Genomic DNA, 115,343 nt, shown 5'->3' on the forward strand with positions numbered 1-115,343 from the left:
ATAGCATCTGAAATTTGGTCTGACATTTTGTCTGGATGACCTTCTGTTACTGATTCTGAAGTAAATAAACGTCGATTTACAGCCATTAGGCTAAACTCTCCTTTATTGTATGTTACGGAACTCTAATTTAAATGTTCTACATATATTATTCAAAGTACCTTCAAAAGGTAAAACTTTTCCCACTGACCAGGTCAATCGCTTTTCTATGAATATCATTTTATATATAACTTCTCTATAAAAAACAAAAAAGCCTTTCCTTCAAAGACATGAGGAAAGGGTATACTGGCCTTTCGCTCTTATTGTTCAAGGAAGTGTTCCTTGCATCAGGTTAGCACCAATTCACATCATGTGATGGTTGCTGGGTTTCATCGGGTCTGTCCCTCCACCAACTCTGAATAAGAGTATCCGTTCAACCTTTAGATTAACGAAAGTAGCTGTAGGTGTCAACTATTTTCGGATGGTGGGCTATTATATATTTTTTATAATTTATTTTTAAATAGTATGGACTAATAATATAAATGTGTTATACTAATAAGCATCTTAAGAAAATAAAAGTTGTCACAAACGTATAAAATCCTTAAAAAGGCAGGAGATAATGACATGAAAACGGTGGAGAGATCATTAATTAAAGAGTTAAATGAACACAATAATATGCATATTAATTTGTCGGTAGCACAATTAGTAGAAAAAATTTTACGTTATCAAGAAGGAAGTCTTACTTCTACGGGTGCAATTCGAGCAACTACTGGAAAATATACTGGGCGTTCTCCCGAAGATAAATTTATTGTAAAAGATGAGGTTTGTACAGATTTTGTTGACTGGGGAAAGGTAAACCGTCCAATCGAAGAAAAAGTATTTGATAATCTTTACAGAAAAGTAATAGATTATTTAAAAGAAAAAGATGAACTTTATCAGTTTCAAGGGTTTGCTGGTGCGGATAAAAATTATCGCCTGCCAATTCAAGTCATCAATGAATACGCATGGCATAATCTTTTCTCACGTCAATTGTTTATCACGCCAACAGATGAAGAGTTAGAAAATCACCAAGCAGAGTTTACTGTTGTTTCTGCTCCAAATTTCAAAGCAGATCCAGCTGTCGATGGAACAAATTCGGAAACATTTATCTTAATCTCCTTTAAGAAACGTGTTGTTTTAATTGGAGGTACTGAATATGCCGGTGAAATAAAAAAATCTATCTTCTCAGTGATGAACTACTTGCTGCCAAAGCGAGATGTTTTGTCCATGCATTGCTCAGCAAATGTTGGTCTAGAAGGTGATGTAGCCCTGTTCTTCGGCCTTTCCGGCACAGGAAAAACAACATTATCCGCTGATCCTTACCGCCGTCTAATTGGAGATGATGAGCATGGCTGGAGCCCGAATGGCGTGTTCAATATTGAAGGTGGATGCTATGCAAAATGTATTAACCTATCGGAGGAAAAAGAACCCCAAATTTTCAATGCCATTCGCTATGGTTCTGTACTCGAAAATGTCGTTTTAAATGAAAAATCACGAATTCCTGATTATGATGATACGACATTAACAGAGAATACGCGTGCTGCATACCCGCTTGAGAATATTGATAACATTGTGTCACCAAGCGTTGCTGGCCATCCAAATACAATCATCTTTTTAACAGCAGATGCTTCTGGGACACTGCCGCCAATCAGTAAATTAACGAAAGAGCAAGCAATGTATCATTTCCTAAGCGGCTATACGAGCAAACTTGCAGGTACAGAGCGCGGAGTAACAGAACCGCAAGCAACTTTCTCAGCATGCTTTGGTTCTCCTTTTCTACCTTTGGCACCAGCAAAATATGCTGAAATGCTAGGTGAAAAAATTGATATGTACAATTCAAATGTGTTCTTAGTTAATACTGGCTGGACTGGCGGATCTTACGGTGTTGGAAACCGTATGAAGCTATCCTATACGCGTGCAATGATTCACTCTGCTCTAGAAGGCGAGCTGAATTCAATGGAAACTGTAAAAGATGAAATTTTCGGATTAGAAATTCCAATGCATGTTCCAGGAGTTCCAGATGAAGTACTCATTCCGAAAAAAACATGGAATGATCAAACAGCATATGAGGAGACGGCAAAATCACTAGCATTAAAATTCCATGAGAATTTCAAGAAATTCAATAATGCAAGTGATGCAATTAAAGAAGCCGGCCCGGTTTACCAAGGGTAATAATTCTGTTTACTCATCCCAAAAGGATTTTATTTATATGAGTGGAGTCAGTATCAGCATCATGCTGATAGCCAGCCTGTTTTTATGGGCTGGCTTTTTATGTTCCTCCCTCCAATTTTTACTTATAACCGATAGATCGATTTCCCCCTTTGACTATAACTGTATATTTCGGATTTTTGCTCCATTTTACACACGCTATTCTATTGCCCAGGTTATTAGTCCAGACCCATGCACTAAGGCTCTGTAACCTTAAATTCCCGCACCACTATACTTAAATCTGCAGTTTCAAAACCTTTACTATTCCCTCTCGCCCTCACCTCAACTAGGCATTCACACATTTTCCAGTTTCGCATAAACTGTGTTGATAAATGATCACGTATTCTGAAAGGAACGAAACGTATGAGAAAAATTAAATTGATTGCTGTTGTAACAGTTGTTTTCCTCATTTTCCTTTCTGCTTGTAATTCAGCGCAGACAACTAAAATCAGCTTAGCAGAGGTCACTCGCTCCCTCTTTTATGCACCACAATATGTAGCGCTCGAGAAAGGTTTTTTTGAGGAAGAAGGACTGGAGGTAGAACTTCAGACAACATGGGGTGGAGATACGACAATGACGGCACTTCTTTCTGGTGGAGCGGATATCGCGCTCGTCGGATCGGAGACTTCCATCTATGTGTATGCACAGGACTCTAAAGATTATGCGATTAACTTTGCACAGTTAACCCAGACAGACGGGACATTTTTAGTGGCAAAGGAGCCACAACCTGATTTTGAGTGGGAAGATTTAGAGGGTAGTAACTTTTTAGGACAGCGTGTTGGCGGGATGCCACAGATGGTTGGTGAATTTGTATTAAAGAATCATGGCATTGATCCACATGCGGATTTAGATCTCGTACAGAATATTGATTTTGCCAATATCCCTGGAGCATTTTCATCTGGTGATTATGAGTATGTCCAGCTATTTGAACCGACCGCTAGTATTTTAGAGAAAGAAGGTCAGGGACATATTGTTGCATCCTTTGGAGAAGAATCCGGTACAGTTCCATACACGGTATTCATGACGAAACAGAGCTTCATGGAAGAAAATGACGAGGCAGTTGAGAAATTCACCCGTGCGATTTATAAAGCTCAAGACTGGGTCGCGGAAAACAGTGCAGAAGAAATTGCTGAAGTTATTGAGCCTTATTTTGAAGACACAGATCTGGATATGCTTGCTGCATCGATTGATCGTTATAAAAGCCAGGATTCCTTCGCGGTCGATCCAATTTTAGATGAAGAAGAATGGGAAAATTTAAAATCAATTATGGATGAAGCTGGTGAGCTTCCAGCAGATGTTCCATACACTGATTTAGTGAACACAGATTACGCTGAAAGAGTTATGTCTGATTAAAGGAGGAGATTTTGTGTCATTTCTGACGTTGGACCATGTCTCCCATCATTACTTTTCTAAAGAAAGCTATACAAAAGCAATTGACAACATTTCCATAGCGGTTAAAGAAGGTGAGTTTATTTCCCTGCTTGGTCCGAGTGGCTGTGGTAAATCCACGCTCTTATCCATTATTGCAGGGATTATCCAACAAACAGAAGGTACGGTTTCACTTCAAGGGAAATCAACTGCCGAATCTGAGATGGAAATTGGCTATATGCTTCAGCAGGATTATTTATTCCCATGGAAAACAATCCTGGATAATGTCTTACTTGGACCGAAAGTCAATCATACGCTGTCAGATGAACTGAAGAAAAAGGCGATTCAGCTATTAAAAGAGGTTGGACTGAAGGATGTTGAGATGAAATATCCGAGTGAGCTTTCTGGGGGAATGCGTCAACGTGTAGCATTAGTCCGCACTCTGATTAATAATCCAAAGATTCTGTTGCTTGACGAACCATTTTCTGCACTGGACTACCAGACAAAGCTTAACTTAGAGGATTTAGTTTCCGATTTGTTAAAAAGCTATCATAAAACAGCGATACTCGTTACCCATGATATTGGCGAAGCAATTGCAATGAGTGATCGAATCTTTATGATGAATGCCAATCCTGGATCCATCGCAAAAACTTATGAAGTTCCAATCGAGCTTCGCAATGAAGTACCATTTCTAGTAAGAAGACATCCAAAATATCAACTTATCTTTGATAAAATATGGGATGCTCTTGAATCAAAAGAATCACAGCAAAAGGTGGTGGATATTCCAGATGAATGATCACCACTTATTTGAAAATTACAAACGTGGATTAAAACGAGAGAAAAAGATAGTGCTCTTTTGGCAGCTTACCATTCTCCTTTCATTTTTCTCACTTTGGGAAATTGCTAGTCGCCTGTACTGGATTGATCCGCTTCTTTTCAGTTCACCAAGCAGCGTATTTGAATTACTTGTCACACGATTTGCAAATGGTTCGATTTTCAATCACTTACAAGTAACCTTGTTTGAAACCATTCTCGGGTTTATTATAGGGACAATAGGTGGAATTCTCATTGCAATCTCACTATGGTCATCTGCACGATTTGCTAAAATTATGGGTCCCTATCTCGTCGTACTAAATGCAATGCCTAAGGTTGCATTGGGACCAATCCTCATTGTTGCACTTGGTCCTGGTTATTTATCCATTATTGCAATGGGATTTATTATTTCTGTTATTGTCACTACACTCGTCGTCTACTCTGCATTTAACGAAGTGGATCCAAATTATGAGAAAGTGCTCCGAAGCTTTGGAGCAACAAGATGGCAATGTTTTAAGGAAGCAATTTTTCCAGCGGCAATGCCAGCAATGATTTCTACCCTTAAAGTAAATGTGGGACTTTCTTGGGTAGGTGTTATTGTTGGGGAATATCTTGTTTCCAAGCAAGGACTTGGCTATTTGATTATTTACGGATTCCAAGTATTTGATTTCACCCTTGTTATGTCAAGTCTCGTTATTATTGCGATACTGGCAGCTATTATGTATAAGGTTGTGGAGAATTTAGAGCGATGGTTAATTCGCAATCGAAACACATAGCAAGTTTTGCTGTGTGTTTCTTATTTTTCGGAAAACTTGACGTTCGTTAAAGGGATTCTTAGAAAGTGTATTTTGCTTTCTAAGAATCCCTTTATATTTTGGCGTGCAAAGCTTTAGGCGAATGTCTTAGTTGCACTAATGCAGATAAGATCTGCCTATAAAAAGAAGATCAAACCATCAGATTTAATCTTCTTTTACTTGACTTTATGATGTTTCAAATAATCCATACAGTTTTCCAGTACGCCATCCTTCATTATAAAACTATATTTCTTCATTTGCTTTACTCTATTCGGGATAAATTTTAACAAAACTGGCCCTTCTGTTTCATAGTAGGTTTCTTGCTTTTTAAGCTCGTCCACAATCGCATAATAGACATTTTTTACGACAATATCTTTCCGACCATTCACCTTATATTGACCAATATAGCTTATCTCCTGAACTTTACCACCAGTTTCTTCCCTTACTTCTCGAATAGCAGCATCACACGCTGTTTCTCCTTCTTCTACCTTTCCACCCGGGAATTCCAATCCTCGTTCCCGATGCTTCGTCAGCAACCAATTTCCCTTGTATTTACAAATTACCCACACATGCTTAGGCTCCTGAGAAAAAGGATGATCGTCAAAGGAAAGCTTCACTTCATTGTTGTAGTAGTCTCTAAATGTTATCAAGTCATTCAACTGCCTTCTATTGTACGAAGTTCAAAAGTCCGGTAAAAATGACACATCGAGAACAGAGGACTCTCGACTAAAAACCGACACGTTCTGTGTTGTGTCGAACGCTGAAGTCAAAACATCCTGTGTAAGCCCGGTACGGATACTTCGTCTCCTCGAATTTCGAGGCATAGGATGTGCTAGCGCCAGCATTGCAACACAGCTTTTCGATGGGGCGAGTAATTACATTCCCAAGACGAGACTATACCCGACCCCGGTCTTTTTATCCTTCTTTTGAACACGTTTATACGTAAAACTGATGATAGTTAACATCTGTTATTTTCCAACCGTTATCATAGGTAAATTCAAACTCCACCTTATAATCACCATAAAGTTCTGTTGTGTTCTCCTGTATAACCTTAACGGTCGAAGCATCTACTGGTATCATATCATAATCATTTTCTTCTATAAACCATGGTGGTGTTTCAGTTGGTAAAATATACATCCCATCCGATTCTTCCAAGTAATAAAATTCAACATAGTCTTGGGCTACTTCTTTTGTAGTAACTTGCTCAAATGCCCCTAATAACTCATCTTTTGTCTGGAACCCGATAACTCTATAATCGTTATCCACATCTTGAACGAGAATATCCATAAATGTATTGGTCAGCGAAACGACATTCTCATGTGTTAAGGTCGGTTCCTGCTGGGCAATAGGTTTCTCCTTCATTTGATAGGATATCATTTTCTGTTGGTTTTCAGCATTTACATGCTCTACTTCTATTGGATTACCGAACATAATAATACATGTAAGGATTGCAATGGTTAAGCTCCACTTTAATACGCTATGCCGCTTTTTTCTCATATAAAAAGCCTCCCTGTTTTATGAATATATAAGTTATGAAAAAATGTTTCGTGGTAAACTATTCCTTTTTTTCAAGAGGCCTAAACACATTTATTGGATTGTTCAAAAAATCTGTTGAAAAGGACACTTTTTAAAATTATATTCCATTGCTTGTCTACATATGATTATCTCCTAAAATTCCCATTCCTTCAATATGAGAGCGGCTTTGTTCATCTCCAAGCTTATAAATCATTTCAAAAACCTTTGTCATGCTATCATCATAAGCGTCATTCGATTTATCATTGTGATAAAGCATGATTGGTACATGCGCACGTACATACGTATCTAATCCAGCCTTATCCATATTATCTAGCTTTGCTCGCAGCATTGTTACTTCCTCTGTTGTAGCATAAATTGTATAGTCATCATTATTCCCATAACGTACTAGTGAAATTTCACCTGCTGGTATACATACATAATACTTTTGTTTTTCCATAAGACACCTCCTACCATTAATTTGTCTCATCTAAAGAAAATTAAACAAAAAAAGAACATCTCCAATACGTGCAGATGTTCTCTTCGAAATCCAGCTTATGGTCGCTCCGGATCGGCGTCATCAATCGTTCCTTCTGTATATTTTGTTGGATTAACTTCTGTATCTACGATGTCATCCTCTGCTTGACGATTGCTTTTTTCTTTTACAATCGTTTCATCAATAGTTTTATCAAACTTGCGCAAGTACTTAGCAGCAAAGTCTTTTCCCCCTAAACCAAATGCAAGGCCGAATGCCAACGCAAGGCCACCAAGAATAAGGATAAACGCTGCATTCACAATCGCTGAGGCAATCCCTAATTGTGTTAATGCCATAAATCCTGCGAGCACAAGAATCGAATACTTCGCAAACGCAGCAAGCAGGTTAGCAGCTGGACCATCAAGTAGATTAACCAGCACTTTTTGAACGATGTTCGCTAAGATAACCGAAACACCTAATACGAGAACTGCTGCAAGCACATTCGGTAAATACGCTGTTATTGCTGCTGCAATTCCCACTAGGAAATGAAGCTCTATCAGATTTAGTGCTTGGACCGTTAAGAAAAAGACAATTAAAATTTGTACGATATACCCTGCAATTGCTGAAGGTGTCATTCTGTTGTCAGAAATGCTTTTTCCACCAATATGCAGTTGTGAAGCTAGCCGGTTGAAACCTAGACGTTGTAAGTAATTTTCAACAAATCCACCAATTAGTTTTCCTAACCAGATACCTACAAGAATGAGGGCTATGGCTATCAATATACTCGGAATCATCGTCATAACCGTATGCAGCATAGCAATTGCTGGGTCCGTAATACCTCTTAGCTCTAATTGTTCCAATGCAGCAATCGCAATTGGAATCATAATGACAATAAATACGACTTGCCCTACAAATGCTGCAAAGCTTGTTCCTTCAAAAAGCCTGGAAAGTTTTAAACGATTCATTAGCTTCTCTGAACCAACAGCTAGAAAGAGATTTGTAACAATGTTTTTCACTATTTTTGCGACAAACCAACCAACAGCAAAAATAATTGCAGCAGCAACTAACTTTGGAATGAATACAAGAATGGAAGATAGCAGCCCACTAAACGGCTCTGCAACTCCTTGAATATTTAGTGCATCCAGCACACCTGGAATGAAAAGTAATAGTAATAAGTAAAAGGCAATATTGCCGAGTGTATCTATATATTTTTTAATTTCCGATTCTGTTTTTGCGATTTTCAACTTGAAAAACAGATGCTGCAAGTTAAGCTTTTTACTGCCCTGAACAATAAGCCATCTAGCAATGCTAGCAATAATCCACGCAAAAAGAAGAATTAACGCTGCAGCTAAAACTGCTGGGATTATACTCAGGAACGTGGATATCAAGTCAGAAAGTGGATTTGCAATCATATTCAGATTAAGCACATTAAAGAACAAGATAAATACAATCAAGAGAAGTATGTAATATACGACTTTCCCAATTACCTTCTCTGATTTTATTTCTTTATCACTCATACGAAACTTATGAATTAATTTATCGTCCCAATCGGTTTTGGAACATGCTTTTTCAACGGCATTTCCGATTGCTTTAGCAATAAGCCAACCAACCAGCAATATAATAAGAGCTACAACAAAATTTTGTAAACCCTGCATAAAGCTTGATGTAACATACTGATCCATAAAGTTATCCATAAAACAAATGCTCCCTTCCAGAATTTAATAATATATACCATAAGGGAGCAATCTTTAAACCTAATCTTTTATTAGTAAATTAATGGTTTAACTTGTTACGTACTAGTTTATTGCTTGCATTCCTTGGGAGATCATTGACAAAATAAAACTCCTTCGGTTGCTTATATTTAGCTAGACGTGTTTGGAGGTATTCTTTAATTTCTTCAATAGTTACATCCATCTCTTTCACGATAAAAGCAATTGGGACCTGTCCCCACTTGTCGTCCGATTTTCCAGTAACACCGGCTTCTTTAATTTGCTTCATCCCACTTAAAACACCTTCAATTTCCGAGGGGTAAATATTTTCCCCACCCGAAATAATTAAGTCCTTTCTACGATCCACGACATATAAATAGCCGTCTTCATCTAAATAGCCTAAATCACCTGTCGCTAGCCATCCCGCTTGAAACGATTCTTCATTTGCAGATTGCTTATGATAATATCCCTTGGTCACCATTGGACCTTTTACAAGAATCTCCCCAATTGAATCATCTGCTTGTGTTTCAATTTTAAGCTGGGCTGGAAATAATGCCTTCCCTGCAGAACCGAGCTTTTCCAGAGCATCCGTTGGACTCAGTGTAACGATTTGGGAAGCCGTTTCTGTCATGCCATAAGACTGAAAAACTGGCACGTTTTTTTCCTTTGCTCGCTCTAATAAAGCTTTTGGCGCTGGACCACCACCAAGCAGTATACAACGTAATTCCTTCGGATAGCTTGCTTTGCCAAGCTCATCGAGGAGTCGTTGAACCATCATTGTAACGACCGAAACAATTGTCACACCCTTTTCCATTAATGCGTAGTGAACTGCCTTCACATCAAATTTTTCTAGTAAGTAAATCGGCATCCCGTATATTACACTCTTTATCGAGGTTGATAAACCACTCACATGAAAAATCGGCAGTGGAATTAACCATTTATCACGCTTGTCAAGGCCAAGATTTAGAGCAGAGCCCATTGCACTCCACCAATGATTCCCATATGTATGTACAACACCTTTCGGAAACCCGGTCGTTCCTGATGTATACATAATTGTAAAAATAGCATCTAAATTCAGTTCGGTCTCTAATATCGCCTTCTTCTCTGGCAATACATCAATATCGGAAAAGGAATGGATTTTTTCTACTTGCAGCATGGAAGCTTGCTCTTTTAACGAATCTGCTGTTAAAAGGAAAGTAGCATTTGCATCCTTCAGCTGATAATTTAATTCATCATTCGTCAGTCTTGTATTGAGTAGAACACCAACTGCACCAAGATAGCTTAATGCATGAATCGCATTCAACATCGGAATTTGATTCGTGGAGAGGATCCCAACATGACTTCCTTTTTCAATTCCAAGATATGTTAATTTTCGAGCAAAACGCTGACTGCTTTCTCTTAGCTCATTAAATGTAACCATCGTACCGTCGTCCATTTCAATTGCTGGATGGTCTGGTGATAAGTCTGCTTGTTTCGTTAACCAATGCGGAATCGTATCCGTCATTTTTCATTCTCCTTAACTACATTATTTCAGCATGTTTCGCTCTCTGAACAACCTCTATCACATAAAGTGAAAAACCTTTGCCATTAGAAGCAAAGGTTTTGTACGATTAAACACCGATCAAGGGAAACGCGGGAACTGTTTGAAGTTTGGCTTTCTTTTTTCTTTGAAAGCATCGCGTCCTTCTTTTGCTTCATCTGTTGTGTAATAAAGCAATGTAGCATCTCCACCAAGCTGTTGTAATCCAGCAAGTCCATCTGTATCTGCGTTAAAGGATGCTTTTAGGAAGCGTAGTGCTGTCGGTGATTTTTCTAAAATTTCTTCACACCATTGTAATGTTTCTTCTTCTAACTTTTCAAGTGGTACGACAGTATTCACCATCCCCATTTCATATGCTTCTTCTGCATTATACTGGCGACATAGGTACCAGATTTCACGAGCACGCTTATGACCAACCATACGCGCAAGGTAGCCTGCGCCATATCCTGCATCAAAGCTTCCTACTTTCGGACCAGTTTGGCCGAAGATTGCATTGTCTGCAGCGATTGTTAAATCACACACAACGTGCAATACATGTCCGCCACCGATTGCATACCCTGAAACCATAGCAATTACCGGCTTTGGAATCGTACGAATTAAACGTTGTAAATCAAGCACATTTAATCGTGGAATTGTATCTGTTCCAACGTAACCGCCATGTCCACGAACGGATTGGTCTCCGCCTGAACAAAATGCTTTATCTCCTTCACCAGCTAAAAGAATAACGCCAATTTCAGAATCATCACGAGCATCCGAAAATGCATGAATCATTTCCTGTACGGTTAATGGTGTAAATGCATTACGCTTATGCGGGCGATTAATCGAGACCTTCGCAATTCCATTATATTTTTCATAAATAATTTCTTCATATTCTCTTACTTTTTCCCACTGCACTGTCATATTAAATCCTCCTTGAAAATTACTGCTAAAAGTGTTTATCCCTTCCTTTTAATCTGTAACCGAATCGATAAAGTGAACCCTCATTCAGTAAGGACCCTTCACCTACTAAATGCTAGGTACGACCTAAAGATCCTTGAACAGAGCCAGGAATTTACGGGCTGTTTTACCACCATTTTTACGCTTTGTCTTTCCAACACTTAAAGTTGGCGTATTACAGTCTGTTATGCGTGATAAACTTCCTTACTAGTTTACCAAAGATTTCAGGTTTTTCCACATGAACTGCATGTCCAGCATTATCACATATATTCATCTTACTTGATTTTAAGTGCTTCTGCATCTTTTTATTCATTGCAATAAACTTTGGATCAAGTTCTCCAACAATCAGTTTCACTGGACATTCAAAGCTTTCTAGATGACTCCACCACGGTTCTTGAGCCCCTGTTCCCATTGCACGCAATGATTGCGCCAAACCTTCTGTTGTTTGTGAAAGACGCTCACGCCGAATATCTTCCTGCACTTTGGACGGGAGGCTTTTTTGAGATACAAATAATGGGATATCCTGCCAATAATCAACAAATGCTTGTACGCCATCCCGCTCAATTCGTTCGGCTAACTTTTCATCAGCCTCCATTCGCAGACGTCGCTCTGATTCGTCTGCTATGCCTGGTGAAGCACTTTCCAATATTAACGATTGAATCATTGCAGGGTAGTTTAATGCATAGGATAATGCCGTTCGTCCTCCCATTGAATAACCAACTAAATGGATTTTTTCTAATCCAAGAAATTGAAATAACGCATGTAGATCTGTACAGCACATTTCCATTGTTCTAACGTGGGAAGCCTGTGTCTTTCCATGCCCTGGCAGATCAATGGCGATAATTTGAAAGCCTGATCCGAAGGCGCTTTTCACATGCTGCCATGTCTTTGTGCTCCCTGTAAATCCATGAAGCATGACGATCGGGGTCCCTTCTCCATCTACTTCATACCAATACGTCGCTTGACCAATCGTGTGATACAATTTACCCATCCCAATCCTGCAAGATTTCCTTTTCAATTGCATTCCATTTTTCTTGATGCCATGTCACATTTTCTGTACGATCTGTTTTAATTTCAATAACAGAAAGTCCTTCATGCAGGTAACTTGCAGCAAGCAGCTCCTTCAAGTGGTCTTCTGTCATTGCTTGCATATATTCACCACCATACATTTCAATCGCCTTTTTAAATTCAATATCGACTGGTGTTCCAAATAACGCTTCAAAATGCCTCTTATCATTGGACTGTGGTAAAAACGAGAAAATGCCGCCACCATTATTGTTAACAAGTAAAATCGTTATATTTAATTTGTAGTGCTTCGCTGCAAGCAACCCGTTCATGTCATGGAAGAACGAAAGATCACCAATTAAGAGTGTCACTGTTCTCCCTGTTGCAGCAGCTCCAACACCACTAGATACGACTCCATCGATTCCATTCGCGCCTCGGTTAGCGAGAACCTGCACCTGCTTCGGTGTTGTCATAAAAAAGGTGTCAACATCGCGTATTGCCATGCTGTTTCCTACATATAGCGTGCTTTGATCCGGTATAACTTCACAAAGACCACGTACGGCCTCTCCCTCTGTTACCTGTGACTCCTTGCCGCTTAAAAGATGTTTCTTTGAAATTTGATTCATTTCCTGCCAACGATTTAGCCAGCTCAACTCCACCTCATTTATAGATGAAGTTGCTTGTATTGCACGACACAGCATTACTGGATCAGCAAAGATAAACTCCGTCCTATTTCCCGCAGGCTCTCGATAACCGCTGCTTCCCTCAACAATGTATTGTTTCACATGTGCATGCTCTTTCACATAAAAAAGATATGCCTTCGAAACTGGCATTGCACCGAAACGGATAATATAATCAGGTTCCAACTGTTCTCGTATCGTTTTGTTTCTTAGAAAAGCATCATATGCTTCAATCACATGATCCTTCTCATGGCTCCCAGCGCGGACTTGAGACAATGGATCGGCTAAAACCGGAAGCCTCCATTTCAATGCGAGTTCCGTAATCACTTGAGCAAATCGCTTATCTGTTTGTGGACCACAGACAATAAGTCCTTTTTTTCCATCAGCCAGTTTCTGAACAAGCTGTTCTATCTGCTGCTCGGATAAACGCTTCTCACCGTCCATAAAAGTATTAACGGTTTGCATTTCATCTGTCGCATCAGGGTTTTCCCATATGTTTTCCAATGAAAAGTCGGGTGTAAGCGGCTCACGAAACGGAAAATTCAAGTGGACAGGGCCTGGGTTTCCCTCGTTTGCCATATACACTGCACGAGCCGCTTTATTACGTGCGTAACTGAGCATATTTGGTGTTGCTTCAGGAAGTGCCATCTCATGAAACCACTTTGGATAGTCTCCGTAAAGCTTTAATTGCTCAATTGCTTGTGGTGCCCCAACATCACGCAACTCATGGGGCCGATCTGCTGTTAAAACAATTAATGGCACCCTACTATAGTAAGCTTCAACAATTGCTGGAAAATAATTCGCTGCTGCTGTACCGGACGTACAGACAAGCGCAACCGGTCGATCCAATTGTTTCGCAATTCCCATTGCAAAGAAAGCAGCTGACCGTTCATCAACGATAACCCATTCTTTGATATCAGGATGCTCTGTAAAGGTTAATGCAAGTGGAGTAGAACGCGATCCCGGCGAAATAACCACATCGATTACTCCACTTTTTACAATTTCATCAACTACATTAGCTGTATAACGTGTTAATTTTTCAATATGATCCATTGACTTTTATCCTCCTAAAACGGTAAGCATAGGAAGAAGCTTAATTTTTGTTTCTTCATACTCACTTTGTGGATCTGAATCTTTCACTACTCCACAACCTGCAAAAAGCGATGCCTGATTCTTTTGGATTAGTGCCGAACGAATTGCAACCGCAAATTCTCCATTATTAGAGCTGTCCATCCAACCGATTGGCGCGCCATACCAGCCACGGTCGAGTAATTCATGCTCCCTAATAAATGCAAGTGACTCTGCTTTTGGACTTCCGCCAAGCGCTGGAGTCGGGTGCAGTTGCTTAATAATATCTAATATTGTAAAGCCATCCCTTAGTTGTGCGGTAACCGGAGTATAAAGATGTTGTAAGTTTTTAAAAGGGCGAACAACTGGAACTTCCGGAATCGTCATCTCTGTACAATAGTCTTTTATTCCATGCTTAATCATCTGCACAACAAAATCATGCTCCTGACGATTTTTTTCATCATTCAGCAGCGCTTCACTAATTTTCATGTCTTCTTCTTCCGTTTTGCCACGTGGTGCAGTTCCTGCCAGACAAGTTGATAAAAGCTTGTTTTTCTCCACTTTAACAAGTCTTTCTGGGGTAGCACCAACAAAGCAATCATCCCCGATTTCATACGCAAAAATATAACTATTTGGCTGTGTCTTTAATAAATTATTTAAAATCGATGAAATCTCAGCGTGACGGTTGAATGTAAGGCGTAATTCACGAGCAAGCACGATTTTTTCCACGTGTTGGTTACGAATCTCATCTGTGGCCTGTCGAACAATATCCATCCATTTTTCAGGGTCCATTTCGCTTTCATCTACAATATGCAGTATATCATCTGGAACCTTCTGCCCCAGAAGCAATTTTTGTTCAATCTGCCTTAGTTCTTCAGCTAGTTGTTTCGCATGATCATTTTTTCTTACACATACATTTATCGTTAAATAGTACGAACTATCATATTTTGTAAGTAAAAATTCAGGAACTCTAAATTGACTGGGTCGAAATTTCTTCCATAATTCTGTCTGCGCATTTATTGGGTCAAAGGACATGCCACCAAGGGCAACAATCCCGGTTCCAGGAACCTCGTATGGATTATGGATATATGCTTCGTTTAGCATCTTGTTCCAAGCTGCTTCAATCACTTCAAATCGAGATTTATCTGCTCCCATTTCAAACGCATTGCCAACGCCTGTAAGCCAAAGCATTTGCGATGAGCTTGTCCAAAACGTACGATTTTCAAAAATATGCTTTGCCGCTTCAAAAAACTGCAGCGGATTTGTGGTCGCTATTTTTTTAGTAAAACTAACAAGTCTACGATCATCTTCTGCCTGAAGCTGCTCGATTGCTCCATTAAGCAATGATGCAAGTTGATCCTCTTTTATTTCAATCATTTATATAAACCTCCACAATGATGCTTTAAAGGTGTCATCCTTTCTATTTTATGCTATGCTCGCCAGTTTCTCAAGGAAAGCATCTAGATTTAGTTAGAAAACTTGACTTTCACCAAGCTTTAATGAATGCCTTTATACAAGACGTATAGGAATAAATCCTCCCCATCTTGCCAATATATGACACGAATAACAACTAGATGACATTGACACCCTTCTTTTATTTGCTAAAATTAGTATGATATCTATTGATAATTTGCAGGGGGAACTATTTGATGCAATCTACAGAAAAAACAACGATTAAACATGCTTTAAATGAACGTGAAGGATTTCACGTCTGGTGGAGACTTATGCGTCCACATACACTGACAGCCTCATTTGTCCCAGTATTTGTCGGAACAATGATTGCTTTTAATGAAGGTGCGATCAATTGGCTGTTATTTTCAGCAATGCTTATTGCATCCTTGCTTATTCAAGCTGCGACGAATATGTTTAATGAATATTACGATTTTGTACGAGGGCTAGATAACGACAATTCTGTTGGTATTGGCGGGACGATCGTTCGTGATGGTATTGCTCCCAAAAAAATACGCAACTTAGCTTTCATCTTTTATGGGATATCCATTCTTATCGGAGTTTATATTTGCATCGCTTCCAGCTGGTGGATTGCCGTTATTGGTTTAATATGTATGGCTTTCGGTTATTTATATACAGGAGGACCTATTCCAATATCCTATACACCATTTGGTGAATTATTTTCTGGTGTTCTAATGGGCATGGTTATTATTGGTATTACCTATTTCATTCAAACGGGCACAGTATCACTATCCATGATTTGGATTTCAATTCCCATTACGATATTAATCGGAAACATTAATTTTTCCAATAATATTCGTGATCGTGATGGCGATAAGCTTGGCGGCAGAAAAACAATAGCAGTTCTTATCGGCAGGGAAAAATCAATCACATTGCTTGCTACATTAATGCTCGTTGCATATGGTGTTACAGCATTGCTCCTTATTACGGGTATCTTACCATTATGGTCATTATTAACATTTTTAAGTGGCTTGAAGGCGCGTGAAGCAATCCGTAAATTCCGTGGAAAACAGACAGCAATTGAAATGATGCCTGCGATGGCAGCAACTGCGAAAACAAATACCATTTATGGATTTTTATTAGGAATCTCACTGCTTCTTGCAGAGCTCATCTAACTTAACCCGTAACCATCCCATCTAGAAAACTTGGTAGCCATAAGCTCTCAGGCTGATACCATGGTTAAACTTACACAGATAGGAATGGGATATACTTGCCTCTCTGCCAACGAAAGGAAGGATGTACATGAGTAACCCACTAAGCAAAGAGAAATTGAGTTATTTTAAAGAACAGCTATTACAGCTAAAGAAAGAAACAGAAGAAGAAATTAAAGCCGAAAATAATACCGGTCCGAATGAATCGGTCGGGGAACTGGCAAATTATGATAATCACCCAGCAGATATGGGTACAGAGCAATTTGAACAACAGCTTGATGCCGGATTCGACCTCATGCTTAGAGATCGCCTCCAGGAAATTAATGATGCACTTCGTCGAATTAAAGATGGAACATATGGAATTAGTGAAAAATCAGGAAAACCGATCCCTGTTGAACGATTAGAGGCAATGCCGACTGCACGGAATTTAGTGGAGGAAGAATAATCACCCTCACCCTTCAGATATAATATCCATTAAAAGGCTCAGAGATAAAGTTCTCTGAGCCTTTTTATTTCGTTCGTCACTTCCAACTTTCCTCTCTAACATCCAGTCATCCGATGTATACACTTTCACATGTTCCAGGTGCTGGTTCATAAAAACAATGTAATTTAAACTGTCCAGAAAAAGGCTGATCGTACCATGTTGGAGGGCATGGACCATATGGGTTAAAATACCACAGCGCATATTTCGCCGGGTGTTGTCTCCAATGCTTCAGATTTTGTTCCGCTAACCGTCTTTCAGAATCTCTTGCTCTTTGATAAAACATATTCCCTTTTTGAACGGCTTCAAAAGAATAATTACCACCTTGCACTTGAAAAATAACATCCTCAACGTTTCTTAAATCGTTAAAATCCGGACAATCTGCCACAACACGGTTAACGATAACATTCCCTACATAGAGCATTCCCTGTTTTCCTTCACCTTCAGCCTCTGCTCTCATCATCCTTGCCATTAAGTCAACGTCTGCATCCCGGTAAGCGATTCTTGCCATTTTACCACCTCTAGAATAAAGTATGATAGAAATGCTTGTATTAATGTCATTGTTTTGAAGAATGTTTAGGAAAATGAGGGTCATTCTGTAAAAGCAACGAATGTAATATTCAAATCATGTGGACATACTGATCGCTTTTTTGTAGATAATAAGACTATTTCACAATATAATTAGGAGGCTCAATATGCCACAAGATCAACAAGCTAATAAGACGTTGCATTCTAGTACGAAACCAGGTTTTGCCGGGACTGACACTAAAAAAGTAAAACAAGAAATCCAAAAGGATTTGAGCGAAGGACAAGGTGCAATGACTGCCCGTGAGGCCGGAGCGATGAGAGATTAAACGTAAGTGTCGTCTCTTCTACTAATATGATTGTCCTGCAAATAATTTGCTGCTGTTTTTAGATTGTCTGTCTCCCCCTAGCGATTTTACTCGTTTGCAATCAAATATACCGGGACGATGAGGCACCACTTTTCCTTATTTTTAGGTTCACCTATTTCTCAAACCTTCTAGCATGTTCTGTAAAACAATCATTGCTTCTTCTATCACGTCTTTCTGATTAAGGTGGTCCGAAATCCACAATACCACTTCATTCATTGCTCCAGAAAGACAATGCGACATTGCCTCTACAGAAAAAGGCTTTATTAGATCCTGCTTCTGCATAAACTGTAATTGTTCCTTCAGTGATTTCATCGAATATTTTTCGTCCATTATTCTAAAGGTATCCCAGCCTAAAACGGCCGGGCCATCAATTAAAAGAATGCGTTGATTATGCGATTGTACTGCCCCTTCCAGAAAAGCCCGGCACCCGTTGATTAATTGCTGCCAGCTATCATTATTTTTTGCTGCCTCAGATTCTACATACTCCCTTATCTCTATTTGAACCATTTCAAATACGGCAAGAAAAATCCCTTTTTTATTTTTAAAATGATGATATAAGGCACCCCTCGTTACATTTGCTTCTTTTGCAATCTCTTCTAAGGTAACGTTCGCATATCCACACGCTATAAAATGCTGTCTTGCTATTTCCAATAAATTTTGTATTGTTTGTTCTGTTTCCGTTTTATTTTTTCTCATGCTGTCTACACTCCTCACTCCACCTGACGCAATAACTCCAACGCATGTTCATCCTTTGATTTTATCAATGTTCTTAATCCGTTTTTAATAATTTTAGGGTTTATACCATTACTATCTGATATAAGCCTTTGTATCCATTTGAGGACTGCTTCGGGATTTTCTTTTGTTAAATCATTCATATGGTTTGCTACAGATTTTTGAACATAGCGGGAGCTGTCATGCATTAAATTCTCTAGCAAACGTAAATTGTATTGGACATTATCCTTTAACGGAGGAATCTTTTTAGCCCATGGGAGTCTTGGTCGAGTTCCTTCACTCACCAATCTTCTTACATGTGAATTAGGATCCTTTATCCAATCTTGAAAATAGGCCATACAGCGATCAGTATCTGCATGTAAATAAGGTCGGATAGCATACTCTGATGTATGCCGTTTTGTTATTTCATATATTGCATTTAAGGATAAGTCAAAATGCTCCAGTCCGTAGCTTTCGACAAATTTAGCGATCGGCATTAGAAAATAGCCCTTGGTAAACATGCCTTCTTCTGTATTATTTTCTGGTCCCAAAATCTTTAACAAGACAGCTAAAGCTTCTTTGTAATCAGTAGGGAGATGTTGTTTTAATGTGTCCGCAATTACCTCAACGCGAGCCTTTAATTCTATATTTTCAACTTCTATGGCTACAGTATCCACAAAAGACTTCTTGGTAAAATGAGGATACTGCGCCTGAATTAAATATGCCAGCCGAAGAGCCAATTCCCTATCAAAGTAATATTTTAATGGCGTATATCCACTCATAATGACTTCTACTCTCTCACTTCCTCTAAGTAATGATCTTGAAAGGACTGATCTGCAGTAATAACGGTAATGACATCAATCAATACCCCATTTGGGTCACTTGTAATAAAATGCCTTTGACCAAATGCCTCGTTACGTAAATCGAGATGTAATGGAAGCTGTTCTTCCTTAATCAATTGCTGATACACTTCGTCTACATTTTCTACTTCAAAATTAAGAATTAATCCTTGTACAGAATTTCCAAAAGAAGAGGGCACTGTTTCATGAGTAGACTGCAGGATTGCTAATTCATCACCAGTCTCTTCTTGCTTCAAACTCATGTACCAATCCGCTTCAAAAACACTTGAGAATCCAAAATACTGTTGATAGAATGCACTTGTTTCCTTTACTTTCTGTGTCATCAATACGGGGTAAAAACTACTTAGTCTCATTCACTTCACACCCTCATCATAAGTTAAGTTTATTTTAACATACATACAATATGTATGTAAATGTTTACATTTATAGATTATTGTAACTATAAAGTTTGATAAAAACTTCACGCGATCATTGAATCCTTATGGTTTAGCCCATATCAAATATAGGCAACCCGCCATATAACGCTCTTCCTTAATAAGTTGTAAACTAGATTTTTTTACAATTTCACTAATATTTCTGTCCTGGTGGCACCCTACAAATTTTAATGCCAACGGATCCAATGATTTTTGTAGCCATGATAATGGTTTGTTCGTACTGATTCCATGCTCCATCATAAGTATTTTCCCTCCTGGCTTACACCATTTTTGAAAGTTGTTTAAGACAATGACAGGATTTTGATACGCGCATAAAGTTGTTGAAGATACAATCGTATCAAAAATGCTTTCGTTAAATTTCACAGACTCAACATCTTCTTTTATGAATGTAGCTTTAAAAGGAAATTCTTTTGCGGCCAATTGTGCTACCTTCATCATTTCACCACTGAAATCCACCCCAGTCAATTCAACGTCTTTATTATAGAAGGGAAAATTAAGACCAGAACCAATACCAACCTCTAAAACCTTTCCTTCTACATCTTGAAAAATCCGCTCACGAAACCGATAAGCACTATCGTTTTTGCGGCGTTTGTTATACTTATTTGCTTGTTTATCAAACTTTTTAATTAAGGATTTACGCTCCATATCTTATCCCTTTCTCGTAGTAATTTATGTGAAGATACATCATAATTTGAAACTTTATAATATTCCATAATATTTTAACATATATAACCAAATGCTTTCGTTAATTTTATATCAATGCGCATCTCAGATCACAAAAAATCACACGACTGAAAAGTTTAGTTCTATCCTTGTGAAGTTATTTATTACCAAAGAAAAATCAAACCCTAAAAACTTTATGATGTTTCAATTAACCAGGGGTCAAGTTCTGTTTTCTCCGTACAAAAAAAGCTAACCCCCTAGTCAGAGATTAGCTTTTAATATTTATATAAATTTCGTTTGCTGCTGTGTGATCCAGCTATGCATTTTTATAAATAATGGCACAAATAATAGTGCTACGATAATACCTTTTATAATGTTGAATGGCAGTACACCTGCTAAAACAGATGCCCAAATCACTTGATTTGTCATTTCCCATCCCATAAACCATCCATATGCAGGGAGGATGATAAAGTAATTTAATACACTCATTCCAATCGCCATAATAAGTGTTCCGGTAACCAAACCAGAAACAATGCTTTTAACACCTTTATATTTATGATATAAAATCGAAACTGGCACGACAAACATTACTCCTGCAAGGAAATTTGCTGCAACACCAATTGGATCGCCCGCTCCAGACACCGCAAGATAAAGTAAATTTTTCACCGCTACAACAATTATACCGGCAAGTGGTGAGAAAATGAGTGAAGCCATTAATGCTGGCACATCACTAAAATCAATTTTTAAATATGGTGGTAAAAATGGCAGTGGGAAATTCAAGAAAAATAATAAAAGTGAAATTGTCCCTAGTAAAGCCAAAATAATAAGTTTTAATAAATTTGATGATTGCTTGCTTGTGTTACGCATCATCTATTCCTCCTTCATCTTTATATCGATTCCACTCTCGTGATGAAGGACACTAGCCTAACAGACACAAAAACCCTAAAGCATAGAGGGGCTTTAGGGTTTAATTAATTGATAGTCAAATAATGGCGCATAACGGCACCAAATCCGGCTCGATATCTTCTCCCATCCAGACTGTAACTGTCGGTCCTGGAGTTGCACCAGGTCAACCGCATGGCAATCAACCATGCAGTTCGCGGACTTAAAGCATCTCTGCTTATTACCGCCGGTCGGGAATTTCACCCTGCCCCGAAGATTGGAATCGATTATTTAATTGTTAAATTTATTATACACTATTTTTCTATCAATGCAAGGTAAAAAACTCGGAATTAAATGAATGTCACATAATAAGAGATTATAAAATGGGGTACTTTATTGATATGGATTTTAATGCGTCGGTGCCTTTGACGAGCAGGATTGACGTTTGGGCAAGCAGCCATAGAAAAAATGCGGGGACCAGAGCCCCGCATTTTCCTTATTCTGCATTAATGAATAGCTTGCCTTCTGCTTGTTCGCGTGTTTCGTTACCAAAAGCATCTACTACTTTTACTTCAATAACTGCTCCTTCAGCAACAACACTGCTTGTAGCTGTCCAGTAGCCTTCATAATGACCTTCAGATGTTTCCATCATTGGTAGCTCTGTTGCGTTAGCCGTTGTATTTGTTAATGGCATATGGATAAAATAGGTTGCTTTTAATCCAGGCTCACTATCAAATTCAAACTTAACACTTTCACCAGCATTGATATGGACATCTTCTGTAGGTGTTAGATTTTCAAGTGCAGGCGCTGTAAAATCAACCGCAATTGTTACAGATTCAGTTGTTGTATTTCCAGCTGAATCGCCTGCAGCAACTTCAATTGTGTTCTCACCTTCGTCAAGTAAAATTCGCTTCGAGTAGCTGCCATCTTCTACCGACGCTTCTTGGCCATTTACTTCGACAAATTCAAGATTTTCATCAGCTACTGTACCTTCTACTGTTACACTTTCACGATTTACTTTATCGCCATCAGCTGGAGTATCGATTGTTAATTCAGGTGCTTCTGTATCCAAGGTTACCGTAACAGTTTCAGATTCCCCAACTTGAACACCATCAAGTAATGAGACAGCTTGGAATTCATTTTCACCTTCTGTTAACGCTACTGGTAGAGAAAAAGTACCGTCTTCACCGATTTCTTTAGTGCCTGCTTCTTCCCCATTATTCAATAATTGAACCGTGGTGGTATCAGAAGCAGTACCTTCTACTGTTAGTTCTGTTTCATTTGTAATGAAATCTTCTTCTGGTGAAGTAATCACTGGATTTTCTACACCATATGCTACACGTGCGCGAATCATATAGTTACCTTCTGCAGCTGGTGATGGTGACCAAGCTCCACCAACATATTGGTAACTGCGCTCAGCATTTGGTCCATTTTCATCGGTTGCAAGTCCTGGTACATTAGGATTTGCTCCTGTTTGAATGTAAACCATATAGAAATCGCCATCAACCTGAATTGCATGCTCAGATAAATCAACTACTGTCCATTCATCCAGACTTCTGATTGCTTCGGCATCAACTGGACCGGCTAGCCGCTCACCAGGCGTTCCATCAGGCCCACTAGCATCCCATACTTCAACGGCGAACTCTGTTCCACCTGGGCTTGGCCAATCCGTATCATGGAATTGGAAGACACCTTCTGTAACAAGTGCAGTTTCTTGCCCTTCAGGTAATGACATTTTCACAGCCCAGCCATTTCCCGCATCATAGAATGCACGTGCATTCTCTGCAGTACCATCATCGTAACCAATTTCTCCACCCGGAACCGTATAGAAAGGCTCAAGTTCTACATTGATTTCTGCATCTGATTCATTTAGGTCCACTTCAACTTCTTTACCATGGTAACCTGCAGCTAGAACCTTCAAGGTATACGTACCTTGATAAGCAGTAAGTGTGAAGCTGCCTGAAGCATCTGTTTCTACCGGTGCAATATTTGCATCCTCAACGATCAGAACTGTTGCTCCTTCTACTGCTTCACCAGTGTTTTCATCCGTGATTGTACCGCTGACTGAATACTGGTCAATTTCTTCGAGTGTAAAGTCTGTTGTTGCTACACTATCATTTTCAATTGTTACGGATTGCTCCTCAGAATGGAAGCCATATGCTTCGGCAACTACTGTGAAGTCACCAGCTCCGTGAAGCAATGAATAGCTTCCAGTTGCTGGATCCGTATTTACTGTACGTCCACTTTCAAGCACACTTACTTGAGCACCTAGTGGAAGCAATGTCGGATGAATTGATTCATCTTTAATTGGTGCACTTTTTTTCGTTGATTGTTCTGGTGTTATTTTATTCGGGTCTACTTTTTCTTTTTTCAATGAATCTTTATCTGCTTTTGCATTGCCCGCTGCTTTTCCTTTAGCAGGGACAACATCGAGTGATGCACTGCTGCTGTTTGATGTATCAGCTAATGTGACATCATCAATATACCAGCCATCCCGTTGTACACTGCCATCCGTTGTAAGATTAAACCCTATATAGACACGCTCGCCACTATATTCAGAAAGATCAATTTCAGCAGCTTCCCATCCGTCAGAGGTATTGGTAATGCGTGCTAATTGTGTCCACTCTTCTTGATCAGTGGAAATAAACACATGACCAAAATCCCAGTTGTTTTCAATGTTATACCATTGATTGAATTGTAGATAGGAATCTCCATCTCGTAAATCAACCGGCGGCATCATAAGTGTCCCATTTTCATTGTTGTTATAGGTTCCTTCTGGGTTTGTTGCATAAACATACTCTCCAGAAGCTGCTTCTCCAGGTCCAGAGGTTGGTACACCCCTTTCCCAGCTACTATTGTTTCCAAAAGTTGTCCAGCCTGCTGGAGCTGTTTCAAAATCTGCCGAATACCCTGCTGTAATTCCTGGCAAGACCGTTACCTCGTAGCTATCACTTGTTACTTCATTATTTCCGAAGTCATTTATAACTAAATGGTAGGTAAACGAATCACCTGAAATTGCTTCACCTGGAATGGTTGCAACATATTCTCCAGATTTGTAATCACCTGACACACGACTAGCCTCTACTGTTTCTCCATCACCATAGACGACTTCAACCGAAGCAACACTGATATTATCAGATACGTTAATTGCAAGATCTAAATTCATTCCTGCATACGTTTCACTTGGTGCCTCGTGTTCAAATGTTGGTGCTTCCGTGTCTTCTCCCTCTTTTGTAACTTGCCCTTCTAATGTGCCAAGACCAGTCACGATAGATGACACAGCATCATAAGCATTAACTAATCCATAGCCATATCCCATATTTGGTGATTCTGAGAATGTGCCGTCTGTTAATGGCGTTGCGGTTTGCATTAAAATTTCTTCAAGCTCGTCCACCGACAGGCTTGCATCTGCTTGAATTAATAACGCTGCGACTGCAGATACAGCCGGACCCGCCATCGAGGTTCCATTCCATCCACCTTCATAGCCACTACCTGGAACGGTTGACCGTATATTTACACCTGGAGCAGAAATATCCGGTTTTATATCGCCTTCATATGGTGAAGGACCTTGTAATGAAAAGTTCGCTAAAGCATCATTTATATCCGTGGCACCAGTTGCAAACGATTCAGGATAGTTCGCGGGTGTTGCAATTGACCCTGGACCACCGGGGTTAAATAGCGTTGTATTTCCCGCTGAGAACTCTGGGAAAATTTCAGCAGCTCTCCAAGCAGTAACAACATCACGATACCATTCATCTAAGCCTGGTCCTCCGCCCCAAGAGTTATTGACAACATCGGGTGCCATGCTTGCATCACCATTTGGAGCTAGAATCCACTCGGCTGCATTTAATAAATCGACATCGGTTCCACCTGCTGCTGTAAATGCTTTAACAGCAATCCACTGGGCACCTGGTGCTACACCAACCTGATTGGCTCCATCTGGCTCACTACCTACCATTGTTCCAGTTACATGTGTACCGTGACCTTGGTCATCATATGGCACATCTTCACTTGCAGTTGCATCATACCAGCTGTACGTGTGATCTACATCACCGGTTGCAGCATCATAACCGCGATACTTATCTTGTAAACCTGGGTGATCCCACTGTACTCCTGTATCGATACTAGCTACAACAACACCACTTCCATCAAATCCCATATCCCAAACTGCTGGAGCACCAACACGTTCAACATTCCACTCCACATTTGCAATTTCAGATTTAGGTGTCTCTGCATCTTTTGTAACGGTTGTATACAGCTCACGCGTTTCATTCGGAAGAATTTTCTCTACTTCAGCAAATGTTGCTATTTTCTCTGCAACTTCCTTTGTCGCTGTAACTGCTATTCCATTAACAATATGATACGATTTAAGATTTTCCGCATTTCCATTCTCTATTTCCTGCTCTAAATAAGTTTTTACATTTTGCTGGGAGCTAAGAGCAGTTGCTTTTAACTCAGAGATAACTGCGGATCGGCTGATATGTTCTACCTTTTGTGCGGATAGATTCGCCTTCGCAGCATTTGCTTTCGCTTCTGAAGCAACTTTTTTTACATCTGCGATTTCATTGAACTTCACAAGGAATGTCTGTTTTCCATCATCTTTAAATTCTGTTAATAAACGTTCACTTACTTTTGCTTCTGCAACCTTATTGGAATCATTTAGCGAATAATGCGGTTTGTTTTGCGACTCAGCTAATGTCACACCTGGTGTAATTAAAGAAAATGCCATTAAAAAAGTTGCTGCCATACTGAACGCCTTTACCTGCCTCTTTTTCTTTGTTCTCAAATCTTTTCCTCCCCTCAATTTTCGAACAGTACATTCCCTTAACTTTTCTAAAATCTCCTGCCCTCCTTTTCAAGAAACTTGTCGATCCCCTTCAATTTCCGATAGTTGTAGAATCTCGCTGTTAATGTCAGTATAGTAGATTGATAGAATGTTTTTTGTCGATTATTGTCATAATTAATCCGAATTTTCATAATTGAATAATTAGTACTAATTTTTCCTATTTCATGTCAATAACTATTTGCTCTCTTTTTACAAGGAAGATAAATAAACCTTTTATATTAAAAGGTTTTTTGAGGTAGAACGTTTTAATAGATTCATTTTCATATGAAAAATAAATCTAATTTACTACGGAAATGAGGAGGCGTATGGTATTTTTTTCTATAAAGCGGAAAACAGGGACTATATACCAGATTAGGATTTGTAATAAGAGGTATTTTGGAACGGTTATTCATAACATATAGGACTTTTTAATTTATCTGTTTTTTGGTTTAAAAAAGCCGAATGCTCCTCGTATGAGGGCAATCGGCACTTTTAGGAAATAGTTATATCTTCCCTACTCATTGTAAACTCAATTATCCAATGGATTTAGGCTCTCTTCTCCTGTCATATCAGCAATCATCGTTACAATTAATTCAATTTCTTGTTCGATGTCTTGGATACTCGCTGTTTCAACAGGAGAATGCATATATCTCAACGGGAGTGACACCAAGGAAACAGGCACTCCTTTCCCTGTAAGTCGCATTTTATCGGCATCCGTACCTGTCATACGAGGTGTTAACTCATACTGCACATCCATATTTAACTTCTTCGCTGCTTTTTCGAGCAACTGATTAATCTTAATGTTGATTGGTGCCCCTTTTGCAAAAACAGGGCCTCCCTCTAATGTTATATCTCCGTGCTTATTTTGATTAACTCCAGGGTAATCTGTTGCAAATGTCACATCACAAGCTATTGCCATTGTGGGTTCAATACCTGCAGCGGCAAAATATGCACCGCCCATATTCGTTTCTTCATTTACCGTGCTTGCTGCATATACCCCAACATTAATATCTTTTTCGGAAAGCTGTCTCAGTACTTCCGCAACAATAAATGCACCAGTCCGATTATCCAAGCCACGTCCAGCAATATAGCGATCCATTAAAATTTCAGGTTCTGTTTTATATACACAGAGATCTCCGATTTGTACGTGCTTTACGGCTTCTTCTTTGGATTTATAGCCACAATCAATGAACAAATCGGATAGGTCAAAGTCATTTTTCAGCCCGCCATGATGTTGTGCATTCACACCGATTACACCGGTCACGCTATCGTTATACCCAAGCACAGTTACACGCATACCAACCGCAGCTTTTGGATTAATACCGCCCATTTTATCGAAATGCAAATAACCATTCTCATCAATCCGGTTAATAACAAGCGCAATCTCATCGCAATGCCCTGCAAGCAAGATTTTAAAAGGAGCGTTCGCATTTAATACACCAATAGCATTTCCTGCATTATCCGTACGTATTTCATCGGCAAAATCCTTGACATAGTTTATCCATTTCTTCTGAATTTCCATTTCCATACTTGATGGAGATGGCGTGTTTAATAATTCCAGTAAAAACTGCTGATTTATTTGTGTCATCTATACTACCTCCTCAGGCTATTCATCCAACTAATTTCCATGATAGCAAAATTTGGATCAAAGGCGCAAGCGCCCATTTAGCAACGTACGAACTGGTGACTACGGCGTTCGACACATGACATGTCGGTTTTTATTTGAAGATCCATATTCTCGATATGTCATTTTATCGGACTTTTTGAACAACCTCTATAAATAAAGTTTACTGTCAAATTTTTATAACTTACCACCAAAAAAGAGCACATTTGTTTACGTATCATCATTTTAGCCTTACAATTTTACTCAGTACAAATTCGTAAAAGGAGTGATTGCTCATGCATCTTAATCAATGGTTTGAAAGAGGTATGAACCCAGACGCTTATATTGAATCCATGGAAAAGAACAAGGAAGATTTATTGCATATTTATGATCATTTTTCTTTACCAGTTGACGACGCATTTTATAATGAAATCCGAGAAAAAAATCTTCGTGCTATTGTGTTGACGGAAGATTGGTGTGGGGATGCGATGCTGAATATCCCAATTTTATTAAAACTATCTGAGGCAGCTAATATGCAAGTTCGGATGCTTTTGCGTGATCAAAATTTAGAATTAATGGACCAGTACTTAACAAATGGTAAAGCGCGTTCTATTCCGATTTTCGTTTTCATTAATGAAAATGGAGAAGAAGTCGCTAAATGGGGACCGCGTGCAGCAGAACTCCAACAATTTGTTGATCATTCTCGTGCTTCCCTTCCCCCACAGGATGCGCAGGATCACGATGAAAAAGCAAAGGAAATGTATTTATTTATATCTAAGTCCTATCGGGATAACCAAGATTTTTGGCTTGCCGTTTATAACAGTTTAAAAGAAACATTAGCGAAAGCATAGATTCTAGTGAAGCGAGTACTGACAAAGAATAAGTATTGTCAGTACTCGGGATTTTCTTCTTGATAAGTTTGAATAACCCTGCCCTCTTAGCTCATACTAAACTGTAAATACATTTCGCTTAAAGGTGATGCTATGAGTATTCGCTTTCTTAAATATATTTACTTTCGTTTACCGACAGCCGTTAAGCTCCTGGTTACCATATTTATTCTAATGACATTCTTCGGAACAATGATTCACTTGTTTGAGCCGGCCCAATTCCCAACAATATTCGATGGTATTTGGTGGGCTTTTGTTACAGGGGCAACTGTTGGCTACGGTGATTATGTTCCCCTAACTCCGACCGGGAGAATCATCGCGATCCTACTTATTCTTTCCGGTGGTGGTTTAATTGCCTTTTATATTAGTTCATTATCTACTGCTACAGTAAAACATGAGCAGGACCTTGAAAGTGGAAGACTCCCATTTAGAGGGAGGGATCACTTTATCTTTATCGGTTGGAATGAACGCACCAAACAATTAATTCATATTGCCTCTGAAAATTACCCAACAACGCGTATCGTTCTTATTGACCGAACGTTGCGCCACCTTACCTTTCAGGAATATCCTGTTCATTTTATTCATGGGGATGCTAGCGAAGACACAATATTAGAAAAAGCCAATATTGATTATGCTGACTGTGTTCTAATAACATCGGAATTAAATAAAAGTGAGCGTCAAGCAGATAACTATACGATCCTAGCAACAATTGCTATTCGTGGAAATAATAGGAAGATACCAATCGTTGCCGAAATCTTGTCCAAAATCCAAATTGAAAATGCTTTGCGAGCTGGTGCAACGACAATTATCCGCTCGAATGACTTTATGAGTGGTTTATTTTTTCATGAGTTAAGCCATGCCAAAACCGCCACCCCATTTGAAGATGTAATTCAATTATTGACACAGCAGCAATTTTCCCATTTACTGCTGCCTCGTGAGTTAGAAGGCAAATCATTTCATCAGATTTCCAACCATCTGTTAAAAAAAGGATACTTAACGCTTGGATTTATTCGTGATGAAAAATACCACATACATCCTGATGCAAACCAAACCTTAAGAGGGAATGATACATTAATCTCCATCACACATTGGTAACCACTTCTATCATTTCTCAAGTATTCTTTTGCTAGAATTAATAGTTTGTGCTATAATCGTATATTGTGTAAAAAGAAACGAATTTATATATAGGAGTTGTTCAGCATGACAAACAAATTTGAAGCTGGTCAAATTATAGACGGAAAAGTTACAGGAATTCAGCCATACGGAGCATTTGTTGCTTTAGATGAAGAAAACCAAGGTTTAGTTCACATTTCAGAAATTACACACGGATATGTGAAAGATATCAATGAGCACTTAACTGTTGGTGACGAAGTGAAAGTAAAAGTAATGAATGTAGACGAAGCAAAAAACAAAGTATCCCTTTCAATCCGTGCTACAGAAGAGGCACCAAAGAAGCCTGCGAAAGAGAAAAAAGCACAACCTACTTTCCAACAAGACAATGATACAGCAGGATTTAACACACTTAAAGATAAGCTGCAAGAGTGGATCGATCAATCAGCAAAAAAATAAGAAACAAATTAAAACATACGCATTGAAGGATTTAACTTCGTTGTGTATGTTTTTTTGTATGCAAATCCAAATTGCATCATTCTTGATTTCACTATCCTTATCGGATAAAGTTAAGTTATGCAGTTGATTGCAATTAAAGGAGGATGTCAATGTCACACGTTTCATTTACCTATGATAAAGCTCTAAAATTTTTCGACCAGCACGAGGTTGATTACTTAAGCCCATTTGTGGAATCAGCACATCATATGCTACATGAAAAAACTGGCCCGGGTAACGATTTTCTTGGCTGGATTGATTTACCCGAACACTATGATAAAGAAGAATATGCACGTATAAAGAAAAGTGCAGAGAAAATCAAAAATGATTCCGACATATTGCTTGTTATTGGTATTGGCGGGTCTTATCTTGGCGCACGTGCAGCACTAGAGATGCTCAATCATTCTTTCCAAAACCTACTTACGAAAGAGGAACGAAAAGTACCACAGGTTATCTTTGTTGGTCATCATTTAAGCTCAACTTATATGAGTGAACTATTAGAGCTATTAAAAGATAAGGACTTTTCTATTAACGTTATTTCTAAAAGTGGAACAACAACAGAACCTGCTGTTGCTTTCCGTATTTTTAAAAAATACTTAGAAGAAAAATATGGTGCTGAAGAAGCAAAAACGCGTATTTATGCTACTACAGACCGGGCAAAAGGCGCTTTAAAAACTTCTGCAGACCAAGCTGGTTATGAAACATTTGTAATTCCAGACGATGTTGGTGGCCGTTATTCTGTTCTTACCGCTGTTGGATTACTCCCAATTGCAGTAAGTGGCATTTCCATTGATGATATGATGCAGGGTGCTAAGGATGCAATGCATGACTTAGCTGAGCCAACACTGGCTAACAACCCAGCCTATCAATATGCAGCGGTTCGCAATGTTTTATATAACAAAGGCAAGGTTACAGAGCTTCTGATTAACTATGAGCCAAGCTTACAATACTTCTCCGAATGGTGGAAGCAATTATTTGGCGAAAGTGAAGGAAAGGATCAAAAAGGGATTTACCCTTCCTCTGCTAACTTCACAACAGACTTGCATTCACTTGGTCAATATATCCAAGAAGGGCGTCGCAATATATTTGAAACAGTTCTTCACGTGAATGCTGCGAAAAAGAATTTAACACTAGAAGCAGAAGAAAATGATTCAGATGGTTTGAATTATCTAGCTGGAAAAACCATTCATGAAATCAATGATAAAGCATTCCAAGGTACAATGCTCGCACACACGGATGGAGATGTTCCAAATCTCATCGTGGAATTGCCTGCACTTGATGCTTATACATTCGGTTACATGGTTTACTTCTTTGAAAAAGCATGTGCTATTAGCGGCTACTTACTTGGTGTGAATCCATTTGATCAACCTGGTGTAGAAGCGTATAAGAAAAATATGTTTGCACTGCTTGGCAAGCCTGGATTTGAAGAAGAAAAAGAAGCATTAGAGAAACGCTTGTAATTAATATTTGAAAAGCACCGTCGCCTCAAATTAAGAGTGCGAACGGTGCTTTTTTATTAATATAATTCGACGCTTGAAATCTTCCACATATTTCCTTCCTTGCTCAACCGCACCTCTTCTAGTATCTTATGGTTGTCCCCCCCTAGTAATTGATAGGTTTCTTGATTGGTCGCATGATCCGTTCGAATAATATAGCTCAATTCATTAGAATTTACTTTACTTAGGTTAAAATCAAGATTAATTACTATATCATTAACAACTTCTTCTGCTTTCCTTTCGACTGCATAATAATAGAGTGAGATAATCTCCATTGATGAGAGCTTTTCAAGTAATGAGATATCTTGTTCCTCTACATATTCCATATATGTCTTTGGTGTAGAACTTAATATTGGCCAACTATTCACCTCATGAATATCCTTTAACTGTAACTCTTCGAATTTTTCGTCAAAAAAAAGGAATAGTTTATTTGTTAAAATCCAAAGACGATCTCCTTTTTCCCAATCGTTTGCTTCATATAACTTAACAGCTCCGTTCACAATCTCCCAATACTTAGAGTCCCTATGCTCGTTAACAAAATGTAATAACTCATCCCTTGCATCTTGATTTAGGGTAGCAGGATACGAATACTCACCAGCTTCGATATAGCCCTCTAAATACCAATGTACAACATTTCGCAAAAATGTTTCTTCAAATAAAACATTTTGCGCCTCTGGATAATCATTAAACAGATCCTCAATTTCCAATAAGATTGTGTCAAACTCATGCCAAGGAATTTGTTGTTCATTATAGATACCAGGTGCATACAGATCAATTTTTGTTTCTACTAATTCTAAATAGCGTTCAAACCATTCCATTTTCTGTAACCTTTCGTTATTTCCGATAATCCAGAAATAGTCCATTTGAACCTTTATTGCTGGCGATTCAAATTCTTCAGGTTTGAGGACAAACCCTTGTTCATCCAGCAACTTTAAAAATGCCTTTATATCAGAAGGCCCTGAATAATTTAATTTATCATGCTGTACTTCTAGTAAAGCCTTTTGTTCATCATTCGTAAACGCATATTTTCCAAATAATTCCTGTATATATGCTTGTAGTGAAGCTTCCATCTCTAACATTTTATTACCGAATTCTAAGTTTTGCCCGATTGATTCTCCAGCTTCATTCAATTGTTCAATTGCTTGCTCGGGAGTTGTAAATAAATAATCGATTTCCGACTTTATCTGTTCAAACGACTCTGCTTGACTTGTTAATTCAAACTGCTTCACAAGACGTTCTGCCTGTTTGACCTCCCGAAACGATTCCACACTTTCTATCCCAAGTTCCTTGCGAAAAGTTTCTTTCTTTTGCTGAAAATAAAGTTTCAAATATTCAGCTTCTCTATCCCCTTGATGTTCATCATTAATAAAAGGAAGTGCAACAACCATAAACAAAAGCATTCCCGCTATTATCGCAACAGTTGGCAACAACCGTCCCCACTTTGACCTTTTCCTAGCAAAAATAGAATGCATAACTGTTTTGGTATTTGTATATTCAGGCAATTTGTTATAGTCATCTTTCATTTCGTGAAGCATCTTTTCCAATGGCTTATCATCCATTCTGGTAAACCTCCTCTCCAATCGATGTTTCAAAAATCTCCTTTAATTTCGCTTTGCCTCGATGAATTCTAGTCTTCACAACGGATAGTTTAATATTTAGAATAAGCGCGATCTCATCATAGGATTTATCATGGAAATAATATAAAATTAATGGGATTTTATATTTCGCATCCAGTTTTTGTATACATTCATGCAAAAATAAATGCTCCTGTTTTTCGAAATAATAGCTATTTTTTATTGTTTGCAATTGGCTTTGCCTCGCCTTATCTATAAGCTTTCTGTCTCGTTTTTGCTTTCTGTATTGGTCTCGAACTACATTTAATGTAATTTGATAGACCCAGGTTGTAAATTTCCCTTTATGAAACTGATGTGATTTTCGATGAATTCTAATAAAAGTTTCCTGCACAATATCTGGAATATTTTCTTGTTTAACACCAAATTGATAAGCAAATCGTTCAATCACAGGTTTATATGTATCTATTAATTGCTCAAAAGCATCTTCATCCTTAATTTTTGCTCCGTTAACTAGCTCCGTTTCATCCACCTATACCCCCTCCTTTCTCCCACTATGTATGTAACGAAAGTTTCTCGGTAAATGTTTCTTAATTCATTAACTTTATAAAATTGGGTATTGTTTAATGTGTTTGGTGCTTCCTGGCTGAAATATCGCAGAACAGAAAATATCTAGTTTATCTTCTTCTTAAAAAGGTTATCACGGTTGATTTTTTCTGCTACCTTTGTAAACTGATCGTGATAAGCCTTGTCTCGTTTTACTCTTCTATGAGTTACCGAATTCTCAGCGGCAAGAGCCCACGTTCGAGTACCCCAATAAATGGTTTTCTCGAAGTGTCTGAGACTGTTCCCACAAAAAGTTCGATTGCCTCGAACAGCCCGGGCGGCGGAAGCTACTAAAAACTTAACAAACAATAATTAGTTCGCGGTTTATATTTTCACATAAAAAAATTTAAAAATCCCTGTTTATATTTTTTATTTCGGGGTAATACTATAACTGTAAGACTTTCTCGTATTCCCCCTGTAAGCAAGGCGTTTAACGCTTTGCTTTTTTTTCGTTTCCTCTAAGCTTTTCTAGCAAGTAAGAAAGTAAAAACTTCCTGCTTGCACAAGTGCAACTAGCATCGCCGAAAAGCTTGGCAAATGTCAAGATTACTAATTATAATAGCATTAACGACTTTATAGGAGGCATTTTATGAGTATTTTCGAAGAATTATATGACCGTAAAAATACAAGATCTGTTAAATGGGATATGCTGCAAGCAATGTTCCAATCAGAGGACGTACTACCGATGTGGGTTGCTGACATGGATTTTAAAGCTCCCGAAGCTGTTAATGAAGCATTAATAAAACGCGCTCAGCATGGAATTTACGGATATACTATTATCGATGAGACAGTGTCAGGCTCAATCGTCAATTGGTTAGAAAAAAGACATAACTGGAAAATTGATCCTGCCTGGTTATCTTACAGTAACGGTGTTGTTACAAGCCTACATATTGCTGTACAAGCTTTCACAGAGCCACAGGATAAAATTCTCATTCAGACTCCTGTCTATCCACCATTTTATAATGTAATCGAAGCCCATGATCGTGAAGTAATCAAGAATCCACTCGTTAATAAGGATAATTACTATACAATCGATTTTGCAGACTTTGAAAATAAATTAAAACTTGGTGTGAAAGCATTCATCTTATGCTCCCCACATAACCCTGTTGGTCGTGTGTGGAGACAAGATGAGCTGGAAGAAATGGCAAGGTTATGTTTGAAATATGATGTTATGATTCTTTCGGATGAAATTCATGCGGACCTTGTGTTCCCAGGGCAGAAGCATATCCCGATTGCTTCACTTTCTGAAGAAGTTGCCAATCATACTATTACGTGTATGGCTCCATCGAAAACATTCAATCTTGCTGGACTGGATGCATCCTATGTGATTACAACCAATACCGAAAACCGAAAAAAGCTTGATGCATCATTTAATAAACAAGGCTTTCATAACCAATTAAATACAATGGGAAATACCGCAATGGAAGCAGCATATACACATGGCGAGCCTTGGCTTGAAGAATTAAACAGCTTGCTTGAAAGTCATACCAATTATGTAACTGAAATGTTCGACCAGCATATACCTGAACTAAAAGTTGTGAAAACGGAAGGTACTTACCTTCTTTGGATTGACTGCAGTGCACTAAATATGGATAGTAAGTCTTTGAATAAATTTATGATTGAAGAGGCAAAGGTTGGCTTGAATACTGGGGCATCTTATGGAGAAGCTGGTGAACAATTCATGCGTATGAATATCGCCTGTCCACGTGCAACTTTAGAAGAAGGTGTCAAACGGATAATCGGTGCCGTACAAACATTAACTAAATAAATATGATAAAACACATGATCACTCCAGTTGATCATGTGTTTTTTGCTAAAAAAATGGCGATCATTTTTTCCACCGCACCCAAGAAACAATAGAGAATGGAAGCGAAAGAATCAAAAAAAACACTAATAAAATCCATGGATACTCGATCACTACATCAGACTGCCATGGCCAGAGAAACCTGTTCATTCCATAACACTCCTTTATTTAGATGAGACTTTAGTAAATATCCTTCGTATGACAGTCACAACCAGCAATAGAAATGGTAAAACAATTAACAATGGAACCCATAAATGAAGGGGAAAAATATGAATACCGACATAGATATGTTCACTTAAATTTGTTGACATCGTCATTCCTAACATGTAGGTAATGATAGCTACAGGTAAAATTAGATATCGGCTCGAACTTAGATTCAATAACAATTGCATCGAACGAACTGCCGCAAAAAAATAAAGCGTTAATTTAGCAAAAGCAGTGAGAACCATAACTAAGCTTACGATTGCATCTAGGTTGTCAAGGAAATCAGCAATCGATATTTGTTGCATTAATGTATAAACAGGAAATAGGGTACGTTCTAAAATACTTTCTCCGAAGACGAGCGATTGCATCAGACTAAGTATAGCAATCGTTATCCCAGATACAATTGCTGCGATAATTGTTACCTTCATTACCTTTTCCGTTTCTTTGACTAATGGCCAAATCATTGCTAATGTTAATGTCTCCGCAAATGTTTGCGTGATACCTGTCGGCCATACGGCTGTCCAAATCTTTCCCCAACCTTGTCCAACCACGGGAAGGATATAGTTAATATTCACAACATCTGAAAAAAACAGTAGAATAACCTCAATCATGAAGATTATTAACACCATCGGTAACAAGTATTCGGTTAGTCGAGCGATAACTTCAATTCCAGATGAAACCCCATACAAAACAACTAATAAAAGCGAGAGAACAATGAACCATGATGGTGTCTGTTGAAGAATCGTAACAGGGATAATTGACTTTACATCGGCTAAAATTCGCCCTGCCACATACAAAAACAAAAGTGGATATAGCCAAGCAATCGGCATACCGATCCATTTTCCAAGTTGTGCCGGAAACCATTCCACAACTGTTAAACTTGGGTTCATTTTCATTAGAGCAATATACATTAAAATCAGCATAATTCCCAATGCAGTAGAGATTAGAATTGCTAGCCACGCATCTCTGCCAGCAGATGAAGCAAACCCAAATATTACAGATGAACCAAGCTGGAAAAACACTGTAATTGTAAAAAGCTGATACACCGATATTCGTTCCATAAGATCCTCCTAAGAACTTGACGGTAAAGGATTCTCCTTAATCTTTCTGATTTGAGAATATTATTGACTGGTTAGTAAACCCGGTACCCTTTATCTTGATTTCAGTTGCTATTTCGATTTCAATTTCAGGAAAAACTTCTGCCCACTTACTTTTATACATATCATTCCACAGTTTGGGATTCGAACGATAAACCGCATGTCCAATGCCAAAGACATCTGATTGTAATTCTTTTTGAGCTTTATTCACCGTTAATTCAAGCCTTTCTTTAACCTCATCTTCAAACATTTTTTTAACCTTTTGAATATTTTCTGGATCATTCAAATCGAACGTTGAGGAGTTTTCAAAGATTTCTACTTCTCCATAGCTATCGACTTTTATTTTCACGTTATCCTTCGATACAGTTGGCTTAATCTTAGATGATACTTGCAGTATTTCTGCCCCTATTTGCCCTCCGCCTTCATTACCTGGAACTGTCAGAGATATCGCTCCAGATACAAATTCATCGCGCATCCATAAAAGACCTCGAGATTCTTTATCATCCATCCATCCTACTAATTTATCTCCCTTAAAGATTGCTGCGCCATTTAGCGACGGAACCATATCTGAGGAATTATTCTCTTTTTCTAATGGCTCACTTGAAACTTCTGAAGCAAAGGGTTCATCACCATCAGCTAACATGCGGGTCAAAAAATCCCTTACCTTAACTTCCAGCCCCGCCCCTCTTTTTTCTTGTTCTCTAATTTCCTCTGTCGTCATACTTTCAATCTGAGGTTTTAAGTTTAACTTATCATTTGCCTTTCCCTTCGCAAATAAAATTGTGCTACCTAATTGCGGTTGCCTGAACCTTGTGAAGAAATCAAGTACAGAAGAAACACCTTCCGTTGCCAACTCTTCCCCTATAATAAGCACATTACTCTGACCAAAGAAAACCTCTCTGGACAACTTCAACTGAATTTGTCGATATGCTTCCATAATATCTTGCCCCTCTTCCGAGACCACTATTGTTGTTTCAGATCCCCCAGATCCTTTACCAGCTTGAGGGCCAAGGTTTTTTGGAACTGCAATTTGTAAGCTAAGCAGAATATTTTTATTTTCCCCTTTATCAATTGCAATACCAGTGACTAAGGCGATATCAATTACCTCGGTCCTACCCCAGCAACTCGTAAGGAGTGGTATCATCACGATAAGTAAGATTAACCTACATTTTCGTTTCATATACGTTTCCTTTCCGCTTCGACATAAGTTGTTAAATGGTTAGAAAACTTGGCATTTGTCTATTTAGGCGAATGCCTTAGTTGCACTTATTCAGAGAGGCTTCCCTCAAAGTTGGATAGAGGTTTTGAAAATAAGTCGGTTTTTTCACCGATTTCTTCCAATCTGATCTACTACATCTGGAAAGCCTCATTAGCGTTTTTCTTATTGATTCGGACCAGGACGTGAATTATGCTTAATCCGATTCGCTTTATTTTTCCCTAGATAGCCTGGGCGCTTGTTCATCGCCCACCATGGTGCCCTAACAAATATATCCTTCAAATTAGATGTATCCAACGGAGCAACTGGTGAAAAGTATGGAACGCCAAACGACCGGAGTCGTAAAATATATATTTGTAACGTTATCACACCTAAAAAAACTCCATACAGACCCATAAATCCAGCAAGAAACATCATTGGAAAGCGAAGAATTCGAATAGTGTTAGCTTGTTCATAGCCTGGAATAATAAATGAAGCAATCCCAGTTGTTGCGACAATAATGACCATTGGACTAGAGACAATCCCAGCGTCAACGGCAGCTTGCCCAATTACTAATGCCCCGACAATACTTACAGCCGATCCTACTGCTCGGGGTAGGCGAACTCCAGCTTCTCGCAATCCTTCAAAAGCAACTTCCATAATTAACGCTTCAATAAGTGCAGGAAAAGGAGTGGCCTCCCGTGCAGCAGCTAAACTAAGTAATAAACTGGTTGGAAGCATTTCCTGATGAAAAGTTGTCACAGCAACATAGAGCGATGGTAACAATAAGGAGATAATTAAAAACAAATAGCGTAACATTCGAATAAACGAAGACGTAATATAACGCTGATAATAATCCTCAGGACTTTGAATCAATTGAAAAAACGTTTGTGGAGCAATTAGGCAAAAAGGCGTATTATCAATGATAATGCCGACGCTCCCTTCTAATAAGCTTCCAACTACTTTATCCGGACGCTCGGTATGACCAACTAAAGGAAAAACAGAAAATGGGTTATCGTCGATTAACTCTTCGATATATCCACTTTCTAAGATAGCGTCAATATCTATTCGATCAATCCTTTCATGAATCTCCTGAACTAACGAATCTTCCGCAATGCCTTCGATATATGTAATGACGAGATCAGTTTTCGATAATCGTCCTACTTTTTTTTGTTCCATTTTTAACCGAGGTGTTTTCAACCTTCTACGGATTAAACTCGTATTTGTCCTTAAGTTTTCTGTAAATCCATCCCGCGGCCCTCGAACTACTACCTCCGACTCTGGCTGTTCAATTGCTCGTTTCTCCCATCCCTTTATACTAATAAATAATGCATCTGGCATTTTATCAATTAATAAAACCGTATTTCCCGATAAAATATGATCGGTAACATCTTGCAGCTTTTGACTACTAGTAACATCAGCTGTAGTAACAACTCGTTCTAACAGCTGTTTAATTGAAGTAATTCCCGCTTTTAACTCCTGTTCATCCCAATTCAATAACGGTTTCAATACGTCGGAATCCATTAATTGTTGGTTGACAAGCCCATCTAAAAAAATAAGCATTCCTTTTTTATTCCCGATATGCAGCTCACGATAGACGATATCCGAAGATTTTTCGAACACCGCCTTTAACTCGTTTACATCATTCTCCAATTCACCTTTAAGTACTTCGCTTTGAAATGGACTCGACTGTTCTTCAAGAGGGTGTTCACTGTTAAAAAATTTAAATAGCTTATTAATACTTTTAATGATAATATCCCCCCTCTATCAATCATACAAATTATTCTTACCTGTTTTTGGGGTATTATGTATGGTGGTGTAACATTTATCCTGTTCAATATTTAACACATTTCAATTGCTCATTATTTGTAGCCAAAAAAAACGGCTTGCTAATAAAATGGATAACAAGCCGATCGATTCTTTAATTTTTCTCATTCAATTAATATATTTCTACTATTCCTCTTGTTCCTCATTAAATTCTGTCGGGTCTGTTGGAGCATCTTCTGACTCCCCCGCTCCATCTTCTTTTTTAATCACACCACAAATAATTCTTGCTCCAGAATTCCCACTAGGCTGACTTACCCCATCATCTTGATTTTCTGTAACAATTAATGAGGTCCCACCTTTTTCAAAAAGCGAATTCTTCCCATCTAACAATGTCGCCTCTGCGAGCATTAGCTCTACATCCACAAGCCCTGCACCATCTGCTTCAATGTTCGGCAAATCACCAAGATGTGCACCATCCGGGTGCATAAGCCCATGCTCTTTCCCTTCCGGATCTAAATGATTTCCAGAGCTTTTAAAGTCCGGTCCTTTACAAGCCGGGTACTCATGAACATGAATTCCGTGAAAACCTGGAGCCAGCCCTTCAAGTGTAAGTTCGATTTGCACACCCTCTGCAGCTTCATTTAACAAAGCTGTTCCAACTCTATCTCCGGTGCCATTATACATTTCAACTGACTTACTCGTAATTTCATCGGAGGATTGGCAAGCAGTTAACAAAAGTAAGGTAATGAAAACAACCATAAAACGCATGTAAAAAATCTCCTTTTGCATTCCTTTATACTCAGTATTTGCAACAAGGTATTAATCTAAACAAAAAAGCCTCCTATTTTTAAAGAATAGGAGGCCTTGCTTTTACTTAAGTATGATCTGTCGTGTGTCGATTATTTTCCAATTGTTGCTGATACTGCTTATTAAATTTTCGTTCATCTTTTCTCGATTTTTTAACCATCAGGTACATTGCAACGACTGCTAAAATGATAAAAATTGTCAATGCAATAACAGCTGGAATATATTCCGTCTTATCTTCTGGAAAATAGAGAAACGGCATCATCAATCTTCACATCCTTCTCCATCAATTATAACAAACTTCTACTATTAGCCAACTAACAGAATTAAATATTCGCAAATTCGCCCTATTTTTGGCAAACTAGAGCTAAGGAAGGTGATTTGATGTCTGAAATTACAACTGGAAGTTTAGTAAAGGCGCATTACCGTTCAGGAACATATCTTGGTGTTGTAAATGAGCTTAGGGGCGAGAACTATCTGGTTGAAGTTCTAGCTGTCCAAAAACATCCATTACAGGGAGACCTACACAATTACGGAAAGCTAGATGACGTGTTTTTTCATGAACGAAAAGCATTAGCCTTTCACGAAAAAATGAACGTTAAAAAAGCAGCAGTTAAAAAGTATGAGGGTGAAATTCCAGACTACGGTAAATCTTTAAAAGAAGCAGTAGAGGAATATATGGAAAAACTAGCAGCAGAGGATATTCCATTTAACAAGTTGGCACGTCAAAAACTCGATAGTTTGGAGAATACGTATTACAGAAAATTGTACAATCAAAAAAATAAAAGCTAGAGATTAATATCATCTAGCTTTTTTCTGTACACTGTAAGCACCATACCTGTCCAGTTTGTAGTCGCTTACCTTGTTTTCATCTTATTCACCTAAATGTTCTTTAATTACTTCAGCAACACCGTTTAATGCTTCTTCCTCATCATTTCCAGTAGCACTGATTTCGATTTCAGATCCTTTTGGTATACCTAGTGACATAACACCCATAATTGATTTTAAGTTAACTTTCTTACCTTTATATGAAATTTCAACCTCAGAGTCATATTGGCCAGCTTTATTAACTAATAAAGTTGCAGGTCTTGCATGTACACCAGTTTCAGCAGTAATTGTAAATGTTTGTGATTTCATTATAAATCATCCTTCCAAATCTATTTTATACTATTTTTTCAAACATTTATGTTATGTGATTCACATAAACCTACATCTATTATATACAATTACAGAAATTAATGAAAGAAATAAGCTAAAAAAAATCGTACACTGCCGAAATTTGTCTTTCATTACCTGTTATGATAACGTTATTTTGAAACGAAATGCTTCAGATACAAGGAGGAAATTAAATGAGTGTTCACATAGGTGCAAAACAGGGTGAAATTGCCGATAAAATTCTTTTACCAGGAGACCCGCTTCGCGCAAAATATATTGCAGAAACTTACTTAGAAGACGCTAAAGTTTACAACGAAGTACGTGGGATGTTAGGTTATACCGGAACATATAAAGGGGAACGTGTTTCTGTACAAGGTACAGGAATGGGGGTACCATCCATTTCTATTTATGTTAATGAGCTAATTCAAAGCTATGATGTCAAAAAACTGATTCGCGTCGGAACATGTGGAGCGATTCAAAAAGATGTCAAGGTTCGGGATATCATTTTAGGACAAGGCGCAACAACGGATTCACAAATGAACCGATTAATTTTTAATGGCATTGACTATGCGCCAATAGCAGATTTTGAGCTACTTAAAAACACGTATGATGCCGGCATTGAAAAAGGCCTTAACCTTCGTGTTGGTAACATTTTTACCAGTGATACATTCTATCGTGATAATGCAAAAGAAGTAAATGAGTTGCTTGCGAAGTATAATGTTTTAGCAATTGAAATGGAATCAACAGCACTTTATACTCTTGCAGCAAAATACGGACGCAAGGCTCTGTCTGTACTTACGGTGTCTGACCACATCTTAACTGGAGAAGAAACAACAGCAATGGAACGTCAAACAACCTTTAATGACATGATGGAAATCGCCTTGGAAGCAATTATTAAATAAAGCTATTTATTAGGACAGTCTAACCACAGGCTGTCTTTTCCATTGTCACCCAAACCTTTTATTGGTTGACAGTATATAAAGCTGCCCTTATTATTTTCTTATAAGGGGGGAATATCCATGAGATTACGTCCAATTGACTTAACGTTTGGGGCCATGTTTGTTTGTTTAATGGCAATCGGGGCGAATATTACTGTTTGGTTTCCATTTTTGGCGATTCCGATTGGAGGAGCAACCGTTCCTGTATCCTTACAAACATTCTTCGCTATCTTAGCTGGAATGATGCTGGGGAGAAAGCTCGGGTCCATTTCAATGGTAGTTTATGCCTTTCTTGGAGCAGCAGGCTTACCGATATTCGCTGGTTTAAAAGGCGGATTCTTTCAATTCATTAGTCCAACCGGAGGGTTTATACTTTCCTTTATTTTAATTGCCTTTTTCGTTGGCTGGATGACAGAGAATCGAAAAGCTCGTTCGATTCCATACTTTATCTTTGTTGCAATTATTGGTTTAGCGATTAATTACGGTGTTGGAACTACCTATATGTATTTGGCAATGAATACATGGCTTGATTTATCGATCTCCTATCCCGTTGCGTGGGCAGGGATGATTCCATTTATGATTAAAGATGCGATATTATCAATTGTTGCAGCTCTTTTCATGCTTAGTCTTGCCAAACGGATTCCTTCCACCTTAAGGAATGTAAATATACAATAATGTCTATGCTATAGACATCCGTTTACCTAGTCAATTCTCTATGGTAAAATAACAGCAATATGGCACCAGCGAATATGCAGGTTTGATCAGTAAATTGCAGTAGGAAGGATGTTTTATAGCTTATGGAGTTATTTTTAAATTTCCCTTTATGGGCAGCTTTAGCAGCAATTGTTTTTGCTCAAGTAATTAAAATTCCAATTAAATTGATTTTCACAAGAGAGTTCCAACCAGGCCTTGCATTTAGTACTGGGGGAATGCCAAGCAGTCATTCCGCTGCTGTCACTGCACTGACAACTGCTATCGGTATCATTGAAGGTGTCACATCCAGTGTATTTGCGCTTGCATGTATATTTAGCGTGATTACGATGTTTGATGCTTCCGGTGTACGCAGACAGGCTGGGGAGCATGCAGCTTTGCTCAATCGATTAATTAAAGACTTTCAATACTTTACAGAAAGTGCGAAGGATTGGAATAAAAAAGAAGAATATGAAAAGCGCAGAGAATTGAAGGAACTGTTAGGACACCAGCCGATTGAAGTTTTTTTTGGCGGGTTAACTGGAATCGGTATTGCTTTCTTACTCTATCCGTTCTTTCAATGACACATATTAATAGAGGATGCTTTTTGTGTTAACAATAAAAAACTCCCGCTCGTTAGATTTCGGGAGTTTTTTTGTAGTTCATTAATCTTCGTTAAATTGTTGCCTGAATACTTGCATGGCTTCATCTTCATTTAATTTAATGAGTTGTTCTTCTGTCAACTCACCATTACCCATTTCAACAATATAGACTTCTAATTCCTTTTTCCCCCACTGTGCGAATACATCATCCACCGTGTGGTAAAATAAGTCAATTTTATTTCCTTTTATTGCACTACCTTTGTCAGCAACAACACCATATCCGTAATCCGGAATATAAAGAATTGTTCCTATTGGATAAATCGTCAAGTCAGCAGCAATGGTAGAATACAAGTCTCGCTTTACTTTTACTCCTGAAAACGTAATTCCATATTCTGGATGCTCTTCCGTTTTCCCGGTTGATTCGATTCCGGCCGTATAACCAGTTGCTACTACTGTTGCAACAGGATATTGGTCAAAGTCAATTGCTTCCTCAATCGTTTGCTGCGATGCAATTTCATCGCTTGAAATATAACGTTGCTTCGTTTTTGAAACGTTTAATCCCTTATGTTTTAATGTTGTTTGTCTGAGCTCTGCTGCCTTTGCCGTCATCACATTACCCGACTTCGGATGTTCTTCCCCAGCATTTGAAATGATTGTCACAGCCTGAACAAGCAAAATCATAATTAATGTCAACATTCCAACATGCAAAATAAAATTTTTGATTTTCATAATAACACCTCTTGGATGTCATCATTTCCAATCTAGTAAAATTTTATTCATCAACCTATTAGAAAACTACTTAGCATGTCACAAACTTTTGAAAAGATTTCTTCATTTTAACTATGTACATGGGATTAAATTCATTTTATAAACGGTTGCTTAGTGGATTGTTAAAACATTTGATAGCCGCTTTTACGCAGGATTTTTATAACAATCCCTGAGACAATTGCTCCAGCAAGTCCGGAAGAAAGGATAAAGATATCAGCGATCTTTAAGCTCAACAATTCTTGTCCTAATTGTGAAAATGCAGCACTTGTATTTGTAAAATATTCCATTGTTGATAGTTTATCAATAATCATAATTACAACAAACGGATAAAGGAATGCCATTAGCCATGTCCTTCTTAATAGCATGTTTAATATGAATGCGATTCCGAAAAAAATGACAAAATATAAAATAATGGAAACGATTAATTGTATCAATCCAGTAACTCCCCTCATGTAATCGATGTTAGCATACAACTGTCATTTTATACTAAAACAGAACAAAAGCGCAAGCATCCGGGGACACTGGAGCTAGACGCAACAAAAAAAGCAAAGGTTCTGCGCTTCCTTTGCTTTTTTTTGTTATAGCTTACCTTATTTAATTCTAGTAAAAAATGTTAAATTTTCCTTTTTTCATTAAAAGACCAATACCGCCTAATTTAAGAAGGTAACGATTATCACTCATTTTTTTCATAACCGTTGCTTTCCAACCAAATAATTTGCGTCCTAGAACTTCAGCAATTGCATCATCATGACCAAGTGAAGCAATCGTACCTAATAGATTTGGCTCAAAAGATTGTAGCTGTTCTCCACGTACTGCCGCTCTTACATTATGCGCAACTGTGCCCGATTGCTGAATGGCAATTTGAGCTGTTGGAGGGAATGGTCTCCCTGTTTGCTCATTCATAATTAACGCACAATCACCAATGACAAACACATCATCATAATCTGGAGTACGCATATCTTTCCGAACTTCTACTTTGCCACGATTTGTTGCAAATCCAGACTGCTCAACAATTGAATTTGCCTTCACCCCCGCTGCCCAGACCGTTGTCATTGTCGGAATCTCGGTAATCTTTCCATCTTTTTCATATACAATACTATCTTCCTTACATTCCTTCAGCATTGCACCATTAATAAATTCAACACCACGAGCGGATAAGGAATTTACTGCATATTCTACAAGCTCTTCATCAAACCCTGGTAGAATTGTTGGTGCTCCTTCTACAACAATAACTCTGACTTGAGTTTTTTCAATGTCATATTCTGCACATAGTTCTGGAATTCGATTGATTAATTCACCGGCAAACTCTATTCCTGTGAATCCGCCGCCACCAACAACAATATTCAGGCGTGCATCGTTTTTTTCGGCTTCATTATGGTAATTCGCAAAGTTAAAATCCAAATGCTCTCTAACTAAACGAGCACTATTAATGTTATTAATCATTAATGCATGTTCTTCAAGTCCAGGAATACCAAATGTAGCTGATTCAAATCCTAAGCCAATAACGAGTACATCATATTTCAATTCTGTATTCGATAGTTTCACAGTTTTTTCTTCAGGTTTAATGCTAATCACTTCATCTAAAACAATATTGATTTTTCTTGAATTGATAACATCTTTTATTTTAATCTTTGTGCGGTCCGGGTGAAGTGTTCCTGCAGCATTTTCATGTAGCCAAGTTGCTTGATAGTGGTAATCATTTTTATTTACAAGGGTAATTTCAGCTTCGTTCATATGCATCGTTTTCTGTAGTTTCGAAGCTGTCATCATCCCACCATATCCTGCACCTAAAATTACAATGTGTGGTTTATTCATTCTTATTCACTACTCCATTATTTCAATTTACGTAGTCACCATAGGTCAATAAAACCTATGTGACATATTTCACTATTTACTCTTTGAAACATTGACATTCGTTTAAAAGGATACTGAAGAAGGCGTTCTTGCTTTCCTAGAACCCTCTTACTACATTGAAGTATAAGCCTCTTCCTGTTTGAACGCCTTAACTGAAAGACTATACTTTATTATTTGCCTATATAAAACCCAGGTTCAATCCAGATTCTCTTTTTCTATAATTATATTAAAACTAATTTGTCATCATTCTGTAATATTCCCTCATTTATATTAGCTTTTTTCAAGAATGTTTTCAACCCTATATGTTATTTTCCTAATTGTATATTTATTAACTGTTTTTCTTAAATACTCATAAAAACATTCTCAATTATACACTTCACGAACCGGTTGTGGTACGATAGAAATGTTGATATTTATCGAAATAAATCGGGGGTTTTTTTATCATGTCTGAACAAATCTATGATGTCACAATTATCGGATCGGGCCCTACCGGATTATTTACGGCTTTCTATGGTGGCATGCGCCAAGCAAGTGTAAAAATAATCGAAAGCTTACCACATACTGGTGGGCAGCTTACAGCCCTGTATCCGGAAAAATATATATACGATGTAGCTGGATTTCCAAAGGTTCGCGCTCAAGAGCTTGTCGATAGACTAGAAGAACAGGCAAACATGTTCAATCCTGAGATTGTGCTTGGCCAGGCTATTGAAACTGTTGAAAAGCTTGAGGATGACTCATTTAGATTAACTTCCAATACAGGTGAAGTGCACCTTACAAAAACAATTATCATTACAGCAGGAAATGGCGCATTCCAGCCACGTCGTCTGAATATTGGTGAAAGCGAACGTTTCGAAGGTATTAATTTACATTATTATGTAAAAGATATGAATCAATTTAAAGATAGAAATGTCGTTCTCTTAGGTGGAGGCGATTCTGCAGTGGACTGGGCACTTATGCTCGAAAAGGTTGCCAAGAAAGTGACACTCGTTCACAGGCGTGATGAATTCCGTGCACACGAACATAGTGTAGAGCAGCTAAAAGCTTCAACTGTTGAATTATTAACACCATTTACTCCTTCTGAAATTGTTACATCTGATAAAATCGATCAGCTTATTTTCCAAGAGGTAAAAGGCGATCGAACAGTTGAATTAGAAGCAGATGATGTTATTTGTAACTATGGCTTCATCTCCAGCTTAGGACCTATCAAAAACTGGGGGCTTGAAATTGAGAAGAACAGTATCCTAGTTAACACGAAAATGGAAACAAATATTCCAGGAATCTATGCTGCAGGTGATATTTGTACTTATGAAGGAAAAGTAAAACTAATTGTTACTGGTTTTGGAGAAGGACCGACAGCCATTAATAACGCTAAAAATTACATCGATCCAAAAGCGCGTATTCAACCAAAGCATTCAACAGCAATGTTTTAATCTATATAAGTCACCCGAATTTGGGTGGCTTTTTTATGTGTTAGGCAGGGATTCGAGGGAGGGTTAGCGAAGTATCATATTCGCGATACGCAGTTAATCAAAGGTATTCTATGTAACCAACGTCCGTTGAAGCGAGAATGGGGAACTTGGAAATGCAATCGCTGCGGCTCAGAAAACAAGCTTGCACATATCCAATCCCTGATGTTATCTGCTTCTAATCGTTCAGGAAATAAAAAACAAAACAAACACTTTAGAGATTTCGCCCTGCTGACGTCTAGGGCGATATCGTCGAAATTACTGAACATACTACCACTAAAGCATCGTGGCACCTATAAAAACCGAACCTACCTGCTTTATTTTGTGACACTATCAAGGCTAATCAACATGTAGAAGCATGCTTAGTTGGCTTGGGACGTATTTTATGCGCCCCTTTATTGGCCCTGAGTGGGTTGTGTTTTGGTGTTTGTGGATTTGGATTGTATTTGGTGATTGGATCATATTTTACTTTATTTAGATCGTATTCTCTCCTATTTGGACTGTATTTCATCCTTGTTCGATTGAGCAAAGAGAGGCTCACGTACCCTCTCCAGTCCACAAAAAACGGAGCACCAGTCAGCGCTCCGCAATCTTTAACAATCTCCTGGTGTTCCGACTTTATCCTTCGTACGGAAAGATGAACCACATCCACAGGATACAATAGCGTTCGGGTTATCAATTGCAAACCCGCCACCCATCATGTTTTGTTTAAAATCAATAGTTGTTCCTTCAATAATCGGAATGTCCTGATTGAAAAAAACAACTGGAATTCCATTTATATCTTCTACAACGTCTAATTCTTCATTTATATCATATTCAAACCCTAGTGAATAAGATAATCCGCTACATCCTCCACCCTTAATTCCAAAGCGCAGATGTGCACCCGCGGATTCTTCCTGCATCATCTCTTTGATTTGGGCGCTGGCATTATCTGTCAACGTAATGACCATTTTGACGGACCTCCTCATTTCAGACTATATATTAAGTATACAAAGAGAAATCAAGTTGTTCAACTATTTCTGCTCGGCATATTGGAATACGCCTTTAGCAATGACCTGTGCATCACCAGTCATCCACACGTTTCCAGCCTCATCCCATTTAATCGATAGATCACCGCCAGCTAAATGAACCGTGATTGTTTCGTTCTGATTACAATAGTGATTTAAAGTTGAAGCAACCACAGCTGCACACGCTCCTGTACCACATGCTTGTGTTACACCAGAGCCTCGCTCCCATACACGAAAATTCAGTTCATGAGGAGAAACAACCTCAACAAACTCCACATTAACACCTTCTGGAAAACGCGAATCTCTCTCAATAACAGGACCAAGCTCATACAATGGTGCTGCATCAATTGCATCTACAAAAAACACTGCATGAGGATTCCCCATCGATACAGCTGTCACCTCTAATTTTTCACCATTCACGTCAAAAGGCTCCGCAACTACTTTAGGATCATCACTTCCCATCATAGGAATATTCACCCGCTTCAATTGTGGTTGCCCCATATTAATTGTTATTAGTTCTACCTGTTCTGCGTCATTTTCAGTCACTTCAGCTGTCACAATATTTGCTCGCGTTTCGATTGTGAATTTTTCATTTGACACAATTCCATGTTCATATGCATATTTCGCTGTACAACGGAGCCCGTTTCCACAGCTTTTCCCTTCCGAACCATCCTTATTAAAGATCCGCATCCCAACATCAGCCTTTTCGCTGGGATGAATTAATATCATGCCATCTGAACCAATGCCAGTATTGACATTTGCTAGCTTTTGAGCAAGATCGGAAAAGAGATTTTCTTCTATGTTAAATTGGAATAAATCGATATAAATATAATTATTTCCAAGCCCATGCATTTTGATAAAAGGTATTTCCATTAATACTCCTACTTTCTATGACTGTAGTTGTACACCGTACTTATCTAAAGATTGATAAATTGTTTTCAGGCGCGGAATTCCCTCTGCAACCATATCATCATTTACAAATACAATCGGAAAAAATAAATCTTCTGAAAAAATTTGCTCTACGAATGTCTTATGTTTATCCACATTCTGTGGCTGATTAATATCAATGTATTCATATGTAATTGGGTCAGCAACATATTTTCTAGCAATCGCTGCTTGAAGCCATTCGTACGTATCCTTTGAGCCAGGAGCTCCCACACAGCTTGCACAAATCTGCTCTGCTCCATAAACCGTTATGGTCACTTTTTTTGCATTCATACTCCCCCACCCCTTCTATATTATAGAGGTTGTTCAAAAAGTCCGGTAAAAATGACGCAAATCGAGATCAGGAGAACTTCGACTAAGTACCCACACGTCCTGTGTCGAACGTCGAAGTCACCACATCCTGTGAAGCTCGTTGGCTAGCTTTTCCGTTCCTCACATAATAATTGCATACGTTCCGGCACTCAAAACTTCGCCGCCTCGAACTTCTCGGTCCTTTTCATCTTCCTTTTGAACACTTACTTATAGTTTATCTTAGTTTCTTTTATTTTACAAAAACCTCGTAAAAAGATAAAATATAAATAACTGAATCTAACTTAATAAATTTTTAGATAGATTTTTATAGGTAGTCATTCTATAATAAGAGTATGGAAAGGGGTTAGATGGATATGCATGAACAAGTACAAGAAGTATTAAATAAATTACGTCCATTCTTACTACGTGACGGTGGAGATGTTGAATTAGTTGATGTAGATGAAGACGGTGTAGTGCTCGTTCGTCTTATGGGAGCGTGTGGTAACTGCCCAAGTTCTACAATTACATTAAAAGCAGGAATTGAACGTGCGTTAATCGCAGAAGTTCCTGGCGTTAAAGAGCTTGAACAAGTATTCTAATAATATATCCTTTAAGGCAGACTGATGTCTGCCTTTTTTTATTTGATTGGAGTTATCGGCTTACTCCCATGCAGAACTGCGCTGATGTTGTCCAAGCAAAGCTGAATCATCGTCGTGCGTGTCTCCACACTTGCAGATCCAATATGTGGCAGGCAGACGACATCATCTCTTCCCACGAACGGATGGTCAGATCGAATTGGTTCTTCACGAAAAACATCAAGGCCCGCCGCTCGAATTTCGCCTTTATCCAACGCCTCTAGTAATGCATCCTCATCAACAACTCCACCTCGGGAAATATTAATGAAAATCGCGCTTGTTTTCATCTTTGCAAAAGCTTCTTGATTGAAAGTATTCGCCGTTTCCTCTGTTAGTGGGACAACGGAAACGATAAAGTCTGATTCACTCAATAGTTCATCAAACCCTGAATAAATAACACCGAGTTCCTCTTCAACTGCTGGTTTTCGATTTCGATTATGATAGCGAACGTCCATATTAAATCCAGTAGCACGTTTCGCAATCGCTTCACCAATTCTCCCCATTCCAAGAATTCCGATTGTTTTGTGATGAATATCAGCTCCTGCAAGGAGAAATGGAGCCCATTCATTCCATTTATCTTGTTCAATAAATGCACTTGCCTCAACAATTCTTCTTGCTGTGGCCATTAAGAGTCCAAATCCCAAATCTGCCGTTGTTTCGGATAACACATCCGGTGTGTTAGTAACAATGACTTGATGTTTACTCGCTGCATCTACATCAATATTGTCAAAACCGACTGCTAAATTTGCAACGACTTTTAGATTTGGCGCTTGTGCTAAAAGCTCTTCGTCCACGTTATCACTAAGTACAGTCAACAAGCCATCTGCATGCCTCGCCTCTTCAATCAGCACATCACGAGGTACACGTTCATCCTCCTTCTCCCACATGCGGAATGAAAAGCTTTCCTGGTACGGTTTTAATAATGTTTCTGGAATTTTTCTAGTAATATAAATTGTAGCTTTTCCCATACTGTCCCTCTCTTTACCAACTATTGTACTTGCGCAACGACTTACAATCCAACATTTAAGCGTTCCGTATATGAATCGCTCTAGTGACCGATTAAGTCATTTTCTAATAAGCAATTACAACCAGTGTACCATAGGTATCCCCCACGTTTCAGCATCCACGCCTGTTATTTCAAAAAATTCACTCAAAAAACTTTCAAACACAGATTGCTGTTCGATTATTTTTTCTAAGCCTTTTATATCTGGTGTGGTAAAGCCTCGCTCAATAAAATCAAACAAGTGAATTGGAAAAAGCAAACGCGCATATACTAGACGCCAACCAAAAACCGAAATTGGTGCTACTTGTTGATAGTCATTTAAAAATGCAATTGTCTTTTCGACTTTATCATTATTTAGAATGACACTACGTATATATTCAGCAATATCTCTTGCTGGATGATCATATACAAGCTGATCTGTCCAAATAACTGGAAAATCCAATGATTCATAGCGATTAAACGTAATGGTTCCTTGATCCGTTTCAAGTATTCGCCGTTCCCGCTCACTTTCTTGCAGAAACTGAATTGCATTTTCACTTATTCCAATTATATATGGCAAAAAATTCATCAGCGCTCGATTATATTCAGACTGTTTTTCCTTTGCTTCGCGCTCAATTCCAGTCTCAAAAGCTGTTAATTTATCTATCCATAATGCTTTCCACTTCCCATAGCTCGATATTGATTTCGGTTCATAACCAAATGCTGTTCCAATCTGATGAAACTCAGCAAGTCGAATTCCCGCAGGCTTTGCGGAATATTCTCGATTATCTACTTGCTGCATTTGGATAACCATCCATATGTTTTCACCATAGGATGTAAACCATTCTCCTTGTAAATTCGGGATTGGAAGTGTCATTATTTCCACTGGTTGTTCCTTTAAAAAATAAGTTACTGCCGCTTGCTCAGTAAGAATTGTTTCCTTGTTTCTTCCTGAAATGGTAAAATAAATACTATCACCTTGCTTGTATCCTTCTTTATTTCCAAATAATATTTTCCGCTCTGGATGGATACGGTAATAAATAGCAAGCATTCCTGTTAGTGGCAACATGATCTCCCCTTTTTCTTCTTTTATTAAAGTGTATGAATGTACCAAAGATATTTTAACTATAATAATGAAAAGGTGATTTTAAATGGCGAAGTATACGAAAAAAAGCGAACTTGAAGTGAATGCAAGAAAAGCGTTAAAAGACCGCGGGGTTAAAGTAGAGGATATCGCTGAGCTTGTTTATTATTTACAATCAAAATATCATAACGATTTGTCTATGGATGATTGCCTGCACAATGTTGAGCGTGTATTAACAAAACGAGAGGTACAAAATGCAATTTTAACAGGTATCGAGCTTGATATGCTTGCAGAACAAAAGAAACTAAGTCAGCCATTGCAAAAAACCATTGAGACGGATGAAGGGCTTTATGGAATTGACGAGGTAATCGCACTTTCCATTGTTAATGTATATGGATCAATTGGTATGACCAACTTCGGTTATATCGATAAACAGAAGCCCGGAATTCTGAAAAAATTAAACGATAAATCCAGCGGTGAAATTCATACTTTCCTCGATGATATTGTTGGAGCAATCGCTGCTGCTGCCTCAAGCAGATTAGCACATAGTGACGCAGATGCGCTAGATGATGTTGATGCATAATGCATAAAGAAAAGGAAGCTGGGACATTACAAAAGTGTTTAATGTTAAAGACGAACGATGCATAAGCTTAGCTTAGGAAATATACGTAGACTCCAGTGGGAGGTAAGGCATAGGTGAGACACCGTAGTGCGATAGCACAAAGGGGTTCACCAGCCGCCTCTGGATGCGCGAAGTATATTTCCGGAGTGAGTTATTTGCATCAATCATGTTCGGTTTTTATTTCAGAAAAAAACTTTTGTCTCAGCCTCTTTCCTAAATTTTATCAAGCCATTCTGTTAATTGGTGGACATAATATGTTGGCGGAATCTCCAAGCTATCTAAGTCTTCAAATGGAGTCACGCCAGTAAAAACCATTAATGTGTCAATTCCTGCACGGATACCAGCTGAAATATCAGTCTGATAATTATCACCAACCATCAATGTTTCTTCTCTCGTTAATCCCAATAGCTTAAGCGCCTCTTCCATAATTATTGATTCAGGCTTTCCAATAAATAGCGGATTTTCTCCAGTGCTAACCGAAACAACTGAAACGAGAGCACCGTTACCCGGAAGAAGACCACGTTCTGTAGGTATAGCGACATCACCGTTCGTAGCTATCAGCTTTGCTCCATTTCGGATAGCAAGACAAGCTTGTGTAAATTTTTCGTACGTTATTTGGCGATCAATTCCCATTACAACAAAATCGCACTCCGTATCCGTAATAATCATTCCACTTGCTTCCAATGCTTCTAGCAATCCTTTTTCACCAATAACAAAACAGCTCGCTTTTTCCTTGATGGATTTTATGTAATTGGCTGTTGCAGTAGCAGATGTTACAATTTGATTGGCTGCAGCTTTAATCTCCATCGCATTTAATTTGTTCGCTACATCCTCTGGAGTTTTAGAAGAATTATTCGTGACAAATAAATAAGGGATCTCCTTTAAGTGGAGCTCATTAATAAATTCTGCTGCTCCTGCAATCGCTTCTGTTCCACGATACATTGTCCCGTCTAAGTCAATTAGATAACCTTTATAATCTCTCATATATTAAACCTCTCCTCGAAATAAAAAGAAGATGATCTAGTCACCTTCCATTCGGATTTTTTATTTTCCATTTACAAACATGATCACCCTGTGTAATAAAGGAATACGCGCTGACTTCACTTCCAGGAAAGATTTCCTCATAGAGTTTTTGTTCGTTTGTACACATTTGGTGGTAGCACCTGGCAATAGCTGCGACCGGGCAATTGTAATTTCTAACCTCAAAGTCTCCTTCAGCCACCTTCTCAACCTCCACCATATATCCCCTTTCATTTTGAATCCGAACCATTTCCGCCACTTTTTTATCCAGGTCGTCCTCCTGTATTACGTTATCCATATAGGCTTTTTCCCGTTCGCCATGCTTATCTAATAACGCACGTACAGCTTGAGGTCCGTGCAATTCTTCTAAATCTTCAAGGAGCTCCACTGGAATTGATTTATACTGATTCGGAAATGTTTCATGACCCTTTTGTGTAAGATCATACGTAAGATATGGTCTACCGAGCTTTTGCTTATGGGACTGCTGCTTAACAAAACCTTGCTGGACAAGCTCATGAAGTTGTTTTCTGACAGCGATTTCAGAAATAGTAAAATGCTCCATGATTTCAGTAATTGTAAGGTCATTGGCCTTTTTTAAAATAGTTAATAGTCGCTGTTTTGTTGGCGTGCGCTTACTCATAATCCCACCTTCATTCGTTAGAAAATGCGTTTGCTACTCCTAGCTCATTATTCAAATACGTCCTAATTCTGCTGCTAAACTGGCTCCAAACTGGATGATATCCGTGTATTGCCTCTAACAAAGCATTATGGTTTACTTTTGTATATTCCGAAACAAGCATTTTACGAAGCGATACGAACATTTTATATGCTCCTTCCTCATCCTGTGGCAGAACCTTTTCATCGACTAAAATATCAATGATATCATCATAGCTTCCCGGATCCCTCATAATAAATCCATCAATCATCATGTTCCCGACATCCAGCATTGCTTCAATACTTACATGAACCATACGTTCCAAACTTAATTTATCTGTGAAGCTAGTAGCTTGATGATTTTTTAACTGTTCTAAGATTTGGTCTAAATATAAAAGCGTATTTTCAATTTTGCTACGATCCACGAAATACATACATATTCCCCCCGATATCTGTCTATAATTTTATCATATCATATTCCATATGTTTATGAATCAAAACATGGTATATTTAAGCTATGAAGGTTTGTATAAATGAATAATTACAATTTTATAATGAGGGACGCACAATGAAAGAAAGTCAACTTGTTGCGATGGATGCAACATCAATAGCCGGTGCAATTCAAAATAAGCAAATTACGAGTAAAGAAGTTGTTTCAACGTATATTGCTCATATCTTAAAGACGAACCCAAACATCAACGCGATGGTTGAGGACCGATTTGAAGCTGCTTTATATGAAGCAAATGAATTAGATCAAATGCTAGCTAGAGGGGAAGTAATAGGGCCGCTTCATGGGGTTCCAATTTCAGTAAAAGAGTCACTACATGTCGCAGAAATGAAAACGACCGGTGGCTTAGAGCACCGGCAGGATTTAATTTCCAGGGAAGATGCCGAGGTTGTTGGACGTTTAAAAAAAGCTGGTGCCATAATTTTAGGAAAAACTAACACCCCTGCACTTTGCTTCTGTCAGGAAACAGATAATAAATTATATGGCAGAACAAATAACCCGTGGGATTTAAATAGAACTGCCGGGGGATCTTCAGGAGGCGAAGGTGCCCTTCTTGCTGTAGGTGGAGCTGCTGCAGGCATTGGATCGGACATTGGTGGGTCAATTCGTTTTCCCGCACATTTTAATGGCATCATCGGTTTCAAGCCGGGGATGTTCACTATCTCTAATGATGGCCATTTCCCAGCTGTTATGCATGATTTACAAGCCCGTATGCTAACTATTGGACCAATGGGAAAATCTGTTCAAGATATGCGACTGCTTTATAAGGTTCTTTCCGGTGTTTCGTTAGAACTAAAACCTTTAAATCGATTCCGAATGGAGATCTTACCTAGTACAATTGATTATCCGTTATCTGAGAAAACAAAACATATACTTAACCAAACGGAGCTTTTTCTTGAGAAGACGTTCTCCACGAAACAATCCAGCCCTCCTTACTTCAGAGACAGCGCTCTAATTTGGCAGGAAATTTTATCGATGGAAGGAAGTAAATTGATTGAACAAGAAGCATATAACAATGACAGATCGAATGTATATACCTCTTTCTTTAAAGAAAAATTAACACAACGAACGAAGGTGCATCCATATCTTTCCTGGGCGATTATGGGCGCAAAAATGTTTCGCCCATCTAGAAAGCGCATTCGTGAAGTAGAAACAATTATCGAACAAGGTGACGAATTATTAAAAGCGTATTTAAAGAATCGCCTTCTTATTTTTCCTGTTTATCATTCTGGGGCTCTTCCCCACGGTCAAGTGTTTAAGGAAATATTCTCGATTCGAAAAACATTCTTACAGCATATGCCCTATGTAGCCTATGCAAATGTATGGGGACTGCCTGCATTAACCATTCCTGTTGGAACAGATGAAAACAATATGCCAATTAGTATTCAAATCATGAGTGCCATTGGTAATGAGGATGCTATATTCCGCCTAGGCAGATTAATTGAAAAGAAATTTAGAGGTTATATGCTTTGCAATAATGAAGTGGCACAGTCATTCTAATAAAATGGAATGACTGTTTTTTATACTTTTTTACTGTTTATAAGCTGTTTTTTATCGAATATGATTTAACGTTTGGCAAATACTATTCCTATCCACAAAATCACATCTATTTTGGAAAGAGGTGTACGATTATGTCAGAGAAAAAGAATAAGCATTTTTCGGATTTCTCAAATGTAGACAAACAACGTAATCAGTTAATACCTGAAGAATTTCCAGAAGGACCATTTGGTTCTGCAATCAACGATAATGAAAAAGTATCAAGTAAATCTGAACCTTGGGGCGAGGGACAATATCGCACAAGCGCCTTTACATTTCCAGATAAAAACCAGCATGCAGGCATCCCACGACAAGCAGATGGATCACATCCGACACATGACGAGTCAGAAAGCGACGAAAGGTAGCAGCTCAAATCTTTGAACTGCTACCTTTTACTTATGTACTTTCTTCAACACAAAATAGGCGCATCCAAAATTACAGTATTCAAATAAATAATCATCTAATGCGTTTATTTTCGAATCGATTGATGCTTTTGCATTTCTCTCCTTATAAAATCCTTTTAATCGAAGCTGCTCATAGCCCCAGTCTCCTACAATATAATCATACTTAGCCAATATTTCGGAATAGCGATTTTTAATTGCTTCCTCTTGAAATCCATCTTTTATATTTTCTACAATTTCATAGCTTTTACCATTCAGTTCAATCAAACGATTCACCCCACTTTTCATGCACACATAAGTTGCTTCTAGTTTACCATACGTTCGGATATAGAAACCAGAAATATTTACATGCATTATTTTCGCCTTTTTAAAGAAACTAGGACTAATCAAATTATAATTGCGTGTTCAAGAGCGGGATGACACCGGACTGTTGAACAACCTTTTATATGTAGGAGGAAGAACATGAAAGCAATCCTTATTATAATGCTTACGATAACTACGATGCTTGTAGGTTGTACAACATTTGACAACTCAGAAGGTGATCGTGAACAAATACTTGATGAATTGGATCCTACAAGAAATGCGCCAGAACCCACGGATGATGAGCTTAGCTCAAAGCTGGGATACGTACGTTACACAAAGGATCAACTGGATAATGAACTGGAAAACGGTGAACAGCAGCTCACAATCGATCGTAATGAAATGGCTGATATGATTACGAAAATCATTCTTAGAAATAATGGTTTTGAGGAAGTTGCAACACTTGTTACGGACAAGGAAGTTTTAATTGCTTACCAAAGAAATGAAGAACTTTCTGCCCAGGAAGCATCCGATTTATGCAAGAAAACCGCTGCATCTATTTTACCAGGCTTTTTTAATATCCATGTTTCTGATAATGAAACACTCATGCAGGATATCCAAAGTCTGCATCAATCCACATCGGAAAACCGGAATTATGATAACACAATAAAAGCCATTATAAAAGAAATGGAAAAAACACCTAATAGGGAAACAGTGGAATAATCATTATCAATAAACTAATTATAGGAGGTGAATACATTGACGAACAGGCTTATCTTCTCCATTATTATTACCTTCTTTTTCTTGAACGCTAATGCAGTCAATGCCGAGAATGAGGAATCCGTTTATGATAAGCGAATGGCACTTTTTAAAAAGACTGAAGCACTAACACAAATTCCTTGGTACTATTTTGCTGCTATTGATAATTATGAACGTAACATAAAAAGCAGTGATGAACCTGAGCAAGTAATCTCAATAGGATTCGCTTCTGAATTATGGTTTGGCCCAGGGAATAGCTCACAAATAACGGACGAAACTATTATCGACACTTTCGATGGAGAAGGAAAAGATGGAAATGGTGATGGAAAGGCAGATCCAGCCAATGAAGAAGATGTTCTTTATACGATGGCAATGCTTATTCTAGAATATGGTCCTACAGAGGATGATATTAAAATTGCACTGTGGAATCATTATCAGCGTGATTTAACCGTTCAAACTATCATGAATACGGCAAAGGTATTTGCAACGTTCCAAGATATCAATTTAACAGATAGAGACTTCCCTGTATCGATTCAGCATAATTACAGTTATCGCAATACTTGGGGAGACCGAAGAGGCTTTGGTGGGCTGCGTATTCACGAGGGTACAGATATTTTCGCAAACTATGGTGTCCCTGTTCAGTCAACCACATATGGCGTAATTGAAATGATGGGCTGGAACCTATACGGTGGCTGGCGCATTGGAATACGTGACATTTTTAATATTTATCATTATTACGCGCATATGAGTGGTTATGATGATAATATAAAACTTGGACAAGTTGTACAGCCTGGAGATGTGCTCGGCAGTGTTGGATCAACCGGCTATGGTCCACCAGGAACATCTGGAAAATTCCCGCCCCATTTACACTACGGGATGTATAAGGATAATGGGTATAGTGAATGGTCCTTTGACCCCTACCCTTACTTGCGAAAATGGGAGCGCATGGCTAGAGATAAACAATAGTTGGACCATAAATCCGACGTATAAGCAAAGGAGTCGTTACCATTCCGGTAACGACTCCTTTGTAACACTTTAATCTGTTTGCTTTGATTTTCTCATTGCGTTCCATACACTCGCAATCAGACCGCCCCAAATTATTATCATCCCAATTACCATTACAAAAATAGATGCACCACTCATTCGTTAGCCTCCTTTTTCTCGTCTATATCCTTTTTCCATTTGATTAACGACATCAAAATACCAATTACAAGTGCTGCTATCGCGATCGACCAACCACCATATAAGATAAATGTATTGGAGTACCCTTCATAGTTACCTGTGTCCGTTGCAAATTCCTTTAGGAGGTTCTGCTTAAATAAACCATACATCATGTATCCCATGACGATAGGCGTTATTACCCCTAAACTAATTGTCCACCATGAACCAAGTCGGATATCCGAAATCCCGTCTGCATGATCTTTATACATTTTAACCTTACGGAGAATCCAAGCAATTAAGACAACCTCAACAAACCCAAGCATCGCTACACCGAATTGATTAATAAAATAATCAACTACATCTAGGAAGAACAGTCCGCCTTGTGTCGCAAACAGCAACGAGATAACAGCGGCTAAACCACCGCCTATTAGGACTGCTTTTTTCCTTGAGATTTGGAATTTATCCGACAAACCAGATACATACGTTTCTGTAATTGAGATTAATGAGGTTAATCCAGCTAACATTAACGAAACAAAGAATAATACCCCAAAAAGTTCGTTAAAGGCTGTGAATTCATTAATGATTGCTGGAAATGCTACGAATGCTAAGCCAACTCCACCACTTACAACTTCATTAATCGGCAAACCTGACTGTAAAGCCATAAATCCTAAAATACCAAACACACCAATACCCGCTAACAATTCAAAACCAGAATTCGCAAATCCTACGATAAAAGCGTTATTTGTAATGTCTGATTTCTTTGGCAAATAACTGGCGTACGTAATCATAATTGCAAAAGCAATGGATAAACTAAAGAAAATTTGTCCATATGCCGCAATCCATACATCCGGTGAAAAAATTTGGCCGAAATCAGGTGCAAAAAACGCATCCAATCCTTGCATAGCTCCTGGAAGGGTTAGTGCTCGAATAACAATGATGAGGAATATAATGACTAATGCTGGAATAAAAATACGATTTGCAATTTCAATCCCTTTCTTCACACCTTTAAATAGAATTCCTAATACCAGTGCCCAAACAATGATTAAAGGAATTAATACACCAGGAACCAGATCCCCTATCTGTCCTGGGACTTCTGCTAAATTTAGATAATCGCCATATAAAAATCCTTGTGTATCCTCTCCCCACCCTAAATTAAAAGAAAAAACAGAATACGATATGGCCCAGGCAACGATTACCGAATAATAGGTTGAAATAATAAATGCTACTGCAACTCCCCACCAGCCAACCCATTCTGTTTTTTTATGCATTCGTTTAAACGTTAATGGTGCAGAACCTCGATACTTATGTCCCATTGTAAATTCCAATATCAAAATCGGAATTCCGGCGGTGAGCAGTGCAAACAGATAAGGAATCAGAAATGCTCCGCCGCCATTTTCATAGGCAACTGCAGGAAAACGCCAAATGTTCCCAAGGCCGATAGCCGATCCGGCTGCCGCCAAAATAAAACCTGCCCTTGTCCCCCACTGAGAACGATTTTCCATGACCAAACCTCCCCTTTTTTTATACAAGCTCTGTATTATTTATATTATGAAGGTTTACAATAATTACTCTTTTCTGATATATTTATTACATAGTTTCCTTACGAAGAACAAAAGCGCAAGCGCCCGGTTAGCGACGTACGGACTGGACTGAGCCGCAGGAGATAAAGGAAACACGACGACCGCAGGGAGTCGATGTTGACTTATCGTACGGAGGTGAGGGAAGTCTCGCTAGTCGCTGGGCGCTGGAGCTGGACGTAGCCGTTTAGGTAACTAAGTTATCCACAGCATTCAAATTTTATAGTTTCCTGGTGCAACAAAAAAAGATGTGTGATGACATTACTGTCATCACACATCTTAGAAATTTTTCAGCCTATATTTATTTCGCTGTTTTACTTTTTAAAACAGTACGATATACAAATACAATCCCAAAAAGGAATACAAGTGTAACTGCCAAGGAAAGCATAATTTGCCCTGTCAATCCAAGCAGTAAAAACCCTAGTATTGCTACAACTGCTGCAAGTATTGCATATGGCAGCTGCGTTAATACGTGATCAATATGGTTAGCCCCTGCTCCTGTTGAGGAGAGAATCGTCGTATCGGAAATAGGTGAGCAATGATCACCAAATACAGCTCCTGCAAGTACAGCTGCTAATGCCGGCAGTAATAACTCAACATTTGTATTGCTCATTACTTCTGCTGCAATTGGAAGCATGATACCAAATGTACCCCATGAAGACCCAGTAGACAATGCCATCATCGCTGCAATAACAAAGAATATTAACGGTAGATAGCTAACACCTATAGAGGAATCATTAACTAAATTTGCTAAATAGGTCCCTGTTTCCAATGTACCGATTACCGAACCGATCATCCAAGCTAAAATGAGAATATAAATAGCCGGAAGCATCGTTTTTGTCCCTTCTACAAAGATTTTCATAGAATTTGCTTTTGGCTTTCCTTGGACTAAATGAAAAATAAAAGCAGTCAATACGGCTAAAATACCACCAATTGCTAATGATTTGTTAACATCTGTATTCGCAAAAGCATCCAATATCGTAGCATTTCCATCTGTTGCTTGAATACCCGTAGTTATCATTGCTACAACGGTAGCTACAAAAAGAACTAAGATTGGTATAAATAAATGGTATACCTTTCCGTTTTGATTTGGCTTAAACACATCGCCTAAATCCCCTGCAACCGTATTCTGCTCTGGATTCAAAAGCTCTCCTGTTTCCATCGCACGTTTTTCATGTGTACGCATTGGACCAATATTAAATTGAAAATACGCTACAATAAATACAAGCAGGACTGCTGCTATTGCATAAAAATTCATCGGAATCATCCAGATAAATGCCTCAATCGGCTGATATTCTGTAATTTCATTGGCAGCAAACAATCCACCAAGAATTCCAATAATATAAGCTCCCCAGCTTGAGATAGGCGAAATAACTGTTATCGGGGCTGATGTTGAATCAATATAATAGGCAAGCTTCGCTCTGGACACTTTGTGACGATCTGTTAATGGTCTTGCAATTTGACCAACTGCAAGGCTGTTAAAATAGTCATCAATAAAAATAATCAATCCTAAAACGCCTGTCATTAACTGTGCACCTCTACGTGTTTTCACTCGTTTCATCATCCAGTCACCAAAAGCTCTGCTTCCTCCGGATGCTTGTAAAAAGGCAGTCATGATACCTAATAATAATAAAAATCCAATTAACTGAATATTTCCTGTATTAGGTGCTCCCTCTGAAACAAAAATTTCATAAAATACATACCAAATTTCCTTAACTGCTTGCAACACATTAAAATCATGAATAAATAATGCTCCAATTATTATCCCTGATCCTAATGATAATAAAATTTTCCTCGTTGTAATAACGAGCACCAGCATGATTAATGCTGGAATAATCGAATAAATTGTACCTTCCATTGTAATCCCCCCATAATTATTTCTCAGATGTGGTTTTCGAGATAAACGAGTTGATGATGAAATGTTGGTTTACGACATATGTACGTGCTAGCTTCTTAAAAAAGCACACAAAAAAACAATGACAGAAAATAACCATCATTGTTTTTTACAATTACAATATACGTTATCCTCCATCTCGATCAGTAGTTCTCCATGCACATCCATTTCAGCGGTTGTTCAAAAAGTCCGGTAAAAATGACACATCGAGATCAGTAGACCTTCGACTAAGTACCGACACGTCCTGTGTCGAACGTCGAAGTCACCACATCCTGTGGAAGCTCGTTGGCTTGCTTTTCCGTTCTTCACGTATTAATTGCATACGTTACGGTACGGGGAGCTTCGCCGCCTCGAACTTCTCGGTCCTTTTTATCCTCTTTTTTGAACTCTCACTTTAAGCATGACAGTACATCTCTTGTTCAAAGATGTACCAGCAAATAATAAGTTTGACTCTTATTACGCTTCGGCAAATACCCCTTTCACCAACCATCACTGTTGTCATTCTCCGGTGGATTACTTATAATATTTGCGCCTCTACCTCACCGATCTGATAAGGTTTATTATTGAGTTAAAGGATATTCATAAAGTCCGGTAAAAGTGACACTTCGAATTTCTTCGTTAGCTTGCTTTTCCGTTCCTCACGTATTAATTGCATACGTTCCGGTACGGGAAGCTACGCTGCCTCGAACTTCTCGGTCCTTTTTATCCTCCTTTTGAATACACATAGTTACTCCCATACTATACTAGATTTTTAGTTATTCTGCAAGTCGTCTTTTGGTATAGCAATTGACGGACCATCACTGCCACCACCATAGAAATCTGGAACCTTGCCCATAATGGCACTACCATCCAAGTATATCTCCGTATTAACTGTTGTTACATCGGATGTAAATGGGATGACAATCTGCACATCCGCCTCTACATTAATATAAAGCGATACCCAAGCACCATTAATACCAAATTCCTCAATTTCACGTACAACATTTGTCCGAACATTCCCTACAACCTCGAAATTAATCGGTATTTTCGGACCTAGGTTTGCAAGTACCGTATTTCCGGTAACCTGCCCTAAAGGGATCTCAACCAATGTCGGATCCTGTTTCGCCATATCTTCAGCACCATCACTATATTCATATGGTTCGGTAAGCGGATCTTCAAATTCCAATGGGTCACCGCGGTTAACGTTGATGAAAAATTCTTCCACCCTGTCTGTTGCGACTCGATTAATTTCACTGATGATAGAATTGTTCCAGTTATACGTTGAAAAATTCCCTTCATTGTCATATGTAATATTTACCATGTCATCAAAACTATAATCTTCAACATACCGAACGGCTGAATTGATCGCCCGCGTTGCAAACTCATCGACTCTTCTTTCCGCTATATGCATTAGAACTGGTTCAATTCGTTTATCAATTAATTGCATACTTAAAAATACACAGACTACAAAAATAATCATCGTTATGATTAAAATATGTTTCCCTGGAGGCAATGCTGTTCGTTTGCGAAAACGTTTTTTATGTCTCAACTCAGGAACCCCCTCTGGAATAATCCTATGCTTGTTCCACAGGGGGTAGACTAAGTAATTTATAAACATAATAAAAATGCCTCCCTAATGGAAGACATTTGCATTAATTATGATATTCTTAACAAAGCTTCTTTACCCGTCATACCAACTTCCCAGCCATAAGCTTTTGAAGCATCTGTTATCTTCTGTAATGGAGCGTGTAATAATTCATCGATCGTTCGCACACCCATCGCACGCCCCGCGATAACATTACGCTCCATTAATTTTGGAACTTCATTAAAAATATCTACATCCAATGCCGCACACATAATATAGCCAATGTCATTGGATATCGTCAGCAAATTCGTTTTTGGAAGCTCAACACGTACTGCCATAAAAATCATGCCGTCTACTTCAAGTGGATTTACCGTAATCATAATGAATTGCCCCCTTCGCAATGTACCATATATGTGTATGCATGAAGGGGCCAACATGTCACAAGCAGCGGCCTCTTAGGAATAATATGGAAATTTAGCACGAAGCGTTTTTGCGAGCAAATCCCTTAAAAATTCCGGGACAAAATATTGCTTCGAATCCGATTTCGCTACCTCCGGTAATAGACGGCCGAATGTGAAGGTATCGGCAGTCGCGATATAGTATGTTCGATCTGGATCGATCTCTTCTCCATTTTCTAACAGAACCTGTTTCACATACTCCTCACCATTTTTATGAAATCCTGTTTCTACCTGGATTCCTGCAAACATCATTCTTCCCAGTACTTTCCCACGAAATCCAAAGCCTTTCAATGCCAGCTGCATAAATTCCTTTGTTAATGATACACGGACAACTTCGATCAATTCATTTCCTTTCAGATCCACAACAACAGGATTAATTGGATGTGGGCAAATCCGATGAATATCTCCATACGTGATAGCCCCTACTGGTAAGCTTTCCAGTAACAGACCGTTATTCAACATCGCAGCATCGGCTTTTGTCCATTCCTTAACTGTATTCGTCAGCTCCTGCATGATTGGTGTATCCTTATACCAATTAACAGTCAATGGACTGTCAATCTGTACAACGGTTTCACCAAGCAAGCTATTAGCCTCATTTAGCATCACGTGTAATGTCTGCTCCGTTTCAGCATCTTTTTCCAAATGCGTAATGTCAGCTGTATATGCCTCTTTTTTCACCAATTTTTTCTGCTTATGGTCCCAAGTAAGAATAACTTCACCTATATAAGCGCAATGCTTTCCTGCTGCAGTAATCACAGCATTATTGATATATTCGCCACTACGAAGCAAATGATGTGTATGGCCACCAATAATCGCATCTACAGCATCATACCTTCTTGCAATTTCTTGATCGATGGTAATACCAAGATGCGACATGACAATGATTATATCAACGGAATTCTCTAGATCTTTCATATACTTATCCAACACTTCAAATTCAGGTGAAACATACCAATTTAACAGCTCATAAAAGGCATTAAATGGCGCAGTTAAACCAATCATACCAATTTTCACACCATGCTTTGTCTCAATATTTACTGTCGGACGTAACCATGGTGGCTGCATGTTATCAGTACTATGCAGGTTCGCACATGTGACTTCGAATGCAGCTTCATCATATAAATGGTATAAATCCTGATGAGACATTGTAATCCCTTCGTTATTGCCGATGGTAACATAATCATAACCTGCATCATTTAATAGCTTGACATTCGCTTTTCCCATTGTTGCCTCTGTTATAGAATGAGATCGGTCTACATGATCTCCAATATCAATTGTCCAGTTTGATTCACCACGTTGATTCCGTAGCGCTCGTGCTTCTTTTAAATAAGTCACAACACGTGGCCATTGTTTAAAATCACTATGTAAATCATTCGTATAATAAAAGTAGAATTTCTCTTCCATTTACATAACCCCTTAGGATAATCCTTGATAAATCATACGCAATCCAATAAAAATTAAAATGACGCGCAATCCCCATTCCAATACTTTTCCAGGAAGAAGCTGATTCACCTTTGCTCCTAACTTCCCACCAATCCAAGCACCTGGGATAAAGAATAACACATATTCCCATGCAATATGTCCAAGCACAATATGTGTACTAGCACCAACAATGCTAACAAAGAAAATCATAAACATTGATGTTGCGGTTGCAATATGTGCAGGAAACCCGAACAACAGAATCATTGCCGGCACCATAATGGAACCACCACCAATTCCAAAAAGCCCGGATAACGTCCCAACAATTAAGGATAGCACAAACGCTCCTAAGATCGGTACACGATATCGATATGTTTCTCCGAATAATTCAAATGTACGGACACCTTTTTCATCCCCAGTGAATTCCTTTTTAGGATTCCGATCCCTTTTAATAAAGAAAAGAAGGGATATAACGATCATTAATACGCCAAAATATAATAAAAATGACTTCGAATCAACAAACTGATTTAACCATGAACCAATTGCTCCGCCTGGAATACTTCCCGTCAGAAATAAAAGTCCAGTTTTATAATCAACTCGTTTCACTTTTGCATATGACAGTGTTGAGGATAGTGCTGTAACAATCATTGCAATTAAAGAAATCCCAACAATGGATTGTGGAGTCACCCAGGAAAAGCTATCTAAAAACGAGCTAACCAACAGTAACGTTGGTATAAGAATAATTCCTCCGCCAAGCCCCATAATGGATCCAACAAATGCGGTAATCAGACCAATCGTTAAACATATTAAAAAAACCAAAACAACCCCTACCATCTGTAATATTGTATCTATATCTTATCATATTGATGAATGAAACTCGCATTGTATCTTGTTGAAAATATTTCTCATTATACGAGTACGAATGAGTAAACCTTGTGTATCAAATGAATTACTAACTTAGCAACAAACAACACGATACTTTTTCTTAGTCATCGTAACGTTTCCTTATATTAATGCCTGTCAAAGTCTTCTTATAAATATACCGATCCATTATACCAGATCCTAAAATAACTCCCGTTACAATTAGAATAAAGCCAAAGAAATGCGCAACTGAAATTTGTTCACCAAGAAATAAAAAAGATCCCAGCAATGCAAAGAAAGGTTGTAAATTCATAAATATCGATGCTTTCCCTGGCCCTACATTTTGAATCGCATGATTGTACAGAAATTGACCAAGTGCAGTTGCAAAAATAGCGGAAGCAAGGAAAATAGACCACCCAACCAACGTCCCATCCTGCAAACTCGATATTCCTTCTGGCTCCAAAACGAAACTGATACAAAATAATAAAAATGATCCTATCAATAAAGTTGTTGCAGTAACTAATCTCGCTCCCATCGTTTCTGTTGCTTTTTTTATGTAGATAAAACTTAACGCTTGAGATAGTACTGCAAGGAAAATATAAATATCACCGATATTCATTGTCAAACCATTTATATTCCCAACAAGAATAACGAAAGAAACACCGGACAAACCAAGAATAATGCCAATTATCCTCATTAAGGAAAGCTTATCTTTTAACATTTTACTTGCAAGTATGGAAGTAAATAACGGAACTGTCCCTAAAAGCAAACCTGAATTAGAGGCACTCGTTTGCGTCAACCCAACCGATAGAAAGAAATGATGGCCAACTACCCCTGTAACGGAAACAAGAATAATGTAAGATAATTCTTGTTTTTTAGGTAAACGTATTTGTTTTCTTGCCCATAAGATTAAATACACAACAACAGCTGCTAAGAAAATACGAAAAGAAGTGATCGTCACTGCTGAAAATTGCCCTACAATCACTTTAATTGCAATTACATTAAATCCCCACATGACCATTACTAAAATAAGTTGCCCATACATTAGGGAATTCCCCATTTAATCCCTTCTTTCGTTACGTTTGCAACCATAGCTATCTAAACTCACTGCTAATTATAGATGATTTTTTACCGTATTACGTTTTTCAGAACCATAGTTAAAGGCTGATTTTTATAAAATATGGTCGAGCATCCTAAGTTAGCCCGACCTGGTAACTATTTCTTATCTTCTACGATACCATATAACACTGCTCTATCCTTATATATCTGTAATACAAATCAATCAAATATTAACAAATATTTGTTCACACCTCTGCCCCCTCAATATATACATGTTCCGCTTTAGACAATAAATCAAAAGGACTCCCACTCCAAATAACGAAATCAGCATCCTTCCCTGGCTCAATGGATCCCACACGATCTTCAATACCTAGATGTTTTGCAGCATTTAATGTGATTGTTTGAAGTGCCTCCTGTTCACTTAGCCCATTCCGAATTGCATGAACAGCACTTGTAACAAGATAGTCAATCCCAACAACTGGATGATCTGTAGTTAACGAGCATGCTATTCCAGCATCCATTAACGTTTTAATTGTAGTCCAGCCTTTATCCTTTAATTCCACTTTCGAACGTGTAGACATCGTTGGCCCAACGGATACTTTCACGTCATGTTTAGCTATGAACGCTGCAATTTTATGTCCTTCTGTACAGTGTTCAATGGTCATATCGATATCAAATTCACGTTTGATACGCAATGCTGTCAGAATATCATCCGCGCGATGGGCATGAACACGTAATGGAATCTCCTTCTTCAATACTTTCGCTAAATTCTCTAAGTCTAGTTTTCGTTCCTTCTCCTCTTTATGTAAATAATTTTGTGCTTCGATTAATTTCTCCCTTAGCTGTGCAGCAACACCCATTCTCGTAACAGGCATTCTTCCTTTTCCACCGTGAAATCGTTTCGGATTTTCTCCTAACGCAGCCTTCATACCTGATGGAGATTTTACGACCATCTCATCTACAATATTTCCAGCGGTTTTTAATATTACCATTTCTCCCCCAATAACATTGGCACTACCCGGCATGATTTGGGCCGTGGTAACACCAGATTTTCTAGCATCCTTAAACCCTATTTCCATAGGATTAATTCCATCAATAGCACGCAAGCTAGGGGTAACGGAACTACTCGTTTCATTATAATCAGCTCCTTCTAACCCAACACCTTCTTCAGAAATCCCTAAATGGGTGTGAACGTCAATAAGACCAGGGGTTAGTACTTTCCCTTGTGCATCGATTACATGATAGAAATCTGGGATCTCACTTGCAGGTACAAGCTTTGCGAACTTGCCATTTTCAATGATAAGATCTTGATCCTCGAATCTATTTCCTTTCCCGTCATAAATAATTGCATTGGTTATTGCCAACATGAATACCACTCCTACTATATTATTAGGTACAATTCTAAATTACCCATAAAAAATAGCTTATAAGGCTTTTATCCTAACTATTTAAATAATTTCCGTTAGAAAGCTATTGTTTTATTCTAAAAGTTATTATATATTAATTATTATATCTTTTGTACAAATTTAGACATATTCCGACACGAAAGGAGCAAACAAAATTGTTTGAATCATTAAAAAAATACTCATTATCCTTGATTAGTACCCTTTTCTTAGCTATTTTACTTACAGCTTGTGCTAGTGAACCAGAGGAATCTTCTTCTAGTTCAAACGGAGAGGATGAAACGGCAGGTGGCAAAGAATTAGTCATCTCTACCGCTTCGGATGCAATATCACTAGATCCTGCTGGTGCGAATGATGTTCCTTCATTCGATGTTCAAAACAATATTTTTGAAAGATTGGTATCTTACGATCAAAATATGGAGCTTCAACCAGGACTTGCAGAAAGCTGGGAACAAATTGACGAAACAACCTGGGAGTTTAAACTACGTGAAGACGTTACCTTCCATGACGGCTCTGAATTTAATGCAGAAGCTGTTAAAGCGAACATAGAACGCATCAAGGATCCAGAAGTTGCAGCTCCTGCAGCATACTTACTTGATATGATTAGCGAAGTTGTAGTTGTAGATAATTATACCGTTCAATTCAAAACAGAATTCCCGTACTCTGGTTTACCATCTAACCTAAGTCATTCGGTTTCAGGTATGATTTCGCCAGAACAAATCAGTGAAGATTATGCTGCAATGGCGGACGGAGAATCAGTTGGTAGTGTTATCAATGCAAATCCAATTGGAACTGGCTTCTTGAAATTTGACGATTGGCAGCCTGGACAGCTTATCCGTCTAGTGAAAAACGAAGAATATTGGGAAGAACCAGCAAAGATCGATTCTGTTACATTTAAAGTTGTACCAGAAGATTTAACTCGTATTGCTGAATTGGAAACTGGAGACACCCATATTTCGAATCCATTGAATTCTTCGGATGTATCACAAATCGATTCTAAAGAAAATTTATCAGTTTTACAGCAAGGAAGCCTTGCATTAGATTATGTTGGATTTAATACATCGAAAGAACCGTTTAATGACCAGCTTGTCCGTCAAGCAATTACAATGGCCATTGATAAAGATCAAATAATCAATGGAATCTACGAGGGATACGCACAAGTTGCGGAAGGTCCTCTACCACCAAATGTTTATGGTTATGATGAAAATGTAGAAGGACTATCCCGTGACCAAGGTAAAGCAAAAGAATTACTTGCTGAAGCAGGATACCAGGATGGATTTACAACAACTCTTATGACAAACGATACGCGTGAACGTATGGACATTGCAACGAATATTCAATCACAGCTTGCAGAAATTGGAATTACGGTTGAAATCGAGGTGTTGGAATGGGGAGCATATATCGAAAAACTGGATGCAGGCGAACAGGAAATGTTTATTTTAGGTTGGTCTAACAGTACTGCCCATGCGGATAATACGTTCTATCCATTATTCCACAGTGATAATCTTGGAGCATCTGGAAATACGGTATTCTTTGAAAACAGTGAACTAGATACCTTAATTGAAGAAGCTCGTCAAGCACAAGACGAAGCTGAGCAATTAGAGCTTTATAAACAAGCAGAAGAAATGCTTGTAGATCTTGCTCCAATAGCTTACTTAACGCACAAAGATTATTTATTAGGTGTACGTGATGAAGTGAAGGGATTAACAATGTATCCTTCAAAATTGCTAAATTTGAAAGAAGTATCTATTGAGGAATAAGTTTATTTGCTTTGGAGGCTGTCCGAGGGTTCGGGCAACCTCCTTTCATATAATAAATAACCCCGACACGTTTAATACATGCACTTACACTATCTTAATTCTGATTCGTTCCACCCACTTACGCAAGAGCTGATAATACTGAGGTAAGCTTGCAAAAATTTCTAACGCCAATTCTTCATTATACGTATGGACAGTTAAGTTACGATGGTCTACCATATTTAATCCAAGTATGGTTTCTCTTTCACTAAATATACCAACTTCTCGAGAAGAACGAATTACTCCTTTTGGCGAGCCAATATCAATACCTTCCACATCATACAAATATTGTTTAGCAGTCTTCCAACATGCCTCAAAACTATATTCAAATCTTTGTATTGCAGCATCCCTTTCAACTGTTGTTGGTTCCGTTATTATCACTAACTCATAAAAAGTGCTTAAAGCCTTTTCTGTACTCTTAAGTCGTTCGTACAATCTCTCCATACAATTCCCTCCTTCTCCACCTTTTCAACTATCAATGAGTTTGCTTTCGATAAATCTACTAAATCAACATTATATGGTAATGTTGATTCTTCAATTCTTTCACGAAGCTCCACCCATTTTTCTATTGGGATTTCTTTTTGGGAGTGTAGAGCAACATCAATATCCGATGTTTGTTTCTCCTCGTTACGAGCCCAAGAACCAAATAGATAAATACTAACAGGGATGTTTTTTAATGTTTCCAAAACTATCTGCCTAAGTTGGAGTAAAATTTGATCTCTCTTTGAAATATTAGGATTCATAGTAAGTCACACCTTTTAGTTGAATTTTATTCATTATATTATGAGTATATCATTCACGATAAATGCGAAACCCATAACAGCCTTGTCACTTTACATATTTATCCTCCAAAACCTCATAATTACGATGCTTAATTTTACTCCACTCTGTTTTCTTATAGTGAATGTTTTTTATCCATCCATTTATATCTTCACGATTAAAAGGACGATATCTTTGACTTTCTACCCATTTACGTATTTTGTCATGTTCTGGATGGGTTTCATCTTCAAATATTTCTAAGAAGTGATAGAACCCGGGAATTCCACCTACATCCTCTGGCGGTGCGTCTTGTTCCCCTTCTAACAAGGTTGGATAACCAAAATAGTAATCATCGACCACTTTTTCTAGTTTAACCGTAAACCTCCAACCATCACCAAAATCATACATATAATTTAATTCCTGATATTTTTCTAGGTACTTATCAATTTTAATCGATTGGGGTTTCCTTACTTTAACTAAGACCCGTTGCATACGTCTTCTTTCAAATTCTCTAAATTCAATCGGAACCTTTTCCAACTTTTTTAATAGTAGGTCTGGATTCACATTTTGCTGTTCTAAATAGGCCTGTTCATCATTTGTTACAGAAATATTCTCTTGATTAGTTAAATCGAATTTATATAGATGAAAATCCTCTAATATACTCGAGAAGTTCGTAACCCCTTGAATGGTATCATGGAGCCGTTTAAATGTAGCCCCTGCTGGCATAATCACTCTTCGCCAAATTAGCGGATCAAAGCCGATCATTTCTATTTTTAGGATATAAGATTTCATTTGTCCTCCTCCTAACTGTGCTATTATTTTTGTCAGGCATGATTTATAAATTCGGAAAAACAGTTCATTATTATAGATAATTAAAAGTATAAACCCATGCCACAACAATTACAATTAAGGCATGGGTTTATACCATTTTTCCCAGAGAAAAATTTGAATTATAAAAACTTGATTATGATTGAGGGTCTTTCATGCTATTCAAATTCCCCCATGATTTTTTATCCATTTTCATTATCCGAATTTACGTAAATTCCTTATTGTTAACAAGCTCTTCAAGTATAGTACTTAATCTTGAAGCAACCGAATTATAAATTCCTTTATATCTACAACACGTGGATATATTGGTTTCTCCTCGGTTCCTGTTATTATCAGTGGTACAAGAGATTCTTGTTTGTGCAAGGAACCGTGTGCTGCACCAGAAAGATGGACAGGTGATGATTGCGCCTTAAACTCACAGCCCGGTTTCGCATTGACGACAATGAAACGCCCCGAATGGGAGTTGAAAACACTATACAACCGAGCTAACGCATCTGGATAGTTACCATAGGTGACTCTTTTTTCAGTGGTCAGATTTAAATCTAGAATCTTAGCATCCCCTTCTATACTCCATGATTGATTATAAATATCAGTAAATTTCCCGGAAGGGCGATATTTCAGTGACCCTTCTTTCATACCAGATTCTACATGAATGGAGCTTTCATTTTTCCAGGCTATAATATCGATCCTCTCATCGTTTTTGAGCTGTTCGATAATAGCAGACAACGGCAGACTGTCATCCAGTACATAAATATAAGACATCCGCTGATTTACACATAGAACGATCTGATCTTTCTTATGTACTGGGCGTCTTATTCGGGAGATACGGTATTTTTTTAACCATTTTCTTAAATCAATGACAAATTCTCGATGATTTGTTCCTGTTGCAGAGTGACCATTATCCCCCATCACTAGCCATGCATTTTGATTAATTGCTTCCTTCCAGCTTGGATACAAGTCCAATATTTTTTGAATTTCCTTATCAATCTTTGTGATACCTTTAATATCCATCGGCCCCTTTAAATGAATTCGGGCATCCATGTCCTGAAATATACAGAAGGTAAATGAAGGAAGTTTGTTCTTTCTAATAAGATACTTAAGTTCCCAAGCAGTATATTTATAGTTTCCAGCAGCTATTTGCGTTGCGAATCCCCATGGACGTACTTTTGAAAAGGTTCCCAAAGAAAAGATATTTGCTGCTTCCGTTGTCCACTTTCCATTTTTAAATCGCGTCAAGGCACTGAATAACTTTGGTGTTTGCAACTTTTGCGGGGTGTTTCCACGATATACAAAGGAATTAATGGAAGCTGAATTCATCCCCCTTTTAGCTAATTCCTCATAAATTGTAGTGACTTCACTGCTCAGATGCTCATTATTCAGTCGGAAAAGCATATTATGGACCGTTCTGCGAATCCCTAACCTAAACGTTTCCCTAAAACCAGTACCGTAGTTAATAATCTCTTTTTTGGAATTATCGAACCAAGTTAAACCAGGTATATGATGTTGGTCAGCATAAGTACCTGTCAAAAGGCTGCTGTCGATTGTTACCGACATGGTTGGAAATGAAGTCACCATATTCGTAAAATAACTACCATTTTCCATCAAAAATTGTAAAGCAGGAGCTTGTCCTGTTTGAATAGCTAATTCCAGTGGTGCAGACATCAATGAATCGATGTTCAGCAAGATTACAGGTTTTTTCGATTGTGTGTTTTTTTTCATAATTACCATCCTCGCACGAGATTCAATATTTTAATTTTCCTCTCTTTGCTCTGAATCGGTTCTATTTTCTTTTAAGCAACTATTCGAAGACCAGCAGGAAGCTTCAAAAATCTACTATAAAATAATGATTACTATGTGTTTAGCTAATAGAAATAATTCGAGAGGTTGTCCAAAACGTGAGCAGTTTTCAATCCAAAATAATTGGGTCCTATTTTATTATTTTGCACAGTATCTATAATTTCATGAATGTAAGTTACTCAGCCATGCGCTCAACAAGCTCATTCGAATTGATTTGATATTGCATCAATATTAACTGCTACATATCACTTTCAACAATTAGGAACAAATAAAAATAACCCTGCCACAGATATTATCGTGACAAGGGTTTGCATTTTCCCTCTATAGTAGAATTTTATCTCATAAGATACAACAACATTGAACTACGAACAAGCTTGCTTTCTTTATAATCTATAATATCTATGCTTTATTGACATTTACATAGCATCGGCTTTTTCGCCAATCCGCTCTTTCCTTTTTCCATGCAAGAAGAAATAAAGTACTATCGTAACGAAAACCATGAGCCCCATCATGAAATATAAGCTGCTATATCCAGTTAGCGGAATCAGATAGCCAAGTAAATAAGGACCGAATCCAAGACCAGCATCAAGCGCGATATAGTAAGTTGATGTTGCTAATCCAATCCGATCTGGCGGTGTCACTTTAACCGCTATTGCTTGGGTAATGGATTGCATGTTTCCGAATCCAAGACCAATAAGAACACCAGCTGCTAATAAAGCAAAACTATTCGTTGTAAAGCTTAGAAGCAGTAATCCTGCACCAAACAGAATAAAAGCTGGATACATAACAGTATTTTCACCTTTTAAGTCCATTAAGCGACCTGTAAATGGACGTGATACTAGGATAGCTACTGCATAAACAACGAAAAAGAAGCTTGCCACCTCGACAAGGCCAATCTCGATTGCATAGAAATTAATAAAAGAAAGAACACTTGAATACCCAAGTGATACGATAATTACAATGAATGCAATCGGCAGTGCTCTTGGTTCCACAAAATCGGAAAACTTAATTTTCCTTCTTTCAGCTACATTTGCAGGTTTTCCTGCAAATGGTATCTTAACAAACAGAGATATGATAAAACTAATAATCGCTAATGCAAGACAAAAGCCAAAAATCACTTGATAGCTCGTATGTGAGCTCATGTATAGTCCAAAGAAGGGTCCAATGGCTGTTGCCAGCGTAATACTCATACTGAAGTAGCCAATCCCTTCACCTTTTCGATCATTAGGAATCAACTCAGCAATAATAGTTCCTGTAGCTGTACTTGCCACGCCTAATGCGATTCCGTGTAATAAACGAGTTACAAGCAGTATCTCTATCCCTGCATGAATAAAGTATAAAAGGGATGTCAAAATAAAAAAGGTAAGCCCAAAATATAATACTTTCTTGTACCCAATAGATGAGATCATTCGTCCAATAAACAAACGCCCTACTAATGTTCCTATGATAAATATACCTGTTATAAGACCAGCTACACTCTCTGAAACATGATATTTATCGACTGCATAAACAGCCATGGTCACTAATAATAAGTAAAAAACGAAATATAAGAAAAAATTTGCTGCTGCTATAATAATAAAATTCTTCGTCCATAATTGAGATTTTGTTTGTTTCACCGTTTCTATCACTTCACTTCTTAATATTATTTTTAATTTCTTCCATCACCCGAATAAAATCAATCAATTCTGATTCCGAGATGTCTTTTAGAATTTCCTTTTCAAACTGATCAATGGTCACACGTACTTCCTCATAAACAGCTGTTCCTTGCCCAGTCAGCTGCATGCGTTTTTCGCGCTTATCTCTTCCAGCCACCTGTTCGACATAGCTCATTTCCTCTAAACTGGCAAAGGTTCTAGTGATGGTAGGCTTCTCCACACCTTGATAATGAGAAATTTCCACAAGTGTTGAAGCTCCATAATTGTACAGATAATACAAAATGGTCCACTGTGCTCGATGCAGGTTATGTTTATTCAACAAGACATTAAGTCTATTTTCAAAAGGGCGATACAACATAATTAATTGATGGAAAAATTTCTGTGCAGATTTTATGGAAAACGCCTCCTATATGGTTATCATGGATAATGGTTACCTAAGGTAACCATTATCCATGATAACAAAATTTCAGGAATTTGTCTATACGATGCTAAAGTTACTATTGCTAGAACAAAAGAAGCTGGGACAAAAGTATTTTTATGAAGTGAAAACCGAACATGATTGATGCAAATAACTCGGTCCGGAAATATAATTCGCTAAGTTTGTACATCGTTCGTCTTTAACATTAAGTATTTTAGTTATGTTCCAGCCTCTTCTACCTAATAAATAAAAACGAAACACAACTCTTACTAGAAAACAGTTTCTCTAATTTCCCTTTCCTCATAGTAATTCACTCTATAACCATATAGTTATCTACCTTTTTTACTATTTTCTATACTATTTAATCACGCTCCTTTCTGACAGTTTACGTAGAATATCGTAAATCAAAGAAAGGAGAAAGTGTATGTTAAATTTTTCAATGATTGACTTGGTCCGACGCAATGGAAAAAAAGTTGACAAAAATATAAGGGGAGAAATGGTTAACTTTTATCGGCCTTTTCGTTATATCCCTTGTTTCCTGCAAAGCTCCATAGAGCGTGTTAGAAAAAAAACAAAGAAATTACCCGTCGTAATAAAATTTGCCCCTGATTCCTTTTCTTCTGGGTTAAACGATGTAAAGGAAACAAAGTGTCGTTCTCTTCGCGAATACCCTTCTATTTCCTGTTGTTCAGCTAAATTATCCGTAAAAAATATTGAACATTTAATCACGAACTGCAACCATATCCAAAAAGTCTATTTAGACAGAAAGGTGACAACTTTACTAGATACCGCTTCCCCGGCAATAAACGCAAATGTTTTAAAAGATAATGGGTTAACAGGAGAAGGCGTAACCATTGCAGTAATCGATACTGGTATACATCCACATGAAGATTTACAAGATCGCATTATTGGCTTTAAGGATTTTGTTAATAGGAAATCTGATCCCTATGATGACAACGGTCATGGAACTCATTGTGCTGGAGATGCGGCTGGCAATGGCTTGTTATCGAATGGACAATATCAAGCTCCAGCATCCCAAGCTAATTTAGTAGGTGTCAAAGTACTAGATAAGATGGGAGCTGGTTCATTATCAACTGTTATTGAAGGAATCGAATGGTGCATCCAACATCAATCCGAATATAATATTGATATTCTTTCCCTTTCACTCGGTTCCGATGCTGTAGTACCTGCTGAAGATGATCCTGTGGTAAATGCGGTTGAAATAGCCTGGGATAACGGAATGGTTGTCTGTGTAGCCGCTGGAAACTCTGGTCCCGGAGAACAAACCATTGCAAGTCCAGGAATAAGCCCAAAGGTCATTACAGTCGGAGCAGCTGATGATAATAATACCGTTGACCGATCCGATGATTCAGTAGCTGATTTTTCAAGTAGAGGTCCGACGATTGATGGGCTTATTAAGCCAGATTTATTAACACCAGGAGTCGATATTATCTCTTTACGAGCTCCCAGATCTTTCCTTGATAAAACCAATAAAGCAGCACGTGTGGACACTCACTATATGTCCTTATCCGGAACGTCAATGGCTACGCCGATATGTGCAGGAGTAATTGCACAATTGCTTCAACGTGATCCAAATCTTACGCCTGATCAAGTCAAAGAAAGGCTTTTGGATGCATGCGACGATTTGGGACAATCCCCACATATTCAAGGTGCTGGTTATTTAAATGCTAGTGATCTGATTGAGGACTTTGCAAATGTCGAGTAGAGGCTTACGTGTTTCTTCACTCGTATAAGTTTTACTGTTTTGCTTTTTCAAACCCTCTGTCTCCTCTAGATACTATTAGGCAGAGTTAAATGTATGGTGTAAGAACAAAAAAAGTAAGCCAAATCATCCTAGGCTTTTTCAGATAGGAATGATTTGACTTACTTTTTACTTTCGCCTGATTCTTAAAATAGCTCATCAACTGCCCTTGAGCTTCTTATAGCCCAAATCAGCCGGGCGATACAGGGAATTTAGGTATTTCTTCAAAAATGTTAACCCATTTGAAACGAGCCAAATAATTTTAATAATGAGACTAAAACATGAGCCCGGCTGCCACATATAGATTATTATCCCCGTTCAACCTTATCCGCCACTAATCCTTCTTCATTTTTCTTATCTTTATGGGGCATGATTCTTTTGCGTGCCTTATAAATCACAATTAGCGCGATAAACCAAACGGGCGTTATCATCAACGAAACACGTGTATCTTCTGCAATTGCAAGCACAACAAGAACAAATGTCAGGAAGGCAAGGATTAAATAATTTGCAAAGGGATAAAATGGCATCTTAAATTTATTCACTTTTGCCAGATCAGGTCTTGTTTTACGGTATTTCAAATGACTGATGACCGTAATCCCCCAAATAAATATAAAGCATACTGTAGAAATACTTGTAACGAGTGTGAATACTCCTTCTGGCATTACATAATTTAATGCGACTGAAATTAAAACAACTGCAGTCGAAAAGAACAATGCATTGGAAGGAACCTTTCTTTTATCAAGCTTGGCAAATTTTTCCGGTGCATTTTTCTCTTTAGCGAGTGAATATACCATCCGGCTTGTACTGAAGATGGCACTATTACATGCTGAAGCAGCAGAAGTTAGAACGACAAAATTGATGATACCAGCAGCACCAACGATACCAACTACCGTAAAGACTTGGACGAATGGACTTTCAGTTGGGCTGATAGCGGTCCATGGATACACACTCATAATAACAAGAAGTGCACCTATATAAAAAATGATAATTCGAATAGGAATATTATTTATCGCTTTAGGTATAACTTTCTCTGGATTTTCTGTTTCTCCCGCTGTAAGTCCTACAAGTTCGATACCAACAAACGCAAATACGACCATTTGAAAAGAGAGGATGAAACCATTTACACCATTTGGAAACATGCCTCCGTGGTTCCATAGATTCGTGAAACTCGCTCCACCTGCATCCGTGGAAAAACCACTTATAATCATAACAATACCTGTAACTATTAAGGCTAGAATTGCGATGACTTTAATTAATGCGAACCAGAATTCCATTTCTCCAAACAGTTTTACGGTGGCCAAGTTCATACATAATAAAATAACAAGCGCGATTAATCCTGGCATCCATTGTGGTATCGTTGGAAACCAATACTGGGTATAGAGGCCAACTGCTGTTAAGTCAGCCATTGCAATGGAAATCCAACAGAACCAATATGTCCAGCCAGTTAAAAATGCTGTCATTTCACCTAAATAATCTCTTACAAAGTCAACAAACGAATGATAGCTTAAATTACTTAACAGCAATTCTCCAAGGGCACGCATGATTAAAAAGAGAACAGCACCTGTAATCAAGTATGCGAATAATATGGATGGCCCTGCTAAATGTATTGATTTTCCTGCACCAAGAAATAATCCCGTACCAATTGCTCCACCAATAGCTATCAGTTGTACGTGTCTGTTTTTTAAACCCCTATCTAATTTTTGTTCTTGCATACAATTCCCTTCTCTCAACCTTTTTGATAATTATTAATTGATTTAGTTGCTAGTTCTTCAGTCTTTTATAAAATCATCATTTCAATTATATAACTGAAAAATCCCACATTTAAAAAAGGATAGAGAAGGGCTATATTATTTCCATTCTCTGTCCTTTTACCTGAAAGTTTATCCTTCTATAATAGAAGGTCCCCTTTGGTGGCATAAATTGCACTCTCCAGAGTAGCGTCCTGTATTGGTGCTTTTACCTGAGAGATTAATTCCAATGGTTTTTTTGGAACTTGCTCCTTCGGTGGCGATATACTTCGCTCTCTCCCAATACAATCATCCGCAAGTTATGTAACTGTATAATATACTTAATTGTAATAACAATAGAATTTTTATTATAGCATATTATTTGATATCTCATCAATGTCATTACATTAAATTTAAAGCAGTTCAGAGATATAAATTCTTGTCCTGATCAAAACGAGTATCGTGCTGCAGCACTGGAAAAAGCAAAAAATTGTTCAGTAAACCTTCAAGATTATTAAAAAGGTCAACGGCGTCTGAATCTGTCAAATATGTAAAGAGTTTAACATTTGATTCGTGCGGAAAAGTTGAGAAAAGAAGAAGAATGGATGTTATTAAATAGCTAACTAAGTAAACAGTCAAAAAATAACAGAACAGAGATTAGTAGGGCGTAAATTGGGCAATTACATAACATTTAATAAAAAAAACCTCGCCACAATTATAATTGTAGCGAGGGTTTCCTATTATATTACCCAATAGAGCCTTCCATCTCGAATTTAATCAATCTGTTCATCTCTACTGCATATTCCATTGGAAGTTCTTTTGTAAATGGCTCGATGAAGCCCATTACGATCATTTCTGTTGCTTCTTCCTCTGTTAATCCTCTACTCATCAAGTAGAACAATTGCTCTTCAGATACTTTAGAAACTTTCGCTTCGTGCTCCAATGAAATGTTATCATTTAAAATTTCATTGTATGGAATAGTATCGGAGAACGATTCGTTATCCATGATTAGCGTGTCACATTCGATGTTTGCACGTGCACCGTCTGCTTTACGTCCAAAGTGTACAAGACCGAGGTACGAAACCTTTCCGCCTTGTTTAGAGATTGATTTTGAAACAATTGTTGAAGACGTGTTTGGTGCTAAGTGATGCATTTTTGCACCTGCGTGCTGTAATTGTCCTTTACCAGCAATAGCGATAGATAGCGTGTTACCACGTGCACCTTCGCCTTTTAATAAAATCGCAGGGTATTTCATCGTTAATTTCGAACCGATGTTACCATCAATCCATTCCATCGTTCCATTTGCATCAACTACTGCACGTTTTGTAACTAGGTTGTATACGTTGTTTGCCCAGTTTTGAATCGTTGTATAACGGCAATATGCATCTTTTTTAACAACGATTTCAACAACCGCACTATGAAGTGAGTTTGTTGTAAAGACTGGAGCTGTACAGCCCTCAACATAGTGTACAGATGCACCTTCATCAACAATGATTAATGTTCTTTCAAACTGCCCCATATTTTCCGAGTTAATACGGAAATATGCTTGTAATGGTGTTGATGTTTGAACACCTTTTGGAACATAGATAAATGATCCGCCAGACCATACGGCTGAGTTCAGTGCAGCAAATTTATTATCAGAATATGGAATAACTTTTCCAAAGTATTCTTTAAATAACGCTTCGTCTTCTTTTAGCGCTGTATCAGTATCCTTAAATACGATACCCATTTCTTGAAGATCTTCTTTCAAGCTATGATAAACAACCTCTGATTCGTACTGTGCAGATACACCAGCTAAATATTTTTGTTCTGCTTCTGGAATACCAAGCTTATCAAATGTTTCTTTGATTTCAGCAGGTACCTCATCCCATGTTCTACCTTGCTTTTCAGATGGTTTAACGTAATAAACGATCTCATCAAAATCAAGTTCTGAAAGATCTCCGCCCCATTGCGGCATTGGACGCTCGTAAAAATGCTCTAATGCCTTCAAGCGGTAGTCAAGCATCCACTGCGGCTCTTCTTTCATTTTAGAGATTTCTTCAACGACTTTACGTGTTAATCCTCTTTCCGTTCGGAAAACAGAGACGTCTTTATCATGAAATCCATATTTATATTCTTCCATTTCAGGCATTTTTTTAGCCATTATATAACCTCCTCATTGTATTATCTAAAGCGGAATCGCCCGGTTAGCGACGTACGGACTGCGCCCCGTACTTTGGGGTGGTTCGACTTCGAACATTCCTACGTAGGAGATAAAGGAAACACGACGACCAAAGGAAGTCGATGTTGACTTTCACCGCAAGGGTATAAGTGCGACTAAGCCTCATGTTTTAGCCAGTCGGCAAGTCTTCTTTATCGTACGGAGGTGAGGGAAGTCTCGCTAGTCGCTGGGCGATGGAGCTGGACGTGGCTACTCATGCACAAGAAAAACATCCAGCAAAACTTTATATTTTTAAATTCATTTAATCTTGTTGTGCTCCCTTTTCCATTGCCTTCCATGCCAAGGTTGCACACTTGATTCTTGCTGGAAACTTGGAGACACCCTGCAATGCTTCAATGTCTTCCATATCCAATCCTTCTGTATCAATCTCTTTTCCAAGCATCATCTCAGAAAATGCTCTCGACATTTTAACTGCTTGTTCAAGACTTTTTCCTTTAATTGCTTGAGTCATCATTGAAGCAGACGACATACTGATTGAACAGCCTTCCCCTTCAAACTTGGCATCTTGTACAACACCATCTTCAACTTGCATTTGCAATTGAATACGGTCTCCGCATGTTGGGTTATTCATGTCGATTGTTACTGAATCACCCTCAATTTGTCCACGATTTCTAGGGTTTTTATAATGATCCATAATTACTTGTCTGTAAAGTGTATCGAGGTTATTAAAAGACATTCCCAAAATACTCCTTCGTTTTCAACAGTCCATTTACCAGCAGATCAATATCCTCTTCCGTGTTGTAAAGATAGAAGCTGGCACGTGCTGTTGCTGTTACATCGAGCCATTTCATCAGTGGCTGTGCGCAATGATGTCCAGCACGAACAGCAATTCCTTCTGCATCAAGTGCTGTTGCTGTATCATGTGGATGCACATCATCGAGATTAAATGTAACAAGTCCAGCACGTTTTTCTGGACCATAGATTGAGATACCATCGATCGTGCGTAGTTGTTTCATTGCATAGTCTGCTAATTTTTGTTCATGATCTAAAATAGTTTCATTACCAATTTCATTTAGAAAGTCTATTGCTGCAGCCAGTCCAATTGCACCTGCAATAATTGGCGTACCACCTTCAAATTTCCACGGCAATTCCTTCCACGTAGAATCATAAAGGTTAACGAAATCAATCATTTCGCCGCCAAATTCAATTGGTTCCATATTTTCTAGAAGCTCTTTTTTTCCGTATAAAACACCAATACCAGTTGGACCACACATTTTATGAGCCGAAAATGCATAGAAATCACAGTCAAGATCAGCTACATCTACTTTTAAATGCGGAGCACCTTGAGCACCATCAACAAGCATAACCGCACCATGAGCATGGGCAATTTGAGCGACTTCCTTAATTGGGTTAATTGTACCCAACACATTGGAAACCTGTGTCATTGCTACAATCTTCGTATTTGCTGTTACCGTTTCGCGAACAGCTTCTAATGTTATAGTACCATCGCTTTGCAATGGGATATATTTGAGTGTTGCACCAGTTGCTTTTGCAGCTTGTTGCCAAGGGATAATGTTACTGTGATGCTCCATTGGCGTAATCACAATTTCATCCCCTGGTTTCAAATTCGCTCTCCCATAACTGGTAGCAACAAGATTAATTGCTGTCGTTGTTCCTCTAGTAAAAATAATTTCAGCTGTACTGCGTGCATTAATAAATTCACGAACCTTCTCGCGAGCGCCTTCGTATTTATCTGTTGCTTTTGTTCCTAACGTATGAACACCACGATGTACGTTTGAATTATCTTCACGGTAATACGTGTTAACCGCCTCAATAACTGACAGTGGTTTTTGCGAAGTCGCAGATGAATCAAGATAGACTAAAGGATGTCCATTAACTTCCTGATTTAAAATGGGAAACTGTTCTTTAATGGCTTTAACATCCATTAATTAACTTTCCTTTCAATTACTTGAGTCAATTGCTTACGAACAGACTCAATTGGAATTTGAGATACAACAGGCTCAAGGAACCCATGAATAACCAAGCGTTCAGCTTCTTCCTTAGTAAGTCCACGACTCATCAAGTAGTACATTTGTAAAGGATCAACACGACCAACAGAAGCTGCATGACCAGCAGTTACATCATCTTCATCAATTAATAGAATTGGGTTGGCATCCCCTCGTGCTTTTTCACTTAGCATTAATACACGTGATTCCTGCTCCGAATTCGACTTCGAACCACCATGCTCAATTTTACCAATCGCGTTAAAGATAGTAGTCGCACTACCTTTCATAACTCCACGTTGTAAAATAAATGCATCGGTTTGTTTACCGAATTGGCGAATGCTTGACGTAAAGTTCTGTGTTTGTTTCCCACGTCCAACAGTAACAGCTTTAGCCTCTGACGTTGCATTATCACCTAGTAAATAGGTAATGTTTTCGGAAACCGTATTTCCGTCATTCATTTGACCTAATGCCCAGTTAATCTTCGCATCACGTTGAGCTACACCACGACGATTTACATAGGTTGTTGTTCCTGCTGCAAAATGATCTACTGCACCATATGCAACTTGTGCATTATCATGAGCAAATACTTCTGTTACGATATTCGCTACCGTTTTTTGCTCTTCATTGTGAGAAACGTAGTTCTCCAAATAGGTGAGCGAGCTTCCTTCCTCCGCAACGATCAACACGTGGTTGAACAATGCTGTTTCAGGATCCTCTTGCCAGAAGATTGCCTGGATTGGTGCTTCGATTTGAACATTCTTAGGAACATAGATAAAGATTCCACCATTCATTAGTGCTGCATGAAGTGCTGTTAAACGATCCTGGTCAACAGAAACTGCTTCTTTCATGTAGTATTTTTCTACTAAATCACTATGCTCATTCAAGGCAGTAAAAATGTCTGTAAAAATAACACCTTTATCCTTTAAATCTTCATTTAATGTAGAAAATGCAACGGAATGATTTCGTTGAATCAACAAGTTTTCTGCTTTATTTTCTTCATCAAAGTATGCTTGTATTTCTTCAGGCAATTCAGTTGTAGTAGTAACAGCCTGACCTGATGTAAATTCATGTTTGAACGTATTGAAATTCCAATTACGGATATTGGTTTTATCCGGCTTTGGCATTTCAAGCGTGTTTACTTGAGAAAGCGCGCTCACGCGTAATTCAGACATCCACGCAGGTTCGTTTCGTTCTTTTGAAAACTGTTCTAAATAGTCTTTATCAAATGGCAGCTTTGTTTCGACAGTCATTTTACTCCTCCTAACGTTACGCGTTTTGTTCTACTGTTTCGTCTGTAATTCCTAACTCTTCTTTAATCCACTCATAACCTTCTTCTTCTAAACGTTTTGCAAGCTCAGGTCCACCTGATTTCACAACACGGCCCTGCATCATAACATGAACAAAGTCAGGAGTAATGTAGTTAAGTAAACGTTGGTAATGCGTAATCATTAGGCAACCAAAGTCTTCTCCGCGCATTTTATTGATTCCTTTAGATACAATTTTCAATGCATCAATATCTAATCCAGAATCAATTTCATCTAAAATCGCAATAGCAGGATTTATTTGCAATAATTGAAGGATTTCATTACGTTTCTTCTCCCCACCAGAGAAACCTTCGTTTAAGTATCGTGTAGCCATGTTTTGATCAATTTCAAGTAAATCTAAGTCTTTATCTAATTGCTTAATAAACTTCATTAGAGATACCTCATCGCCTTCTTCACGACGAGCATTGATTGCAGAACGAAGGAAGTCAGAAGTTGTTACACCACTGATTTCACTTGGATATTGCATAGCTAAAAACAGACCAGCACGAGCACGCTCATCTACTTCCATTTCTAGTACATCTTCACCGTCAAGGATAATACTTCCTTCTGTAACTTCATATTTGGGATGTCCCATAATTGCTGAAGCAAGGGTAGATTTACCTGTTCCGTTCGGCCCCATTATTGCGTGGAATTCTCCACCCTTTATCGTAAGGTTTACACCTTTTAATATTTCTTTGTCTTCAATCGATACATGAAGATTCTTAATTTCTAAAACTGATCCTGACATAAAACATACCTCCAAGTAAGCTATTTTCTAGTATGAAATGAATTGACATCATTCTCAACTTATTCTCATTACAATCTTAAAGCATTTCAAATTAATTATCAACTCTTTTAAGCGCACAGCTTATTACTGTTTCACCATATCAAATTAGATATAATTGTACAAATAAATAGTGCTGATGTCCGCATATTAAGACACCAGCACAAAGGTAATTATAAGTTTGTTATTTAGCTATTTGACCATCCATTCCTGCCACTAGCATTTTCGCTTCTTTGTATTCCCGTTCTCGTTGTTTTTCTACTTCCAGCCGTTTTTCAAGTTTCCTGCTGTACTCCTCGTAGCAAACATGACGGGACTTCGTCATTCCTTTTTCCATTTCCGAAGTGTAATTCAACCTCAGACCACTGTCAATAGTGAATCATCCTTTCGTTTTGGTTACATAAAATATAGTAACACTAGAAAGGTTCCCTTTACAATTCGGATTTAAACCTCTATGACTGGATTATTCTATATATGAATGATTCATAACGTGAAAACATAGAAACGACATTAAATAATGGCAAATAACGCACGTATCCTTTAAAATGCTATTAATAAATTATAATTACTTTTCGCCTTCCACTGGCAGAACTGCACCATCGTAGTTCTCCATCATAAAGTTTTGGATTTCTTCAGATTTTAGTACTTCAACCAGTTTCTTTAATGCTTCTTTATCAGCATCTTCAGACCTTACAGCAATAACGTTTAAATAGTCAGTTTCTTCGTCTTCAACAAACAATGCATCCTCTAATGGGTTAAGACCTATACCAATTGCGTAGTTTGTGTTGATAACAGCAAGCACATCTTCTTCTGAATTATAAAGCTCTGGTAGCAGTGCCGGATCATAATCTGGTGAGAAAACTAAGTTTTTAGGATTTTCAACAATATCGTCAATTGTTGCAGCGGATTTTTCTACACTTTCATCTAAAGTAATCAAACCTTCCCGCTCAAACAAAGTCAAAATCCGTCCATGATCGGAAACAGAATTGCTTAAAATAACTTCAGTTCCATCAGCAATGTCATCGACTGATGCAATTCCTTTTGAATAAACACCCATTGGTTCTACGTGAATAGCTCCAATCGATTCAATTTCATATCCTGTATCTTCCACTGTTTGATTCAAATACGGAATGTGCTGGAAGTAATTCGCATCTAACGTGCCATTGTCTAAATCATCATTTGGCAGTATATAATCCTGATATTCTTCAATATGAAGTGTTACACCTTGTTCTTCAAGTAATGGCTGAGCTTCTTCTAGAATTTCCGCATGTGGTACACTTGAAGCACCTACAGTGATTTCATTTGTTTCTTCGGTTCCTTCTGACGAACCATTATCGGCTCCATCTTCTGATTCATTTCCACCGCCACAAGCAGCTAATATAAGTACAAGTGCAAATGTTACCAGGGCTAAAAGCTTTTTCATACTGTTTCTTCCTCTCCATCTTGTTTTTATAATTGAAATAGGTTTTCCTATTTTCATCTATTGGTAATGTTATCGTTTATCAAGCTTGTTTGTAATAAAGTCCCCAATAAATTGGAAAATAAACACGATAATTACAATAATGACCGTGCAAAGAAATACAACATCAAAATCACGTCGTTGGAATCCAAAATAATACGCATAGTTTCCAAGACCACCTGCACCAATCGCACCTGCCATTGCGGTATACCCAATTAATGCAATCGAGGTAACCGTAAGGCCTGATACGAGTGCCGGCATTGATTCAGGGAGTAGAACACGGAAAATGATGGTACGTGTTTTCGCCCCCATCGCTTTGGCTGCTTCAATTACACCTTTTTCCACTTCGTTAAGCGCGATTTCAACGAGTCTCCCGTAAAACGGAGCTGATCCAATAATTAATGCGGGCAGTGCTGCATTTGGTCCGCGAATCGTTCCGATAAGGAAATCGGTAAATGGAAATAGCAATAAGATCAATATAATAAATGGGATGGCTCTAAATATATTCACAAGAGCCGCTACAACAAAATAAATATACTTATTTTTCCAGATGCCGTCTTTTTTCGTTAAATATAGAAGCAATCCTAATAATAGACCGAAAATACATGTACCAATAATAGCAATAATTGTCATGTAAAATGTTTCGTAAGTTGCTTCAACTAAATCCTCGTATTTAATATTTGGGAATAACTCAGCTAACATCCCGGATAACCTCCACTTCGACCGAGGTCTGTTCCTGTATAAAGCTTAATGCTCTATCGAATTCCTCTTGTTCGCCAATAACCTGTACGAATAATGTGCCATATCCGCCAGCTTGTGTTTGGGTGATTTTTCCTTGTAAAATATTTAAATCAATATCAAAACGCTTTGCCAGCTGGCTTATAAGGGTTTGATTTGTAGCCTCACCTAAAAATTGAAGCTTAAGAATAATACCATCTGCATTATTCTCAATAATATTGGTTATATCATCCTCTTCGTCACTTGGTCCCATAATTTGCTGAACAAATTTTTTCGTAACGTCTTGTACGGGATGGGTAAACACATCAAGCACATTTCCCTGTTCAACAATCCGTCCTTGCTCCATGACCGCTACTTGGTTACAGATTTTTCGAATAACATGCATTTCATGTGTAATCAAAATAATCGTTAATCCAAGCTTTTTATTAATGTCGACCAGCAAATTCAAAATCGCATTCGTTGTTTCTGGATCCAATGCAGAGGTTGCCTCATCACATAACAGCACTTTTGGATTATTCGCAAGTGCGCGAGCAATTCCAACACGCTGCTTCTGTCCACCACTTAATTGGGATGGATAAGCTTTTTCCCGTCCACCAAGGCCAACCAAATCAATGAGTTCCTGTACTCGCTTTTGCCTCTCCTGCTTTGGGACTCCTGCAATTTCAAGTGGGAATGCAATATTTGCCTCTACCGTTCTTGACCAAAGTAAATTGAAGTGCTGAAAAATCATGCCGATTCCTTGTCTTGCAAGGCGAAGCTGTTTTGAATTAAGTGTCGTTATTTCTTCATCATCAATAACAATTCGTCCTGATGATGGTTCTTCCAATCGGTTAAGCAGTCTGACGAATGTACTCTTCCCTGCACCGCTGTACCCAATCACGCCGAATATCTCACCGTCAGGGATAGTAAGGGTCAAATCATCAACAGCTGCTATGTCATCATTATTTAGTCTAAAGACCTTACGTAAACCCTCAATCGAAATCACGTTATGTCCTCCTCTTCGTTCTATCTTTTGTGCCTATAAACAAATTCTTTACTGTATGAATGCTGCAATACATTTTTTAACCAAAAAACAAAAAACGTCTTCTGTAAGAGAACAGAAAGACGTCATATCATTAAAAAGTCTCACGTTCTCTCATCTGTCAAAGTTTACTTTGCAGGAATTGGCACCTTTCAAAAGATTGAAGGTTGCCGCGGTTTCAAAGGGCCAGTCCCTCCACCGCTCAAGATAAGAGATAGATCGTATTTGATTTAGCAATTCAGTGACACTATAGTAGCATGCTAAAATACGCGTGTCAATCCTAAATGGGATTAACTTTTGTTAAAGTGAAACTTCAATCAAGAGCTTTTTCTCTCCACTGCATGATAGTACCACAGGAGTATGACTCCAAGCCCTCCCCACCTTCTAATTTTAACTCTCTCACGCATAGAAAGGGGGGATATTAGAGCCTTAATGGGTGGCAAATAATTCTGGCTTATATATCATCAAATAATTATATATATTACCTGTCGATTGAAAGGCATAAACTTTTTCTTTCACTTCATTACCTTCTTTAATTAAAAGGCATGGAACACTTTCAATTTTATTTTCTTGCATAAATTCAGGATACAAGGACGCATTCATCTCATAAAAGATATCTATTCCATGAACAGACTCGATTTTAGCAAGCATTGATCTTGCCACCGTACATGTTCCACAAAAAGGTGTATAAATATAAATTAACATGCGTTCCTGTTCCAAACTTTTTTCTGTTATTTGCTGCATTTTTAACCACCTTAAGTTCAATCTATAAGAGGATATTCAAAAAACCCGGTAAATATCCTCTTTTTGAACACACACTATAATAAAAATATAGGATGAACAGAGAAATGTTTACTCAGTAGTGTGCTTGCAAGTATTTTCTCTGGTGTCGCTGCAACCTCCCGATATTCACTGCTAATGTAAATATGCTCCGCATGCGGTAGCTCACGAGCCAGCTGCTTACGCAATTTCATTCCAGATTTATCCTCGTCAACTAGAATAAACACATCCTTTTCATCCAATTCGTATGTTTCCAGTAATTCATCAAATCGTTCTACACCGAATGTACCATTTGTACATACGATAGTAACCTCATCATTGATGACTTTTTCAATTTGCTTCTTATCTGTAAGCCCTTCGACAATAATCACTTTTTCAAACTCAGTAGTTATCATACATGAGCACTCCTTATGCAAGCAAAAAAGTTGCCTACGTAATTCGCGTTCAAAAGGAGGATGAAAAGACCGAGATCGGGTAAAGTTGCAATGTCCTATCGCAACACGAACACGTCCTGAGTGTGTCGAGGTTCGGTGACGTTGTTACTCTCGTCACGGAACGAATGCAATTAATACGTAAGTATAGAGCTTGAACAGAATGCGAACTTCTACAGGGACGTGAACAATTTTCATAGGAAGTTTTCTTTCGCCAACGTGTTCCACAGGAAGCGGTGACTTCAACGGTCTACACAGCACGTGTCAGGAGTTAATCGAAGAACACCTATCTCATTGTTTCATTTTCACCGGACTTTTTGAACAGCATCTATTTACATACATTATATGATTGAAAGAAGGCTAACTATACACTTTCACACGCGTAAGTTAGCCTTTGGGCATTATTCTTCAGTTAATTCTTGATATGCATCTGCAGATAATAATTGCTCAAGCTCAGCTACATCAGAGGGCTCAACAACAACCATCCATGCTTTTTCATATGGAGATTCATTTACAAATTCTGGGCTATCTTCCAATTCTTCATTTACTGCGACAACTTTCCCGCTGATTGGAGCATATAATTCAGAAACTGTTTTTACAGATTCTACACTACCAAACGGCTCGTCAGCAGTTATTTCGTCTCCTACTTCAGGCAACTCAACAAAAACGATATCACCTAGCTCATCTTGGGCAAAGTCAGTAATTCCGATACGTACATTTCCGTCTTCCTTTTTTACCCACTCATGTTCTTTTGAATACAGCAAATCTTGTGGCAAACTCATTGTAATCCCTCCATTAATTCATTCCAATTTAACTATACAATTTAACCTTGTATTTTTCTAGTCTTTGTTTGAATTTGAACCCAAAGTTATTCATTAATAATAACTAGAGCCAATTTTCTTGAAATGTTTCTTCTTTAAATCCAACTGTCACCTTTGACCCGTCTGTGACAATCGGACGCTTGATTAACATTCCATCTGAAGCAAGGATTCCTGCCATTTCTTCTACACTTGCATCCATTATTTTCTCTTTAATATTTAACTCACGATATTTTTTTCCACTCGTGTTAAAGAACTTTTTAGCAGGTAAATCACTTTTGGAAATCAATTCAAGCAACTCTTCCTTTGTAGGTGTTTCTTCTACAATATGTATACTTGTATAATCGATGTTATGATCATCAAACCATTTCTTCGCTTTTTTGCATGTTCCGCAATTTGGGTACCAGTAAAATGTTAATGCCATGTACAAATCCTCCATTCCAAACTGTTTAGGAATTATTTTATCATGATTTGTATAAAAATATTAGTATAACTGCTCAGCAATCCAATTCATACTATCCAACAAGTAAAAATTAATATGCCATGAAGAAAACGGATAAAAAACTTTCCGATTTCCTTCATGGCTTTGACATTTATTGTTCTTCCTTTGTTGGACCCATTACACCAGGAACTCGCAATCCTGCTTGACGCAATAGCACAGTCATCTGCCCACGGTGATGGGTTTGATGGTCAATGAGTGCACGTAACAGAGCGCCTCTTGCGACAGATCCTCCCATCGCATTTACATGTTCTTCCAATTTTTCATTTGTTAATGTTTTTTCAACTTGAACTTTAACTGCTGTTGCTACTTTTTTATATGTTTGTACAATTTCATTTGCTTTTTCAGGGGTAGCATTTTTAGTTTCACCAGCGTCTATCTCCACACCTACAAGACCGGCAAAGAATACTGGGCTTGTTGCTAAATGCCACCCAAGCCATCCTAAGGTACTGTGGCCTTCTACAATTGCCTGATTCAGTTTATCATCTGTTAACGATTCAAGGACTGCAATCGTTCCATTTGCAGCATGATCCCAATCGCTCACAAAATCTTCTACAGTACGATACATGATTATCTCTCCTTTGTATTATTTCTGTTAAGTTGAGACTGCACGGGTTTCTTGTTATACACAGCGTAGTGTGTTTACAAGCGGGTATACGCACAATCTATTACTGCACATTAGTCCGCAGTTTCTTACAAATAAGAAAAACTCAAATAGCTACTTCCCTATCAAGATTAACAGTGCAACTATTTTTCATCAAATAATAAACGCTAACAATAATTCGTTTCGTCAATAAACAGAAAATGCCACTCCTGTTTGGTAAGGAGTGGCATAGAATATCAGACGATATATTTCTCTTCTTTTATAATACCTTTAGCAATCTCACGCTTTTTAGCAATGACATTAATTGGTGTATGACGCGTCAGTTTACGTAAGGACGAAAGCATCATTCTTAATGTATCACCTTCCTCGACTGCAATTAATGTTTCTTTTGCATCTGCTTCTATCCGATTAAATGCTTCCTGTACATAAACCTGCGTATACAGCAGTTTTTGCTTGCTCTTTTCTGCTCCGCCTTTGTTAATTGCTTTCTCTGTACGAAGAATTGCCGACTCGATATTGTAAACCTCAGCGACCATATCAGCTAGATTGACGAGGATTTCTTGTTCTTTCTCTAATTTCTGCATATACTTTTGTGCAGCTAATCCTGCACCAAGAAGGACGATTTTCTTCGCGTTACGCAGTAAATATTTCTCCTGCTCCAAAGGTTCTGTACCAACTTCCTCTGGCATCATCATCATTAACTCTTCTTGTAGCCCTTGAGCTTTTTGCAGCAGTGGCAGTTCGCCCTTCATTGCTTTTTTCAGCAATGTTCCAGGAACTAACAAGCGATTAATTTCGTTTGTCCCTTCAAAAATACGGTTGATTCGTGAGTCACGATAAATACGCTCTACTTCATACTCTTGCATAAAGCCGTAACCACCATGCATCTGCACTGCTTCGTCTGCAGTATAATCAAGCAATTCGGTTGCCATGTATTTCGTTATGGAGCACTCAATTTGGTATTCTGCAATTGCACGCGCTACTTCGCGTCCGTCCTTTAATTGTTCCTCCGTTAATGCTCCCATTCGCTGTTCAAATAATCCTACTGTACGATAAACCGCACTTTCGTTTGCATAGATTTCAGAAGCCATTGTTGCCAGCTTTTCCTGTGTTAAAGAAAAGCTGGAAATAGGTGTATTAAACTGCTTGCGCTCATTCACATAAGCTGCAGCAAGTTCAAGTGCACGCTTAGCACCACCAACTCCACCGACTGCAAGCTTATAGCGGCCAACATTTAAAATATTGAAAGCAATAATATGGCCGCGTCCTTTTTCGCCTAACAAATTTTCTATCGGGACCTCTGCATCTTCAAGGATCAGTGTCCTTGTTGATGAGCTTTTAATTCCCATCTTCTTTTCTTCCACACCAGTTGAAACACCTGGGTACTCTCTTTCAACAATAAAGGCCGAGAAATGCTCTCCATCAATTTTTGCATAGACAACAAACACATCTGCAAATGCCGAGTTCGTAATCCACTGTTTCTCTCCGTTTAAAATATAATGCGTACCAGCTTCATTTAGCCTGGCGGTTGTTTTTGCACCTAGTGCATCTGATCCGGAACTTGGTTCAGTTAATGCGTAAGCAGCGATTAATTCACCAGTCGCAAGCTTCGGCAAATAGTTTTGTTTTTGCTCATCATTTCCAAAGAATACGATCGGCAGTGATCCTATCCCTACATGAGCACCATGTGTGATCGAGAATCCGCCTGCACGTGAAAATCTTTCTGTAATTAAGGAAGAGCTAATTTTATCAAGTGCCAGACCTCCGTATTCTTCCGGTACATCAACTCCTAACAAACCAAGTTCTCCAGCTTTTTTTAACAGCTTAACTGAGTGCTCAAATTCGTGATTTTCCAATTGATCAAGTTTCGGCAAAACTTCACTCGTAATGAAATCATCTGTTGTTTTGGCAATCATTTGATGCTCTTCCGTAAAATCCTCTGGTGTAATAATATCTTCACCAGTTAAATCCTCAACTAAAAATGCCCCACCCTTGAAAATTTTGTCCTTTGTTTCACTCATCCGAATCTTCCTTCCTATTATGGAGTGTTAAACAATCTCGAACACTTCAACATCATGTTTATTTGTTAACTTCAGCAATTTTACTGCAATCTTCATTATTTTCACTGCTAACTCCAGTAATTCCGCTAAGAACTTCAGCTTTTTCGCCTTGATCCTCAGTAGTGCTCATTTCAATTACAAGAGTTCAAAAACCCCAGCTGCTCCCATGCCGCCACCGATACACATAGTGACAATCCCATATTGCTCGTTTCTCCGTTTCATTTCATGCATTAAGGATACCGTCAGCTTTGTACCCGTACATCCAAGCGGGTGTCCTAACGCAATCGCTCCACCATTTACATTTACTTTTTCCAGATCAAGATCAAGCGCTTGAATAACGCGTAAGGATTGAGAGGCAAATGCTTCATTAAGCTCAAATAATCCAATGTCTGATAGCTCTAACCCAGCAACCTTTAACGCTTTCGGTATCGCCTTAACTGGTCCGACACCCATAATTTCTGGTTCCACACCAGCAACTGCAAACGAGCGGAACTTCAGAATTGGAGTTAGCCCCTCTGCTTCAGCCTTTTCCCGATCCATCACTAGCACAGATGCTGCACCATCACTCATTTGTGATGCGTTTCCCGCGGTTACAGAACCTTTTGCATGGAAGGCTGGTCTCAATTTCGCCAAAATCTCTGTTGTTGTATCTGGGCGCACTCCTTCATCCACTGAAAACGTAAATTGTTTTTCCACTATTTTATTGTTCGAACCGACTCCGCGTTCAGTTACTTCCACTGGAACAATTTCATCGGAAAACTTACCTTCTTTCAACGCTTTTGCAGCACGCATGTGGCTTTGTACCGCAAATGCATCCTGATCAGCACGAGAGATAGTAAAGCGGTTAGCTACTTCTTCTGCTGTATGTCCCATCCCCATATAATAGCCAGGCAATTCCTGAACAAGCTTTGGGTTTGGTTTAATCACATGTCCTCCCATTGGGAGCATACTCATTGATTCTGCCCCACCTGCTATAATTGTATCGCTTGCTCCAACCATAATTCTCTCTGCCGCATAGGCAATGCTTTGTAATCCCGATGAACAATAGCGATTGATCGTAATGCCCGGCACATCATGCTTTAATCCAGCTAGCGCAGCCACATTTCGAGCCATATTCATACCTTGCTCCGCCTCCGGGGTTGCACAGCCTATAATGACATCATCTATATTTCCGGCATATCCTCCTGCGCGTTTTAATGTTTCTTTAATCGTTCGTGCAGCTAAATCATCTGGTCTAGTATTTGCAAGTGAACCTTTAAACGCCTTTCCAATCGGTGTTCTTGCACCTGCAACAATTACTGCTTCTTTCACGGTTTCTCCCCCTTTCAATTAGTTACGTAATGGCTTCCCTTTAACAAGCATGTGCTGCATGCGCTGTTGTGTTAATGGCTCTCCAATCAGACTTAAAAATGCCTCACGTTCAAGATCTAGCATTACTTGCTCGTCAATTTCAGTTCCCTCTTTAATTCGTCCACCTGATAAAACATAGGCCAATTTTTCAGCTATTTTCACATCATGTTCTGATGCATAGCCACTGTACTGCATCATTTTTGCTCCCATCAGCATGGCAGCATAACCTGCGTCACCAACTACCGGAACCTTTTCTCGCTGCGGTTTCCGGTAGCCTGCACTCGCTAGTCCCAGAACTCTTTGCTTCGCATCATATAAAAGATGACCAGGGTTAGTACTAATACGATCATTTGTATCGAGGTAGCCATTTTCAAATGCTTCTGCAGCTGATGTAGAAACCTTTGCTGTAGCTATCTTTTCAAATACATCGTTCGCAACCTTCGTTAAATCAAATGACACACCTTTTGGTAGATTGCGAAGCGCTTTTAAATACAATTCTTTTGTGCCTCCACCACCAGGGATAAGCCCAACACCAACTTCTACTAACCCAATATAGGTTTCAGGAGATGCTTGTATTGCAGCTGCTGGCAGCGATACCTCTGCACCACCGCCAAGCGCCATATTAAACGGTGCTGTGACTACAGGTTTTTCTGCGTACTTAATCGCCATAGTCATATTTTGAAACTGGCGGATAACCATATCTAGTTCAAAGAAATTATCATCCTGCGCTTCCATTAACATCATTGCTAGATTAGCTCCAACACAGAAATTCTTTCCTTGATTACCGATAACAAGTCCTTCGTAATTTTTTTCAACTTCTTCAATGGAATAGTTCACCATTTGAATGATATCCAGCCCGATTGCATTACTTCTAGAATGGAACTCTAATAGTAAGGCTCCATCCCCCATATCAATTAAACTTGCACCTGTATTCTTTTTGATAACCTCATTCGTTTGTTTAAGGCGTTTGATATGAATCTCTTTATGATTCCATTGTTGTTCCTTATATTCACCATTATCAAAGTAGTGGACAGTTCCTTCCTTCTCTTGATAAAAGGATTCCTTTCCGTTCTCAAGCATTGAATGCACCCATTTGGGTATATCTGCCCCTTCTTTTTGCATGCGTTCTACAGATTCACGAACTCCAATTGCGTCCCAAGTTTCAAATGGACCAAGCTCCCAGCCGAAGCCCCATTTCATTGCTTGATCAATAGAAATAATGTCATCCGCAATTTCTCCTAAAAGCTCTGCTGAATAAAGTAGCACTGGCTTGATAACTGACCAGACAAGGTCACTTGCCTTGTCACCAGGATTTGAGAGAAGCGCTTTCATTTTATTTCGAGATCCCTTTGCTTGCTTAGCCATCTCTGTAGCAGCAGTTTTCAGCTTCTTACGCTCTTCATACTTCATCGTTTTTGAGTTCAATTCATAAATATCACGACCTTTTTTGATAAAAAAGCCTTGACCACTTTTGGCGCCGTACCAGCCTTTTTCCAGCATGTCATTCATAAAATCTGGTATAGTAAATAATGCTTTTTCGGGCCCTTCGACTTGGTCATATACATTTTTTGCGACGTGACTAAATGTGTCAAGCCCCACCACATCCAACGTTCGGAAAGTAGCGCTTTTGGGTCTACCAATTAACGTTCCTGTCACAGAATCAACTTCGCCAACCGAGAAATTCCCTTTCAACATCTCCCTTACCGTTACTAGCAAGCCATACGTCCCAATCCGGTTTGCAATGAAATTCGGTGTATCCTTTGCTTCGACTACACCTTTTCCAAGCACATCTTCCCCAAAACGTTTCATGAAAGCCAAAACCTCTGGGGCGGTATGAACAGTTGGGATAATCTCCAATAGCTTCAAATAGCGTGGCGGGTTGAAAAAGTGCGTTCCTAAAAAGTGCTGCTTCATATCTTCTGAACAATCTGCAATCATTGCTTCTACAGAAATCCCAGATGTATTGGAGCTTACAATCGCTCCCTCTTTGCGATACTCATCAATTCTAGCGAAAACCTTCTTTTTCACCTGCAAGTTCTCTACCACTACTTCAATAATCCAATCAACTTCAGCAACTTTTCCCATATCATCTTCCATGTTTCCGATTGTAATATTTTCCAGACTTTTATTTGTCGTGATAGGCGATGGTTTCTGCTTAAGCAATGCTTTTTTACTTAGAGCCGCGATTCGATTTCGAACTTCAGAGTCTTCTAAAGTAAGACCTTGTTGCTTTTCTTCTTCCGTTAAATCTGGTGGCACAATATCAAGCATCGTCACAGCTATTCCCAAATTTGCTAGATGCGCAGCAATCCCAGATCCCATCACACCCGAACCGAGAACTGCTGCTGTTTTTATTGAATGCTTCAACTTTTCATCCCCCAATCCTATATTGAATGAATACTCATTCATTTCAATCCAAAAAATAAAAGACAGTTTCCTATCCATCTAATTTATACTATAAACGAATATCTGACATTTCGCAATAAATTTAATTAATTTTTTATAGCATACCATAAGTGCTAAATAGGTTTAGAGTTTTCCCAAACCGTACCTATGAATTTATTCTCGTCGTAATCATTCCTATTTACAAAGCGTAATGATTACGTTATGATAGGAAAGAATTATTTATTTTATTGTTTATGAAGGGTTTGTATACATGAAAATTTTAAAAAATCTTATATTCCTCATTATATTAAGTATATTTATTGCTGGATGTAGTTCAGCTGACGAAAGCTCAAAAGCAAATAATGAACAGCTTGAAATATACACATCCATCTATCCAATCCAATACGCTATTGAAAGAATTGGCGGGGATACAGTAGAAGCTAAAACCGTATATCCACCAGGTGTAGATGCGCACTCCTATGAGCCTACGACAAAAGATATTACTGCCCTTGCAGATAGTGATGCATTCATTTATTTAGGCGCTGGAATGGAGAGTTTCGCTGAAAGTGCCGCAGATGCACTAGCCTCTCAGGATGTACAATTAATTGAAATTGGAGAACATGAAGAGCTCTTCCATGTTGAAGAATCACATCATGATCACGATGCAGATTCAGAAGAGAGCCATGACCATGAGCACGATGGACATAGTCACGGTGACCATGATCCACATATTTGGATTGATCCACTTCGAATGATTGAATTGGCAGCCATTATAAAAGACGAGCTAATTGAGCTTAACCCTGACAAGGAATCCTATTACAATGAGAACTTTACTTCATTGAAAACAGATTTGCTTGCATTAGATGAAACATTTCAAGAAACATTAGAAGCAAAGGAAAATAAACACATTCTCGTTTCGCATGCAGCTTTCGGCTATTGGGAAGAGCGCTATGGAATAGAGCAAATCTCAATTAATGGATTATCTTCTGCTAGTGAACCTTCGCAAAAAGAATTAACTGAGATTATTGATCAAGCGAATAGCTATGACCTAGACTATATTATTTTTGAACAAAACAGTTCCAACCGTGTCTCTGAAATTATTCAGAATGAAATTGGTGCTGACGTCTTAATAATTCACAATTTATCTGTTTTAACAGAGGATGATTTAGATAATGGTGAGGATTATTTATCCTTAATGCAATATAATCTCGATGTTCTTGACCGAGCAACAAAATAATCACTTTATTAGCATCTGTTTTCTATGCAGATGCTTCCTTCATTTAATAGAAAGAGGTGTCAACATGGAATATCCTGCCGTAACAATGAAAAATGTTAGTTACGCCTATGAAAATAAAACTGTACTTGATCACATTAACTTTGAGGTTCCTAAAGGGGCTTTCATGGGAGTTGTTGGGCCGAATGGTGGTGGGAAGACAACCCTGATTAAGCTCATTCTTGGATTACTGAAGCCTGACAAAGGATCCATTAACATCTTTAATGAAAACGGAGAAAAGCTTCAAGATCGTAATAAAATTGGATTTGTTTCACAAAAGGCAAACGCCTTTAATAAAGGATTTCCCGCAACCGTATATGAAGTAGTTTCCTCCGGGCTTACAGCAACAATCGGTTACTTCAAATTTTTTAATAAAACACATAAAGATAAAATACTACATGCAATCGATCAAGTTGGAATGCTTGATTACGCATATGAAAATATCGGCAACCTTTCCGGAGGGCAGCAGCAACGGATCTTTATTGCCCGTGCACTGGTTAGTGATCCCGAATTAATTATTCTGGACGAGCCTACAGTTGGTATCGACTATGAAAATGTTAAACGATTTTATGAGCTATTGCACCAATTGCATCAAAAACAAAATAAAACATTGTTGCTGGTAACACACGATACGGGCACCATGACAGAATATGCTACAGATATCGTTTGTCTCAATAAAACATTACATTTTCATGGAAAACCAGAAGAATATACGTCCTTAACCGAAAAGGACTTGTCACAATTTTATGGTCATCCCGTAAATATTGTTAGCCACAATCATTGATTTTGGAGGAACTATTATGCTAGCAGACTTTTTTCAATATGATTTTTTACGATACACATTTTTAACGGGATTGCTTATTGGGGTTATCGCTCCGCTCCTCGGTACCTTTATCGTAGTGCGGCGCTTATCTTTAATTGCAGATGCATTGTCCCATGTAACTTTAGCTGGAATCGCCTTTGGACTAATGGCAGAAAAGAAGTTTGGACTAATGATTGGACCATTGTATAGTGGTATGGCCTTTTCCGTTCTTGGATCCATTCTCATCGAAAAGCTCCGTTCCGTGTATAAAGCTTTCCAGGAGCTTGCGATTCCAATTATTTTATCCAGCGGAGTTGGATTAAGCGTCATTTTCATTTCTGTTGCTGATGGCTTTAATACGGATTTATTTAATTATCTATTTGGGTCAGTCTCAGCTGTTAGTCAAAATGACTTTTTGATGATACTTACGATCGCGATTTTTGTTATACTAGTAGTAGTACTTTTTTATAAGGAGCTTTTCACATTATCTTTTGATGAAGAGCATGCAACGATATCAGGACTACATTCCAAACAGATTCATTTACTTTTTATCGTGCTTACTGCACTGGTTATTGCAGCATCGATACGAATAGTCGGTGTACTGCTTGTTTCCGCATTAATGACATTACCAGTTGCGGCAAGTATGCGACTTGCTAAAGGTTTTAAACAAATGATGCTCTTATCGATCTTGTTTGGAGAGCTATCCGTCATTATTGGACTCATATCTGGATACTATTTATCCATCCCACCAGGTGGTACGATTGTAATGGTATCCATTATAATTTTATTAATTGCTATTGGAATAAAACGACTTAAAATTCGTGTTTGAACTGCCTCTTAGCCCAAACGAATACAGGAGGGGATTTAGCGTGAACATCAATGAAGCGATTGATTTATTAAAAAATAAAGGCTATAAAACAACAGGGAGACGTAAAGATATCCTCGCATTTTTTGAAAAGGCTGATGGATACCGTACTGCCAAGGATTTAATCAATCATTTGGAAGAAACGTATGAGGGTATCAGCTTCGATACAGTCTACCGTAACCTTCATTTATATAATGAAGTAGGAATACTTGAAACAACAGAACTAAATGGTGAGAAACAATTCCGTATGAATTGCACACATCATCACCATCACCATTTTATCTGTAATGCCTGTGGAAAAACGAAGGAAATTGAAGTTTGTCCAATGGATGAAGTGCAGCAAACACTTGCCAACTATGCTATTGAAGGACATAAGTTTGAAATTTACGGTTTATGTCCACTATGCCAAAGCGCATGAGTGTAAAACTGTTCTTATTTGTAGGGGCAGGCGGTATGCTTGGTACAGGGGGGCGTTATTGTATTTCCTTGCTGTTTGGAGATACAGACGGATACCCCTTTGCTACATTAACTGTAAATTTAATTGGATGTTTTTTGCTTCCTTTCCTTTTAAACCATCCAAATGTCAAACAAAAGTTAGCACCAGAATTATTAACGGCACTTACTGTCGGTTTGATTGGGTCATTTACAACCTTCTCTACACTAGCTGTAGAAACAGCTAGATTATGGAATGAAAGTGTTACGATGGCTATTGGTTATATTATGATTTCTTTTTTAATCGGGCTTGCATTATGTTTTCTAGGTTATCGTATTTCTACTAGAAAGCAGGTAAACGAATGAATTTATTACTCGTCGCACTTGGTGGTTTTATCGGAAGTATTGCTAGGTACTCTATCTCGCTTAAATTGAATAAACGAATATTTTCTACATGGATTGTCAACATAAGTGGCTCCATGTTTTTGGCGTTTTTATTTAAATTCAACCAAGATGGAATGATTTCTAATAGCATTTGGCTATTTCTCGGTGTAGGTTTTTGTGGAGCATATACTACGTTTTCAACTTTTGGCAATGAAACATTAAACCTTCTAGTGAAAAAAAGATATTGGAAGGCTATCAGCTATGTCTTCAGTTCATTTTTTGTTTCCATCGCCGTAGTTCTGATTATTCTTCGATTGTTTTGATTCTTTGATTTCTTCTTTTCCTTTTTCTATTATTTCATGTATACTATCTTCTAGATAATAGTTTTTGTGTGTTCAAAGAAAGGATGAAAAGGACCATGGCTGCCTGCAGACATTTTGGTTATTAATCAAAGGTCCACTGTTTCCGAGTGTCATTTTCATCTAACTTTTTGAACTACCGCTTTAGGAGTAGTGAGAAATGGATAGAAAAAAGGGAATTATTTTTACAATATTACTTATTTTAACGGCACTATTTATTGGGTTTGTTGCCATCATGCAGCATAATTTTATGAACCCAGACTTTGCTGCTAATGAAGATCAGGATATGGCGAACGCTACGAACAATAGAACAACGTCTACAAATGAAGACGACGAAAATAATACTTCTGATCAGTCGAATGATAACAAAGATAATAAGCAATTAGAGGATGAGGAGGAGCCTGAAGAGACTACCTTTTCAACTCGTTATGTTACAGCTGATCAATTAAATGCGCGCAGCGGTCCTGGCGCAGATTATGATATTGTTGGTCTCGTAACACTTGATCAAGAAGTAGAAGTTGAAGATGATGGTAACGAATGGGTTAAAATAACAACCCCAGATTTTACAGGCTATGTGAATGAGAAATATCTGAGTGAAGAAGATTAGGTTTCATCGTAAGCGTCGTATTTCATTTATACAATGTATAAGAGCGCACAAAAAAATGTCTAAGCGAAATCCGCTTAGACATTTTTATATACTTGTTCAGTTCAACCCCTACCCTAGCACTTCATGCATCACTTTTGATTCCTCATGGTCAAGCATATTTTTCTGTATAATTTCATCGACCGGTTTGTTCATTTGGTCTGTAAGTACGTTGGATGCACCATTCTCACCTACAACATATATTTTCTTCCAATTTCTATCCTTTGCCTGCTTGTCTATTTTGGAAGCAACTTCTTTATACCAGCGATGTTGGTTCACTTCATAACGAGCCTCAAATTTATCCGTCTGCATATTAGTGGAACCTAGACCTGTCGTTCCAGAAGTACCTTTACGAGGACCTTGCATCACTCGCCATGTGTCTGTTTCCACATCAAGTTCATAAGAGAAAGTGTCTTCAATTTGATTAAGATAAGAATCGATAATTTTTATTTGATTTTGTTGTACGAGAATGATCCCTGTTTTTGGGTAACTCTCCTTTAGCTTTCGAAGCTGATCTAACTCTGGGGTTTCTTGCCAATAAAACTCATTCTCTAATCGGATTTGAACGATTTCTGCATACCACACTTCTTCATCAGCAGTTGCAAATACAATAATTCCTTTTTGTTGCTGTTGCTCGTTTTCCTTAATAAACCGATCTACCTTTTTCTTTACAGCTTGAAAATTGTTTAGCTCCTCTTTATTATCCCCTTCTTTTAAATAACTTTCAAAATTCCGCATGCCATTTTTGAAATGGATTTTCCACTCTCCACCTTGCTGATCTGGATCAGCTGGATCTGTATTTAAGTACATTGTAAAAACCTTATTACCATTTTCTCTATTTACACTTTCCAGTTCTTTTAATTTAGCATTTATATCCATAGGCAACCTCCTAAAAGAAAATGTACTATTCCTTTAACCTAAATTAACTTCATTTAAACCTAAATGGATATAAATAGAACGGTTCAGGTAAATCTATCGTCAAGCAAAAAAGACAAACCCTTAAAGAGCTTGCCTTCTTTTCATGCATTATAATTTTGCAATTTTAATTCGCTTAATCTGATAGCCATCTTTTTCTTCAAGAATAAACTCATAGCCATCATATTCCATTACTGTTCCAACTTCGGCATCCAGGTTATTTGTAAAGAACCAGCCACCGATTGTATCGACTTCATCATCTGCAAGGTAAATATTTAAAAGCTGATTTACCTCTTCCAGGCTAATTTTTCCCGAAACAAGATGTATGTTTTCGTCGACTTGTTCTACATCTGGCATCTCATCTTCGTCAAACTCATCTCGGATATCTCCCACAATTTCTTCAAGTATATCCTCAACGGTTACAAGACCTGCCGTTCCACCATATTCATCATTTACAATAGCCATATGGATTCTTTCCTTCTGCATTTTGAGCAAAAGCTGCTTAATCGGTGTGGCTTCTGATACATGGATAATTGGACGAATAAACTTCTCAATTGTATTTGGTCGATGCTCATCAAACTTACCAGTAAGAATCTCTTTTAAATTTACTAATCCGATAATGTTATCTTTATCCTCATCGGCTACAGGGTATCTCGTAAATTGCCCCTCGCGCATAATATCAAGATTTGCTTCGAAAGTGTCCTCTTTTGAAAAATAAATCATTTCCGTTCGAGGAACCATTATTTCCCTTGCTACACGTTCATCAAAATCAAAAATGTTGTTCACGTACATCATTTCTGATTGATTGATTTCACCACTCTTATAGCTATCTGCAAGAATTAAGCGAAGTTCTTCTTCACTATGAGATTCTTCATGACCGCTCATAGGCTTTAATCCTACAGCCCGTGTTAAGAGTCGTGCCGAACCGTTTAAGAACCAAATGAATGGGTAGAGTAAACGATAAAACCACATTAGCGGCCTGGCAACAAAGAGGGTCACCTGCTCTGCTTTTTGAATTGCCAATGTCTTTGGTGCAAGCTCTCCAATAACAACGTGGAGAAATGTGGCAAATGCAAAGGAAACTATAATTGAAAGAGTCGTAACTAGTGCATCGCCAATTTCAAAAACACCAAACAACGGATGAAGCAATCGCTCAAATGTTGGTTCTGCCAAACGCCCGATACCTAATGCTGTAATTGTGATACCAAGCTGACAGGCTGATAAGTATTCATCTAAATGTGAAACAACCTGTTTGGCATAAATCGCCTTTTTCTTACCGTTTTCAATATGTGGTTCAAGTTGTGTACTACGCACCTTTACAATGGCAAATTCTGCCATTACAAAAAAAGCGGTCATTGCAATTAGTACAGCAACTGCAAGTAAATTCACTATCGTGGATATGTCCAATTAAGGTCCTTGTGTGTGACACACAAGGACTTCACCTCCTGATTTCTAAAAATTAAGTATAATTATATTGAAACTCCGTACATTGATGATTCAACACATAGGTAAAAAATACATTCACCAAATCATTGCTGAATCTGTTATATTGTTTTACCTTCCCACATGAATCACCCACTTCCCTAAAATGATTATAATATATTTGAAAATATGAGTCTATATTTAACGAACAATTAACAAAGTAAATTTTATAAAGCATTTTGCTGCCTCTCAGTATAACGATTCTTATGAAATCATTCTTCGCTATAGATATGCCGTTTATACACTAAGTTCTCTAGAAAACGCCAATTCTCCTACTAAAAAAACAGCTGGACATTCCAGCTGTTTTCATAATCATCGCTTCTTCTTATCTCTAAAATCTTTCGATAAAGTCCTTAGAAATGCGATCATCATTATAAGAATTATAACCGTTAATGGTAATGCTGAAGTTAATGATGCAGTTTGCAATGCCTCTAGGCCACCTGCCATCAGTAGTACAACAGCTATTGCGGTAATTAAAACACCCCAGATCACTTTCGTAATAATAGAAGGGTTTATACTGCCTTTTGAGGTCATACTCCCTATTATATAGGTTGCAGAATCTGCAGAGGTTACTAAAAATGTAAAGATAAGCAGAACAGCTAATGCTGAAGAAATTGTCGATAATGGCAACGTCCCAAAGGTTTCAAATAGTGCTACTGCTAAATCTACATCTACAGCCTCCGCTATTTGTGTTCCGAGATTTAAATCACTGTAGAGCGTTGTTCCTCCAAATACAGCTATCCATAAACAGGCAATTGCAGGGGGAACTACAAGTACACCGAAAATAAACTCTCTTATCGTTCTACCTTTCGAAACTCGTGCAACAAAAGCACCTACAAATGGGGACCAAGATATTGCCCATGCCCAATAGAAAATCGTCCACTCGTGTACCCATGTACCACCTTCATATGGTGTCATTCGCAAGCTATACTGAACAAAGTTGGTCAAGTAATCTCCTAACCCCAAAACAAAGGTTTCTAATATAAATACTGTTGGTCCCGCAAAGAAAACAAATAATAGCAATAATAGACATGCTGCAAGATTAATATTACTTAACCATTTCATCCCTTTATTTAAACCTGTTATTGAAGAAGATAAGTAAGTAATGAGCATTACTAAAGCAATAACAATTTGAATTCCGATTGAATTCGGCATTCCGAATATCGAAGTCATCCCACCATTCATCTGTAAAATCCCAAGTCCCAATGAGGTTGCAACTCCCATGACTGTCGCTATAACTGCAAAAGAGTCGACTGTGTTTGCAACTATTTTTTTCGATCCGACTATAGGACGAATCGAAGTGGAAATAAGACCATTTTTATCTTTTCTAAATTGAACATAACCAATGACAAGTCCAACAATAGCGAATACAGACCACTGGCTAATCCCCCAGTTAAAGAAAGCATACCCCATTGCTACTCTCGCTGCTTCTGGAGTTTGGGGATCAAGTCCAGGAAATGGTGTGTTTAAAAAGTGGCTCATCGGTTCTGCAACTCCCCAGAACACAAGACCAGAACCAAATCCTGTGGAGAATAGCATACCAATCCAGGTAAAGAAAGGATACTCCGGCCGAGAACTTGCGTTTCCGAGCCTTAGCCTTCCGTATTTGCTTATTGCAAGAACAATTAAAAATGCAATAAAACTAAATACAGCAAGTAAATAAAACCATCCAAAATTCGTAGTCGTAAAATTAAATAGCGTCTCAGCGACTTTGCCAAATCGTGAAGGCGCAACGGCTCCGATAATGACTAATAAAAAAATAACAATAGCTGAAACAAAAAATACCGGATTTAAAAATGCTCTATTTTTCATATGTATGTTCCTTTCGTCAGCTGCAAGTTTTACTGTAAAATCTCTTGCTATTACAGCATATATAATATATCCTACTTGATCATAGTCTAAACCACTTTTTGTTTTCCGAAGCGGAATCAGATATTAGCATGGAGAATAGAATAAACAAGCTTAAATATATACGAAAAAAACATTAGAAAACTTGAAATCCAAAATAAGTCTACTAAAAGATAATAATTAAATACTTCCGTACATAGAAAAAACCATTCTGAATTCCTTCAGAATGGTTTTTTCTATTACTTTATTATTTTACACTGCGAACATGACCTGCGAACTTGCTTTCCCAGTAACCACTTGTCATATCAGCAACAGCTAATCCCGTAGAATTTTGTGCGCCAATAAATTTACCGCCACCAAGGTAGATTCCAACATGCCCGTTCTTTTTATAGGTGTCAAAGAATACGATATCTCCAGGCTGCATATTGCTAGAAGAAACTTTTGTACCTGTTGTCGCTAAGCCTGTAGTGCTTGATGGAATAGAAATTCCTGCTTGAGCAAATGCCCAGGATACGAATCCAGAACAATCAAATCCTCCTGGACCTTTGCCTCCCCATACATATGGTGTTCCAATATGAGAGAATCCAGCATTAATTGCCGTACTAAGATTGCCAGATGCTGCAGGTCTTGATGTTGATTCTTTGCTTAAAGTTTGTAACTCTCCGCCAGATGCAGCTTTTTCAGATGAACCTGTATCTCCAGCTGCATTAGCACTTGCAACTTCTGTTTCTGGTGCAGGCTCTACTGCTGCTTGTAAACTAGTTTTCACTTCTTTTTCTAGTGTTGCAAGCTTAGAGTCTTCTACCTGAAGCTCATCTTTTAATACGCGTAAGTCATTTTCTTTTGCTTTAAGTGTATCTTTTTTATCTTCATTTGATGCTTTTTGTTCTTCAACTAAGGCAAGCATTCCTTCAATTTCAATCTTCATTTCATTTAATTCGTCTAATTTCGCAAGTACAGCATCCTGTTTTTCTTCTACAGCAGCTTTATCTTCTTCCTGCTTTTTGATTAATGAACTATCAGACTCTGAAATTTTATTTACTGCTGAAACACGGCTAATAAAGTCACCAAAGCTTTGGGATCCGAAAATTACTTCAAGGTAACTGATATCCCCACCACTTTGCTGATAGGATACAGCGCGTTCCTTCAATATTTCAAAACGCTTTTCGATTGCTTTTTCTAGTTCCTTAATTTCCTTTTCTAATTGAGCTACCTCATCTTCTTTCTCAGAAATAGCTTCATTTGTATTATCCATTTGCTTTTGGTTTTCTTTTAAGGCTTTATTTACCTTTTCAATTTCTTCATTTAATTTCTCTAAATCTATTAAAACCTCTGCTATTTTACTATCAGCATCAGATAGGTTTGCTTTAATTGCATCTCGCTCTTCTTGAATTTGTGCTTGCTTGTTTTCAATATCTTGAATGGATTCTGCCTGGGCTGATACAGTGAATAAAGTACTACCTAAACCAACCACTGCAACAGTGGATAACGCCATAAATGTCTTTCTCAACTTTCATTTCCCCGCTTCCCATTTCACACCGCAAAGCTCTTTTTATGTAGTCTTCTATGAATTAAATATTGCTAAACTATGTGATTGTTTTTTAATTATGTATTAATTTTTCTAGGCAATATGAATTATAGCATTGTAAAATGACATTCATATTATAGTAATGTTACAATTATATTTCAAAAACGACATAAATCGCCTAATTTTGCTTCATATCTTAACAAAACCTTCATATAATTATCGAAATAATCCAATAAAAATAGCGAGTACCAAAAAAATGCCTACCCTATTTCTTTAGGATAAGCATTTTTTTTATTATTATAATTCGTTTTGTCAGGAATTTTGAACTATATTTACTTCAAGATATCTAGCTTGTAAATTGTTCAGCTTCTGTCGACCCTTTCAGTGCAGTTGTTGACGAAGTGCCACCAGAAATTACTTGTGCTACTTCATCAAAGTAGCCAGTGCCTACTTCACGCTGATGACGTGTTGCACTATAACCATATTTCTCACTTGCAAATTCATCCTGCTGTAATTTAGAGTATGCCGCCATTCCTTCATCTTTGTACCTTCTTGCTAGCTCAAACATACTATGATTTAGAGCATGGAAGCCTGCCAACGTTACAAACTGGAATTTATAACCCATTTTCCCAAGCTCTTTCTGGAAGTTAGCTATCTCCTCATCAGAAAGTTTATGCTTCCAGTTAAAGGAGGGAGAGCAATTGTATGCCAATAGCTTATTGGGATATCTCTCATGGATTGCATTAGCAAAATGTCTCGCCTCTTCCATATTCGGCTCTGAAGTTTCACACCAAATCATATCTGCATATGGTGCATATGCTAATCCACGAGCAATTGCCTGATCAATACCAGCCTTTGTTCGATAAAATCCTTCAGAGGTTCGTTCCCCTTGAATAAACGGTGCATCATACGGGTCTACATCACTAGTTATCATATCCGCAGCATTGGCATCTGTTCGAGCAATAATTACTGTCGGGGTCCCCATTACATCTGCAGCAAAACGTGCTGCAATTAAATTTTTAACTGCTGTTTGTGTCGGCAGCAAGACTTTACCACCTAAATGTCCACACTTCTTTTCGGATGATAATTGATCTTCAAAGTGTACGCCAGCTGCACCAGATTCAATCATCGACTTCATTAATTCAAACACATTAAGCTGTCCGCCGAAGCCTGCTTCTGCATCCGCTACAATGGGTACATACCAATCAATATCTGTATTCCCTTCCGAATAATGAATCTGATCCGCTCGCTGTAATGCCTGATTAATCCGCTTAACTACATTTGGTACACTATTTGCCGGATATAAGCTTTGATCCGGATACATTTGTCCCGCTAAGTTCGCATCCGCTGCCACCTGCCAGCCACTTAAGTAAATTGCTTTTAACCCAGCCTTTACCTGCTGAACGGCTTGATTTCCTGTTAATGCACCTAAAGCGTTCACATATTCTTCCGTATTGATTGATTCCCATAGTTTCTTTGAGCCTCTTGTTGCTAAAGTATATTCCAAATCAATGGATCCTCTTAAACGAATGACTTCTTCTGCTGTATACGGCCGTTCTACACCTACCCAACGAAGTTCCTTTTCCCAACTCTTCTGTAAACTTTCAGCACGTTGATTTGACATCATTCATTTCCCCCTTTTAATAATTCCTTATAGGCTGGTATTGTTAAAAATTCAGCAAAGCTATCTTGTTTTATTAATGCATCAAAAATTTGTGCGGCCTGTCCAAAATTCCCTTTCCGGTAAGTATCCGTACCATATTGTTCTTCAATCACCGATAGTTCCTCTTGCATGATTTCTTCAACTGCTCCATTGTTACTTTTCTGCCATCAACAAATTCTCCTTTAGGATAGTGAACCCACTGCCACATCTGCGCTCTTGAGATCTCTGCAGTAGCTGCGTCTTCCATTAAATTGTTGATTGGTACAGCTCCTCTCCCGCTTAGCCATGCTGCTATATACTGGATACCTACATTAATATTGGTTCGAAGGCCTCCTTCTGTAATTTCGCCAGCAGGTAACCGGACCAAATCTTCCGCCGATACGCGCACATCGACTCGTTTCTTGTTAATTTGGTTTGGTGTCGGCATCACTTTATCAAAGATATCTTTAACAAGCTGAACCATACCTGGATGTGCAACCCATGTACCATCATGTCCATCAACCGCTTCCCGCTCCTTATCTGCACGAACCTTATCAAATGCGACTTTATTGGCTGCATCATCGTTTTTAACTGGTATTTGAGCTGCCATTTCACCGATCTCCATCGCATTACGCTTATGGCACGTTTGGACTTCTATCCCGCAAATCTCTTGGTAGTTGATCAATTGTCCAATTCCCTTCCCGAACTTGCTTTGTCTCTGAAAGAAATTGTAGCTGCTTTCCCTCATTCAGCTTCTCCTGAATTTGCTGTCTAATTTCCAGCAGGTTTTTACGTCGTTCTTCAAAGTAGTTGTGCAGCTTCTCCAGAAATTCTAATGCTTGAGGTGTTAAAATTTCGTTAAACTGATTTTCATGATTGATTTGTACGGTGGTTTGGTTCATTAGCATTCCTCCCCTTGCTGTTGTATTATAAATAGGAATAACTTCACTTTGTTATATAACAATAACAATAAAAAAAATTAATCCTCTTTTTTTGACAAACAGTAATCACATTCCATTGTATAACTTTTAGAATCAACCTCTTTACCACATTCTGGACAGGACAGCTTTTCATACTTTTTCATGTTATTATCTCCCCTCTCTTTTATATAACAATATTAAATATTGTTTGTTGTTATAATACAGTCTATGTGATTTTTTAAAATAATGCAACCATTTTTTATAAAAATTTGAAATTTCTTATCAGAAGTAAGAAAATAGATACGTGTTATAAACATTTAAGACTTTTTATTTTGGAGTGGAGTTGTCGTGAGATACTTTTCATTTATCGGTGATCGAACTGTTAAAACAGGTATTGCAGTTTTCTTAACTGCGCTAGTGTGCCAATGGATAGGCTGGCCACCTGTATTCGCTGTTATCACAGCCATTGTAACCGTGGAGCCTACTGTATCCGATTCAATAAAAAAAGGCTTGATCCGTTTTCCAGCATCAGCAATAGGCTCTGCTTTTGCGGTGTTATTTATCTCACTTTTCGGTAACTCAGCGCTCACCTATGCACTTGCAGCAGTATGTACAATCGTAACATGTTTCCGTTTGAAGCTTCATGCTGGTTTGCTTGTCGCCACCCTAACTGCTGTTGCAATGGTAGAAGTCATCCATACTAACTTACTTGTTGCGTTTTTTATTCGTTTGGGGACCACAACAATTGGACTTGCTGTTTCAACCTTAGTAAACATGTTTATTCTACCGCCAAAATACCGTTTGCATATTTTTAAAAGGGTTACAACAATACGAATGGATACTGCAAACCTAATTGAACACACATTCCAAGCTATCTTAGAGGGTAAGCAAGAAAACATCCCTGTAAAGGAGAATTTAAGCAAAATGGATCATGCTGTGTTGCAGACCGAACAACTAAGTCGGTTTCAAAAAGACGAAGCAAAATTCCATCCGCTTCTCAAATCGGAGCAAGAACAGTTTGAACAATTACAGCATCAATTAAGCAGCTTACGGATTATACATTACCATTTGAATAATTTAACTCGTAATCCAATTACTGAATTATCGTGGACAGAGCGGGAAAAAAATACAATCATGAAAGCTGTATATGGGGTCACAAAACGTTTACAGGAGGATGAATCCTATGCCGTTACGGTTCATCAAAGCCAATTAAAAGAAATCACAGATTTATTTTGGGAAGACAGTGAAGCAACTATAAGGAGCAATCCTACATCCCTAACGAATTTTCCACCTGAATTAATTATTTTATATGAGCTTGTTTCTATTTATCATATGGTTGAAAGATTCTATTCTTTCGATCATGTAAAAATAAAAAGAGCCACTCCTAACTAAGAGCGGCTCTTCTTATTTCACAAGATTTTTTTGAAAGGCATATATAACTGCCTGGGTACGATCCTGTACTTCTAGTTTTCCTAAAATATTACTCACGTGCACCTTAACTGTCTTCAAGGCAATGAATAATTCATCTGCTATTTCTTGATTCGCTTTTCCTTGTGCAATCAATAACAAAATTTCCATTTCACGTTCCGTCAATTGCTCATGAAGCGCTGCTTCTGGCTTGTGTCGCATACGATTCATTATCTTTCCGGTTACTTCTGGTTCAAGTATTGACTGTCCTCCATGTGTAGCACGGATTGCTTTTGCTATTTCACTGGCTTTTGATGTTTTTAACATATAGCTGGTTGCACCTGCTTCAAGCGCCGGATACACTTTTTCATCATCGAGAAAGCTTGTTACAATTATAATTTTTGCTTCTGGCCATTTTTCAATAATTTTCTTGGTCGCTTCAATGCCATCCATTTCCTTCATAACAAGATCCATTAAAATAATATCCGGACGTAATTTCAGTGCTAGCTCAACAGCTGGAGCCCCATCATCTGCTTCAGCAACAACATCGATATCAGATTGTGCAGAAAGATAAGCTGAAACTCCAATCCGTACCATTTCATGATCATCAACAAACAATACTTTAATCACGTGCATCCTCCTCCTTCCTTAAAACCGGAACCTTCACCTCTAATCGAGTCCCTTCATTTGGTAAACTAATGACTTTGAAAGTACCTCCAACCTCATAGGCACGTTCCCGCATATTTTGCATCCCGTATGAGCTTGTTTTTATAGCATCTGTTTTGAAGCCGATCCCATTGTCGGTAACACGTAAAATAATGGTTTCATCTCGTTCAATCAGCAAGACATGCAATGTCGTTGCCCTAGCATGTCGTAACGTGTTTGATAAAGACTCCTGTAAAATACGAAACAGTTGGTCCTCTACACCTTTATCTACTTTAAAATCTTCTACCTTT

Annotated in this window: 114 protein-coding genes, 1 pseudogene and 5 riboswitches (2 of these 120 only partly in view); of the genes and pseudogenes, 33 read left to right on the forward strand and 82 right to left on the reverse strand. The window is 38.2% G+C overall.

Features of this window, described 5'->3' with window-relative positions:
* A protein-coding gene (metK, locus tag NYE61_RS05425) for a methionine adenosyltransferase (protein ID WP_251661357.1) crosses the window boundary here: on the reverse strand, nt 1-86 show its 5' portion. The gene continues 1,111 nt to the left of window position 1, outside the view; only the first 86 of its 1,197 coding nucleotides appear in the window; it begins with the start codon at nt 84-86; its stop codon lies beyond the left edge, outside the window.
* A gap of 207 nt (nt 87-293) precedes the next feature.
* Nucleotides 294-402: riboswitch (SAM riboswitch) on the reverse strand.
* Between the two features lie 198 nt (nt 403-600).
* Here metK and pckA point away from each other — a divergent pair.
* From pckA to NYE61_RS05445, 4 genes are all read left to right on the forward strand, one after another.
* On the forward strand, nt 601-2,187 hold the full coding sequence (pckA, locus tag NYE61_RS05430) for a phosphoenolpyruvate carboxykinase (ATP) (protein WP_303447888.1): 1,587 nt from the start codon (nt 601-603) through the stop codon (nt 2,185-2,187).
* A gap of 399 nt (nt 2,188-2,586) precedes the next feature.
* Nucleotides 2,587-3,576 carry an ABC transporter substrate-binding protein gene (locus NYE61_RS05435; RefSeq protein WP_118888819.1) on the forward strand — a complete coding sequence of 330 codons (990 nt, stop codon included), beginning with the start codon at nt 2,587-2,589 and terminating at the stop codon, nt 3,574-3,576.
* 13 nt (nt 3,577-3,589) lie between these two features.
* Complete coding sequence (locus NYE61_RS05440; protein ID WP_118888818.1) at nt 3,590-4,387, forward strand: ABC transporter ATP-binding protein; 798 nt, start codon at nt 3,590-3,592, stop codon at nt 4,385-4,387.
* The gene (locus tag NYE61_RS05445; protein ID WP_118888817.1) at nt 4,380-5,180 is read left to right on the forward strand and encodes an ABC transporter permease; all 801 of its coding nucleotides are present in this window, start codon (nt 4,380-4,382) and stop codon (nt 5,178-5,180) included. Before NYE61_RS05440 ends, NYE61_RS05445 begins: the two co-directional genes overlap by 8 nt.
* A 194-nt stretch (nt 5,181-5,374) precedes the next feature.
* On the opposite strand, the gene ytkD is transcribed toward NYE61_RS05445, so the two are convergent.
* From ytkD to NYE61_RS05490, 9 genes are all read right to left on the reverse strand, one after another.
* Nucleotides 5,375-5,848: an RNA deprotection pyrophosphohydrolase gene (ytkD, locus tag NYE61_RS05450; protein WP_095309155.1), complete on the reverse strand. Its 474-nt coding sequence runs from the start codon at nt 5,846-5,848 to the stop codon at nt 5,375-5,377.
* 286 nt (nt 5,849-6,134) lie between these two features.
* Nucleotides 6,135-6,695, reverse strand: coding sequence for a hypothetical protein (locus NYE61_RS05455; RefSeq protein ID WP_095309157.1), 561 nt, complete (start codon nt 6,693-6,695; stop codon nt 6,135-6,137).
* Nucleotides 6,696-6,849: 154 nt separating this feature from the next.
* Nucleotides 6,850-7,170, reverse strand: a complete 321-nt coding sequence (locus NYE61_RS05460; protein ID WP_303447890.1) for a hydrolase — start codon at nt 7,168-7,170, stop codon at nt 6,850-6,852.
* Between the two features lie 95 nt (nt 7,171-7,265).
* Complete coding sequence (locus NYE61_RS05465; protein WP_303447891.1) at nt 7,266-8,879, reverse strand: mechanosensitive ion channel; 1,614 nt, start codon at nt 8,877-8,879, stop codon at nt 7,266-7,268.
* A gap of 79 nt (nt 8,880-8,958) precedes the next feature.
* The gene (locus NYE61_RS05470; protein WP_303447892.1) at nt 8,959-10,398 is read right to left on the reverse strand and encodes an o-succinylbenzoate--CoA ligase; all 1,440 of its coding nucleotides are present in this window, start codon (nt 10,396-10,398) and stop codon (nt 8,959-8,961) included.
* Nucleotides 10,399-10,515: 117 nt separating this feature from the next.
* Entirely contained in the window at nt 10,516-11,334 is an 819-nt protein-coding gene (menB, locus tag NYE61_RS05475) for a 1,4-dihydroxy-2-naphthoyl-CoA synthase (RefSeq protein ID WP_095309165.1), read from the reverse strand.
* Nucleotides 11,335-11,545: 211 nt separating this feature from the next.
* Nucleotides 11,546-12,361 (reverse strand): 2-succinyl-6-hydroxy-2,4-cyclohexadiene-1-carboxylate synthase, encoded by an 816-nt coding sequence (gene menH, locus NYE61_RS05480; RefSeq protein ID WP_303447894.1) that lies wholly within the window; start codon nt 12,359-12,361, stop codon nt 11,546-11,548.
* Nucleotides 12,354-14,108, reverse strand: coding sequence for a 2-succinyl-5-enolpyruvyl-6-hydroxy-3-cyclohexene-1-carboxylic-acid synthase (menD, locus tag NYE61_RS05485; RefSeq protein WP_303447896.1), 1,755 nt, complete (start codon nt 14,106-14,108; stop codon nt 12,354-12,356). Before menD ends, menH begins: the two co-directional genes overlap by 8 nt.
* 6 nt (nt 14,109-14,114) lie before the next feature.
* Complete coding sequence (locus NYE61_RS05490; RefSeq protein WP_303447897.1) at nt 14,115-15,500, reverse strand: isochorismate synthase; 1,386 nt, start codon at nt 15,498-15,500, stop codon at nt 14,115-14,117.
* 272 nt (nt 15,501-15,772) lie between these two features.
* Here NYE61_RS05490 and NYE61_RS05495 point away from each other — a divergent pair, with 272 nt between their 5' ends.
* Complete coding sequence (locus NYE61_RS05495) at nt 15,773-16,708, forward strand: 1,4-dihydroxy-2-naphthoate polyprenyltransferase (protein WP_118888810.1); 936 nt, start codon at nt 15,773-15,775, stop codon at nt 16,706-16,708.
* 127 nt (nt 16,709-16,835) lie between these two features.
* A complete protein-coding gene (locus tag NYE61_RS05500) occupies nt 16,836-17,189 on the forward strand; it encodes a hypothetical protein (protein WP_118888809.1) in 354 nt (117 codons plus the stop codon).
* 106 nt (nt 17,190-17,295) lie between these two features.
* Here the strand turns inward: NYE61_RS05500 and NYE61_RS05505 are convergent, their stop codons facing one another.
* Nucleotides 17,296-17,736 carry a cell wall hydrolase gene (locus NYE61_RS05505; protein ID WP_095309180.1) on the reverse strand — a complete coding sequence of 147 codons (441 nt, stop codon included), beginning with the start codon at nt 17,734-17,736 and terminating at the stop codon, nt 17,296-17,298.
* 184 nt (nt 17,737-17,920) lie between these two features.
* Here NYE61_RS05505 and NYE61_RS05510 point away from each other — a divergent pair, with 184 nt between their 5' ends.
* Entirely contained in the window at nt 17,921-18,079 is a 159-nt protein-coding gene (locus tag NYE61_RS05510; RefSeq protein WP_168927280.1) for a hypothetical protein, read from the forward strand.
* 147 nt (nt 18,080-18,226) lie between these two features.
* Here the strand turns inward: NYE61_RS05510 and NYE61_RS05515 are convergent, their stop codons facing one another.
* From NYE61_RS05515 to NYE61_RS05545, 7 genes are all read right to left on the reverse strand, one after another.
* Nucleotides 18,227-18,814, reverse strand: coding sequence for a TetR/AcrR family transcriptional regulator (locus NYE61_RS05515; RefSeq protein WP_118888808.1), 588 nt, complete (start codon nt 18,812-18,814; stop codon nt 18,227-18,229).
* 14 nt (nt 18,815-18,828) lie between these two features.
* The gene (locus NYE61_RS05520) at nt 18,829-19,611 is read right to left on the reverse strand and encodes a DNA alkylation repair protein (protein WP_118888807.1); all 783 of its coding nucleotides are present in this window, start codon (nt 19,609-19,611) and stop codon (nt 18,829-18,831) included.
* Nucleotides 19,612-19,619: 8 nt separating this feature from the next.
* The gene (locus NYE61_RS05525; RefSeq protein WP_118888806.1) at nt 19,620-20,042 is read right to left on the reverse strand and encodes a VOC family protein; all 423 of its coding nucleotides are present in this window, start codon (nt 20,040-20,042) and stop codon (nt 19,620-19,622) included.
* Nucleotides 20,043-20,168: 126 nt separating this feature from the next.
* A complete protein-coding gene (locus NYE61_RS05530) occupies nt 20,169-20,768 on the reverse strand; it encodes a class I SAM-dependent methyltransferase (protein ID WP_118888805.1) in 600 nt (199 codons plus the stop codon).
* Nucleotides 20,769-21,068: 300 nt separating this feature from the next.
* The gene (locus tag NYE61_RS05535; RefSeq protein WP_095309203.1) at nt 21,069-21,653 is read right to left on the reverse strand and encodes an ECF transporter S component; all 585 of its coding nucleotides are present in this window, start codon (nt 21,651-21,653) and stop codon (nt 21,069-21,071) included.
* Nucleotides 21,654-21,803: 150 nt separating this feature from the next.
* Nucleotides 21,804-21,950, reverse strand: a riboswitch (FMN riboswitch).
* A gap of 214 nt (nt 21,951-22,164) precedes the next feature.
* A complete protein-coding gene (locus NYE61_RS05540; RefSeq protein ID WP_118888804.1) occupies nt 22,165-26,454 on the reverse strand; it encodes a S8 family peptidase in 4,290 nt (1,429 codons plus the stop codon).
* Nucleotides 26,455-27,022: 568 nt separating this feature from the next.
* Nucleotides 27,023-28,081 (reverse strand): M20/M25/M40 family metallo-hydrolase, encoded by a 1,059-nt coding sequence (locus NYE61_RS05545; RefSeq protein WP_118888803.1) that lies wholly within the window; start codon nt 28,079-28,081, stop codon nt 27,023-27,025.
* Between the two features lie 311 nt (nt 28,082-28,392).
* On the opposite strand from NYE61_RS05545, the gene NYE61_RS05550 reads away from it, so the two are divergent.
* The 4 genes from NYE61_RS05550 to NYE61_RS05565 all read left to right on the forward strand — a co-directional run bounded on the left by NYE61_RS05550 (nt 28,393) and on the right by NYE61_RS05565 (nt 32,048).
* A complete protein-coding gene (locus NYE61_RS05550; RefSeq protein WP_303447899.1) occupies nt 28,393-28,947 on the forward strand; it encodes a thioredoxin family protein in 555 nt (184 codons plus the stop codon).
* A gap of 132 nt (nt 28,948-29,079) precedes the next feature.
* On the forward strand, nt 29,080-30,078 hold the full coding sequence (locus tag NYE61_RS05555; RefSeq protein ID WP_303447901.1) for a potassium channel family protein: 999 nt from the start codon (nt 29,080-29,082) through the stop codon (nt 30,076-30,078).
* Between the two features lie 105 nt (nt 30,079-30,183).
* Nucleotides 30,184-30,552: a S1 domain-containing post-transcriptional regulator GSP13 gene (gene yugI / locus NYE61_RS05560; protein WP_095309214.1), complete on the forward strand. Its 369-nt coding sequence runs from the start codon at nt 30,184-30,186 to the stop codon at nt 30,550-30,552.
* Between the two features lie 149 nt (nt 30,553-30,701).
* Nucleotides 30,702-32,048, forward strand: a complete 1,347-nt coding sequence (locus tag NYE61_RS05565; RefSeq protein WP_303447902.1) for a glucose-6-phosphate isomerase — start codon at nt 30,702-30,704, stop codon at nt 32,046-32,048.
* A 56-nt stretch (nt 32,049-32,104) separates the two neighbouring features.
* Here the strand turns inward: NYE61_RS05565 and NYE61_RS05570 are convergent, their stop codons facing one another.
* Nucleotides 32,105-33,643 (reverse strand): hypothetical protein, encoded by a 1,539-nt coding sequence (locus NYE61_RS05570; RefSeq protein WP_251661367.1) that lies wholly within the window; start codon nt 33,641-33,643, stop codon nt 32,105-32,107.
* Nucleotides 33,636-34,187 carry an RNA polymerase sigma factor gene (locus NYE61_RS05575; protein WP_251661368.1) on the reverse strand — a complete coding sequence of 184 codons (552 nt, stop codon included), beginning with the start codon at nt 34,185-34,187 and terminating at the stop codon, nt 33,636-33,638. The genes NYE61_RS05570 and NYE61_RS05575 overlap by 8 nt, the downstream gene beginning before the upstream one ends.
* Nucleotides 34,188-34,850: 663 nt before the next feature.
* Here NYE61_RS05575 and NYE61_RS05580 point away from each other — a divergent pair.
* Nucleotides 34,851-36,029: a PatB family C-S lyase gene (locus NYE61_RS05580; RefSeq protein ID WP_118888798.1), complete on the forward strand. Its 1,179-nt coding sequence runs from the start codon at nt 34,851-34,853 to the stop codon at nt 36,027-36,029.
* Nucleotides 36,030-36,229: 200 nt separating this feature from the next.
* Here the strand turns inward: NYE61_RS05580 and NYE61_RS05585 are convergent, their stop codons facing one another.
* The 5 genes from NYE61_RS05585 to NYE61_RS05605 form a co-directional block, all read right to left on the reverse strand.
* The gene (locus tag NYE61_RS05585) at nt 36,230-37,330 is read right to left on the reverse strand and encodes a GerAB/ArcD/ProY family transporter (RefSeq protein ID WP_303447903.1); all 1,101 of its coding nucleotides are present in this window, start codon (nt 37,328-37,330) and stop codon (nt 36,230-36,232) included.
* A gap of 37 nt (nt 37,331-37,367) precedes the next feature.
* Entirely contained in the window at nt 37,368-38,546 is a 1,179-nt protein-coding gene (locus NYE61_RS05590; RefSeq protein ID WP_251661370.1) for a Ger(x)C family spore germination protein, read from the reverse strand.
* Between the two features lie 201 nt (nt 38,547-38,747).
* Nucleotides 38,748-40,184 carry a spore germination protein gene (locus tag NYE61_RS05595; RefSeq protein WP_303447904.1) on the reverse strand — a complete coding sequence of 479 codons (1,437 nt, stop codon included), beginning with the start codon at nt 40,182-40,184 and terminating at the stop codon, nt 38,748-38,750.
* A 330-nt stretch (nt 40,185-40,514) separates the two neighbouring features.
* Entirely contained in the window at nt 40,515-41,096 is a 582-nt protein-coding gene (locus NYE61_RS05600; protein WP_095309232.1) for a superoxide dismutase family protein, read from the reverse strand.
* Between the two features lie 106 nt (nt 41,097-41,202).
* Nucleotides 41,203-41,397, reverse strand: a complete 195-nt coding sequence (locus tag NYE61_RS05605; protein WP_095309234.1) for a hypothetical protein — start codon at nt 41,395-41,397, stop codon at nt 41,203-41,205.
* 119 nt (nt 41,398-41,516) lie between these two features.
* Between NYE61_RS05605 and kapB the strand changes: the two genes are divergently transcribed.
* Complete coding sequence (gene kapB / locus NYE61_RS05610; RefSeq protein ID WP_095309237.1) at nt 41,517-41,924, forward strand: sporulation phosphorelay system protein KapB; 408 nt, start codon at nt 41,517-41,519, stop codon at nt 41,922-41,924.
* A gap of 81 nt (nt 41,925-42,005) precedes the next feature.
* Here kapB and NYE61_RS05615 read toward each other — a convergent pair whose 3' ends face one another.
* Complete coding sequence (locus tag NYE61_RS05615; protein WP_095309239.1) at nt 42,006-42,269, reverse strand: phosphocarrier protein HPr; 264 nt, start codon at nt 42,267-42,269, stop codon at nt 42,006-42,008.
* A 212-nt stretch (nt 42,270-42,481) separates the two neighbouring features.
* Between NYE61_RS05615 and deoD the strand changes: the two genes are divergently transcribed.
* The 3 genes from deoD (at nt 42,482) to NYE61_RS05630 (ending at nt 44,499) form a co-directional block, all read left to right on the forward strand.
* The gene (deoD, locus tag NYE61_RS05620) at nt 42,482-43,189 is read left to right on the forward strand and encodes a purine-nucleoside phosphorylase (protein ID WP_095309241.1); all 708 of its coding nucleotides are present in this window, start codon (nt 42,482-42,484) and stop codon (nt 43,187-43,189) included.
* A 117-nt stretch (nt 43,190-43,306) separates the two neighbouring features.
* On the forward strand, nt 43,307-43,900 hold the full coding sequence (locus tag NYE61_RS05625) for a biotin transporter BioY (protein WP_303447905.1): 594 nt from the start codon (nt 43,307-43,309) through the stop codon (nt 43,898-43,900).
* Nucleotides 43,901-44,022: 122 nt separating this feature from the next.
* Complete coding sequence (locus NYE61_RS05630) at nt 44,023-44,499, forward strand: divergent PAP2 family protein (protein ID WP_095309245.1); 477 nt, start codon at nt 44,023-44,025, stop codon at nt 44,497-44,499.
* 81 nt (nt 44,500-44,580) lie between these two features.
* Here NYE61_RS05630 and NYE61_RS05635 read toward each other — a convergent pair whose 3' ends face one another.
* The 3 genes from NYE61_RS05635 to NYE61_RS05645 all read right to left on the reverse strand — a co-directional run bounded on the left by NYE61_RS05635 (nt 44,581) and on the right by NYE61_RS05645 (nt 47,100).
* Nucleotides 44,581-45,246, reverse strand: a complete 666-nt coding sequence (locus tag NYE61_RS05635; RefSeq protein WP_118888794.1) for a 3D domain-containing protein — start codon at nt 45,244-45,246, stop codon at nt 44,581-44,583.
* A 161-nt stretch (nt 45,247-45,407) separates the two neighbouring features.
* On the reverse strand, nt 45,408-45,719 hold the full coding sequence (locus tag NYE61_RS05640) for a YuiB family protein (protein ID WP_095309249.1): 312 nt from the start codon (nt 45,717-45,719) through the stop codon (nt 45,408-45,410).
* Between the two features lie 166 nt (nt 45,720-45,885).
* On the reverse strand, nt 45,886-47,100 hold the full coding sequence (locus tag NYE61_RS05645) for an NAD(P)/FAD-dependent oxidoreductase (protein WP_095309251.1): 1,215 nt from the start codon (nt 47,098-47,100) through the stop codon (nt 45,886-45,888).
* 482 nt (nt 47,101-47,582) lie between these two features.
* On the opposite strand from NYE61_RS05645, the gene NYE61_RS05650 reads away from it, so the two are divergent.
* Entirely contained in the window at nt 47,583-48,569 is a 987-nt protein-coding gene (locus tag NYE61_RS05650; RefSeq protein WP_118888793.1) for an NAD(P)/FAD-dependent oxidoreductase, read from the forward strand.
* Nucleotides 48,570-49,198: 629 nt separating this feature from the next.
* Here NYE61_RS05650 and NYE61_RS05655 read toward each other — a convergent pair.
* From NYE61_RS05655 to NYE61_RS05665, 3 genes are all read right to left on the reverse strand, one after another.
* Entirely contained in the window at nt 49,199-49,555 is a 357-nt protein-coding gene (locus tag NYE61_RS05655; RefSeq protein WP_095309255.1) for an iron-sulfur cluster assembly accessory protein, read from the reverse strand.
* A 63-nt stretch (nt 49,556-49,618) separates the two neighbouring features.
* Complete coding sequence (gene dapF, locus NYE61_RS05660) at nt 49,619-50,485, reverse strand: diaminopimelate epimerase (RefSeq protein ID WP_303447907.1); 867 nt, start codon at nt 50,483-50,485, stop codon at nt 49,619-49,621.
* Between the two features lie 15 nt (nt 50,486-50,500).
* Entirely contained in the window at nt 50,501-50,830 is a 330-nt protein-coding gene (locus NYE61_RS05665; RefSeq protein WP_303447908.1) for a YuzD family protein, read from the reverse strand.
* A gap of 392 nt (nt 50,831-51,222) precedes the next feature.
* Here NYE61_RS05665 and NYE61_RS05670 point away from each other — a divergent pair, with 392 nt between their 5' ends.
* Entirely contained in the window at nt 51,223-51,447 is a 225-nt protein-coding gene (locus NYE61_RS05670) for a NifU family protein (RefSeq protein ID WP_095309261.1), read from the forward strand.
* Nucleotides 51,448-51,485: 38 nt separating this feature from the next.
* Here NYE61_RS05670 and NYE61_RS05675 read toward each other — a convergent pair whose 3' ends face one another.
* Both NYE61_RS05675 and NYE61_RS05680 read right to left on the reverse strand, forming a co-directional pair.
* Nucleotides 51,486-52,451, reverse strand: a complete 966-nt coding sequence (locus tag NYE61_RS05675; protein ID WP_303447910.1) for a D-glycerate dehydrogenase — start codon at nt 52,449-52,451, stop codon at nt 51,486-51,488.
* A gap of 114 nt (nt 52,452-52,565) precedes the next feature.
* The gene (locus NYE61_RS05680) at nt 52,566-53,534 is read right to left on the reverse strand and encodes a hypothetical protein (RefSeq protein WP_240033737.1); all 969 of its coding nucleotides are present in this window, start codon (nt 53,532-53,534) and stop codon (nt 52,566-52,568) included.
* Between the two features lie 82 nt (nt 53,535-53,616).
* Between NYE61_RS05680 and NYE61_RS05685 the strand changes: the two genes are divergently transcribed.
* Nucleotides 53,617-54,132, forward strand: coding sequence for a phosphatidylglycerophosphatase A (locus NYE61_RS05685; protein ID WP_095309267.1), 516 nt, complete (start codon nt 53,617-53,619; stop codon nt 54,130-54,132).
* A 252-nt stretch (nt 54,133-54,384) separates the two neighbouring features.
* Here NYE61_RS05685 and NYE61_RS05690 read toward each other — a convergent pair whose 3' ends face one another.
* From NYE61_RS05690 to NYE61_RS05700, 3 genes are read right to left on the reverse strand one after another with little or no spacing between them, the layout of a single operon-like run.
* Nucleotides 54,385-55,155 (reverse strand): TIGR01457 family HAD-type hydrolase, encoded by a 771-nt coding sequence (locus NYE61_RS05690; RefSeq protein ID WP_303447911.1) that lies wholly within the window; start codon nt 55,153-55,155, stop codon nt 54,385-54,387.
* A 40-nt stretch (nt 55,156-55,195) separates the two neighbouring features.
* Nucleotides 55,196-55,831, reverse strand: a complete 636-nt coding sequence (locus tag NYE61_RS05695) for a DeoR family transcriptional regulator (protein ID WP_303447912.1) — start codon at nt 55,829-55,831, stop codon at nt 55,196-55,198.
* A 10-nt stretch (nt 55,832-55,841) separates the two neighbouring features.
* Nucleotides 55,842-56,279 (reverse strand): DUF86 domain-containing protein, encoded by a 438-nt coding sequence (locus tag NYE61_RS05700; RefSeq protein ID WP_303447913.1) that lies wholly within the window; start codon nt 56,277-56,279, stop codon nt 55,842-55,844.
* Between the two features lie 134 nt (nt 56,280-56,413).
* On the opposite strand from NYE61_RS05700, the gene NYE61_RS05705 reads away from it, so the two are divergent.
* Both NYE61_RS05705 and NYE61_RS05710 read left to right on the forward strand, forming a co-directional pair.
* Nucleotides 56,414-57,853, forward strand: coding sequence for an amidase (locus tag NYE61_RS05705; RefSeq protein ID WP_303447914.1), 1,440 nt, complete (start codon nt 56,414-56,416; stop codon nt 57,851-57,853).
* A gap of 131 nt (nt 57,854-57,984) precedes the next feature.
* A complete protein-coding gene (locus NYE61_RS05710) occupies nt 57,985-58,254 on the forward strand; it encodes a hypothetical protein (protein ID WP_095309277.1) in 270 nt (89 codons plus the stop codon).
* A 27-nt stretch (nt 58,255-58,281) separates the two neighbouring features.
* Here the strand turns inward: NYE61_RS05710 and NYE61_RS05715 are convergent, their stop codons facing one another.
* Nucleotides 58,282-58,557 carry a YutD family protein gene (locus tag NYE61_RS05715; RefSeq protein ID WP_095309286.1) on the reverse strand — a complete coding sequence of 92 codons (276 nt, stop codon included), beginning with the start codon at nt 58,555-58,557 and terminating at the stop codon, nt 58,282-58,284.
* Nucleotides 58,558-58,752: 195 nt separating this feature from the next.
* Here NYE61_RS05715 and NYE61_RS05720 point away from each other — a divergent pair, with 195 nt between their 5' ends.
* A complete protein-coding gene (locus NYE61_RS05720; protein WP_303447915.1) occupies nt 58,753-59,313 on the forward strand; it encodes a YhcN/YlaJ family sporulation lipoprotein in 561 nt (186 codons plus the stop codon).
* Between the two features lie 36 nt (nt 59,314-59,349).
* On the forward strand, nt 59,350-60,315 hold the full coding sequence (locus NYE61_RS05725; RefSeq protein WP_285844997.1) for a M23 family metallopeptidase: 966 nt from the start codon (nt 59,350-59,352) through the stop codon (nt 60,313-60,315).
* A gap of 69 nt (nt 60,316-60,384) precedes the next feature.
* Here the strand turns inward: NYE61_RS05725 and NYE61_RS05730 are convergent, their stop codons facing one another.
* The 9 genes from NYE61_RS05730 to NYE61_RS05770 form a co-directional block, all read right to left on the reverse strand.
* Complete coding sequence (locus NYE61_RS05730) at nt 60,385-60,492, reverse strand: methionine/alanine import family NSS transporter small subunit (RefSeq protein WP_118888790.1); 108 nt, start codon at nt 60,490-60,492, stop codon at nt 60,385-60,387.
* A complete protein-coding gene (locus NYE61_RS05735; RefSeq protein ID WP_303447917.1) occupies nt 60,489-62,012 on the reverse strand; it encodes a sodium-dependent transporter in 1,524 nt (507 codons plus the stop codon). The genes NYE61_RS05730 and NYE61_RS05735 overlap by 4 nt, the downstream gene beginning before the upstream one ends.
* 376 nt (nt 62,013-62,388) lie before the next feature.
* Nucleotides 62,389-63,945 carry a Na+/H+ antiporter NhaC family protein gene (locus NYE61_RS05740; RefSeq protein ID WP_303447919.1) on the reverse strand — a complete coding sequence of 519 codons (1,557 nt, stop codon included), beginning with the start codon at nt 63,943-63,945 and terminating at the stop codon, nt 62,389-62,391.
* A 175-nt stretch (nt 63,946-64,120) separates the two neighbouring features.
* A riboswitch (Lysine riboswitch) is annotated at nt 64,121-64,526 on the reverse strand.
* Nucleotides 64,527-64,732: 206 nt separating this feature from the next.
* Entirely contained in the window at nt 64,733-65,509 is a 777-nt protein-coding gene (yunB, locus tag NYE61_RS05745) for a sporulation protein YunB (RefSeq protein ID WP_240033736.1), read from the reverse strand.
* Between the two features lie 107 nt (nt 65,510-65,616).
* The gene (locus tag NYE61_RS05750; RefSeq protein ID WP_095309296.1) at nt 65,617-65,925 is read right to left on the reverse strand and encodes a DUF1805 domain-containing protein; all 309 of its coding nucleotides are present in this window, start codon (nt 65,923-65,925) and stop codon (nt 65,617-65,619) included.
* 75 nt (nt 65,926-66,000) lie between these two features.
* A complete protein-coding gene (locus NYE61_RS05755) occupies nt 66,001-67,407 on the reverse strand; it encodes a bifunctional UDP-sugar hydrolase/5'-nucleotidase (protein ID WP_303447921.1) in 1,407 nt (468 codons plus the stop codon).
* A gap of 12 nt (nt 67,408-67,419) precedes the next feature.
* A complete protein-coding gene (locus NYE61_RS05760; RefSeq protein ID WP_303447922.1) occupies nt 67,420-68,241 on the reverse strand; it encodes a sulfite exporter TauE/SafE family protein in 822 nt (273 codons plus the stop codon).
* A 166-nt stretch (nt 68,242-68,407) separates the two neighbouring features.
* Complete coding sequence (locus tag NYE61_RS05765) at nt 68,408-69,343, reverse strand: DMT family transporter (protein ID WP_339317052.1); 936 nt, start codon at nt 69,341-69,343, stop codon at nt 68,408-68,410.
* A 244-nt stretch (nt 69,344-69,587) separates the two neighbouring features.
* Complete coding sequence (locus NYE61_RS05770; RefSeq protein ID WP_303447924.1) at nt 69,588-70,709, reverse strand: amidohydrolase; 1,122 nt, start codon at nt 70,707-70,709, stop codon at nt 69,588-69,590.
* Between the two features lie 194 nt (nt 70,710-70,903).
* On the opposite strand from NYE61_RS05770, the gene NYE61_RS05775 reads away from it, so the two are divergent.
* Entirely contained in the window at nt 70,904-72,505 is a 1,602-nt protein-coding gene (locus NYE61_RS05775) for a glutathione ABC transporter substrate-binding protein (protein WP_303447925.1), read from the forward strand.
* 84 nt (nt 72,506-72,589) lie between these two features.
* Here NYE61_RS05775 and NYE61_RS05780 read toward each other — a convergent pair whose 3' ends face one another.
* From NYE61_RS05780 to NYE61_RS05805, 6 genes are all read right to left on the reverse strand, one after another.
* Nucleotides 72,590-72,985, reverse strand: a complete 396-nt coding sequence (locus tag NYE61_RS05780) for an HI0074 family nucleotidyltransferase substrate-binding subunit (protein ID WP_303447926.1) — start codon at nt 72,983-72,985, stop codon at nt 72,590-72,592.
* Complete coding sequence (locus NYE61_RS05785) at nt 72,940-73,284, reverse strand: nucleotidyltransferase domain-containing protein (RefSeq protein ID WP_303447927.1); 345 nt, start codon at nt 73,282-73,284, stop codon at nt 72,940-72,942. Before NYE61_RS05785 ends, NYE61_RS05780 begins: the two co-directional genes overlap by 46 nt.
* An 85-nt stretch (nt 73,285-73,369) precedes the next feature.
* Nucleotides 73,370-74,092, reverse strand: coding sequence for a plasmid pRiA4b ORF-3 family protein (locus tag NYE61_RS05790; protein WP_303447928.1), 723 nt, complete (start codon nt 74,090-74,092; stop codon nt 73,370-73,372).
* Between the two features lie 285 nt (nt 74,093-74,377).
* Nucleotides 74,378-75,847: an alkaline phosphatase family protein gene (locus tag NYE61_RS05795; protein ID WP_303447929.1), complete on the reverse strand. Its 1,470-nt coding sequence runs from the start codon at nt 75,845-75,847 to the stop codon at nt 74,378-74,380.
* 494 nt (nt 75,848-76,341) lie between these two features.
* Nucleotides 76,342-77,541: an MFS transporter gene (locus NYE61_RS05800; protein WP_303447930.1), complete on the reverse strand. Its 1,200-nt coding sequence runs from the start codon at nt 77,539-77,541 to the stop codon at nt 76,342-76,344.
* Nucleotides 77,542-77,554: 13 nt separating this feature from the next.
* A complete protein-coding gene (locus NYE61_RS05805) occupies nt 77,555-77,899 on the reverse strand; it encodes a MarR family transcriptional regulator (RefSeq protein ID WP_336623547.1) in 345 nt (114 codons plus the stop codon).
* Between the two features lie 523 nt (nt 77,900-78,422).
* Here NYE61_RS05805 and NYE61_RS05810 point away from each other — a divergent pair.
* Nucleotides 78,423-79,724: a S8 family peptidase gene (locus tag NYE61_RS05810; protein ID WP_303447931.1), complete on the forward strand. Its 1,302-nt coding sequence runs from the start codon at nt 78,423-78,425 to the stop codon at nt 79,722-79,724.
* Nucleotides 79,725-80,068: 344 nt separating this feature from the next.
* On the opposite strand, the gene NYE61_RS05815 is transcribed toward NYE61_RS05810, so the two are convergent.
* From NYE61_RS05815 to NYE61_RS05900, 18 genes are all read right to left on the reverse strand, one after another.
* Nucleotides 80,069-81,472, reverse strand: a complete 1,404-nt coding sequence (locus NYE61_RS05815; RefSeq protein WP_303447932.1) for an amino acid permease — start codon at nt 81,470-81,472, stop codon at nt 80,069-80,071.
* A gap of 226 nt (nt 81,473-81,698) precedes the next feature.
* A riboswitch (glycine riboswitch) is annotated at nt 81,699-81,800 on the reverse strand.
* Between the two features lie 432 nt (nt 81,801-82,232).
* Nucleotides 82,233-83,630: a Fe-S cluster assembly protein SufB gene (gene sufB / locus NYE61_RS05820; RefSeq protein WP_303447933.1), complete on the reverse strand. Its 1,398-nt coding sequence runs from the start codon at nt 83,628-83,630 to the stop codon at nt 82,233-82,235.
* Between the two features lie 319 nt (nt 83,631-83,949).
* Nucleotides 83,950-84,384 (reverse strand): Fe-S cluster assembly sulfur transfer protein SufU, encoded by a 435-nt coding sequence (gene sufU, locus NYE61_RS05825; RefSeq protein WP_095309320.1) that lies wholly within the window; start codon nt 84,382-84,384, stop codon nt 83,950-83,952.
* On the reverse strand, nt 84,374-85,594 hold the full coding sequence (locus NYE61_RS05830) for a cysteine desulfurase (protein WP_303447934.1): 1,221 nt from the start codon (nt 85,592-85,594) through the stop codon (nt 84,374-84,376). Before NYE61_RS05830 ends, sufU begins: the two co-directional genes overlap by 11 nt.
* On the reverse strand, nt 85,594-86,904 hold the full coding sequence (gene sufD, locus NYE61_RS05835) for a Fe-S cluster assembly protein SufD (RefSeq protein WP_118888785.1): 1,311 nt from the start codon (nt 86,902-86,904) through the stop codon (nt 85,594-85,596). The genes NYE61_RS05830 and sufD overlap by 1 nt, the downstream gene beginning before the upstream one ends.
* Nucleotides 86,905-86,920: 16 nt before the next feature.
* A complete protein-coding gene (gene sufC, locus NYE61_RS05840) occupies nt 86,921-87,706 on the reverse strand; it encodes a Fe-S cluster assembly ATPase SufC (RefSeq protein ID WP_095309326.1) in 786 nt (261 codons plus the stop codon).
* 220 nt (nt 87,707-87,926) lie between these two features.
* Entirely contained in the window at nt 87,927-88,097 is a 171-nt protein-coding gene (locus NYE61_RS05845; protein ID WP_251660511.1) for a hypothetical protein, read from the reverse strand.
* Between the two features lie 210 nt (nt 88,098-88,307).
* Nucleotides 88,308-89,165 carry a MetQ/NlpA family ABC transporter substrate-binding protein gene (locus tag NYE61_RS05850; RefSeq protein ID WP_095309328.1) on the reverse strand — a complete coding sequence of 286 codons (858 nt, stop codon included), beginning with the start codon at nt 89,163-89,165 and terminating at the stop codon, nt 88,308-88,310.
* Between the two features lie 69 nt (nt 89,166-89,234).
* Nucleotides 89,235-89,903, reverse strand: coding sequence for a methionine ABC transporter permease (locus NYE61_RS05855; RefSeq protein ID WP_095309330.1), 669 nt, complete (start codon nt 89,901-89,903; stop codon nt 89,235-89,237).
* Nucleotides 89,893-90,924, reverse strand: a complete 1,032-nt coding sequence (locus NYE61_RS05860) for an ATP-binding cassette domain-containing protein (protein ID WP_095309332.1) — start codon at nt 90,922-90,924, stop codon at nt 89,893-89,895. The genes NYE61_RS05855 and NYE61_RS05860 overlap by 11 nt, the downstream gene beginning before the upstream one ends.
* Nucleotides 90,925-91,071: 147 nt before the next feature.
* Nucleotides 91,072-91,174, reverse strand: a riboswitch (SAM riboswitch).
* Between the two features lie 215 nt (nt 91,175-91,389).
* On the reverse strand, nt 91,390-91,704 hold the full coding sequence (locus NYE61_RS05865) for a thioredoxin family protein (RefSeq protein ID WP_303447937.1): 315 nt from the start codon (nt 91,702-91,704) through the stop codon (nt 91,390-91,392).
* A 74-nt stretch (nt 91,705-91,778) separates the two neighbouring features.
* Nucleotides 91,779-92,135, reverse strand: a complete 357-nt coding sequence (locus NYE61_RS05870; protein WP_095309334.1) for a toprim domain-containing protein — start codon at nt 92,133-92,135, stop codon at nt 91,779-91,781.
* 437 nt (nt 92,136-92,572) lie between these two features.
* Nucleotides 92,573-92,953 (reverse strand): glycine cleavage system protein GcvH, encoded by a 381-nt coding sequence (gene gcvH, locus NYE61_RS05875; protein ID WP_095309336.1) that lies wholly within the window; start codon nt 92,951-92,953, stop codon nt 92,573-92,575.
* Between the two features lie 103 nt (nt 92,954-93,056).
* Complete coding sequence (locus tag NYE61_RS05880; RefSeq protein ID WP_095309338.1) at nt 93,057-93,413, reverse strand: arsenate reductase family protein; 357 nt, start codon at nt 93,411-93,413, stop codon at nt 93,057-93,059.
* Between the two features lie 169 nt (nt 93,414-93,582).
* Nucleotides 93,583-94,056: a DinB family protein gene (locus NYE61_RS05885; RefSeq protein ID WP_303447938.1), complete on the reverse strand. Its 474-nt coding sequence runs from the start codon at nt 94,054-94,056 to the stop codon at nt 93,583-93,585.
* A gap of 272 nt (nt 94,057-94,328) precedes the next feature.
* On the reverse strand, nt 94,329-96,113 hold the full coding sequence (locus NYE61_RS05890) for an acyl-CoA dehydrogenase family protein (protein ID WP_339317062.1): 1,785 nt from the start codon (nt 96,111-96,113) through the stop codon (nt 94,329-94,331).
* 174 nt (nt 96,114-96,287) lie between these two features.
* Nucleotides 96,288-97,463, reverse strand: a complete 1,176-nt coding sequence (locus NYE61_RS05895; RefSeq protein WP_339317064.1) for an acetyl-CoA C-acetyltransferase — start codon at nt 97,461-97,463, stop codon at nt 96,288-96,290.
* Nucleotides 97,464-97,481: 18 nt separating this feature from the next.
* The gene (locus tag NYE61_RS05900) at nt 97,482-99,869 is read right to left on the reverse strand and encodes a 3-hydroxyacyl-CoA dehydrogenase NAD-binding domain-containing protein (protein ID WP_339317066.1); all 2,388 of its coding nucleotides are present in this window, start codon (nt 99,867-99,869) and stop codon (nt 97,482-97,484) included.
* Between the two features lie 289 nt (nt 99,870-100,158).
* On the opposite strand from NYE61_RS05900, the gene NYE61_RS05905 reads away from it, so the two are divergent.
* The 7 genes from NYE61_RS05905 (at nt 100,159) to NYE61_RS05935 (ending at nt 104,609) form a co-directional block, all read left to right on the forward strand.
* Nucleotides 100,159-101,124, forward strand: coding sequence for a zinc ABC transporter substrate-binding protein (locus NYE61_RS05905; protein WP_339317068.1), 966 nt, complete (start codon nt 100,159-100,161; stop codon nt 101,122-101,124).
* Between the two features lie 64 nt (nt 101,125-101,188).
* Nucleotides 101,189-101,944 (forward strand): metal ABC transporter ATP-binding protein, encoded by a 756-nt coding sequence (locus NYE61_RS05910; RefSeq protein WP_095309350.1) that lies wholly within the window; start codon nt 101,189-101,191, stop codon nt 101,942-101,944.
* 16 nt (nt 101,945-101,960) lie between these two features.
* A complete protein-coding gene (locus tag NYE61_RS05915) occupies nt 101,961-102,791 on the forward strand; it encodes a metal ABC transporter permease (RefSeq protein ID WP_251660442.1) in 831 nt (276 codons plus the stop codon).
* 40 nt (nt 102,792-102,831) lie between these two features.
* Nucleotides 102,832-103,245, forward strand: a complete 414-nt coding sequence (locus NYE61_RS05920) for a Fur family transcriptional regulator (protein WP_095309354.1) — start codon at nt 102,832-102,834, stop codon at nt 103,243-103,245.
* A complete protein-coding gene (locus tag NYE61_RS05925) occupies nt 103,230-103,625 on the forward strand; it encodes a CrcB family protein (protein ID WP_240033734.1) in 396 nt (131 codons plus the stop codon). The genes NYE61_RS05920 and NYE61_RS05925 overlap by 16 nt, the downstream gene beginning before the upstream one ends.
* Nucleotides 103,622-103,966, forward strand: coding sequence for a fluoride efflux transporter CrcB (gene crcB / locus NYE61_RS05930; RefSeq protein ID WP_118888781.1), 345 nt, complete (start codon nt 103,622-103,624; stop codon nt 103,964-103,966). The genes NYE61_RS05925 and crcB overlap by 4 nt, the downstream gene beginning before the upstream one ends.
* Before the next feature lie 196 nt (nt 103,967-104,162).
* The gene (locus NYE61_RS05935) at nt 104,163-104,609 is read left to right on the forward strand and encodes an SH3 domain-containing protein (protein ID WP_118888780.1); all 447 of its coding nucleotides are present in this window, start codon (nt 104,163-104,165) and stop codon (nt 104,607-104,609) included.
* Nucleotides 104,610-104,717: 108 nt separating this feature from the next.
* Here NYE61_RS05935 and NYE61_RS05940 read toward each other — a convergent pair whose 3' ends face one another.
* The 9 genes and pseudogenes from NYE61_RS05940 to NYE61_RS05980 form a co-directional block, all read right to left on the reverse strand.
* Nucleotides 104,718-105,524: a VLRF1 family aeRF1-type release factor gene (locus NYE61_RS05940; protein ID WP_118888779.1), complete on the reverse strand. Its 807-nt coding sequence runs from the start codon at nt 105,522-105,524 to the stop codon at nt 104,718-104,720.
* A 147-nt stretch (nt 105,525-105,671) separates the two neighbouring features.
* Complete coding sequence (locus tag NYE61_RS05945; protein ID WP_095309362.1) at nt 105,672-106,967, reverse strand: hemolysin family protein; 1,296 nt, start codon at nt 106,965-106,967, stop codon at nt 105,672-105,674.
* 387 nt (nt 106,968-107,354) lie between these two features.
* Entirely contained in the window at nt 107,355-108,854 is a 1,500-nt protein-coding gene (locus tag NYE61_RS05950; RefSeq protein ID WP_095309364.1) for a BCCT family transporter, read from the reverse strand.
* 283 nt (nt 108,855-109,137) lie between these two features.
* Nucleotides 109,138-110,400 carry an NlpC/P60 family protein gene (locus NYE61_RS05955; protein WP_339317073.1) on the reverse strand — a complete coding sequence of 421 codons (1,263 nt, stop codon included), beginning with the start codon at nt 110,398-110,400 and terminating at the stop codon, nt 109,138-109,140.
* 364 nt (nt 110,401-110,764) lie between these two features.
* A complete protein-coding gene (aceA, locus tag NYE61_RS05960) occupies nt 110,765-112,042 on the reverse strand; it encodes an isocitrate lyase (RefSeq protein ID WP_095309517.1) in 1,278 nt (425 codons plus the stop codon).
* Nucleotides 112,042-112,194: a hypothetical protein gene (locus NYE61_RS05965; protein WP_339317075.1), complete on the reverse strand. Its 153-nt coding sequence runs from the start codon at nt 112,192-112,194 to the stop codon at nt 112,042-112,044. Before NYE61_RS05965 ends, aceA begins: the two co-directional genes overlap by 1 nt.
* A complete protein-coding gene (locus tag NYE61_RS05970; RefSeq protein WP_339317077.1) occupies nt 112,191-112,670 on the reverse strand; it encodes a hypothetical protein in 480 nt (159 codons plus the stop codon). The genes NYE61_RS05965 and NYE61_RS05970 overlap by 4 nt, the downstream gene beginning before the upstream one ends.
* Before the next feature lie 25 nt (nt 112,671-112,695).
* Nucleotides 112,696-112,962, reverse strand: a complete 267-nt coding sequence (locus tag NYE61_RS05975) for a hypothetical protein (RefSeq protein ID WP_158586206.1) — start codon at nt 112,960-112,962, stop codon at nt 112,696-112,698.
* Between the two features lie 77 nt (nt 112,963-113,039).
* A pseudogene (locus NYE61_RS05980) lies at nt 113,040-113,120 on the reverse strand (YhfH family protein); the annotation flags it as partial.
* Nucleotides 113,121-113,328: 208 nt separating this feature from the next.
* Between NYE61_RS05980 and NYE61_RS05985 the strand changes: the two are divergent.
* Entirely contained in the window at nt 113,329-114,372 is a 1,044-nt protein-coding gene (locus NYE61_RS05985; RefSeq protein WP_303447944.1) for an aromatic acid exporter family protein, read from the forward strand.
* Between the two features lie 12 nt (nt 114,373-114,384).
* Here the strand turns inward: NYE61_RS05985 and NYE61_RS05990 are convergent, their stop codons facing one another.
* Both NYE61_RS05990 and NYE61_RS05995 read right to left on the reverse strand, forming a co-directional pair.
* Entirely contained in the window at nt 114,385-115,017 is a 633-nt protein-coding gene (locus NYE61_RS05990; protein ID WP_303447945.1) for a response regulator transcription factor, read from the reverse strand.
* A protein-coding gene (locus NYE61_RS05995; protein WP_339317079.1) for a sensor histidine kinase crosses the window boundary here: on the reverse strand, nt 115,010-115,343 show its end. The gene runs 719 nt beyond the window's last position; only the last 334 of its 1,053 coding nucleotides appear in the window; the start codon falls outside the window, past its right edge; the stop codon is at nt 115,010-115,012. Before NYE61_RS05995 ends, NYE61_RS05990 begins: the two co-directional genes overlap by 8 nt.

Origin of the sequence: Oceanobacillus sp. FSL W7-1304, from assembly GCF_037969805.1 — a bacterium.
GTDB lineage: Bacteria > Bacillota > Bacilli > Bacillales > Amphibacillaceae > Oceanobacillus > Oceanobacillus profundus.

What these genes read in the sequence shown, in the direction of transcription:
- pckA (WP_303447888.1), top strand. Translation starts at nt 601, where the DNA reads ATGAAAACGGTGGAGAGATCATTAATTAAAGAGTTAAATGAACACAAT.
- NYE61_RS05435 (WP_118888819.1), top strand. Translation starts at nt 2,587, where the DNA reads ATGAGAAAAATTAAATTGATTGCTGTTGTAACAGTTGTTTTCCTCATT.
- NYE61_RS05445 (WP_118888817.1), top strand. Translation starts at nt 4,380, where the DNA reads ATGAATGATCACCACTTATTTGAAAATTACAAACGTGGATTAAAACGA.
- NYE61_RS05455 (WP_095309157.1), bottom strand. Translation starts at nt 6,695, where the DNA reads ATGAGAAAAAAGCGGCATAGCGTATTAAAGTGGAGCTTAACCATTGCA.
- NYE61_RS05460 (WP_303447890.1), bottom strand. Translation starts at nt 7,170, where the DNA reads ATGGAAAAACAAAAGTATTATGTATGTATACCAGCAGGTGAAATTTCA.
- NYE61_RS05465 (WP_303447891.1), bottom strand. Translation starts at nt 8,879, where the DNA reads ATGGATAACTTTATGGATCAGTATGTTACATCAAGCTTTATGCAGGGT.
- NYE61_RS05470 (WP_303447892.1), bottom strand. Translation starts at nt 10,398, where the DNA reads ATGACGGATACGATTCCGCATTGGTTAACGAAACAAGCAGACTTATCA.
- menB (WP_095309165.1), bottom strand. Translation starts at nt 11,334, where the DNA reads ATGACAGTGCAGTGGGAAAAAGTAAGAGAATATGAAGAAATTATTTAT.
- menH (WP_303447894.1), bottom strand. Translation starts at nt 12,361, where the DNA reads ATGGGTAAATTGTATCACACGATTGGTCAAGCGACGTATTGGTATGAA.
- menD (WP_303447896.1), bottom strand. Translation starts at nt 14,108, where the DNA reads ATGGATCATATTGAAAAATTAACACGTTATACAGCTAATGTAGTTGAT.
- NYE61_RS05490 (WP_303447897.1), bottom strand. Translation starts at nt 15,500, where the DNA reads ATGATTGAAATAAAAGAGGATCAACTTGCATCATTGCTTAATGGAGCA.
- NYE61_RS05495 (WP_118888810.1), top strand. Translation starts at nt 15,773, where the DNA reads ATGCAATCTACAGAAAAAACAACGATTAAACATGCTTTAAATGAACGT.
- NYE61_RS05500 (WP_118888809.1), top strand. Translation starts at nt 16,836, where the DNA reads ATGAGTAACCCACTAAGCAAAGAGAAATTGAGTTATTTTAAAGAACAG.
- NYE61_RS05505 (WP_095309180.1), bottom strand. Translation starts at nt 17,736, where the DNA reads ATGGCAAGAATCGCTTACCGGGATGCAGACGTTGACTTAATGGCAAGG.
- NYE61_RS05510 (WP_168927280.1), top strand. Translation starts at nt 17,921, where the DNA reads ATGCCACAAGATCAACAAGCTAATAAGACGTTGCATTCTAGTACGAAA.
- NYE61_RS05515 (WP_118888808.1), bottom strand. Translation starts at nt 18,814, where the DNA reads ATGAGAAAAAATAAAACGGAAACAGAACAAACAATACAAAATTTATTG.
- NYE61_RS05520 (WP_118888807.1), bottom strand. Translation starts at nt 19,611, where the DNA reads ATGAGTGGATATACGCCATTAAAATATTACTTTGATAGGGAATTGGCT.
- NYE61_RS05525 (WP_118888806.1), bottom strand. Translation starts at nt 20,042, where the DNA reads ATGAGACTAAGTAGTTTTTACCCCGTATTGATGACACAGAAAGTAAAG.
- NYE61_RS05530 (WP_118888805.1), bottom strand. Translation starts at nt 20,768, where the DNA reads ATGGAGCGTAAATCCTTAATTAAAAAGTTTGATAAACAAGCAAATAAG.
- NYE61_RS05535 (WP_095309203.1), bottom strand. Translation starts at nt 21,653, where the DNA reads ATGCGTAACACAAGCAAGCAATCATCAAATTTATTAAAACTTATTATT.
- NYE61_RS05545 (WP_118888803.1), bottom strand. Translation starts at nt 28,081, where the DNA reads ATGACACAAATAAATCAGCAGTTTTTACTGGAATTATTAAACACGCCA.
- NYE61_RS05550 (WP_303447899.1), top strand. Translation starts at nt 28,393, where the DNA reads ATGCATCTTAATCAATGGTTTGAAAGAGGTATGAACCCAGACGCTTAT.
- NYE61_RS05555 (WP_303447901.1), top strand. Translation starts at nt 29,080, where the DNA reads ATGAGTATTCGCTTTCTTAAATATATTTACTTTCGTTTACCGACAGCC.
- yugI (WP_095309214.1), top strand. Translation starts at nt 30,184, where the DNA reads ATGACAAACAAATTTGAAGCTGGTCAAATTATAGACGGAAAAGTTACA.
- NYE61_RS05565 (WP_303447902.1), top strand. Translation starts at nt 30,702, where the DNA reads ATGTCACACGTTTCATTTACCTATGATAAAGCTCTAAAATTTTTCGAC.
- NYE61_RS05570 (WP_251661367.1), bottom strand. Translation starts at nt 33,643, where the DNA reads ATGGATGATAAGCCATTGGAAAAGATGCTTCACGAAATGAAAGATGAC.
- NYE61_RS05580 (WP_118888798.1), top strand. Translation starts at nt 34,851, where the DNA reads ATGAGTATTTTCGAAGAATTATATGACCGTAAAAATACAAGATCTGTT.
- NYE61_RS05585 (WP_303447903.1), bottom strand. Translation starts at nt 37,330, where the DNA reads ATGGAACGAATATCGGTGTATCAGCTTTTTACAATTACAGTGTTTTTC.
- NYE61_RS05590 (WP_251661370.1), bottom strand. Translation starts at nt 38,546, where the DNA reads ATGAAACGAAAATGTAGGTTAATCTTACTTATCGTGATGATACCACTC.
- NYE61_RS05600 (WP_095309232.1), bottom strand. Translation starts at nt 41,096, where the DNA reads ATGCGTTTTATGGTTGTTTTCATTACCTTACTTTTGTTAACTGCTTGC.
- NYE61_RS05605 (WP_095309234.1), bottom strand. Translation starts at nt 41,397, where the DNA reads ATGATGCCGTTTCTCTATTTTCCAGAAGATAAGACGGAATATATTCCA.
- kapB (WP_095309237.1), top strand. Translation starts at nt 41,517, where the DNA reads ATGTCTGAAATTACAACTGGAAGTTTAGTAAAGGCGCATTACCGTTCA.
- NYE61_RS05615 (WP_095309239.1), bottom strand. Translation starts at nt 42,269, where the DNA reads ATGAAATCACAAACATTTACAATTACTGCTGAAACTGGTGTACATGCA.
- deoD (WP_095309241.1), top strand. Translation starts at nt 42,482, where the DNA reads ATGAGTGTTCACATAGGTGCAAAACAGGGTGAAATTGCCGATAAAATT.
- NYE61_RS05625 (WP_303447905.1), top strand. Translation starts at nt 43,307, where the DNA reads ATGAGATTACGTCCAATTGACTTAACGTTTGGGGCCATGTTTGTTTGT.
- NYE61_RS05630 (WP_095309245.1), top strand. Translation starts at nt 44,023, where the DNA reads ATGGAGTTATTTTTAAATTTCCCTTTATGGGCAGCTTTAGCAGCAATT.
- NYE61_RS05635 (WP_118888794.1), bottom strand. Translation starts at nt 45,246, where the DNA reads ATGAAAATCAAAAATTTTATTTTGCATGTTGGAATGTTGACATTAATT.
- NYE61_RS05645 (WP_095309251.1), bottom strand. Translation starts at nt 47,100, where the DNA reads ATGAATAAACCACACATTGTAATTTTAGGTGCAGGATATGGTGGGATG.
- NYE61_RS05650 (WP_118888793.1), top strand. Translation starts at nt 47,583, where the DNA reads ATGTCTGAACAAATCTATGATGTCACAATTATCGGATCGGGCCCTACC.
- NYE61_RS05655 (WP_095309255.1), bottom strand. Translation starts at nt 49,555, where the DNA reads ATGGTCATTACGTTGACAGATAATGCCAGCGCCCAAATCAAAGAGATG.
- dapF (WP_303447907.1), bottom strand. Translation starts at nt 50,485, where the DNA reads ATGGAAATACCTTTTATCAAAATGCATGGGCTTGGAAATAATTATATT.
- NYE61_RS05665 (WP_303447908.1), bottom strand. Translation starts at nt 50,830, where the DNA reads ATGAATGCAAAAAAAGTGACCATAACGGTTTATGGAGCAGAGCAGATT.
- NYE61_RS05670 (WP_095309261.1), top strand. Translation starts at nt 51,223, where the DNA reads ATGCATGAACAAGTACAAGAAGTATTAAATAAATTACGTCCATTCTTA.
- NYE61_RS05675 (WP_303447910.1), bottom strand. Translation starts at nt 52,451, where the DNA reads ATGGGAAAAGCTACAATTTATATTACTAGAAAAATTCCAGAAACATTA.
- NYE61_RS05680 (WP_240033737.1), bottom strand. Translation starts at nt 53,534, where the DNA reads ATGTTGCCACTAACAGGAATGCTTGCTATTTATTACCGTATCCATCCA.
- NYE61_RS05685 (WP_095309267.1), top strand. Translation starts at nt 53,617, where the DNA reads ATGGCGAAGTATACGAAAAAAAGCGAACTTGAAGTGAATGCAAGAAAA.
- NYE61_RS05690 (WP_303447911.1), bottom strand. Translation starts at nt 55,155, where the DNA reads ATGAGAGATTATAAAGGTTATCTAATTGACTTAGACGGGACAATGTAT.
- NYE61_RS05695 (WP_303447912.1), bottom strand. Translation starts at nt 55,831, where the DNA reads ATGAGTAAGCGCACGCCAACAAAACAGCGACTATTAACTATTTTAAAA.
- NYE61_RS05700 (WP_303447913.1), bottom strand. Translation starts at nt 56,279, where the DNA reads ATGTATTTCGTGGATCGTAGCAAAATTGAAAATACGCTTTTATATTTA.
- NYE61_RS05705 (WP_303447914.1), top strand. Translation starts at nt 56,414, where the DNA reads ATGAAAGAAAGTCAACTTGTTGCGATGGATGCAACATCAATAGCCGGT.
- NYE61_RS05710 (WP_095309277.1), top strand. Translation starts at nt 57,985, where the DNA reads ATGTCAGAGAAAAAGAATAAGCATTTTTCGGATTTCTCAAATGTAGAC.
- NYE61_RS05720 (WP_303447915.1), top strand. Translation starts at nt 58,753, where the DNA reads ATGAAAGCAATCCTTATTATAATGCTTACGATAACTACGATGCTTGTA.
- NYE61_RS05730 (WP_118888790.1), bottom strand. Translation starts at nt 60,492, where the DNA reads ATGAGTGGTGCATCTATTTTTGTAATGGTAATTGGGATGATAATAATT.
- NYE61_RS05735 (WP_303447917.1), bottom strand. Translation starts at nt 62,012, where the DNA reads ATGGAAAATCGTTCTCAGTGGGGGACAAGGGCAGGTTTTATTTTGGCG.
- NYE61_RS05740 (WP_303447919.1), bottom strand. Translation starts at nt 63,945, where the DNA reads ATGGAAGGTACAATTTATTCGATTATTCCAGCATTAATCATGCTGGTG.
- NYE61_RS05750 (WP_095309296.1), bottom strand. Translation starts at nt 65,925, where the DNA reads ATGATTACGGTAAATCCACTTGAAGTAGACGGCATGATTTTTATGGCA.
- NYE61_RS05755 (WP_303447921.1), bottom strand. Translation starts at nt 67,407, where the DNA reads ATGGAAGAGAAATTCTACTTTTATTATACGAATGATTTACATAGTGAT.
- NYE61_RS05765 (WP_339317052.1), bottom strand. Translation starts at nt 69,343, where the DNA reads ATGGGGAATTCCCTAATGTATGGGCAACTTATTTTAGTAATGGTCATG.
- NYE61_RS05770 (WP_303447924.1), bottom strand. Translation starts at nt 70,709, where the DNA reads ATGTTGGCAATAACCAATGCAATTATTTATGACGGGAAAGGAAATAGA.
- NYE61_RS05780 (WP_303447926.1), bottom strand. Translation starts at nt 72,985, where the DNA reads ATGGAGAGATTGTACGAACGACTTAAGAGTACAGAAAAGGCTTTAAGC.
- NYE61_RS05785 (WP_303447927.1), bottom strand. Translation starts at nt 73,284, where the DNA reads ATGAATCCTAATATTTCAAAGAGAGATCAAATTTTACTCCAACTTAGG.
- NYE61_RS05790 (WP_303447928.1), bottom strand. Translation starts at nt 74,092, where the DNA reads ATGAAATCTTATATCCTAAAAATAGAAATGATCGGCTTTGATCCGCTA.
- NYE61_RS05795 (WP_303447929.1), bottom strand. Translation starts at nt 75,847, where the DNA reads ATGAAAAAAAACACACAATCGAAAAAACCTGTAATCTTGCTGAACATC.
- NYE61_RS05810 (WP_303447931.1), top strand. Translation starts at nt 78,423, where the DNA reads ATGTTAAATTTTTCAATGATTGACTTGGTCCGACGCAATGGAAAAAAA.
- NYE61_RS05815 (WP_303447932.1), bottom strand. Translation starts at nt 81,472, where the DNA reads ATGCAAGAACAAAAATTAGATAGGGGTTTAAAAAACAGACACGTACAA.
- sufB (WP_303447933.1), bottom strand. Translation starts at nt 83,630, where the DNA reads ATGGCTAAAAAAATGCCTGAAATGGAAGAATATAAATATGGATTTCAT.
- sufU (WP_095309320.1), bottom strand. Translation starts at nt 84,384, where the DNA reads ATGTCTTTTAATAACCTCGATACACTTTACAGACAAGTAATTATGGAT.
- NYE61_RS05830 (WP_303447934.1), bottom strand. Translation starts at nt 85,594, where the DNA reads ATGGATGTTAAAGCCATTAAAGAACAGTTTCCCATTTTAAATCAGGAA.
- sufD (WP_118888785.1), bottom strand. Translation starts at nt 86,904, where the DNA reads ATGACTGTCGAAACAAAGCTGCCATTTGATAAAGACTATTTAGAACAG.
- sufC (WP_095309326.1), bottom strand. Translation starts at nt 87,706, where the DNA reads ATGTCAGGATCAGTTTTAGAAATTAAGAATCTTCATGTATCGATTGAA.
- NYE61_RS05850 (WP_095309328.1), bottom strand. Translation starts at nt 89,165, where the DNA reads ATGAAAAAGCTTTTAGCCCTGGTAACATTTGCACTTGTACTTATATTA.
- NYE61_RS05855 (WP_095309330.1), bottom strand. Translation starts at nt 89,903, where the DNA reads ATGTTAGCTGAGTTATTCCCAAATATTAAATACGAGGATTTAGTTGAA.
- NYE61_RS05865 (WP_303447937.1), bottom strand. Translation starts at nt 91,704, where the DNA reads ATGCAGCAAATAACAGAAAAAAGTTTGGAACAGGAACGCATGTTAATT.
- NYE61_RS05870 (WP_095309334.1), bottom strand. Translation starts at nt 92,135, where the DNA reads ATGATAACTACTGAGTTTGAAAAAGTGATTATTGTCGAAGGGCTTACA.
- gcvH (WP_095309336.1), bottom strand. Translation starts at nt 92,953, where the DNA reads ATGAGTTTGCCACAAGATTTGCTGTATTCAAAAGAACATGAGTGGGTA.
- NYE61_RS05880 (WP_095309338.1), bottom strand. Translation starts at nt 93,413, where the DNA reads ATGGCATTAACATTTTACTGGTACCCAAATTGCGGAACATGCAAAAAA.
- NYE61_RS05885 (WP_303447938.1), bottom strand. Translation starts at nt 94,056, where the DNA reads ATGTATCGTACTGTAGAAGATTTTGTGAGCGATTGGGATCATGCTGCA.
- NYE61_RS05890 (WP_339317062.1), bottom strand. Translation starts at nt 96,113, where the DNA reads ATGAGTGAAACAAAGGACAAAATTTTCAAGGGTGGGGCATTTTTAGTT.
- NYE61_RS05905 (WP_339317068.1), top strand. Translation starts at nt 100,159, where the DNA reads ATGAAAATTTTAAAAAATCTTATATTCCTCATTATATTAAGTATATTT.
- NYE61_RS05910 (WP_095309350.1), top strand. Translation starts at nt 101,189, where the DNA reads ATGGAATATCCTGCCGTAACAATGAAAAATGTTAGTTACGCCTATGAA.
- NYE61_RS05915 (WP_251660442.1), top strand. Translation starts at nt 101,961, where the DNA reads ATGCTAGCAGACTTTTTTCAATATGATTTTTTACGATACACATTTTTA.
- NYE61_RS05925 (WP_240033734.1), top strand. Translation starts at nt 103,230, where the DNA reads ATGCCAAAGCGCATGAGTGTAAAACTGTTCTTATTTGTAGGGGCAGGC.
- crcB (WP_118888781.1), top strand. Translation starts at nt 103,622, where the DNA reads ATGAATTTATTACTCGTCGCACTTGGTGGTTTTATCGGAAGTATTGCT.
- NYE61_RS05935 (WP_118888780.1), top strand. Translation starts at nt 104,163, where the DNA reads ATGGATAGAAAAAAGGGAATTATTTTTACAATATTACTTATTTTAACG.
- NYE61_RS05940 (WP_118888779.1), bottom strand. Translation starts at nt 105,524, where the DNA reads ATGGATATAAATGCTAAATTAAAAGAACTGGAAAGTGTAAATAGAGAA.
- NYE61_RS05950 (WP_095309364.1), bottom strand. Translation starts at nt 108,854, where the DNA reads ATGAAAAATAGAGCATTTTTAAATCCGGTATTTTTTGTTTCAGCTATT.
- aceA (WP_095309517.1), bottom strand. Translation starts at nt 112,042, where the DNA reads ATGTCAAATCAACGTGCTGAAAGTTTACAGAAGAGTTGGGAAAAGGAA.
- NYE61_RS05970 (WP_339317077.1), bottom strand. Translation starts at nt 112,670, where the DNA reads ATGGCAGCTCAAATACCAGTTAAAAACGATGATGCAGCCAATAAAGTC.
- NYE61_RS05975 (WP_158586206.1), bottom strand. Translation starts at nt 112,962, where the DNA reads ATGAACCAAACCACCGTACAAATCAATCATGAAAATCAGTTTAACGAA.